At 71.4% G+C, this 111,886-nt stretch carries 108 protein-coding genes and 4 pseudogenes; 58 read left to right on the top strand and 54 right to left on the bottom strand.

Going from position 1 to position 111,886, the window contains the following annotated elements; genetic code table 11:
• Positions 1-8: 8 nt before the first annotated feature.
• Complete coding sequence (locus AB0F15_RS02800; RefSeq protein ID WP_004559246.1) at positions 9-230, top strand: DUF3618 domain-containing protein; 222 nt, start codon at positions 9-11, stop codon at positions 228-230.
• 3 nt (positions 231-233) lie between these two features.
• Here the strand turns inward: AB0F15_RS02800 and AB0F15_RS02795 are convergent, their stop codons facing one another.
• Together AB0F15_RS02795 and AB0F15_RS02790 are read right to left on the bottom strand one after the other, a co-directional pair.
• Positions 234-653, bottom strand: a complete 420-nt coding sequence (locus AB0F15_RS02795; protein ID WP_360264752.1) for a hypothetical protein — start codon at positions 651-653, stop codon at positions 234-236.
• 218 nt (positions 654-871) lie between these two features.
• Positions 872-1,471: a helix-turn-helix domain-containing protein gene (locus AB0F15_RS02790; protein ID WP_360264124.1), complete on the bottom strand. Its 600-nt coding sequence runs from the start codon at positions 1,469-1,471 to the stop codon at positions 872-874.
• Between the two features lie 71 nt (positions 1,472-1,542).
• On the opposite strand from AB0F15_RS02790, the gene AB0F15_RS02785 reads away from it, so the two are divergent.
• Complete coding sequence (locus tag AB0F15_RS02785) at positions 1,543-3,000, top strand: NAD(P)/FAD-dependent oxidoreductase (protein WP_360264121.1); 1,458 nt, start codon at positions 1,543-1,545, stop codon at positions 2,998-3,000.
• Positions 3,001-3,044: 44 nt separating this feature from the next.
• Here the strand turns inward: AB0F15_RS02785 and AB0F15_RS02780 are convergent, their stop codons facing one another.
• The 5 genes from AB0F15_RS02780 to AB0F15_RS02760 all read right to left on the bottom strand — a co-directional run bounded on the left by AB0F15_RS02780 (position 3,045) and on the right by AB0F15_RS02760 (position 10,696).
• Complete coding sequence (locus tag AB0F15_RS02780; protein WP_360264118.1) at positions 3,045-3,515, bottom strand: helix-turn-helix domain-containing protein; 471 nt, start codon at positions 3,513-3,515, stop codon at positions 3,045-3,047.
• 181 nt (positions 3,516-3,696) lie between these two features.
• Complete coding sequence (locus tag AB0F15_RS02775) at positions 3,697-5,370, bottom strand: LCP family protein (protein WP_360264115.1); 1,674 nt, start codon at positions 5,368-5,370, stop codon at positions 3,697-3,699.
• A 144-nt stretch (positions 5,371-5,514) separates the two neighbouring features.
• Positions 5,515-7,668, bottom strand: a complete 2,154-nt coding sequence (locus AB0F15_RS02770; protein WP_360264113.1) for a phospholipase — start codon at positions 7,666-7,668, stop codon at positions 5,515-5,517.
• Positions 7,669-7,771: 103 nt separating this feature from the next.
• The gene (locus tag AB0F15_RS02765) at positions 7,772-9,199 is read right to left on the bottom strand and encodes a GGDEF domain-containing protein (protein ID WP_360264110.1); all 1,428 of its coding nucleotides are present in this window, start codon (positions 9,197-9,199) and stop codon (positions 7,772-7,774) included.
• 282 nt (positions 9,200-9,481) lie between these two features.
• On the bottom strand, positions 9,482-10,696 hold the full coding sequence (locus AB0F15_RS02760; protein WP_360264107.1) for an MFS transporter: 1,215 nt from the start codon (positions 10,694-10,696) through the stop codon (positions 9,482-9,484).
• Positions 10,697-11,032: 336 nt separating this feature from the next.
• On the opposite strand from AB0F15_RS02760, the gene AB0F15_RS02755 reads away from it, so the two are divergent.
• Positions 11,033-11,932 (top strand): SDR family oxidoreductase, encoded by a 900-nt coding sequence (locus AB0F15_RS02755; RefSeq protein WP_360264104.1) that lies wholly within the window; start codon positions 11,033-11,035, stop codon positions 11,930-11,932.
• 84 nt (positions 11,933-12,016) lie between these two features.
• On the opposite strand, the gene AB0F15_RS02750 is transcribed toward AB0F15_RS02755, so the two are convergent.
• A complete protein-coding gene (locus tag AB0F15_RS02750) occupies positions 12,017-13,876 on the bottom strand; it encodes an AMP-dependent synthetase/ligase (protein WP_360264101.1) in 1,860 nt (619 codons plus the stop codon).
• Positions 13,877-14,077: 201 nt separating this feature from the next.
• On the opposite strand from AB0F15_RS02750, the gene AB0F15_RS02745 reads away from it, so the two are divergent.
• From AB0F15_RS02745 to AB0F15_RS02720, 6 genes are all read left to right on the top strand, one after another.
• On the top strand, positions 14,078-14,734 hold the full coding sequence (locus AB0F15_RS02745; RefSeq protein ID WP_360264099.1) for a transcriptional regulator: 657 nt from the start codon (positions 14,078-14,080) through the stop codon (positions 14,732-14,734).
• Positions 14,735-15,329: 595 nt separating this feature from the next.
• A complete protein-coding gene (locus AB0F15_RS02740; protein ID WP_360264096.1) occupies positions 15,330-17,867 on the top strand; it encodes a nitrate- and nitrite sensing domain-containing protein in 2,538 nt (845 codons plus the stop codon).
• The gene (locus tag AB0F15_RS02735; RefSeq protein WP_013229428.1) at positions 17,867-18,286 is read left to right on the top strand and encodes a roadblock/LC7 domain-containing protein; all 420 of its coding nucleotides are present in this window, start codon (positions 17,867-17,869) and stop codon (positions 18,284-18,286) included. The genes AB0F15_RS02740 and AB0F15_RS02735 overlap by 1 nt, the downstream gene beginning before the upstream one ends.
• Positions 18,283-18,654 carry a DUF742 domain-containing protein gene (locus tag AB0F15_RS02730; protein WP_020640886.1) on the top strand — a complete coding sequence of 124 codons (372 nt, stop codon included), beginning with the start codon at positions 18,283-18,285 and terminating at the stop codon, positions 18,652-18,654. The genes AB0F15_RS02735 and AB0F15_RS02730 overlap by 4 nt, the downstream gene beginning before the upstream one ends.
• Complete coding sequence (locus AB0F15_RS02725) at positions 18,635-19,237, top strand: ATP/GTP-binding protein (protein ID WP_004561734.1); 603 nt, start codon at positions 18,635-18,637, stop codon at positions 19,235-19,237. Before AB0F15_RS02730 ends, AB0F15_RS02725 begins: the two co-directional genes overlap by 20 nt.
• 30 nt (positions 19,238-19,267) lie before the next feature.
• Complete coding sequence (locus AB0F15_RS02720; protein ID WP_360264093.1) at positions 19,268-19,735, top strand: NUDIX domain-containing protein; 468 nt, start codon at positions 19,268-19,270, stop codon at positions 19,733-19,735.
• Here AB0F15_RS02720 and AB0F15_RS02715 read toward each other — a convergent pair.
• Entirely contained in the window at positions 19,725-20,372 is a 648-nt protein-coding gene (locus tag AB0F15_RS02715) for an HAD family hydrolase (protein WP_360264091.1), read from the bottom strand. The genes AB0F15_RS02720 and AB0F15_RS02715 overlap by 11 nt on opposite strands.
• 28 nt (positions 20,373-20,400) lie before the next feature.
• Positions 20,401-20,919: an O-acetyl-ADP-ribose deacetylase gene (locus AB0F15_RS02710; RefSeq protein WP_360264089.1), complete on the bottom strand. Its 519-nt coding sequence runs from the start codon at positions 20,917-20,919 to the stop codon at positions 20,401-20,403.
• Positions 20,920-20,949: 30 nt separating this feature from the next.
• Here AB0F15_RS02710 and AB0F15_RS02705 point away from each other — a divergent pair, with 30 nt between their 5' ends.
• Entirely contained in the window at positions 20,950-21,426 is a 477-nt protein-coding gene (locus tag AB0F15_RS02705) for a hypothetical protein (protein WP_360264087.1), read from the top strand.
• Positions 21,375-21,999, top strand: a pseudogene (locus AB0F15_RS02700) (IS5 family transposase); the annotation flags it as partial. The gene AB0F15_RS02705 and the pseudogene AB0F15_RS02700, both read left to right, overlap by 52 nt.
• Positions 22,000-22,171: 172 nt before the next feature.
• Here AB0F15_RS02700 and AB0F15_RS02695 read toward each other — a convergent pair.
• The 4 genes and pseudogenes from AB0F15_RS02695 to AB0F15_RS02680 all read right to left on the bottom strand — a co-directional run bounded on the left by AB0F15_RS02695 (position 22,172) and on the right by AB0F15_RS02680 (position 25,267).
• A complete protein-coding gene (locus AB0F15_RS02695; RefSeq protein ID WP_360264749.1) occupies positions 22,172-22,891 on the bottom strand; it encodes a cold shock domain-containing protein in 720 nt (239 codons plus the stop codon).
• A gap of 30 nt (positions 22,892-22,921) precedes the next feature.
• A pseudogene (locus AB0F15_RS02690) lies at positions 22,922-23,119 on the bottom strand (cold shock domain-containing protein); the annotation flags it as partial.
• 149 nt (positions 23,120-23,268) lie between these two features.
• On the bottom strand, positions 23,269-24,060 hold the full coding sequence (locus AB0F15_RS02685) for an alpha/beta hydrolase (protein ID WP_360264084.1): 792 nt from the start codon (positions 24,058-24,060) through the stop codon (positions 23,269-23,271).
• Between the two features lie 85 nt (positions 24,061-24,145).
• Positions 24,146-25,267 (bottom strand): metallophosphoesterase, encoded by a 1,122-nt coding sequence (locus AB0F15_RS02680; RefSeq protein WP_360264081.1) that lies wholly within the window; start codon positions 25,265-25,267, stop codon positions 24,146-24,148.
• An 88-nt stretch (positions 25,268-25,355) separates the two neighbouring features.
• On the opposite strand from AB0F15_RS02680, the gene AB0F15_RS02675 reads away from it, so the two are divergent.
• Positions 25,356-25,631 carry a DUF6412 domain-containing protein gene (locus AB0F15_RS02675; RefSeq protein WP_360264078.1) on the top strand — a complete coding sequence of 92 codons (276 nt, stop codon included), beginning with the start codon at positions 25,356-25,358 and terminating at the stop codon, positions 25,629-25,631.
• Positions 25,632-25,693: 62 nt separating this feature from the next.
• Entirely contained in the window at positions 25,694-26,368 is a 675-nt protein-coding gene (gene yidC / locus AB0F15_RS02670; protein ID WP_360264075.1) for a membrane protein insertase YidC, read from the top strand.
• Here the strand turns inward: yidC and AB0F15_RS02665 are convergent.
• A complete protein-coding gene (locus AB0F15_RS02665) occupies positions 26,351-26,764 on the bottom strand; it encodes a DUF1992 domain-containing protein (RefSeq protein WP_360264072.1) in 414 nt (137 codons plus the stop codon). The two genes, yidC and AB0F15_RS02665, sit on opposite strands and share 18 nt — an antisense overlap.
• A 61-nt stretch (positions 26,765-26,825) precedes the next feature.
• On the opposite strand from AB0F15_RS02665, the gene AB0F15_RS02660 reads away from it, so the two are divergent.
• Positions 26,826-27,635 carry a TetR/AcrR family transcriptional regulator gene (locus tag AB0F15_RS02660; protein ID WP_360264070.1) on the top strand — a complete coding sequence of 270 codons (810 nt, stop codon included), beginning with the start codon at positions 26,826-26,828 and terminating at the stop codon, positions 27,633-27,635.
• Here the strand turns inward: AB0F15_RS02660 and AB0F15_RS02655 are convergent.
• Entirely contained in the window at positions 27,632-27,883 is a 252-nt protein-coding gene (locus tag AB0F15_RS02655; protein WP_360264067.1) for a hypothetical protein, read from the bottom strand. The two genes, AB0F15_RS02660 and AB0F15_RS02655, sit on opposite strands and share 4 nt — an antisense overlap.
• 5 nt (positions 27,884-27,888) lie before the next feature.
• The gene (locus AB0F15_RS02650; RefSeq protein WP_360264065.1) at positions 27,889-29,085 is read right to left on the bottom strand and encodes a lytic murein transglycosylase; all 1,197 of its coding nucleotides are present in this window, start codon (positions 29,083-29,085) and stop codon (positions 27,889-27,891) included.
• A gap of 505 nt (positions 29,086-29,590) precedes the next feature.
• Between AB0F15_RS02650 and AB0F15_RS02645 the strand changes: the two genes are divergently transcribed.
• Positions 29,591-30,265, top strand: a complete 675-nt coding sequence (locus AB0F15_RS02645) for a hypothetical protein (protein ID WP_360264062.1) — start codon at positions 29,591-29,593, stop codon at positions 30,263-30,265.
• A 2-nt stretch (positions 30,266-30,267) separates the two neighbouring features.
• Here the strand turns inward: AB0F15_RS02645 and AB0F15_RS02640 are convergent, their stop codons facing one another.
• Positions 30,268-30,708 carry a GNAT family N-acetyltransferase gene (locus AB0F15_RS02640; protein ID WP_360264059.1) on the bottom strand — a complete coding sequence of 147 codons (441 nt, stop codon included), beginning with the start codon at positions 30,706-30,708 and terminating at the stop codon, positions 30,268-30,270.
• 157 nt (positions 30,709-30,865) lie between these two features.
• Here AB0F15_RS02640 and AB0F15_RS02635 point away from each other — a divergent pair, with 157 nt between their 5' ends.
• Positions 30,866-31,048, top strand: a complete 183-nt coding sequence (locus AB0F15_RS02635) for a hypothetical protein (protein WP_360264056.1) — start codon at positions 30,866-30,868, stop codon at positions 31,046-31,048.
• 36 nt (positions 31,049-31,084) lie between these two features.
• Here the strand turns inward: AB0F15_RS02635 and AB0F15_RS02630 are convergent, their stop codons facing one another.
• The 6 genes from AB0F15_RS02630 to AB0F15_RS02605 form a co-directional block, all read right to left on the bottom strand.
• Positions 31,085-31,942: an SGNH/GDSL hydrolase family protein gene (locus AB0F15_RS02630; protein WP_360264054.1), complete on the bottom strand. Its 858-nt coding sequence runs from the start codon at positions 31,940-31,942 to the stop codon at positions 31,085-31,087.
• 73 nt (positions 31,943-32,015) lie between these two features.
• The gene (locus AB0F15_RS02625; protein WP_360264051.1) at positions 32,016-33,506 is read right to left on the bottom strand and encodes an alpha/beta hydrolase; all 1,491 of its coding nucleotides are present in this window, start codon (positions 33,504-33,506) and stop codon (positions 32,016-32,018) included.
• Between the two features lie 82 nt (positions 33,507-33,588).
• Entirely contained in the window at positions 33,589-34,983 is a 1,395-nt protein-coding gene (locus AB0F15_RS02620) for an MDR family MFS transporter (RefSeq protein ID WP_360264048.1), read from the bottom strand.
• 90 nt (positions 34,984-35,073) lie between these two features.
• Positions 35,074-35,388, bottom strand: a complete 315-nt coding sequence (locus AB0F15_RS02615) for a hypothetical protein (protein ID WP_360264045.1) — start codon at positions 35,386-35,388, stop codon at positions 35,074-35,076.
• 230 nt (positions 35,389-35,618) lie between these two features.
• The gene (locus AB0F15_RS02610) at positions 35,619-36,515 is read right to left on the bottom strand and encodes a hypothetical protein (protein WP_360264042.1); all 897 of its coding nucleotides are present in this window, start codon (positions 36,513-36,515) and stop codon (positions 35,619-35,621) included.
• 121 nt (positions 36,516-36,636) lie between these two features.
• Complete coding sequence (locus AB0F15_RS02605; RefSeq protein ID WP_360264039.1) at positions 36,637-37,101, bottom strand: GNAT family N-acetyltransferase; 465 nt, start codon at positions 37,099-37,101, stop codon at positions 36,637-36,639.
• Positions 37,102-37,171: 70 nt separating this feature from the next.
• Here AB0F15_RS02605 and AB0F15_RS02600 point away from each other — a divergent pair, with 70 nt between their 5' ends.
• Complete coding sequence (locus tag AB0F15_RS02600) at positions 37,172-37,789, top strand: TetR/AcrR family transcriptional regulator (protein ID WP_360264036.1); 618 nt, start codon at positions 37,172-37,174, stop codon at positions 37,787-37,789.
• Here AB0F15_RS02600 and AB0F15_RS02595 read toward each other — a convergent pair.
• Positions 37,746-38,648, bottom strand: a complete 903-nt coding sequence (locus tag AB0F15_RS02595) for a helix-turn-helix domain-containing protein (RefSeq protein WP_360264034.1) — start codon at positions 38,646-38,648, stop codon at positions 37,746-37,748. The genes AB0F15_RS02600 and AB0F15_RS02595 overlap by 44 nt on opposite strands.
• Positions 38,649-38,823: 175 nt before the next feature.
• On the opposite strand from AB0F15_RS02595, the gene AB0F15_RS02590 reads away from it, so the two are divergent.
• The 6 genes from AB0F15_RS02590 to AB0F15_RS02565 all read left to right on the top strand — a co-directional run bounded on the left by AB0F15_RS02590 (position 38,824) and on the right by AB0F15_RS02565 (position 44,240).
• Positions 38,824-39,213, top strand: a complete 390-nt coding sequence (locus tag AB0F15_RS02590) for a cupin domain-containing protein (RefSeq protein ID WP_360264031.1) — start codon at positions 38,824-38,826, stop codon at positions 39,211-39,213.
• A gap of 9 nt (positions 39,214-39,222) precedes the next feature.
• Positions 39,223-39,798, top strand: coding sequence for a GNAT family N-acetyltransferase (locus tag AB0F15_RS02585; RefSeq protein WP_360264028.1), 576 nt, complete (start codon positions 39,223-39,225; stop codon positions 39,796-39,798).
• Between the two features lie 32 nt (positions 39,799-39,830).
• Positions 39,831-40,334: a helix-turn-helix domain-containing protein gene (locus tag AB0F15_RS02580; protein ID WP_360264026.1), complete on the top strand. Its 504-nt coding sequence runs from the start codon at positions 39,831-39,833 to the stop codon at positions 40,332-40,334.
• A gap of 69 nt (positions 40,335-40,403) precedes the next feature.
• Entirely contained in the window at positions 40,404-40,895 is a 492-nt protein-coding gene (locus AB0F15_RS02575) for an SRPBCC family protein (protein ID WP_360264023.1), read from the top strand.
• On the top strand, positions 40,892-41,917 hold the full coding sequence (locus AB0F15_RS02570) for an LLM class flavin-dependent oxidoreductase (RefSeq protein WP_360264020.1): 1,026 nt from the start codon (positions 40,892-40,894) through the stop codon (positions 41,915-41,917). The genes AB0F15_RS02575 and AB0F15_RS02570 overlap by 4 nt, the downstream gene beginning before the upstream one ends.
• A 10-nt stretch (positions 41,918-41,927) precedes the next feature.
• Positions 41,928-44,240 carry a molybdopterin-dependent oxidoreductase gene (locus AB0F15_RS02565; protein WP_360264018.1) on the top strand — a complete coding sequence of 771 codons (2,313 nt, stop codon included), beginning with the start codon at positions 41,928-41,930 and terminating at the stop codon, positions 44,238-44,240.
• A gap of 3 nt (positions 44,241-44,243) precedes the next feature.
• Here the strand turns inward: AB0F15_RS02565 and AB0F15_RS02560 are convergent, their stop codons facing one another.
• A complete protein-coding gene (locus AB0F15_RS02560) occupies positions 44,244-45,767 on the bottom strand; it encodes an AMP-binding protein (protein WP_360264015.1) in 1,524 nt (507 codons plus the stop codon).
• 60 nt (positions 45,768-45,827) lie between these two features.
• Here AB0F15_RS02560 and AB0F15_RS02555 point away from each other — a divergent pair, with 60 nt between their 5' ends.
• Positions 45,828-46,676 carry a hypothetical protein gene (locus AB0F15_RS02555; protein WP_360264012.1) on the top strand — a complete coding sequence of 283 codons (849 nt, stop codon included), beginning with the start codon at positions 45,828-45,830 and terminating at the stop codon, positions 46,674-46,676.
• A gap of 167 nt (positions 46,677-46,843) precedes the next feature.
• Positions 46,844-47,572, top strand: a complete 729-nt coding sequence (locus AB0F15_RS02550) for a nitroreductase/quinone reductase family protein (RefSeq protein WP_360264009.1) — start codon at positions 46,844-46,846, stop codon at positions 47,570-47,572.
• Here the strand turns inward: AB0F15_RS02550 and AB0F15_RS02545 are convergent, their stop codons facing one another.
• Genes AB0F15_RS02545 through AB0F15_RS02525 form a run of 5 tightly spaced genes read right to left on the bottom strand, consistent with a single transcriptional unit; the run spans position 47,573 to position 52,240 of the window.
• The gene (locus AB0F15_RS02545) at positions 47,573-48,421 is read right to left on the bottom strand and encodes an LLM class F420-dependent oxidoreductase (protein WP_360264006.1); all 849 of its coding nucleotides are present in this window, start codon (positions 48,419-48,421) and stop codon (positions 47,573-47,575) included. It abuts the gene before it with no gap.
• Between the two features lie 26 nt (positions 48,422-48,447).
• Positions 48,448-49,137 (bottom strand): TetR/AcrR family transcriptional regulator, encoded by a 690-nt coding sequence (locus AB0F15_RS02540; protein WP_360264004.1) that lies wholly within the window; start codon positions 49,135-49,137, stop codon positions 48,448-48,450.
• Between the two features lie 29 nt (positions 49,138-49,166).
• Positions 49,167-50,093 (bottom strand): phosphotransferase, encoded by a 927-nt coding sequence (locus AB0F15_RS02535; RefSeq protein ID WP_360264001.1) that lies wholly within the window; start codon positions 50,091-50,093, stop codon positions 49,167-49,169.
• A gap of 11 nt (positions 50,094-50,104) precedes the next feature.
• Positions 50,105-51,310: a histidinol-phosphate transaminase gene (locus tag AB0F15_RS02530; RefSeq protein ID WP_360263998.1), complete on the bottom strand. Its 1,206-nt coding sequence runs from the start codon at positions 51,308-51,310 to the stop codon at positions 50,105-50,107.
• Positions 51,311-51,331: 21 nt separating this feature from the next.
• The gene (locus AB0F15_RS02525; RefSeq protein ID WP_360263995.1) at positions 51,332-52,240 is read right to left on the bottom strand and encodes a hypothetical protein; all 909 of its coding nucleotides are present in this window, start codon (positions 52,238-52,240) and stop codon (positions 51,332-51,334) included.
• A gap of 211 nt (positions 52,241-52,451) precedes the next feature.
• On the opposite strand from AB0F15_RS02525, the gene AB0F15_RS02520 reads away from it, so the two are divergent.
• The 3 genes from AB0F15_RS02520 (at position 52,452) to AB0F15_RS02510 (ending at position 54,280) form a co-directional block, all read left to right on the top strand.
• Positions 52,452-52,751 carry a hypothetical protein gene (locus tag AB0F15_RS02520; protein WP_360263993.1) on the top strand — a complete coding sequence of 100 codons (300 nt, stop codon included), beginning with the start codon at positions 52,452-52,454 and terminating at the stop codon, positions 52,749-52,751.
• Between the two features lie 189 nt (positions 52,752-52,940).
• The gene (locus tag AB0F15_RS02515; RefSeq protein ID WP_360263990.1) at positions 52,941-53,546 is read left to right on the top strand and encodes a dihydropteroate synthase; all 606 of its coding nucleotides are present in this window, start codon (positions 52,941-52,943) and stop codon (positions 53,544-53,546) included.
• Positions 53,543-54,280, top strand: a complete 738-nt coding sequence (locus tag AB0F15_RS02510; RefSeq protein ID WP_360264746.1) for a dihydrofolate reductase family protein — start codon at positions 53,543-53,545, stop codon at positions 54,278-54,280. Before AB0F15_RS02515 ends, AB0F15_RS02510 begins: the two co-directional genes overlap by 4 nt.
• Positions 54,281-54,546: 266 nt before the next feature.
• Here AB0F15_RS02510 and AB0F15_RS02505 read toward each other — a convergent pair whose 3' ends face one another.
• The 4 genes from AB0F15_RS02505 to AB0F15_RS02490 all read right to left on the bottom strand — a co-directional run bounded on the left by AB0F15_RS02505 (position 54,547) and on the right by AB0F15_RS02490 (position 57,523).
• Positions 54,547-54,948, bottom strand: a complete 402-nt coding sequence (locus tag AB0F15_RS02505) for an NUDIX hydrolase (RefSeq protein WP_360263987.1) — start codon at positions 54,946-54,948, stop codon at positions 54,547-54,549.
• A 15-nt stretch (positions 54,949-54,963) separates the two neighbouring features.
• A complete protein-coding gene (locus AB0F15_RS02500) occupies positions 54,964-56,634 on the bottom strand; it encodes a hypothetical protein (RefSeq protein ID WP_360264743.1) in 1,671 nt (556 codons plus the stop codon).
• Between the two features lie 76 nt (positions 56,635-56,710).
• Positions 56,711-57,076 carry a VOC family protein gene (locus tag AB0F15_RS02495; protein ID WP_360263984.1) on the bottom strand — a complete coding sequence of 122 codons (366 nt, stop codon included), beginning with the start codon at positions 57,074-57,076 and terminating at the stop codon, positions 56,711-56,713.
• A 30-nt stretch (positions 57,077-57,106) separates the two neighbouring features.
• Positions 57,107-57,523 (bottom strand): hypothetical protein, encoded by a 417-nt coding sequence (locus AB0F15_RS02490; RefSeq protein WP_360263982.1) that lies wholly within the window; start codon positions 57,521-57,523, stop codon positions 57,107-57,109.
• Between the two features lie 110 nt (positions 57,524-57,633).
• On the opposite strand from AB0F15_RS02490, the gene AB0F15_RS02485 reads away from it, so the two are divergent.
• The 3 genes from AB0F15_RS02485 (at position 57,634) to AB0F15_RS02475 (ending at position 61,971) form a co-directional block, all read left to right on the top strand.
• On the top strand, positions 57,634-58,773 hold the full coding sequence (locus tag AB0F15_RS02485) for a serine hydrolase domain-containing protein (protein WP_360263980.1): 1,140 nt from the start codon (positions 57,634-57,636) through the stop codon (positions 58,771-58,773).
• 337 nt (positions 58,774-59,110) lie between these two features.
• Positions 59,111-59,272 (top strand): hypothetical protein, encoded by a 162-nt coding sequence (locus AB0F15_RS02480; RefSeq protein WP_360263978.1) that lies wholly within the window; start codon positions 59,111-59,113, stop codon positions 59,270-59,272.
• 89 nt (positions 59,273-59,361) lie between these two features.
• The gene (locus AB0F15_RS02475) at positions 59,362-61,971 is read left to right on the top strand and encodes a CHAT domain-containing tetratricopeptide repeat protein (protein ID WP_360263975.1); all 2,610 of its coding nucleotides are present in this window, start codon (positions 59,362-59,364) and stop codon (positions 61,969-61,971) included.
• Between the two features lie 39 nt (positions 61,972-62,010).
• On the opposite strand, the pseudogene AB0F15_RS02470 reads toward AB0F15_RS02475, so the two are convergent.
• Positions 62,011-63,366: pseudogene (locus tag AB0F15_RS02470) on the bottom strand (helix-turn-helix domain-containing protein).
• A 663-nt stretch (positions 63,367-64,029) separates the two neighbouring features.
• Between AB0F15_RS02470 and AB0F15_RS02465 the strand changes: the two are divergent.
• Positions 64,030-64,740 (top strand): GNAT family N-acetyltransferase, encoded by a 711-nt coding sequence (locus AB0F15_RS02465; protein ID WP_360263973.1) that lies wholly within the window; start codon positions 64,030-64,032, stop codon positions 64,738-64,740.
• Positions 64,741-64,910: 170 nt separating this feature from the next.
• Positions 64,911-65,516, top strand: a complete 606-nt coding sequence (locus AB0F15_RS02460; protein ID WP_360263970.1) for a hypothetical protein — start codon at positions 64,911-64,913, stop codon at positions 65,514-65,516.
• A gap of 79 nt (positions 65,517-65,595) precedes the next feature.
• Here the strand turns inward: AB0F15_RS02460 and AB0F15_RS02455 are convergent, their stop codons facing one another.
• The gene (locus tag AB0F15_RS02455) at positions 65,596-65,952 is read right to left on the bottom strand and encodes a hypothetical protein (RefSeq protein WP_360263968.1); all 357 of its coding nucleotides are present in this window, start codon (positions 65,950-65,952) and stop codon (positions 65,596-65,598) included.
• A 196-nt stretch (positions 65,953-66,148) separates the two neighbouring features.
• On the opposite strand from AB0F15_RS02455, the gene AB0F15_RS02450 reads away from it, so the two are divergent.
• The 5 genes from AB0F15_RS02450 to AB0F15_RS02430 are packed head-to-tail and all read left to right on the top strand — an operon-like array spanning position 66,149 to position 70,190.
• Positions 66,149-67,345: a SpoIIE family protein phosphatase gene (locus AB0F15_RS02450; protein ID WP_360263966.1), complete on the top strand. Its 1,197-nt coding sequence runs from the start codon at positions 66,149-66,151 to the stop codon at positions 67,343-67,345.
• Positions 67,342-68,946 carry an ATP-binding protein gene (locus AB0F15_RS02445; RefSeq protein WP_360263964.1) on the top strand — a complete coding sequence of 535 codons (1,605 nt, stop codon included), beginning with the start codon at positions 67,342-67,344 and terminating at the stop codon, positions 68,944-68,946. The genes AB0F15_RS02450 and AB0F15_RS02445 overlap by 4 nt, the downstream gene beginning before the upstream one ends.
• Positions 68,943-69,383: a response regulator gene (locus tag AB0F15_RS02440; protein WP_360263962.1), complete on the top strand. Its 441-nt coding sequence runs from the start codon at positions 68,943-68,945 to the stop codon at positions 69,381-69,383. The genes AB0F15_RS02445 and AB0F15_RS02440 overlap by 4 nt, the downstream gene beginning before the upstream one ends.
• 34 nt (positions 69,384-69,417) lie before the next feature.
• Positions 69,418-69,771, top strand: coding sequence for an STAS domain-containing protein (locus AB0F15_RS02435; RefSeq protein WP_360263959.1), 354 nt, complete (start codon positions 69,418-69,420; stop codon positions 69,769-69,771).
• Between the two features lie 11 nt (positions 69,772-69,782).
• A complete protein-coding gene (locus AB0F15_RS02430) occupies positions 69,783-70,190 on the top strand; it encodes an ATP-binding protein (protein ID WP_360263956.1) in 408 nt (135 codons plus the stop codon).
• A 51-nt stretch (positions 70,191-70,241) separates the two neighbouring features.
• Here AB0F15_RS02430 and AB0F15_RS02425 read toward each other — a convergent pair whose 3' ends face one another.
• The 5 genes from AB0F15_RS02425 to AB0F15_RS02405 all read right to left on the bottom strand — a co-directional run bounded on the left by AB0F15_RS02425 (position 70,242) and on the right by AB0F15_RS02405 (position 75,976).
• Positions 70,242-71,864 carry an alkaline phosphatase family protein gene (locus tag AB0F15_RS02425; RefSeq protein ID WP_360263953.1) on the bottom strand — a complete coding sequence of 541 codons (1,623 nt, stop codon included), beginning with the start codon at positions 71,862-71,864 and terminating at the stop codon, positions 70,242-70,244.
• A 32-nt stretch (positions 71,865-71,896) separates the two neighbouring features.
• Positions 71,897-73,090, bottom strand: a complete 1,194-nt coding sequence (locus tag AB0F15_RS02420) for a Dyp-type peroxidase (RefSeq protein ID WP_360263949.1) — start codon at positions 73,088-73,090, stop codon at positions 71,897-71,899.
• Positions 73,087-74,244, bottom strand: coding sequence for an EfeM/EfeO family lipoprotein (locus tag AB0F15_RS02415; RefSeq protein WP_360264740.1), 1,158 nt, complete (start codon positions 74,242-74,244; stop codon positions 73,087-73,089). The genes AB0F15_RS02420 and AB0F15_RS02415 overlap by 4 nt, the downstream gene beginning before the upstream one ends.
• A 209-nt stretch (positions 74,245-74,453) precedes the next feature.
• On the bottom strand, positions 74,454-75,230 hold the full coding sequence (locus AB0F15_RS02410; RefSeq protein ID WP_360264737.1) for a metalloregulator ArsR/SmtB family transcription factor: 777 nt from the start codon (positions 75,228-75,230) through the stop codon (positions 74,454-74,456).
• 80 nt (positions 75,231-75,310) lie between these two features.
• A complete protein-coding gene (locus tag AB0F15_RS02405; RefSeq protein WP_360263946.1) occupies positions 75,311-75,976 on the bottom strand; it encodes a hypothetical protein in 666 nt (221 codons plus the stop codon).
• Positions 75,977-76,261: 285 nt separating this feature from the next.
• On the opposite strand from AB0F15_RS02405, the gene AB0F15_RS02400 reads away from it, so the two are divergent.
• Positions 76,262-77,050, top strand: coding sequence for a hypothetical protein (locus AB0F15_RS02400; RefSeq protein ID WP_360263943.1), 789 nt, complete (start codon positions 76,262-76,264; stop codon positions 77,048-77,050).
• A complete protein-coding gene (locus tag AB0F15_RS02395) occupies positions 77,047-78,912 on the top strand; it encodes a serine/threonine-protein kinase (protein ID WP_360263941.1) in 1,866 nt (621 codons plus the stop codon). The genes AB0F15_RS02400 and AB0F15_RS02395 overlap by 4 nt, the downstream gene beginning before the upstream one ends.
• Here AB0F15_RS02395 and AB0F15_RS02390 read toward each other — a convergent pair.
• Positions 78,890-79,312, bottom strand: a complete 423-nt coding sequence (locus AB0F15_RS02390) for a hypothetical protein (protein ID WP_360263938.1) — start codon at positions 79,310-79,312, stop codon at positions 78,890-78,892. The genes AB0F15_RS02395 and AB0F15_RS02390 overlap by 23 nt on opposite strands.
• A 271-nt stretch (positions 79,313-79,583) precedes the next feature.
• Between AB0F15_RS02390 and AB0F15_RS02385 the strand changes: the two genes are divergently transcribed.
• The 4 genes from AB0F15_RS02385 (at position 79,584) to AB0F15_RS02370 (ending at position 84,083) form a co-directional block, all read left to right on the top strand.
• Positions 79,584-80,141, top strand: coding sequence for an AAA family ATPase (locus AB0F15_RS02385; RefSeq protein ID WP_360263936.1), 558 nt, complete (start codon positions 79,584-79,586; stop codon positions 80,139-80,141).
• 133 nt (positions 80,142-80,274) lie between these two features.
• Entirely contained in the window at positions 80,275-82,044 is a 1,770-nt protein-coding gene (locus AB0F15_RS02380; protein ID WP_360263933.1) for a glycoside hydrolase family 18 protein, read from the top strand.
• Positions 82,045-82,108: 64 nt separating this feature from the next.
• Complete coding sequence (locus tag AB0F15_RS02375) at positions 82,109-82,861, top strand: IclR family transcriptional regulator (protein ID WP_360263931.1); 753 nt, start codon at positions 82,109-82,111, stop codon at positions 82,859-82,861.
• Between the two features lie 70 nt (positions 82,862-82,931).
• Positions 82,932-84,083, top strand: a complete 1,152-nt coding sequence (locus AB0F15_RS02370; protein ID WP_360263928.1) for a 4-hydroxybenzoate 3-monooxygenase — start codon at positions 82,932-82,934, stop codon at positions 84,081-84,083.
• Here AB0F15_RS02370 and AB0F15_RS02365 read toward each other — a convergent pair.
• From AB0F15_RS02365 to AB0F15_RS02350, 4 genes are all read right to left on the bottom strand, one after another.
• Positions 84,062-85,825: a HAMP domain-containing sensor histidine kinase gene (locus AB0F15_RS02365; RefSeq protein WP_360263925.1), complete on the bottom strand. Its 1,764-nt coding sequence runs from the start codon at positions 85,823-85,825 to the stop codon at positions 84,062-84,064. The two genes, AB0F15_RS02370 and AB0F15_RS02365, sit on opposite strands and share 22 nt — an antisense overlap.
• Positions 85,815-86,510 carry a response regulator transcription factor gene (locus AB0F15_RS02360; RefSeq protein WP_360263922.1) on the bottom strand — a complete coding sequence of 232 codons (696 nt, stop codon included), beginning with the start codon at positions 86,508-86,510 and terminating at the stop codon, positions 85,815-85,817. The genes AB0F15_RS02365 and AB0F15_RS02360 overlap by 11 nt, the downstream gene beginning before the upstream one ends.
• A 117-nt stretch (positions 86,511-86,627) precedes the next feature.
• Positions 86,628-89,216 (bottom strand): exo 1,3/1,4-beta-D-glucan glucohydrolase, encoded by a 2,589-nt coding sequence (locus tag AB0F15_RS02355; RefSeq protein ID WP_360264734.1) that lies wholly within the window; start codon positions 89,214-89,216, stop codon positions 86,628-86,630.
• Positions 89,217-89,679: 463 nt separating this feature from the next.
• A complete protein-coding gene (locus AB0F15_RS02350; RefSeq protein WP_360264731.1) occupies positions 89,680-90,156 on the bottom strand; it encodes an Lrp/AsnC family transcriptional regulator in 477 nt (158 codons plus the stop codon).
• Positions 90,157-90,290: 134 nt separating this feature from the next.
• Here AB0F15_RS02350 and pdhA point away from each other — a divergent pair, with 134 nt between their 5' ends.
• From pdhA to AB0F15_RS02315, 7 genes are all read left to right on the top strand, one after another.
• Positions 90,291-91,376, top strand: a complete 1,086-nt coding sequence (pdhA, locus tag AB0F15_RS02345) for a pyruvate dehydrogenase (acetyl-transferring) E1 component subunit alpha (RefSeq protein WP_360263920.1) — start codon at positions 90,291-90,293, stop codon at positions 91,374-91,376.
• Positions 91,376-92,371, top strand: coding sequence for an alpha-ketoacid dehydrogenase subunit beta (locus tag AB0F15_RS02340; protein WP_360263917.1), 996 nt, complete (start codon positions 91,376-91,378; stop codon positions 92,369-92,371). The genes pdhA and AB0F15_RS02340 overlap by 1 nt, the downstream gene beginning before the upstream one ends.
• Positions 92,364-93,548 carry a dihydrolipoamide acetyltransferase family protein gene (locus AB0F15_RS02335; RefSeq protein ID WP_360263915.1) on the top strand — a complete coding sequence of 395 codons (1,185 nt, stop codon included), beginning with the start codon at positions 92,364-92,366 and terminating at the stop codon, positions 93,546-93,548. Before AB0F15_RS02340 ends, AB0F15_RS02335 begins: the two co-directional genes overlap by 8 nt.
• Before the next feature lie 55 nt (positions 93,549-93,603).
• The gene (locus AB0F15_RS02330; RefSeq protein ID WP_360263912.1) at positions 93,604-94,152 is read left to right on the top strand and encodes a hypothetical protein; all 549 of its coding nucleotides are present in this window, start codon (positions 93,604-93,606) and stop codon (positions 94,150-94,152) included.
• The gene (locus AB0F15_RS02325; RefSeq protein WP_360263909.1) at positions 94,149-95,123 is read left to right on the top strand and encodes a hypothetical protein; all 975 of its coding nucleotides are present in this window, start codon (positions 94,149-94,151) and stop codon (positions 95,121-95,123) included. The genes AB0F15_RS02330 and AB0F15_RS02325 overlap by 4 nt, the downstream gene beginning before the upstream one ends.
• A gap of 85 nt (positions 95,124-95,208) precedes the next feature.
• Positions 95,209-95,769: a hypothetical protein gene (locus AB0F15_RS02320; RefSeq protein WP_360263907.1), complete on the top strand. Its 561-nt coding sequence runs from the start codon at positions 95,209-95,211 to the stop codon at positions 95,767-95,769.
• Positions 95,766-96,683 (top strand): hypothetical protein, encoded by a 918-nt coding sequence (locus AB0F15_RS02315; RefSeq protein WP_360263905.1) that lies wholly within the window; start codon positions 95,766-95,768, stop codon positions 96,681-96,683. The genes AB0F15_RS02320 and AB0F15_RS02315 overlap by 4 nt, the downstream gene beginning before the upstream one ends.
• Here AB0F15_RS02315 and AB0F15_RS02310 read toward each other — a convergent pair.
• The 6 genes from AB0F15_RS02310 to AB0F15_RS02285 all read right to left on the bottom strand — a co-directional run bounded on the left by AB0F15_RS02310 (position 96,670) and on the right by AB0F15_RS02285 (position 103,618).
• Complete coding sequence (locus AB0F15_RS02310; RefSeq protein WP_360263903.1) at positions 96,670-97,179, bottom strand: putative immunity protein; 510 nt, start codon at positions 97,177-97,179, stop codon at positions 96,670-96,672. The two genes, AB0F15_RS02315 and AB0F15_RS02310, sit on opposite strands and share 14 nt — an antisense overlap.
• A gap of 38 nt (positions 97,180-97,217) precedes the next feature.
• Complete coding sequence (locus AB0F15_RS02305; RefSeq protein ID WP_360263900.1) at positions 97,218-98,351, bottom strand: FAD-dependent oxidoreductase; 1,134 nt, start codon at positions 98,349-98,351, stop codon at positions 97,218-97,220.
• Positions 98,348-98,665: a bifunctional 3-phenylpropionate/cinnamic acid dioxygenase ferredoxin subunit gene (locus tag AB0F15_RS02300; protein ID WP_360263897.1), complete on the bottom strand. Its 318-nt coding sequence runs from the start codon at positions 98,663-98,665 to the stop codon at positions 98,348-98,350. The genes AB0F15_RS02305 and AB0F15_RS02300 overlap by 4 nt, the downstream gene beginning before the upstream one ends.
• A 207-nt stretch (positions 98,666-98,872) precedes the next feature.
• The gene (gene betA, locus AB0F15_RS02295; protein WP_360263895.1) at positions 98,873-100,543 is read right to left on the bottom strand and encodes a choline dehydrogenase; all 1,671 of its coding nucleotides are present in this window, start codon (positions 100,541-100,543) and stop codon (positions 98,873-98,875) included.
• Between the two features lie 9 nt (positions 100,544-100,552).
• On the bottom strand, positions 100,553-102,121 hold the full coding sequence (locus tag AB0F15_RS02290; RefSeq protein WP_360263892.1) for an amino acid permease: 1,569 nt from the start codon (positions 102,119-102,121) through the stop codon (positions 100,553-100,555).
• A 30-nt stretch (positions 102,122-102,151) separates the two neighbouring features.
• A complete protein-coding gene (locus AB0F15_RS02285; RefSeq protein ID WP_360263890.1) occupies positions 102,152-103,618 on the bottom strand; it encodes an aldehyde dehydrogenase family protein in 1,467 nt (488 codons plus the stop codon).
• Positions 103,619-103,710: 92 nt separating this feature from the next.
• Between AB0F15_RS02285 and AB0F15_RS02280 the strand changes: the two genes are divergently transcribed.
• Positions 103,711-104,292: a TetR family transcriptional regulator gene (locus AB0F15_RS02280; protein ID WP_360263888.1), complete on the top strand. Its 582-nt coding sequence runs from the start codon at positions 103,711-103,713 to the stop codon at positions 104,290-104,292.
• Positions 104,293-104,543: 251 nt separating this feature from the next.
• Positions 104,544-105,665, top strand: coding sequence for an aromatic ring-hydroxylating dioxygenase subunit alpha (locus AB0F15_RS02275; protein ID WP_360263885.1), 1,122 nt, complete (start codon positions 104,544-104,546; stop codon positions 105,663-105,665).
• On the opposite strand, the gene AB0F15_RS02270 is transcribed toward AB0F15_RS02275, so the two are convergent.
• Positions 105,662-106,309: a GntR family transcriptional regulator gene (locus tag AB0F15_RS02270; protein ID WP_360263882.1), complete on the bottom strand. Its 648-nt coding sequence runs from the start codon at positions 106,307-106,309 to the stop codon at positions 105,662-105,664. The two genes, AB0F15_RS02275 and AB0F15_RS02270, sit on opposite strands and share 4 nt — an antisense overlap.
• A gap of 60 nt (positions 106,310-106,369) precedes the next feature.
• Between AB0F15_RS02270 and glyA the strand changes: the two genes are divergently transcribed.
• From glyA to AB0F15_RS02245, 5 genes and pseudogenes are all read left to right on the top strand, one after another.
• A complete protein-coding gene (gene glyA / locus AB0F15_RS02265) occupies positions 106,370-107,647 on the top strand; it encodes a serine hydroxymethyltransferase (protein WP_360263879.1) in 1,278 nt (425 codons plus the stop codon).
• Positions 107,644-108,855 carry a sarcosine oxidase subunit beta family protein gene (locus AB0F15_RS02260; RefSeq protein WP_360263877.1) on the top strand — a complete coding sequence of 404 codons (1,212 nt, stop codon included), beginning with the start codon at positions 107,644-107,646 and terminating at the stop codon, positions 108,853-108,855. The genes glyA and AB0F15_RS02260 overlap by 4 nt, the downstream gene beginning before the upstream one ends.
• A gap of 8 nt (positions 108,856-108,863) precedes the next feature.
• Complete coding sequence (locus tag AB0F15_RS02255; RefSeq protein WP_360263874.1) at positions 108,864-109,142, top strand: sarcosine oxidase subunit delta; 279 nt, start codon at positions 108,864-108,866, stop codon at positions 109,140-109,142.
• Positions 109,139-111,682, top strand: a complete 2,544-nt coding sequence (locus tag AB0F15_RS02250; RefSeq protein ID WP_360263871.1) for a 2Fe-2S iron-sulfur cluster-binding protein — start codon at positions 109,139-109,141, stop codon at positions 111,680-111,682. Before AB0F15_RS02255 ends, AB0F15_RS02250 begins: the two co-directional genes overlap by 4 nt.
• Positions 111,672-111,886, top strand: a pseudogene (locus AB0F15_RS02245) (sarcosine oxidase subunit gamma); the annotation flags it as partial. The gene AB0F15_RS02250 and the pseudogene AB0F15_RS02245, both read left to right, overlap by 11 nt.

Raw genomic sequence — 111,886 nt, 5'->3', positions numbered from 1 at the left:
GAGGACACGTGGCCCGCGATCCCGAGACGATCGAGCGTGAGATCGAGCAGGCTAGGACCGCCTTGGCGGCGACGCTCGACCAGCTGACCGTCAAGGCCGACCCGAAGAAGCTCGCGGACGCGGCCAAGGACGGTGTGCGCGCCAAGCTGGACAACCCCAAGGTGAAGTTCCCGCTGATCGGTGCGGGGGTCCTGGTGCTGGTCCTGCTGGTGCGCAAGCTTCTCAAGTAGCGCTCAGGCCTGTTTCGCCGGCGCCTTGCTCTCGGCAGCGGGCGCCGGTGCCGCGGGGCTCTTGCGGTCCTCGACGGCCTTCGGGAGCTGCTTGCTCGGCGGCAGCTGCGGCTTCTTCTCCGCTGAAGCGGGAGTCTGCTGCTTCGGCACGCTGCCGGGCGGGGGGACCTCGAGCGGCGGCAGCTTCGGGAGCGTCAGCCGGGCTGTCATGTAGGCGCTGGTGAAGTCCAGCGCACTGCCGTTGAGCAGGTGCACCACCGTCGTCCTGCCGTCGACGGCGAGCTCCTCGACCAGCTGGTCGGCCCGGTCGCGGGCCGCGATGATGCCGGGCGCCCGCGCGGTCAGCTCCTTGCCCCGGCCGCTGACCGTGATGGTCCAGTCGGCGTCCTCTTGGACGTACGTCGCCGTGATCGCTTCCACCATCTGCCTCACGCCCCTCTCCTCCACCAGTGTGCTTTACACAACCGTGACGCGCCCACCGCATTCCCATGACGCGGGTGGCGCGCCCCTCCTCCGGTCGTGAGAGTCCAGCACACTTTCTACCGTGTCATGGATACCGTAGAGCAACTCTGTGTCACAGGACACGACAGCGCTGAGTAACGACGCTGAGTAATGACTGAATGGCCCAGTGCACGCGCGGTTTACCGTGCACGCTGCCGCAGGCCGGTCCACAGCACGTCCATGGCGTACTCGGTGGCCGTTTCGGGGTTCACTTCCGCATGCCGCTCGCACCAGATCGCGAGCCGTTCGCACGCGCCGACCACGAATTCCGCGGCCGCTTCGGCCCTGAGTTCGTCCCCGCTGTCGAAGTGGCCGCTCATCAGCGCGGCGATCAGGTCGGTCTGCTGGCGGCGGATCTCCTCGACCTCGTCGGCGGCCGGGGTGCCGATCAGCACCATCTCGTGCCGCAGCAGCGACCACGCCTGGCGCCGCTCCCGGATGAAGACGAAGAAGGCCAGCAGGCCGCGCCGCAGCGCGTCTTCGGCGTCCACCGCGCCGGCCGTCGCCTGCTCGGTGACTTCGCGCAGCACCGCCCGCGACTCCCGGATGCAGGCCAGCAGCAGGCCTTCCTTCGAGTTGAAGTACTCGTAGAGCATCGGCTTCGAGACGCCCACCAGTTCGGCGATCTCGTCCATGGACGCTGCCGCGTAGCCGCGTGCCGAAAAGACCTGTTCGGCGACCTCGATCATCTGCCGCATCCGGTCGGCCCGTGGCATGCGCTTGCGCTTCGCGGTGGTCACGGGCGAGACTCTACCGCTGGTAACCTACTCCCAGTAAGATGGACGACGAGTAACAGGAACCCGGAGGCGTCATGGGCAACCGCACGGAGACCGGGGTCGTCATCGTCGGGACCGGGTTCTCCGGTCTCGGCATGGCGATCCAGCTGCGGAAGGAGGGCCGCGAGGACTTCGTCATCCTCGAAAAGGCCCACGACGTCGGCGGCACCTGGCGGGACAACAGCTACCCGGGCTGCGCCTGCGACATCCCTTCGCACATGTACTCGTTCTCCTTCGCGCAGAACCCGGGCTGGTCGCGGGCCTATTCGCCGCAGCCGGAGATCTGGCGCTACCTGCGCGAGGTCGCCGACCAGCACGACCTGCGCCGGTTCGTCCGGTTCGGCCAGGAGATGACCGGCGCCCGCTGGGACGCCGAGGAGAGCCGGTGGCACGTCGCCACGAGGGGCGGCGACGAGTTCGTCGGCACCGCGCTGGTCGCCGGGGTCGGCGCGCTCCACCTGCCGATGATCCCGGAGCTGCCCGGGATCGAGAAGTTCGAAGGCCCGGCCTACCACTCCGCGCGGTGGCGGCACGACGTCGACCTCAAGGGCAAGAAGGTCGCCGTCATCGGCACCGGCGCCAGCGCGGTCCAGTTCGTGCCGCGGATCGCGCCGGACGTCGAGGAGCTGACGCTGTTCCAGCGGACGCCGCCGTGGGTCATGCCGAAGGCCGACCACGAGATGGCCGGGCGGACCCGCGCGCTGTTCCGGGCGTTCCCGCCGGCCCAGCGCGCCTACCGGACCCTGCTGTACTGGCTGCTCGAAGCGCGGGCGGTCGGCTTCAACGGCCAGTCGTGGGTGATGAAGCTCGGGCAGCGGATCGCCAAGCGCAACGTCGATCGCGCGATCACGGACCCGCAGCTGCGGCGCAAGGTGACCCCGGACTACACGATGGGCTGCAAGCGCGTGCTCGTCTCCAACGACTACTACCCGGCGCTGGCGCGCGGCAACGTCGACGTCGTGACCGAAGGCGTGCGACAGGTCCGCGAGCACAGCGTCGTCGACGCCGCGGGCGTCGAGCACGAGGCCGACGTGATCGTCTACGGCACCGGCTTCCACGTCACCGACGCCTTCGACGACCTGGAGATCGTCGGCCGCGACGGGCGCAACCTCGGCAAGGAGTGGGCGACCGAGGGGATGCGGACGCACCTCGGGATCACCGTCGCCGGGTTCCCGAACCTGTTCTTCCTGCTCGGCCCCAACACCGGGCTCGGGCACAACTCCGTCGTGTTCATGATCGAGGCCCAGATCTCCTACGTCGCCGAAGCGCTGCGGCTGGCCCGTGGCCGGGCGCTCGAGCCGAAGCCCGAAGTGCAGGAGCGGTTCAACGCGCAGATCCAGCGCAAGCTCGCGAAGGGCATCTGGACGCGCGGGGGGTGCCAGAGCTGGTACCTGGACGCGAAGGGCGTCAACCGGACGATCTGGCCCGGCTTCACCTGGCGGTACTGGCTGGCCACGCGGAAGGTGCGGCGCGAGGACTTCGTGGTCGGCTGATGGGGGTCCCTCGCCGGCCGCCGAGCCGGTGAGGGACCTCCGGCTCAGCGGGAGGTGTAGCGGCGGAGCCGGGCGATCAGGTCCACGGTCGGCAGCCGGCACAGCTCGGCCATGCGCTCGAGCGCCGGCAGGTCGAGGGCGACCTCGCCACCGCCCTGCTCGCCGGTCTGCCGCAGGCGGTCCTCGGCCCAGCGGCGCAGCGGCAGCAGATCGGCGGAGGCGTCGGCGACGACCTTGCGCAGGTCGACGCGGACCCGTCCCGGCTCGTCGACGAACACCCGGCGGTGCACCTTCGCCAGCAGTTCCTGGGGCAGTTCGTCCATCGCGACGCACAGTTCGACCAGGCGCACGACGGAGCACTGTCTGGTGCCCAGTTCGTAGGTGGCCAGCGTCTGCAGCGAGATCTCGCTCTGCAAGTGCTGGTTCAGCTCCTTGCGCGTCCAGCCTCGGCTGCGCCGGAGCTTGCGGAGCTCGTCTCCGAGGATCCGCTGGTACTCCTCAGCGTCGATCAGCACATCAATGTCCCCTGCCGTGCGCTCCCGCGGCACCCGCACCGGGCGTGACGATTCCCGTGCAGCTGCACCCTCACACGTATGTAAGTGCGCTGACGCCCGGCCCTTACGCGATTTCGGGCATGTCTTTGATACCGATTGCGCGAGTTAGGCCGAACGGGTTAACGGCACCGCGCCGACCGGCTCAGTTGACACAGGGAACGCCCTCGGCGGTGATCGGCTTCTCCGCGTCGTCGGCGGCCGGGGGCGGCGCCGCGGCCTGCGACGTCGCCCCCGCGGCGGCGGCGCCCGAACTCGCGGGGGAGCCCTGGTAATCGGCGCCGAGGAACACCATCACGTGCCCGGTCTTGACGCTCTTGTCCTCCTGGACGGTCGGCGAGCCGCCGAGTGCGTCGGCGACGGCCTGGCCCTTGTCCTTGCCGCCCTTCGGCACCCAGATGACCGTGGTCTTGCGGGAGGTCGCGTTGGCCGTGTCGCCGGAGGTGAAGCCCTTGTTCTCGAGGGTCTTGGCGACGTTCGCCGCGAGGCCGGTGCGGCCCGAGGCGTTGCGGACGTCGACCGTGGTCGCCTTGTTGGCGGGGTCGGCCTGCTCGGCGGGCGGCGAGGAGGACTGGCCCGGCTGCGGCCCGGCGAGCCCCTGCACGAACTGCTTCACCTCGCCGGGGTCGACCTGGATGGCGACGCCGTCCTCGGGGGTCTTGTACTCGATGTTCTTCACCGGGATGGTGCGGAACTCGAGCTGGCCACCGGTCAGGCCCTTCATTTGCTGGGCGAACCCGAAGATGTCCCAGTTCTGGTTGAGCACGACCGACTTCTTGATCGCCTCGATCAGGTCGTTGAGCTTGCCGGGGTTGGTCAGCGTGCCGGCCGAGAGCACCTTGCGCGCCATGCCCGCCATGAACACCTGCTGGCGCACGACGCGGTCGAGGTCGCCGTTGGGCAGGCCGTGGCGCTGCCGGACGAACTCGAGGGCCTCGACGCCGGAGATCGTGTGCTGGCCCTTCGTGAAGTTCGCGCCGGAGTAGGTGTCCTTGACGGTGTTGTTCAGGCAGACGTCGACACCGCCGATGGCCTTGGTGATCTCGCTGAAGCCGAGGAGGTTCACCGCGGCGTAGTTGTCGATCGTCGACCCGGTGAGCTTCTCGACGGTCTCGATCAGCTCCTTCGCCCCGGCCTGGTTGGCCTGGACGTCGAGGTCCTTCGGGTCGGTGACGCCGTGCTTCTGCAGGTCCTTGCGGGCCGCCAGCATCGCCCGCGCGTACGCCGAGTTGATCTTGTGCTTGCCGTAGCCACCCGGGATGTCGACGTAGATGTCGCGGGGCAGCGAGATCGCGACGGCCTTGCTGCCGTCGTTGGGGATGTGCACGAAGATCAGCGAGTCGGTGTTGAGCTCGCCGTCGGCGTCGCCGGCCCGCAGTTCGTCGAGCACCTCGCGCGGCAGGGGGTTGCCCTGGGCGTCGGTGCGGCTGTCGAGGCCGACCAGGAGGATGTCGCGGGCGCCGTCGGCGGGCTTCTCGCCACCGCCGCCGTCGCTGAGCACGTTCGTGTAGTTGAGCCCGTGGAGCAGGCCCTGCATGGCCGCCCACGCGTACCCGGTCAGGCCCATCACCAGCAGCGAGACGACGGCCAGCGAGATCTTCGCCCCGCGGAAGGAGTTGCGGCGGGCGCGCTCGGCCGGGCGCGGCTGCGGACGGCGGGACGGCGGCGGGGCCGCGCGGCGGGCGTCCACCGGCTCGCGACGGGGTGCGGGGCGGCGCGGCGGCGGGGTGCCGCGCCGGGCGTCGTCCCGGCCTGGCTCGTCCTGCCAGGGCCGGGCGGGGCGGCGGCCGCCTTGCCCGTTCCGAGGCGGGTGGTCCACGCGGGCGACTCCTCACTCCATCGATCGGGTGGTGCACAGGGATGGACGCATGGTGCCGTCCCCGGGTTGCCGTAGCGTTACACATCCCCCTGTGAATGTGTCATCCACCACCCAGTTTCCCGCATGTTCGACGGTTTCGCCTGGTCAGGACGTCACATTCGCCGGTGGCCGAGCCGGGAGGAGGGTTCCCGCGGCGGCCAGCAGGGCGAACCCGGCCGTCACGGCGTGGAGCGTGACGCCGAGGAAGCCGGGGGTGCTGCCGTCGGCGGCGAACAACAGCGAAGGCGCACAGGCGAGCGCCGTGGCCAGCCACGTACCGGTCGCCGCGCCGGCCCCGATCCGGATCGTGTGCAGCAGGAAGACCCCGAGCAGCAGGTGCACCAGGCTCTGGATCGGATCGAGCCGCAGGCCCAGCAGGTCGGCGTCGGCGGCCGCCCCGCCGAAGCGGGTCAGCGCGAAGCCGAACACGCCGAGCGTGGCGTAGCCGATCCCGAGCCCGGCCGCGGCCCGGGTGAGGACCGCCGTCCGGCGGCCGGGGTGGTCGGCCGCGCGCGGCTCCCGGGCGCCGTGGGTGTGCCGTTCGAACCACCAGAAGACCAGCGTCGCGGGGACCGCGAGCAGTCCCACCGCGACCAGCGTGCGGGGCCGGATGAGCCAGCTGAGCCCGTCGGCGATCCGGCCGGGCAGGTACACGACGGCGACCAGCAGCAACATCGCGGCGAGGAACGCCAGGTAGAGGCTCATCGGCGCCCGCAGGACGAACCGGGAGGCGGTGACGACGCCGGGCCGCCCGCCGAGCCGGGCCAGCGGCACGGCCAGCAGCCCGAGCAGGCCCAGCTGGACCAAGCCGAGCAGGAGCACGCCCCACGGCGGCGCGGACAACGCCGCCGGGGCACCCGGACTGCCGAGCAGGACGGGTGGCGCGCCCTTCAGGACGCTCACGACGGCGAGACCGGCGGCACCGGTCGCGGCGGCCGCGGCGAGCAGGCGTCGCGCCGGGCGGACGCCGTCGGCGTGGGCGAAGGCGAGTTGCTGCGCCAGGAGCGCGAGGGCGAACGTCGCGGCGTAGCGGGGCAGGGGGGAGCCGGCGGCGTCGGCGGCCAGTTCGCCGCCGACGACCACCGCGAACAGCCCCGCGACAGCGCTCACGGGCGCCCGGCGGTGCAGGGCCAGCAGCGGGGGCGCGCAGACGATCGTCAGCAGGTAGACGCCGAGCAGCCAGAGCGGGTGCAGGGCGATCCGCATGACCGTCGCCGTCGTCGCGGCCGGGATGCCGAGCAGTTCGAGCGCCAGCGGCGTCAGCAGGGCGACGACCGCGAAGATCAACGCCGGCCGCAGCAGCGGGCTCGCGCGTTCGGCCAGGTAGTGGCGGTAGCCGCCGCTGCCGGCCTGTTCGGCGCGCCAGCCTGCCGCGTTGGCGTGGCCACCGGCGAAGTAGATCAGCGGCACGAGCTGGGTGAGCCAGGTCAGCGGCCACAGGGCCGTCTCGGCCGCCCCGGCCCAGTGCGCGAGAGCCGTCACGGACTCGCCGAGCAGCAGGAGAACGACGCCGGCGGCGCCGAGCAGCGCCCACCGGCTGACCTCGGCGCGGGTGGCGACGGGCGCCGGGCGCCGTGGCACGCGGCGGGCGTGCAGCCAGCCGCGCAGCCGGAAGACCAGCAGACAGCCGATCACCAGCACCCCGGCGACCATCGGGCCGATCGGGTCGCCGACCGGCGGGCCCCAGCGCTGGTGCCACGAGTTGACCACCAGCCCGGCCGAGTAGAGCGAGGCGACGACCCGGCAGGTGAGCGCCGAGTTCATCGGGTTGAGGTCGCAGGCGTGGTGCATGTCGGAGGACAGCCGGCCGTCCAGCGCTTCCCGGACCTCCGGGCCGAGCGGGTGGCCCTTGCGGTCGGCGTACCGGAGCAGGTCGTAGCCGAGGTCGTGGGCCTTGCACGGCACGGCGTAGTCCCACTTCGTGTTGTCGTCGCCCCACGGCGTCGAGCAGCCGCCGTCCACGTGCACGGCGCGGACGGTGCCGTCGCGGGCCGGCAGCGCGCCCGGGGTGACGCCGCTGAGCGCGGTGAAGTCCTTCGGCAGCCGCGCGAGCGCGTCGGGGTGCGGACCGGGGTGGACGAGCGCCTCGATGGCGTTCTGCGCGGCCAGCACGTCACCGGTGGGCGGCCCCTGGTCCGGCGGCGACGGCGGCCGCGAGGCGATCAGCCCGAACGCGAAGACCACCAGCAGGACCAGCAGCAGCCACCCGGACGTCGACCAGGGTCGGCGGACGCGCGGCGGATCGGTCAGTGCTGGCACGGGTCCAGGGTGCCAGCCCCGGCGTGCGGCCGACATGGGGCTGACCGCAGGAGCGGGGTGTGGTTTCCCCTAGGCTGCCCGTCCGCCGAGGTGCCCGTCGAACTCACCGTTCGGCCGGGGGCGTGAGGCTGTCCCTGGCGAAGCAGACCTGGTCGCGGCCGTTCTCCTTCGCCAGGTAGACGGCGGCGTCGGCGGACTGGAGCAGGCGCTCGAGGGTGTCGCCGTGGCGCGGGTGGCGGGCCACGCCGATCGACGTCGTGCGGTCGGCGATGGTCGCCGGGTCGCCGCGCTTGTCCGTCGTCACGATGTGGAGCTTCGCGATGGCGATCCGGATGCGTTCGGCGGCGTCCCACGTCGCCTCTTCGTCGATGTCCGGCAGCAGAACGAGGAATTCCTCACCGCCGAAACGGCCGACCAAGTCGCTCGGTCTGGTCACTTCGTCGAGGGTTTGCGCAACGGTGCGGAGGACGTCGTCGCCCGCCGGATGTCCATAGGTGTCGTTAATCCACTTGAAGTGGTCGAGATCGACCATCAGCAGGGCCAGTTGATCACCCGATCGAGCAGTGCGTTCGAGTGCCCGCTCCGCCGACTCGGACCAGCCGCGCATGTTGAGAATGCCGGTTTTCGGGTCCGTCCGGACGTCGTTCTGGAGTTGATCGAGTTCCGCGAGGCGATTGAAGACCACGGTGACCACGGCCATCACCGCCACCATCGGCGGGACGGCGGCGAGCAGGATCGCGGTCACCGCGCCGAGGCCGATGGTGATCGCTTCGAGCATGTTGTCGGCCGGACTGCCCAGTACGTTACGAACCGTGCGCCCCGCGGGGGTTCCGAGCAGCAGGACCCCGCCCACGTACGCGATCTGGATCGCTTCGTAGATGGCCCCGGTCACGACGATGGTGCCGAACTCGCGGAGGAAGTCACCCCACCCCGGCCGGCCGAGCAGGTGCGGTCCGATGGCCGTGTACGTGAGGTGGGCGAGCGCGCCGGCGAGGCCGTGGGTGATGGACGAGAATATGAAGTTGTGGGCGGGCCGTCGCGCGATGAACCAGTGCTGCAACCGGATGACGGCGATGACGAAAAGGATGAGCGGTACCGGCAGTATCATCGCGGCGGAAAACGTCCAGACGGCGGTGAGGTCGATCAGCACCGTTTTGGTCCGGTTGCGCCGCCGTTCTTCCTGCCGCTGGGTCAGTTGAATGTGGACGGTGGCGCCTGCCGCCAGTATCGCGAAATTGACCCAGTCGTTTCCGGACGGAATCGGCGAACGGGCGAACGAGACGGCGAGAATCGCGACCGCGACCGCTTCGGCCGCCAGCATGAAGGCCACCTGCACCGGGCGGCGGCGCCAGAGCGCCCAGTTGCCGGGCCAGTACGGATGGCGGACCCCGGCGGTCGCGAGTGGACCACTGGTCGTGGTCGCGGGCGCACCGGTGGTCACGCCCGGTTCCGCGGCGCTTTCCGCCCGCTCCGGTGGCGGGCCGCCCGGTTCGCCCGGCGCGGCCGGGTCCCCGTCCGGTCCTGGATGCAATTGGTCACCTCCTTTCCGGCCTAGTGCCGGTCTTGAGTAATCTCATCGGTACCTGGCAGAGTGTTCACGCATTCCGTAACCGGGTACCATCCCACAGCAACGGATCGGCCAGGTCCCGGAGTAACTGCCGGGAACGCGGCGCAAAAGGTTCTGCGAGACTGTCCCCACATGGAGGTGGCCCCATGAGCAACCGCGACTGGTGAACCATCCGCGAATTGTCGTCCTCGACGCCCGCGAATGCCATTCATGATCTTGGCCGCACCCGGAGGTGGCACCTGCCGCTCATGACGGCCACGGTTGCGCTGCCGCTCCGCTCACCCGGCGCCAGGCGAACGCCACCGGGACGGCCAGCAGCAGGCCCACCGCGCCGGCGAGCGCGATGGTCGCGTCCGCGGACCCGAGTGCCTGCGCGGCCAGCCCGCCCACCCCGACACCCACGCCCTGGGCGACCCGCAGCCCGGTCCGGTACAGGCCGCCGGCGCTGCCGCGGATGTCGTTCGGCACCCACGTGATGAACGTGGCCGACACCGTGATGACGTACGCGCCCGTAGCGCCGGCCAGCGCGAGCAGGATCAGCGCGAACGCCAGGTTCGGCCGCAGCGCGAAGGCCGCCAGCGCGGCCAGCGGGAGTGCGGCCAGCACGCCGAGCAGCTTGCGGCGGCGCTCGGTCGTGACGAACCGCGACAGCAGGAACGTCCCCACGACGAAGCCCAGCGGGTCGGCGGCCAGCAGCCAGCCGACCGCCTGGTCGCCCGCGTGCAGCTGGGCGGCGAGCGGCGCGGCGAGGCCCTCCGGGATCACCGCCAGGCCGACGAGCCAGGACAGGTAGAGCAGCACCCGCAGCCGTTCGTCGCCGAAAACCTGCCGGACGGCGCCGAACCACGGGGCGCCGCCGGTGCCCGCGGCCGGCCGCCGCAGCACCAGCAGCCGCACGGCGACGGCGGCCACCAGGAACGTCAGCGCGTCGATCGCCAGCGCCCACGACGTCCCGATCGTGGTCACCAGCAGGCCGCCGACGGCGAGGCCGGCCAGCATCGCGGTGTTGTTCGTGATCCCGCGCAGGTCCTGGCTCTGCAGGTAGACGTCGTCGTCGGCGAAGACCTCGCGGCCGAGCGCGTTCTGCGCCGCGTTGCCGGGCGCGTTCGCCAGCCGCGCGAGGACGAACAGCGCGAACAGCCAGCCCATGGGCATTCCGGGGAGGGCCATCAGCCCGACCAGCACGGCCTGCGCGAACGAGCCGGTCACGAGCACCGCGCGCCGGGGGAACCGGTCGGCCAGCTGGGACAGCCCGAGCCCGCCGGCGAGCGCGGGCAGGAACGTCAGGGCGTAGACGACGGCCGAGAGCAGCGGCGATCCGGTGCGGTCGAAGGTGAGGATGGCCAGCGCGACGATGGTCAGCTGGTCACCCAGCATCGACTGCGTCTCGGCGAACCACAGCGCGCGGAACTCGCGGTGGGCCAGGACGGCCCGCAGCCGGGGGCTCGCGCGCGTCGTCACCTCGTAACCACCATCCCCCGATCGAGTGAACTGGACCGTCGCATTGTGCCTCTCCGGTGACGACCCCAGCCGGGGGTGTCACGGTCGACCACTGGGAAGCACTCACAGTATGACGCCGGTTACGCGCCGATGTCCCCTGAATGCGAGCCAGTCACCCCCTCGTGACCCGCTCGCGAGTACCTCCGGGCTGATCGAACCGGACTCGCTCGGCGCAGGACGGCGGCCGCTCGTCGTCGTGGCGATGCCGTGTTCGGCCGAATGGGCCAAGACTGGACGGAGAGCCGGCCGGGGTGGGCGGCCCGCGCGCCGTCGGCGCCGCAAAGCGGGGAGAAGACGATGGACGGGTTGATGCAGGGCAAGGCGGTCGTGGTGACCGGCGCCGGGCGGGGCCTTGGCGAGGCGTTCGCGGTGCACGTCGCGCGCGCGGGCGGGTCGGTGGTCGTCAACGACGTCGACGTCGAGCTGGCGGAGCGGACGGCGGAGAACATCCGGGCGCACGGCGGCCACGCCGTGGCCAGCGGGCACAGCGTGGCCGAGGCGGGGGAGGCCCAGGAGATCGTCGACCTGTGCGTCAAGGAGTTCGGCGGCATCGACGGGCTGGTCAACAACGCCGGGCTCAACTACGAGGCACTCCCCTGGGAGGACGACGCCGAGCAGGCGCGGGAGCTCGTCGCGGTCAACGTCCTCGGCGTGGTGAACACCGGGCTGGCCGCGATCAAGGCGATGGTCGGCGCCGGGACCGGCGGCTCGATCGTCAACATCTCGTCGGGCGCTTCGCTCGGGCAGCGCAAGCTCGGCGTGTACGCGGCGAGCAAGGGCGCGGTCGCGTCCCTGACCTACTCCTGGGCCCTCGACCTCGAGGACGCCGGGATCCGCGTCAACGCCGTCTGCCCGCTCGCGCACACGCGGATGGTGTGGAAGTCCGAACGCTCCCTGCGCGCGTGCCCGCCGGACCGCACGCCGTCGCGGATCGCGCCGGTCGTGCTCTTCCTGCTCGGCGACGGCTCCGACGGCATCACCGGCCAGATGATCCGGTGCAACGGCCCGCAGCTGCACATCATGGGCCAGCCGTACCTCAAGCAGCCGATCCTCGAGCGCCCGGTGTGGGACACCGAGACCGTGCAGAAGGCGTTCGACGAGGTCTTTTCCGCCCACCTGGAGAACTACGGCCTGGAGAAGCGCGTCCCGCCGCGGCTGCGCAAGTGGACGGAGACGACCTCGCCCCGGACCGCCTGAGCGGCACTTTCACGTGAAAGCGATCCGGAGGCGGCCCCTCCACGTCACTTTCACGTGAAAGTGCCGGTCCGGAGTGAAGGGAGGTCAGGCGCCTGCGGGTTCGGGGTCGGGGTCGCGGGTCGCCTGGTACAGGCCTTCGATGTCGGCCGAATACCGGTCGTTGATGACCCGGCGCTTGAGCTTGAGCGTCGGGGTCAGCTCGCCGGTTTCGGGCGTCCACGCCTTCGGCAGCACGTGGTAGCGCTTGATCTGCTCGATCCGCGCGAGCCTGCTGTTGGCCGACTCGACCGCGCGTTCCAGCTCGGCCCGCACGGCCGGGTGGTCGGCGAGGTCCTCCGGGGCGGCCTCGACGCCGTTCGCCGCGGCCCAGCCGGGCGCGATCTCGTCGTCGAGCACGATCAGCGCCGTCACGTACGGGCGGTCGTCGCCGATTGCGACGGCCTGGCCGATCAGCGGGTGCTCCTTGAGCAGGCCCTCGACGCGGGTCGGCGCGATGTTCTTGCCGCTCGAGGTGATGATCAGTTCCTTCTTGCGGTCGGTGATCGTCACGAAGCCGTCTTCGTCGATCGTGCCGATGTCGCCGGTGGCGTACCAGCCGTCGGCGTCGGTGGCGTCCTGGATCGTCCCGTCCTCCTGGAGGTACCCGAGGAACACGATCGGCCCGCGCACCAGCAGCTCGCCGTCCTCGGCGACCTTCACCTCGACGCCGTCCAGGGGTTTGCCCACGGTCCCCGCGCGGAAGTCCGAACCGGAGTTGGACGTCGCCGCGCCGGTCGTCTCGGACAGGCCCCAGACCTCGCAGATCTCGATGCCGAGCCCGGCCAGGAAGTAGATGATCTCCACCGGGATGGCGGCCGCGCCGCTGGAGGCGACGAGCACCTTGTCGAGCCCCAGCAACGCGCGGATCGGCGCCAACGCGGCTTCGTCGGTCTGCCGGATCTTCTCGGCGAGCTCTTCGGGCACCGGCTTCCCGGCGCTGCGCAGCTTGTAGCCCTGCTGCAGCAGCTCGTTCGCCTGCAGGAGCGCGGTGCGCCGGTCTTCGGGCACGCCGCCGAGCATGTTCTTGAGCCCGGCGACCATCTTCTCCCACACGCGAGGGACGCCGAAGAAGCTCTGCGGGTGCACCTTGCCGAGCGCCCCGACGACGCCCGCCGGGTCGGCGAGGGTGTGCACGTGCCCCGCCCAGACGATCGGCAGGTAGATCGACAGTTCGCGTTCGGCGATGTGCGCCAGCGGCAGGTACGCGATGTTCGTCGCGTGCATCGGCGGGTGGTGCAGCTCGGTGACCGCGTACGCCTGGTGGATCGCGTTGCGGTGCGAGAGCACGACGCCCTTCGGGTCGCCGGTGGTGCCGGAGGTGTAGATCATGGACAGCGGGTCGTCCGGCTTGATCCCCTGCCACGACCGTTCGAACGCCTCGGGGTCGGCGGCAAGCGCTTCCCGGCCCCGGGCGCGCAGGTCGGCGAAGGAGAGGAAGCGGTCGTCACCGGCCGGGACCGCGGTCTCGTCCAGCAGGACGACGTGCCGCAGCGCCGGGAGATCGTCGAGCACCGGGCGCCAGCGCGCCAGTTCGGTCTCCCCGCCGAGCACCACGACCGGTGCCGCGCTGTGCCGCGCGACGAACCCGATCTGGTCCGGGCTGAGGGTGGCGTAGGCGGTGCACGGGATCGCGGACAGGTGGGTCGCGGCGAGGTCGGCGACGATGTGGTCCGGGCAGCCGGGCGCCATGATCAGCATGCGGTCGCGCGGAGCGAGCCCGAGCCCGGCCAGCCCGCGGGAGATCTCGGCGATCGCCGAGCGGAACTCCCGCCACGTCAGCGTCGGCTGTCCTTCGATGTCGAGCGAGGTGATCGCCGGCAGGTCCGGATATTCGACCGCGTTGCGGTGCAGCAGCCGCGGGATCGTCTGGCCTTCGGTCTGCTCGGCGACGGACGGGGTGGTCAACGCTGGCCTCCTCGGTACTGCGGTTGGCCACACTGTAGGGGCTCCCGGCGCGGGTGGATAGAGAATCGCGGCCAGGTCAAGCGTCCCCGGCAAAACGGACATCCCGGTCAGGTCTCCACGACTGTCCATTGTGTACACGGGCGTCCGCGCGGTAACCGCGCTTCAATGGAGTCGAAGGGGCGACGGATATCAGGGGGCCCGATGACCCGGTCGGCGCGCAAGCTGCTCGAAGAGATCCAGGCCGAACTCGCGCCGCGCGACGGCGACAACCGGCTCGTGCCGCTGATCACCGCCGGCCGGGCACCGCGCGCGGTGTTCGCCGCGCTCGCCGCGGAGGAGAAGCTGATCACGCTCAGCGACTGGCGGAGCTTCCACGCGCTGGCCGCCCGGGCCGACGAGCCGAACGCGCGCACCTTCTTCGGCGGCCTCGCGCCGGGCGAGCAGCAGGCGAACCGGATGCTGGACGCGCTGCTCGCGGCGACTGGTCCAGACCATGGGAAGGAACGGCCACGCGCCGGCTGCCAGGTCTACCCGGCGTACGTCGCCTGGCTCGCGCTGAACGGTGAGCAGGCGGCGACCGCGGCGGGGATCTTCGCGAACTTCGCCGCCTTCGGCCGGTACTGCCGGGACGTCGCCGCCGGCATGCGCGAGCACTACGGGTTCACCGGCGAGCAGTGCGCGTTCTTCGACTTCTTTGCTGCGGACGTTCCGGAAATAGAAGAACAAGCGCTCGCCGCGATCCAGACCGGCCTCGACGCCCGCCGGCTCGACGAGCGCGAGGCGCACCGCTGCGCCCGGCTGTTCCAGAGCTACGAACTGCTGTTCTGGAACACCCTGGCCGACGAGTTCCCGGGCTGACGGACCCCCTCGTCCCGGAACCGGTACCGGGGCCACGCCCCGTGTTCGGACGAGCGCGTTTGCGGAATACCGGGAATTCGGGCTCCCGCTCCGGGGAATCCGTGGCGACGCTCGTGAATCACACGTATTCCGCTTTCCGGCCGCGACGTGGCCCGGATGGAGCGGGGGTGCGGCCGCGTGGGCGCGAGTTCGTGATGTTTGTCACCGAACGAATCGGTGCTGTCGTACGTAGCGGGGCCGCCCCGGGGGTGCGGCCGGGCCCGGGCGCGGTTCAGCCTGCACCCGCTGCGGTGGAACGGAAGTCGCGCTGGGACCGACGTCACGACTTTCGGTGGTGGACTTTCCAAGCGCAGGCAGCAAGTGTGGACGGATCACCGTTCCAAGATCACGTTCTCGCCACGGACTTGACGCGCCCTGGAGGGCTGCCTAACGTCGTCGCGGGCGAAGCAGACCACGGTGATGTTGATCCGGCTGGTCGGAATCCGGGTGTTGACCGCCTCGGGCGACCCGAAACCATGTACTGCCGGAAGGAAAACGGACCCAGGTGAAGCAGATTTCTCTTCGACGCAACCGGGGATCCTCGATTCGGAAGCGCGTGCTCACAATCGCGCTGGTCCCCAGTGTCGCGCTGTTGCTCGTCGGGGTGGCTCTCGCGGGCTACCTCATCTACGACGCCGTCACCGGCCGCGACTACACCAACCGCATCCGTGGCTCCGAGGCACCGTCGATCCCGTTCCTCGCCTCGCTGCAGCAGGAGCGCCAGGCCACTCTGAGCCTCCTCGCGGGCCAGAGCAGCCAGCGCGCCGCGCTGGCGGCCGTCCGGCCGAAGACGGACGAGAACGCCGCGAAGACGATCCAGTACCTCAGGGACAACTTCGCGGACTACGACGACACCCCGCCGAGCGTGCTGAAGAACATCACCACGTTCTTCGGCCTCTACCAGCAGCTGGCACCGAACCGTCAGGCGATCGACGGCGGCCAGATGCAGATCAACCAGGCCTTCGCCTACTACAACAAGATGATCGACCAGTTCACCGACGGCGTGGCCGGGCTCGCGCAGAACGCCCGCGGCGCCCAGAACGCGTTCGACCGGCTGACCGCCATCCCGCTGTTCACCGCGGCCGACGCGATGCAGCGCAGTGACGCGCTCGCCGCCGCCGGGCTGGCCGCGGGCGGGCTGACCAACGACGACTTCCGCGCCTACGTGAGCCAGGTCGGCGCCTACCACGCCCAGCTCGACGCTTCGGCGCCGAAGCTGATCCCCGAGGTCAAGGCCAAGTACGACGAGTTGCTGGCCAGCCAGCCGTGGCAGGTCGTGAACCAGGTCGAGACGGCGTTCCTGCGCGGCGACCTGTCGAAGCTGCCGGTACCCCAGGACCAGTGGCGCACCGCCGCCCGCCAGGTCGGGACCGCGCTGATGGGCATCTTCATCCTGCAGAGCTCGAACGCGAGCCAGTCCGCGATCAACGACGCCGACTCGACGTTCACCGAGTCGCTGATCGCCGGTGTGATCGCCGTGCTGTTCGCGGTCTTCGTGGTGTTCGTCGCCGTCCGGCTGTCGAACCGGCTCATCGGCCGCCTGCACCGGCTGCGCGAGGACACCCTCGACGCGGCCGAGGTCCGGCTGCCCGAACTGGTCGCCCGCGTCCAGGCGGGTGAGCCCGTCGACCTCGAAGAGGGCGGCCACTTCCTCGACCACGGCACCGACGAGATCGGCCAGGTCGCCGACGCGTTCAACAAGGCGCAGCAGACGGCCATCGCGGCCGCCATCGAAGAAGCGAAGATCAAGGAGGGCACCAAGGCGGTGTTCCTCAACATCGCCCACCGCAGCCAGGTCATCGTGCACCGCCAGCTGAAGGTGCTCGACCAGGCCGAGCGCAAGCAGGAGGACCCGGACCAGCTGGACACGCTGTTCCAGCTCGACCACCTCTCCACCCGTGCCCGCCGGAACGCCGAGAACCTCATCATCCTCGGCGGCGGGCAGCCGGGCCGTCAGTGGCGCAACCCGGTCGGGCTGGCCGAGCTGGTCCGCGGCGCGTCCGCCGAGACCGAGGACTTCGCCAGGGTCAAGGCGGCGGTGCTGCCGCAGATCGCCGTCCGCGGCCCGGTCGTCGGCGACCTCGTGCACCTGCTCGCCGAGCTGATCGACAACGCGACGGCGTTCTCGCCGCCGCAGTCGCGGGTCGAGATCCGCGGCAACGTGGTCGGCAAGGGTGTCGTGATCGAGGTCGAGGACCAGGGCCTCGGGCTCGAGCCGGACCAGACCGAAGAGATCAACACGATGCTGGCCGCCCCGCCGGACTTCGGGATCATGGCGCTGTCGGACGAGCCCCGCCTCGGCCTGTTCGTGGTCGCGCGGCTGGCCGCGCGGCACGGCATCCAGGTGCACCTGCGGGAATCGGCCTACGGCGGCACCCGGGCCATCGTCCTGGTGCGCACCGACCTGCTGGCCCCGCTCGCCGAGAGCGAGCCGGAGCAGCCGATCACCCCGCCGAAGCCGGAACTCGTGCCGAACCTGGCCGAGCCGGAGACCACGGTCAACGACGCGGTCGCGCCGCTCAAGCGGCCGGTGCGCCGCCCGGCCCGGCACCGCACCGAGCCGGCCGCCCCGCCGGCGCCGCCGACCGCTCCCGCGGCCGTGACCCCGCCGCCCGCGGACGTGCCTCCGGTGGCCGTCCCGCCCGTGGCCGTCCCGCCGGCGCAGCCGCCGTCCGTGCCGACGCCGGTTCCGGTCGGTGTCGTGTCGGAGCCGGTGAGCCAGCCGACCCAGGCCCAGCCGGTGGTTCCGGTCCGGCCGGCCGCACCGCCCGCCCGCACCTCGCGGCCGGCGCGCCCGGCCGCGCAGCAGCCGGTGTGGCCGCCGCAGGAGCCGCGCGCCGCGACGCCCGAAGGCCGTCCGACGCAGCCGCGCCGCCCGGAGGCACCCGGCCGCCCGCCGCTGCCCCAGCGGCGACGTCAGCAGAGCCTCGTGCCCCAGTTGCGGGAAGACAAGCCCGCACAGGAACGTGAAGAGGTCCGGCTGGACTCGCCGGAGGCCGCCCGGAGCAGGCTGTCCGCCTTCCAGCAGGGCACCCGCCGGGCCCGTGACGAAGAGTTTCCCGAGAACGACGACAGGTACGGAGAGCGCGAGTAATGGTCAACTCAGGCGCCCACGAGCTCGACTGGCTGCTGGACGACCTCGTCAAGCGGGTCGCCGGGGCGGACCGGGCGGTGGTGCTGTCCTCGGACGGCCTGCTCATCGGCAGGTCGGGCAACCTTTCCGAGGAGGACGCCGAACACCTTTCCGCGGTGGCTTCGGCGTTCCAGAGCTTGGCCCGCGGCACCGGGCGGCACTTCGGCGGCGGCAACGTCCGCCAGACGATGGTCGAGATGGATCACGCGTTCCTGTTCGTGACGGCGGCCGGGCGGGGCGCCTGCCTCGCCCTGCTGGCCCGCGAGGACGCGGACATGGGGCTGGTCGCGTACGAGATGAACCTGATGGTGAAGCGGGTCGGTCAGGTACTCACCTCGGCCCCGCGGACCGGCGCCGGCGTCCTGCCCACTTCGCCATGAGCGCACGGCACGAAGCCTGGTTCGACGACGAGGCCGGCCCGCTGGTCCGGTCCTATGCGGTCACGGGCGGCCGCACCCGGTCGGACACGCTCGGGCTCGACCTCATCACGCTCGTGGTCGCCCTGCGCACCGCGCACGAAGCGGGCATGCTCGAACCGGAGTACGCGCGGATCATCGCCCTGTGCCAGCGGCCGGTCTCGGTGGCCGAGGTGGCCGCCCGGGTCGACCTCCCGCTGCCCGTGGTGAAGGTGATGCTGAGCGACCTCATCGAGCAGAACCTGGTGCTGTTCCGTACCGCGGCACCGGCCCAGGAATCCCCCAACCGACACGTATTGCAGGCGGTCCTTGATGGCATCCGGAAACTCTGACCCCCGGCGGAACCTGACCGCGACCGCGGTCAAGGTACTCATCGCCGGCGGGTTCGGGGTCGGCAAGACCACGATGGTCGGTTCGGTGAGCGAAGTGCCGCCACTGCGGACCGAGGAGGTCATCACCACCGCGTCCGAGGGTGTCGACGACCTGTCCGGCGTCGAGCAGAAGACCACCACGACGGTCGCGCTCGACTTCGGCCGCATCACGATCAACCCGGACCTGATCCTCTACCTGTTCGGCACGCCCGGGCAGGACCGGTTCTGGTTCATGTGGGACGAGCTGGCCGAAGGCGCGCTCGGCGCCGTCGTGCTGGCCGACACGCGGCGGCTCGACAGCTGCTTCGCCGCGGTGGACTTCTTCGAACGCCGCAACTTGCCGTTCGTCGTCGGCGTGAACTGCTTCGACGGTGCGTACCGCTACGGCACCGAGGAGGTCCGGCAGGCGCTCGACGTCGGCATGGACGTCCCGCTGCTGCTGTGCGACGCCCGCGAGCGCGAGTCGACGAAGCAGGTGCTGACCAGCCTGATGGAACACGTCATGGCGCGGTCCGACCTCGCCGCCGCGCAGGGCGGCTACTGAGCGGACCGCCGGGTTCGGCAGACTGGCCGGATGGCGGGCAAACGCAGTGCCGGGCTCCTGGTCCACCGCGGGCGGGGCGACGCCGTCGAAGTGCTGCTCGGGCACATGGGCGGGCCGTTCTGGGCGAAGAAGGACGCGGCGGCGTGGTCGCTGCCCAAGGGCGAGCTGGAGCCGGACGAACCGCCCGAGCAGGCGGCGCGGCGCGAGTTCCGCGAGGAGCTGGGCTTGCCCGCGCCCGACGGCGAGTACGTGCCGCTGGGCGAGGTGAAGCAGTCGGGCGGCAAGGTCGTCACGGCGTGGGCGGTCGAGGCCGACCTCGATCCGGCCGAGGTGGTGCCCGGGACCTTCACGATGGAATGGCCGCCGCGCTCGGGCCGGCAGCAGGAGTTTCCCGAGGTGGACCGGGTTTCGTGGTTCCCGGTGGCGGTCGCGCGGGAGAAACTGGTGAAGGGCCAGCTGCCGTTCCTGGACCGGCTGCTGGCGCTGGTCAGCGGCTGAGCAGGGCTTCCAGCGGCTTCGCGGTGAACGACGGCAGCACGACGTCCGCCTGCCCGAAGTCGAGGCTCTCGGTGATCGCGTTCGGCACGGCGACGCACGTCAGGCCGGCGGCCTTGGCGGAGGTGACGCCGTGCGGGGTGTCTTCGAAGGCGATGGTCTCGCCGGCGTCGGCCCGGAGTGCGTCCAGGGCGGCGAGGTAGAGGTCCGGAGCGGGCTTGGCGCGGTGCCGGTCGCCGGTGAGCACGGCGTCGAAGTACCCGGCGATGCCGAGCCGGTCGAGGTGCGGGAGCACCCAGCCCCCGGACGAACTGGAGGCGACGGCCATCTTGAGGCCGTGCGCCCTCGCGGTCTCCAGGTAGCTTCGGACGCCTTCGCGCGGGCCGAGCGTCTCGAGCAGTGCGTGGACGCGCGCCTTGGTGACCGGCCGCAGCGCTTCGGGGTCGATGTCCGGGGCGTGTTCGGCGAGCAGGGCGAACATCGCGGGTGTGGTGTGCTGGGTGCCGATGACGGCGTACCAGGCCGCCAGCGGCAGCTCGGTCCCGTGGTCGCGGAACATCTCCTGCCACGCCTGCAGGACGGCGGACTCGGTGTCGGCGAGCGTGCCGTCGAAGTCGAAGACCAGGGCGCGGGTGGGCACGCGTGCACCCTGCCCGGTCGGTGATCGTTCAGGCAAGGGAGTTGTGACGAGACCGGAAGGCCGCCACAGCCGCTTCGCCACGCAGGGCGAAGACGACTTCTTCGACGGAACCGGGCTCGGCTTCGGCGACAGTGGTGAGCGCGATCTCCGCGGCCGACTCGAGGGGCCAGCGGTAGATGCCGGTGGAGATCGCGGGGAACGCGACGGTCCGGGCGCCCAGCTCCCGCGCCACCCGCAGGGCGTTGCGGTGGCAGTCCGCGAGGAGCCCGGAGCGGTCTTCGGAAGCCGACCACACCGGGCCGACGGTGTGCACGACCCACTTCGCGGGCAGCTTCCCGGCGGTGGTGGCGACGGCCTGCCCGGTCTTCAGGCCCTTGCCGTAGTGCCCGGCTCGCAGCTTCCGGCACTCGGCGAGGATCTCGGGGCCACCCTTGCGGTGGATGGCGCCGTCGACCCCGCCGCCGCCGAGCAGCGAGGAGTTGGCGGCGTTGACGACGACGTCGGCTTCGAGCGTGGTGATGTCGGCGTCGAGGATCCGGATGCGCATGGGTTCGATCCTGCCGGACACAATGGGTCCGTGCTGCTGGATTTCATCGCCGAGCCGGACCGGGCTGACGACCGAGGGCGTCGTCGCCGCCTTCGAAGCCGTCGCGCGGTCTCTCGATGCTCGCCTGCGCGGCCGGCGACGTTCTACGTCTGGCACGACCAGCAGGCCGGGGCCTTGAAGTCTTCCCTTACTTCCCTGGGCGCCGACGAATTGCTCTTCGGTGCGGAGTACGAGCCGTGCAGCGAGCTGGGGCCGATCGTCGAGGAGTTCCTCGCCGATCCGAGCCCCGGCTTTGTGGCGTGGAGCGCGCTTGAACCGGGTTCAGCCGATGAGGCCGGCCCGCCGTTCCCGCCGTTCTCCGTGTGGGTCCGGACGATCTCTCAAGACCTGGTCTCAAAACTTAAGGGTGTGTCACTGCGTAACCTGCCGGTCCTGGTCGTCGATCGTGGGCAGTCGTGGCGAAGACGACGCAGCAGCGGCGGGTCGAAGACCGGCTCTGGGAGCTGATCGAACCCCTGATCCCGTCCCGACCAGCGCCGCGCGGTCCGGGTGGGCGGCCCCGGATCGATGACCGTGCCGCGCCAGAGGGGATCTTGTTCGTGCTCGACACCGGCTGCCGCTGGCGAGACCTACCCGAGCAGCTCGGATGCGGTTCCGGGCACACCGCGTGGCGGCGGTTGCGTGAGTGGCAGGACGCCGGCGTGCGGGACCGGCTGCACCAGCTCGTGCTCGACGAGCTGTCCAACATCGACGAGCTCGACTGGACCAGAGGCTGCATCGACGCGGTGTCGGTGCGGTCGAAAAGGGGGCGAGCTGACCGGCCGCATCCCCACTGACCGGGGTAAAGCCGGCTCCAAGTACCACGTTCTGTGCGACGCGAACGGGCTACCGCTGCACATCATGGTGTCGGCGGCAAACACCCACGACAGCATGCTGTTCGAGCCGCTGCTGGACACGAACCCGACCGTGCGCGGCCACCACGGCCGGGCGGGCCGGCCACGATGCCGACCGGACAAGCTGCACGCCGACAAGGGCTACGACTACCGCCGCTGCCGCCGCTACCTGACCCGCCGCGGTATCAAGGTCTCACGCTGGCCTGCACCGTGATCAACGTCCGCCGGCTCATGAAGATCGAGCTCTGCGACCAGGTCCAACGCATCCATTCACTCGTTGGGGACATCGGTAGCTCCGTCGACGGGGATGAACGAGCACTCTCGTCGGGAAGTGATCAGCCATCGGTGGGGCCGCCTCTTCAGAGGCGTTCGATGCGGTCGGCCTGCGGGCCCCGGTCGCTCTGACGCACCGCGTACCGGACCCGGTCACCCTTCTGCAGCGGCTCCGACCCCATGATCACGGACGCGTGGGCGAAGAGATCGTCGCCGCCTGCGTCCGGGGTGATGAAGCCGAAGCCGCGGTCGCCGTCGTAGCGCGCGACGACGCCCTCGCCGCCTCGTACGGGCACGTCCCGCGCCGCCGGCCCTGCGGCCGCGGCAGGTGCCGGCCGCTGCGGCGCCGTCTGGGGCTCGGCGCCCCGGACCAGGTGCACGTCGCGGGCCTGCGGGCCCTTGTCTCCACTAGCCACCTCGTAGGCGACGCGGTCGCCCTCCGCGAGCCACGTCAGCCCCTCGGCCAGGGCCCGGGCGTGAACGAAGACGTCCCCGGCGCCGGAGTCGGGGTTGATGAAGCCGAAGCCCTTGTCCTCGTCGTACCAGGCCACCGTGCCGTCGGCACCGTCCGCGCTACCAGCCGCAGCGGGTGAGCCGGCCCCTGCTCCCAGCGGGATCACGTGCTCGGCCTGCGGGCCGCGCTCGCCTTCGACGATCAGGAAGGCCACCCGCTGCCCCTCGGTGACCACGCCGCCGGTCACGATGGCGGAGCTGTGCACGAAGATGTCGGCGCCGCCGCCGTCCGGCGACGCGAAGCCGTACCCCTTGCCCGGCTCGTACCAGTTGACGGTGCCGAGCAGGCCCACGGCGCTGCCGGTGGCCGCATCGGCGGTGACGCGAACGCGCAGCGCCTGGGGCCCGCGGTCGTTCTCGCCGACCTCGAACACGACGGCCTGACCCTCGCGGAGCACTCTCGCGCCGCCGTCCTCGACGATCTCGGAGGCGTGCACGAACACGTCCGGCGAGCCGTCCTCGGGCGCGAGGAAGCCGAAACCCCGTTCGGCGTCGAACCAACGGACGGTCCCTTGTGGCATCAAAGGCTCCAGGTCGAGAGGGCGGGCAATGGCCCCCAGTCTCTCTGACAGTCCTCCGGTCCGTCGGACCGGGCCCCACAGGCGGGCGGTGCGGAGCCACGGGCGGGCCGTTGGTTCACCTAGCGACACGCCGAGTTTTGGGACCAGGTCTAAACCAGGAAGTACTCCGCCAGCACCGGGGCCAGGGCCGGCGCCTTCACGAGGTGCGTCTGGTCCGGCAGCGTCCGGTACTCCGCCGAGGGCAGCACCTTCGCCAGCGACGCCACGCCGTTGCGCATCCAGTCCGGGCTGCGGCCGCCGTCGATGACCATGGCCGGCACCTGCACCTCCGGCCAGGCCGCCGGCAGAGGGTCGCCCGACTGGTGGCCGATCACCACGGCCGTGTCGTACGGGATCGTGTGGGCCACCCGCTTGAGCTTCGCCCAGAACGGCATGATCCGCATGATCGCCACCGTCGCGCCGCTCAGGCCGACGCCTTCGGTCATGAACATCTTGACCGCCTTGCCGCGCTTGCCCTCCTTCAGCGCTTCGTCGAGCCGGGCCGCGTAGTCGGCCGGGACAGCGGGACGGGTGCCGTCGACGACGAACGGCGGTTCGTACACCGCCAGCTTCGGCACCGGGAGGCTGCGAGCCGCTTCGAGGGCCAGTGCGGCGCCGGAGGAGATGCCGAACAGGAACGCTTCGCCGCCCGCTTCCTTGACGAGCGCGGCGATGTCCTCGACCTCGCGCTCGACCGCGTACGGCCCGGTGTCGGTGCTTTCGCCCCGGCCGCGGCGGTCGTAGGTGTACACGGTGAAGCGCGCGGCCAGCTCCTTCGCCAGCGCGTCGTTGGGGGACGAGCCGCGGTAGCACATCGCGCCGTCGACGAGGACGAGCGCGGGGCCGGACCCGGCCCGGGTGTAGGCGATCTTCGTGCCGTCGGCGGAAAGTGTGGTGGTCATGCGGACAGCCTGACCCCGACGGTTGAAACTGTCAAGACAAAAAAAGTTGTCGGTCGGCGTCGCTCAAGGAGTCCCGAGGCGGACGTCAGGCCGACCGCAAGGTGAGGAGCGTGATCTCGCTGGGCGCGAAGATCCGGAACGGCGGCCCCCAGAAGCCGGTGCCCCGGCTGTTGTACAGCTGGGTCTCCCCGTGCCGGGTCAGGCCGGACAGCGTCGGCTGGTCGAACCGCACCAGCAGGTGGAACGGCCAGATCTGCCCACCGTGCGTGTGCCCGGAGATCTGCAGGTCGACGCCCGCCTCGCGGGCCTCGCGGACCTGCTTCGGCTGGTGCGCGAGGAGCACCACCGGGACGTCGGCGGGCCGGTCGGCCAGCGCCGCGGCCAGGTCGGGTCCGTGGCCGGGCAGACCGGACGCGGCGCCGGTCGGGTCGTCGATGCCGGCGAAGAGGATCCGGGCGCCGTCGCGCTCGAGCAGCGTCGAGCGGTTGTGCAGGGTGTCCCAGCCGAGCCCGTCCATGTGGTCCAGCCAGGCCTGGGCCTCGCCGAAGTACTCGTGGTTGCCGGTGATGTAGAACCGCCCGAGCCCGGCCTGGACGCCGCCGAGCGGGTCGACCTGCTTGCGGCGCTTGGCCACCGCGCCGTCGGCGAGGTCGCCGGCGTGGCAGACGACGTCCGCCTCGAGCGCGTTGACCGCCGCGACGACCCGCTCCGACCACTTCGTCCGGTCGATCGGCCCGAAGTGGGTGTCGGTCAGCACGGCGACGCGCAGGCCGTCGAGCCCCGGCCCGAGCCGCGGGATGACGACGTCGACCGCCTTCACCGGCGGCACGCGCAGGGCGACGCGGTTGCCGTGCACGAGCAGGACGCCGGCGATCAGCGCGGTCGTGCCCGCCACGATCCGTGACCGGTCCGGCTCGTCGATGCCGAGCAGCGTGAGCCGCAGCACCAGGCTCAGTACCGACCAGCTGAACAGCACCCAGATGACGCCGAGCAGCGAGTCGCCGAGGCGGGCGGCGCCGTCGCGCTGGCGCCGGCCGTGGCCGCGGACCATGGCGACCGGCATGCTCACCAGGCCCAGCACGAACAACGCCGTCCCGGCGAGCGTCCCCGCGGTGCCCCAGTCCGGCGCGAGCACCAGCGTCCACCACGGGACGGCGAACAGCAGGAGGAGCGCCAGGATCGGCACCACGGCGAGTCGGCCTCTCATCGAACCAGGTTACGCCCGCCGGGCTGCCGGCCGGAGCACCGCGGGTCCCGCTTCCGCTACGCTGGGTTTCGGAGGAAGGGGGACGGCCGTGGTGAACGCGCTGCTCGAGCTGGCGTTGCCCGTGCCGGCCGGCCCGACCGCGCTGGTCGCCTTCGCCTCCCTCGCCGCCGCGGGCCTCCTGATCGTGCTGCTCGTCGGCAGCACGCACCGCAGCGAACTGGCGCTGTGGTCGGCGCCGGTGCGCAGCCGCGTCACCGCCCTGCGCCGCCGGGCCCGGCGGGCCGAGTCGATCCGGCTCCGCGACCCCGGCGCACCCGGCCGCAGCAGGCCACGAGCACCCGATTTCCGCAGCACGGCTGCGTAGGTTCGGTCCCGCGCAGCCATTCCGCTCACCCCCATCCCTTTCACTCGTGCGGAGTGCTGCCCATGTTCGGCTTTCTCGACGTGCCCGTTGCCGGCGCGTACCACCTGATCCACTGGCTGCTCGCGGCCACGGCGTTCACCGGCCCGCTCTCGGCGGCGTCGGCCATCGTCCTGTTCACCCTGTCCGTGCGGCTGCTGCTGCACCCGCTCGCCCGGTCGGCGGCCCACGGCGAGCGCGCCCGGACCGCCCTGCTGCCGGAGATCCGCGCGCTGCGGGAGAAGCACGGCCGCGACCGGGAGCGGCTGGCCGCGGAAATGACGAAGCTGCAGGAGGAATCCGGGACGTCGCTGTTCGTCGGCTGCCTGCCGATGCTGCTGCAGCTGCCGTTCTTCATGGTCATGTACCGGCTGTTCACCACGGCCACGATCGGCGGTGAGCCCAACTCGCTGCTCGGCGCGACGCTGCTCGGGACGCCGCTGGGCGCGCACGGCCTCGCCGGCAGCCCGCTCGTGTTCGTGATCGCGGCCGGTCTCGCCGTCGTGGCTTGGTTCTCGGTGCGGTGGCAGGACCGCCACCGCGACACCACGACCGAAGTCCCGGGCGGGCAGCTGCTGCGGCTGCTGCCCTACGGCGCCGTGCTCGCGACGCTGGTCGTGCCGCAGGCCGCCGGGATCTACCTGCTCACCACGAACGCGTGGAGCGCGGCGGAGCGGGCGTTGCTACGACGCGGCTCGTGACCGCCGCCAGTCCTCGACCGCCTCTTCGACGTCCACGAGGGCCACGGTGAGCGGCGGGCCGGAGACGTGGTTGAGGTAGGCCTGGCGGATCCGCTCGTTGAGGTCCTCGACGAGCTCCCGCACCTGCCGTTCGGTCTGCTCGGCGGCGAGCTTTCCCGGCAGGTCCTGGACTTCGCGTCTGAGCGCGAGCGACGGCGGCAGCAACGCCGTCGTGTCGTGCCCGCCCTTCTTGACTTCGCGGAGCACCCAGTCGGTCGCCGCGTCGTTGCCGGTGGGCTTCGGCAGCGGTTTGCCGGTGCCGGGCAGGTCGTCGAAGTCGCCGCGCTCCCGGGCTTCGGCGATCTGCCGGTCGACCCACCAGCGGAAGGACACCTTGGGCGGCTTCTGCCGGGTCATCTCCTCGCACCCCCTTCGTCCCCCTCCAGGGTAATCTCCGAGCGACGAGCGAGGGGACCGCATGACCGCCGACCGCACTGGTGCCGAGGACATCGACCGGACGCTCGCGCTGCTCTGGCGCGTCCGCGGCGCCGCCACCGAACCGGCCAGGGGCCGCCGCCCGACGCTGACGGTCGAGCGGATCGTCGCCGCGGCGATCGCGGTCGCGGACGCCGACGGGCTGGCCGCCGCGTCGATGCACCGCGTCGCCAAGGAACTCGGGGCGGGCACCATGACGCTCTACACCTACGTGCCCGGGAAAACCGAGCTGGTGGACCTGATGGTCGACGACGTGCTCGTCGAGCGGCGGCTGCCCGGGCCGGACGAGCCGCGCCGGGGCGACTGGCGCGAGCAGGTGGCGCTCTACGCCGAGCGGACCCGGCAGGCGTACCGCGACCACCCGTGGCTGTGCGAGGTCTCGCGCGTCCGGCCGCCGCTGGGGCCCGGCCGGCTGGCGGGGCAGGAGTACCTGCTGTCGATCATGGACGCGCTGGGGTTGCCGCCGCGGCAGGCGGTCGCGGCGGCCAACGGGATCGGCACTTACGTCGACGCGAACGCCGCGCTCGACGCCGAGAACACCCGGCTCGAGCGCAGCACCGGCCAATCGACCGAGGCGTGGTGGCACCAGCGGTCTTCGTTCTGGGAGAACTACTTCGTCGTCGACACGCACCCGGCGATGAACCGCATCTGGCTCGGCGGCGGGTTCGACGGGAGCGCCAAGGCGCAGGGCGATACCGCGTACGAGTTCGGCCTGCACCGGATGCTCGACGGCATCCAGGCCCTGGTGGACCGGCCACCGCGCTCGCAACTCGCCGTGCGGGACGGCGACTAGCGCCGGTTGCGCCACCGCAACCGGCGCCGCTCCTGCCGGGGCACCGACGGCGCCGGGTCCCGGCGCAGGACTTCCCGGCACCCCGGGTCGAACCGGCCGGGCTCCTCGATCATCGGCGCCGCCAGCACCACGTGCCCGCACACCGCGCGGAACCGCCCGTCGTGCCGCCCCGCCGCGAACTCGTCCTCGGTGACGGCATGGGTGTAGCCGTCGATGTCGCAGCGGATGTGCACCAGGAACGGCTCCACCGGGCTCAGCCGGCCGGGCTGGTCGAGGTGGTTTCGGTGGGGGTGTCCGCCGAATCGGCCGGGGTGGCCGCGGCCGGTGTCGTGGCCGGCGGCGGCGTGCTGGTCGAGGTCTCCGGTGGCGTGGCCGGAGTCGTCGGGTCGGTGGCGGGCTCGGTCGGCTTCGTGGGACTCGTCGGCGTGGCCGGGGTGGTCGGCGTGGTGGGCGTGGTCGGGGTGGTGGGCGTCGCCGGGGTCGTCGGCGTGGTGGTGCCCGGCGTCGTCGTGCCCGGCAGCGAGCCCGGCGGCTGAGCGGTCACCGGCGGCGCGGGCGGTGCCGGGACGCCGACCGGAGCACCGGCCGCGGCGGCGTCCGGGGCGTCGGGCGCGCCGATCGGCACCTGACTGTCGGGCAGCCGGGCCACGCCACCGCGGTAGGCCGCGGCCCACGCCAGCACGGTGTCCACATAGGACTGAGAGTTGTTGTAGCGGCGCACGGCGAGGCGCTGCCCCGCGTCCGTCGAGAGGTCGAGGCCGCCCGAGCACAGGTAGCGCGCGGTGGCCAGCGCCTCGTCGTAGATGTTGTTCGGGTTCGACACGCCGTCGCCGTTGCCGTCGGAGGCGTAGCCGCGCCACGTCGACGGGATGAACTGCGTCGGGCCGACCGCACGGTCCCACTGGGTGTTGCCGTCGTACTTGCCGCCGTCGGTGTCCGGGATCGCGGCGAACGCGCCGGCGCCGTTGAGCACCGGGCCGAGGATCGGCTCCAGCGTGTCGCCCGCCGCGTTGACGTACCCGCCGCGCGCGTGGTTCGACTCGATCCGGCCGATGCTGGCGATCAGCGCCCAGTCGAGGTGGCAGTTCGGCTGTTCCTTGGCGAGGATGTCGGCGGCGTTCTGGTACGCCCTGAGCATGCTCGCCGGAATGCCGAGCGAACCGGAGATGCCAGCGGAGCCGGCGCGCCCGCCCGGCACGACCAGGGGCTCGGGTAGCGGCGGCTGGGGCAGGCTGCCGTCGACGGCGATCGGCGGCATGACGATGTTCGGCTGCTGCAGCGGGATGGCGGCGGCCTGGTCGGGCCGCGCGGTGCCGGCGTTGGCGACCACGACCGGCGCGGGCAGGCCCGTGGTCAGCGTGGGCAGCACGACGAGCGCCCCACCCGCGAGCGCGGCCGCGGTCCGGCGAACCGAACGCGCGCTCCTGCGACGTGGCCGGTGCTTGGGCATGGTCGTCCCCGCTTCCCTCGATCTGTTGCTGATCGCCTCACCCGATCGGCCCCACCCACCGGTACTGACCGGTAGGAGCAAAGCTATCCGATGTAACCGAACTTTGGCGAATGGCACAGCGAAATCACGCCGTGGCGGAGAAGTTCGTCCGAATGGAACAAAACCTTCGGAGGAAATCTGTCAGATTCACCAGGACTTAACGGCGTGCCGCGGACAGTTTGTCCAGCAGGAAACCGGGACGGTGAGCCCGCGGTGTGTCACATCCGAAGCGCCACCACCGGTACGCCCCGCCCCGCCGCCGGTCTGGACCACGCCGGCGGACCTCGCGGAGAATCTTCGCCGAAAAGCCGGCCGGGGAAGTGGCCGGAGCCGGCTTCCGCGGCCCGCGCGCCGCGGCTCGCCGGAAACCGTGGGTGAACGAGTCTTTACACGGCCCTGAAGCGTTCCTATGATCAGCCGTCCGGACGCGTTGCCGCACGTCCGGACAGCCCAGGTGGAGGGTTTGATGGCACGTAGGGCTCCGCGCCGAGCGCAGGTCACCGTCGCCGAGCTGCTGGTCCGGTCCGACGCGCCGCGCGATCGCTACCGCGACGACGACACCGTCGTGCTCCCGCGGGCGCGCCACCGGGAGAAACCGGAGGTCCTGCGTTCGCTGACGCGGTTGCGGGTGTTGTCCGTGGTCGCCGGCGCACTGGCGCTGACGGGCGGGGTCAGCGCGGCGGTGTCGATGCCGGTCGAGCGCAGCGCGGGTGCGGCCTGGCCGCCGGTCGGCCTGGAACCCCCGGCGGTGGCGCTGGTGCCGCTGCCGGCGGACGTCGTCGTGCCTCCGGCCAAGCCACACGCTCCGAAATCCGTGGCGCCTCCCGCGCAACCGGAGGGCGTTTCCCCGGCGGTCGTCGTGCCGGAACCGGATTCCGGAAGCCCGGCCGGTCGCCGTGGAACGCTCGCCCGGGCGGTGAAGGTCGTCGACAAGGTCACGGCGCCGGTGAAGGCGAAGGTGAAGCCGAAACTGCCCGAGCAGGCGGCTCCGGTGCGCCACGAGATCCCGGACGTCCCGCTCTGGTCGCGAGGCCGCCCCGGAACCCCGGACTGGCAGGCGATGATGGGGGCGGGCCGCCGTCCTGCCGGCTTCTCCGCCGGCGGGCACCACGGGTGCGGCGGCGGCCGGCACCGCCGCTGAGGTCAGGGCCCGAGCGGGATCTGGTACTGCATGAACCCCTTGTCGAGCGCGACCTGGTCGTAGAGCCGTCGGGCGGTCGCGTTCGACGTCTGCGTGTGCCAGTAGACGCGAACGCAGCCTTGCGCCCGCGCCCAGTCCGCGACGGCTTCGATGAGGGCGCGGCCGGCCCCGCGTCCGCGGGCGCGGACGTCGGTGAAGAGGTCCTGCAGGTAGCAGACGTCGGCCGAAGTGGTGCTGACGTGCGTGAAGAAGTGCACGATGCCGACGAGTTCGCCGTCGATCCGCGCGCCGAGGGCGTGCATCCGCTCGCCGCTCGCGAACTCACGCCAAGCGCGGTCCAGCCATTCCGGCGCCAGTGTCCTGCCGTAGAACGTGTTGTAGCCGGCGAACAGGTTTTCCCAGGCCGGACGGTCTTCTTCGGTGAGGCCCCCGATGGTGATCATGAGCGAGGCTAGCGCGCAGGGGACACCGACCGGACACAACTCGTCAGTAAGGTGACGAACCCGAATCCAATTCATAGAATCGGGGCCCGATCGGCGAGAGCAGTGGAGGTTCCCGATGGCGCGCGCGGCGCACCGTGCCAGTGGCAGACCCATCACGGTGGGGGAGCTGATGCTGCGGCCGGATGTCCGTGGCCGCCGCCGCCCCGAAGACCTCGAAGTGCTCGAACTCGCCTACCGGATGCGCCGCCGGATCGGTCCGGAGGCCGCGGCGCAGGTCCGGTCGCCGGGCGCCCGCGCGCTGGCCGTCGTCGCCGGTCTGTGGCGGCGCAAGGCGCGGTAGCCCGGTCCGCTGAGCGAGCCGCTCCCGGGGGCCCGGTTACCTGGCGGCCACCGCGAGCGCCGCGGCCAGTACCCGGTGCCCGGCCGCGGTCGGGTGGACGTCACAGCCGCCGCCCGGCAGCGCGATCAGCAGCCCGGCGGCGCAGGGATCACCGCCGGAACGCAGTGACGCCAACCGGAACGCGGTGAAGCCGTCGGCCACCGCGCCGTGGTACCGCCGGGCCACCTGACCCAGCAGGGAATCGAGCGCCTTCACCTGAGCCACCTGCGCCGGCTGCCGGTAATCCAGCGAGTAGTAGGTCACCAGCACCAGTTCGCCGCGGTACTGCGCCCGCACGGCACCCAGGATCGCCGCGAGGTTCCGCCCCGTCCGCTCGAGCGCGGCCGGGAAGGAACTCGTGCAGTGGTCCGGCGTGGTGTCCTGGCAGAGGAAGAGGTCGTTGGCGCCGATGGTCAGCGTCACGAGCCGGGTGTCGCGGTGGGCGCGCAGGTACGTCACGGCGTAGTCGAGCTGCGTACCGGAATAGCCGACGTGCAACGGGAACGCGGTCCGGTAGCCGGCCGGGGAGCCGAGGGAGTTCTCGCAGCCGTTGCTCTGCGCGCCCGCCGTCAGCATGCTCGCCGTCGTCTCGCCGGGGCAGGACGCGTTGGCCAGCCGCAGCCCGCGAAGGGACGCGTACTTTTCCGCGTAGCCGCGGAAGTTGGCCGGGTTCAGGTAGTCGGCGGGCGGGGTGACGGCGCCGGGCCGGTAACCGAACGCGACGGAGTCGCCGAGGGCGAGGTACCGGCCGTGGTAGCCGGTCGCCTCCGCGGGGGCCGTCGTCAGCGACGTCAGTACGAGGACCGCTCCCGCCGCCGCGAGAACCCGGCGGAAAACCCTGCTCCTGAACCCCATGACCGGCTCCCTTCCGCGCACCGTTGCGTGGCCGAACCCGATTGTGCCCCGGTCCGGCCACGCGGCGGAAGCGTCAGAAGCCGATCGTCGACGGTGGTTTCGGGCCGGCGACCGCGGCCTGCGCCGTGCCCGGCTCGACCGCGGCGCAGTGCGTGCCCTTGACCGGGAGCTTTCCGGTGATCAGGTAGTCGTCGGCCGCCTTGGTCACGCACGAGCTCTTCTTGAAGTACGCGCCGTGGCCCCAGCCGTCGTAGGTCAGCAGCGTGCTGCCGCTCTGCCGGGCGGCGGTCTGCGACCACGCGTACGGCGTCGCCGGGTCGTGCCGGCTGCTCAGCATCAGCAGCGGCGGCGCGCCGTGCACCTGCAGCGGGTGCTGCGGGTTGGCGGTCCGCTCCGGCCAGCCGATGCAGCCGGTGACCGCGGTCCAGCCCAGCGAGTTGACCTTGACGTCCGGTGCGAGTGCCGCGGCCAGCCGGCGGTAGGTCTCGAGCTCGGCGAAGCTGTGCACGGGCAGGCGCCAGTCGTTGCAGAACACGCTGGGGATGACGTAGTTGACCGGGATGTCCGCCCGCAGCCGCGCCGAAGCTCCGCCGCCGTCCGCGAAGGACTTGAACACCGACGCGAGCCGATCCCAGCTCGGGCCGTAGAAGTTGCTCTGGATGATCGAGGCGAGCGTCAGCGGCGTGATCGGGTCACCGCTGCGCGGGTCCGTCAGCTCGCCGCGCGCGGCCTTGTCCTGGAGATCGCGCGTCACCTCGGAGACGTCCCGGCCGTGCAGCGCGCAGCTCGGCGTCCGGTTGCACCAGGCGGCGAACTCGCCGAACTCCGCCTGTAGCGACTGGGTTTCGCTCTTGATGAACTCCCACGCGGTGACCTGCGAATGGTCCATGTTGCTGTCGAGCACGAGCGCGCGGACCTTGTCCGGGAACAGCTCCGCGTACTGCTGACCCATCAGCGTGCCGTAGGAGACGCCGTAGTAGGTCAGCTTCGCCTCGCCGAGCGCGGCGCGGATGACGTCCATGTCCCGCGCGACGCTCTTGGTGTCGCCGAACTCCGCCGGCGGTCCGGTGAGCCGGCGGCAGCTCTCGCCGAGATTCCGGTTGTACGCCGCGAGCTGCTCGAACTCGGCCTGGTTGCGCGGCACCTGCGGGTAGTCGGCGATCAGCTCGTCGAGCCCGCACTTGATCTGGGTGCTGTCGCCGACGCCCCGCGGGTCGAAACCCACGGTGTCGAAGCGTTCGGTGATTTCCGCCGAGAGCGTCCAGCCCGCTTTGACCTCGCCGGCGCCCGCGCCGCCGGGGCCGCCCGGGTCCATCAGGATCGAGCCGATCCGGGCCTGGGGATCGGTGGCCTTGCGCCGGGCGAGCGCGATGCTCGCGGTGCCCCGGTCCGGGTGGGCCCAGTCGATCGGCACGGTCACCGTGCCGCAGTCGACGCCGGGCGCGTCGGCGCACGGCTGCCAATCGATCGGTTCCGCGGCCGAAGCCGGCGTCGCCGCCGTCAAGCTGCCCAGTACCGCTGTGACCGCCGCGGCCGTCAACAGCCGCTTGCCCACCCCCGACATGGCAGCCCTCCCCCTCACCGACTGTGCACGACCGGCTCCAATAAATCACCGATCCGGTGATCGCGCCACCTGTGCAGGCGGGTCACGCCATGCTGTCCATTGTGGACGAACGCTCGGCCCGCCGCAGCCGGGCCGTCGCCAGCGAGCTCAGCACGCACAGCGTCGCCAGCACGCCGAAGGCCCAGCCGAACCCGGTCGCCGGGCCGACGGCGAGGCCGTGGGACAGCACGATCACGCACAACGCGCCGCCGAGCGCGCCGCCCACGCGCAGCACGATGTTCACCAGCGCGGTCGCGTGCCCGAGCTCGCCGGCGTCGACCGAGGCGTACGCCGCCGTCGACGCGGGCATGATCGAAAGCCCCAGTCCGGCCCCGCGGACCAGGAGCAGGGCCTGGATCAGCCACATCGGCGAGTCCGGGCCCAGCCACGGGAGCGGCACCGTGCTCGCCAGCACCACCAGTGACCCGGCGAGTGAGACGGTGCCGCCGCCGTAGCGGTCGGTCAGCCGCCCGGCCAGGAACACGAACACCGTCGTGGCCAGTCCCATCGGCGCGAGCAGGACGCCGGCCTCGGCCGGCCCGGCGCCGAGCCGGACCTGGAACCACAGCGGCAGCAGCAGGACGGCGCCGAACATCCCGGCGCCGCCGAACAGCACGGACCCGAGCGCGGAGCCCAGCACCGGGCGTGCGGCGAGCCGCAGCTGCAGCACCGGGTGCGGCGCGCGCAGCGACCACCAGGTGAACAGCCCCAGCGCGGCAGCGCCGATGCTCGCGAGCACGATGTCGAGCGAGCCGGGGGTGCCGAGTTCGGTGAGCGCGTACACCAGCAGCGGCAGGCCGAGCGACACCAGCGCCAGGCCGCGCCAGTCCATCGGCGGTGGCTGCTGCCGGTCACCCCGCGGCACGTACCGCAGCGCCAGGCCGAACGCGAGCAGCCCGATCGGGAGGTTCAGCCAGAACAGCACCGGCCACGAGAAGTGCGCGAGCAGGAACCCGCCGATGCTCGGCCCGACGACCGGCGCGAGCCCGACCACGAGGGCCAGCGTGCCCATGGTGCGACCCAGCCGTTCCGGGCCGACGGCCAGCCCGATCACCGTCTGCCCGGCGGCGACCATGACACCGGCGGCCATGCCCTGCACGGCCCGGACGCCGATCAGCGTCCCGGCGTCCGGAGCGAGGGCGCACGCCGCCGACGTGAGCAGGAACGCGGCCAGCGCGCCGAGCCACAGCCGTCCGGCGCCGAACTTCCGCCCGAGCCACGGCGTGAGCGGGAGCGCGGCCGACAGACCCAGCAGGTACGCCGTCGCGACCCACTGGATTTCGACCAGCGCGACACCGAGGCTGCCGCGCATCGTCTCGAGCCCGACGGCGACGATCGAAGCGTCCATGTTGCCGAGGAAGCCGCCGAGCGCCATCACCCCGGAGGCGATCCAGACGGTGCGCGGGATCGGGGGCGGCACGGTGCGGAGAACGGTCATGTCGCCGACGGTAAAAGTTCGACAAAGGTTGAAGTCAACCTCCTGGCGGCCGCCGGGCTGCCCGTCGCGGGTGCGGCGATCGCGCTCGTCTCACGGGGCCGATCGGCGGGCGCCGGTGCTGCGGCCCCGGTAGTCCTCGAGCGCCGTGACGGACTCGGTGACCTGCTCGAAGCTGGGCATCGCGCGCACGTTGGCCACCAGCGTCATGTCCTTGCGGGGGATCTCGACGAAGCACACCTGGACACCCACTTCCTCGGCGTGGGCAGCCACCTCGGCCTGCCAGCCGGGGAGATCGAGGTCGTCGCCGAGCCATTCGTGCAGGTAGACGCACCACTTGCCGCTCAGCAGCTCACCCGCGATGGCGGCCAGTCCGACCAGGTACGGTTCGGTCACCCCGTCGGACATGACCGTTCCCCGGAACACCAAGGCACTGCTTCCCTCCTGCACCCGGCGGTTACCCCTACCGCCGGAAAGCGCTCTCTCGGAGGTGGCCTCCCCGCTCCCGCCGAGCAGCGCGAACCCCGGTGACCGATGGTTGAGCACCGGGGTCCGCCAACTTACCGGTGGATTTGGTTCACAGCAACCATTTCCGAGATCATGAACAGCACGTGCACACTCGGCGTGCGGATGCACGGTCATCGGAGCCGGGTGCGCACCAGGTTGGGCGATCCGCCGAAGTACGCGCTGTCGGCGACGTACAGCGTGTCACCTCGGACGGCCACCGATGTCGGGTTGGCCAGCCCGTCCGAAAGGGACAGAATGGTCCGGACGCCGCCGCGACCCACCGTGACGACCCGGTTCTCCTGGTTGACGGCCGCGACGACGGTCTCGCCGTGGAAGGCGAAGTCGTCGACCGGGCCGAGACCGGTGACGACGACCCGGCCGGGTGCGCCGCTGAGCGGGAACCGGACCAGCGTGCCCCGGTCCAGGTTGGACACCCACACCGCGCCGTCGTGGACCTTGACGCCGTTCGCGCCGAAGCCGCTCACCGGGGCGAGCAGGTCGCCGGTGGCCCAGTCGGTGACCTGCCCGGTGCGCGGGGAGACGCGCCGGATCACCGAGCCGAACGAGTCGGCGACGAAGAGGTCGCCGCTGCCGGGATCGCGCGCGACGCCGTTCTGGAAGCCGGCCGGCGACAGGGCGGCCACCTGCACCGGCGCGGTTCCGGGTCGCACGCGGTAGAGGCCGGTTGCCGCCGTGCCGGTCGAAACGGCCACGTAGAGGTCGCCGCCGGGCGCCCGCACGATCCCGCCGAGGAACAGCTTCCGGTGCACCACCGGGACGTCGCCGTCGGCGGGGACCTGGATCCGGGCGATGACGGTGACCTGCCCGCCGGGCGTCACCCGGCCGATTTCGCCGGTGTAGGCGAAGGTGAGGTCGGCGGAGCCGTCGGGCTCCAGGGCGATGTTCTCCGGCTGCTGCCCGGCGGCGAGGTCGAGCGGAACGATCCTCGACGCCGCCCGGGCGGGTGCGGCCGGCATGGCGAAGACGGCGGCCGCGGCCAGCGCGACGCCGATCTGCTTGATGCGCAAGGGAAACTCCGGTTCGTGAAGGGAGCGGCGAAAGAACCCCGGATCGCCGTGTCCTCGACGGTAGGCCCCTGGTGCGCCCGGCCGCCAATAGCCCGGCTTGGGGTGTCCATCGGAAAACCGATCACAGGTCGCGGGCGAAGCAGCGCGAGAGCGGTTCGCCGCGGTAGGGCCCGTACGCCTCGATCGGTTCGTAGCCTTCGCGCCGGTAGAAGCGGATCGCGTCGGGCTGGCCGGTGCCGGTCTCCAGCAGCAGCCGGCCGATGCCGAGGTGGCGCGCGTGGTCTTCGAGCGCACGCAGCAGGGCGGCCGCGACGCCGGTACCGCGGGCCGGCGGCTCGACGTACATGCGCTTGATCTCGCCCGACCCGGGGCCGAGCAGCCGGAGCCCGCCGCAGCCCACGGCGGTGCCGTCGACGTCGCGCGCGAGCAGGAACACGGCGACGGTTTCGGCGGTGGGGACCGCGCCGGGCTCGTGGTCGTCGGTGCCGTAGCGGGCGTCGAGTTCGGTCCGCTGGGCTTCGCGCAGGCGGACGGCATCCGGATCGTCCCAGGCCACCGGGGTGATCGTCAGCGTGCAATCGATCATCAGGGCACACTCCCTTTTCCGTAACAGTTGTTACCGTAGCACCTGTTACGCTTCCCGGGAAGGAGGCCGGATGCCGAAGCGGCGTGACGTCGAGGCCCAGCGGGACCTGCTGTCGAACGCGACCTGGCAGGTGCTCGCCGAGACCGGCCTGCCCGGGTTGACGCTGCGCGCGGTCGCCGAGCGCGCCGGCTGCACGACCGGCCTGGTGATGCACGCGTTCCCGACGAAGAAGGCGTTGCTGCTGCACGCGCGTGACCTGCTGTACGAACGCACGGCGATCCGCGCCGACGCGGCCGAAGCGGCGTGCACCGACGCTTTCGGCGCACTGGTCGCGGTGCTCGGCCAAGCCGTCGACCTCCCGCACGGCCACCACGAGGAATCCCGCGTCTGGGTCGGCTTCCTGGCCGCCGCACTGGCCGACGACGACCTGGCCGAACGCCACCGCGCGGCGAACCGTTCGTTCCTGGCCCGGATCCACCGGCTGGTGGCGGCGTGCCGTCCGAAGTGGACGGACGAGCGGCTGGAGCTGACGACGAAGAGCCTGGTGGCGCTGGTGGAGGGCTTGAACGTCCTGGCCGCGGCGGACCCGCGGACCTACCCCGCCCGGCTGCAGCAGGAGGCGCTGGCGAAAGCGCTCGCGGAGCTCAAGCCGCCGGACCGAACCGGCGACGGTAAGCACTCGGGCTGAGGCCCGTGTGCCGCCGCAGCCTGAGCCGCAGGTTCGCCGCGGTCCCGAACCCGCTCGCCGCGGCAACCCGGTCCAAGCGCAGCTCGCCCCGCTCGATCAGGCGGCACGCCAGCGTCACGCGTTCCGTGGTCAGCCACGCCAGCGGCGTCGTCCCGAGTTCCGCGCGGAACTTCCGGTGCAGCGTCGCCGGGCTCGTCGCCGCCCGGCTCGCCAGATCCGCGACCGTCAGGGGCGTGTCCAGCCGCTCGAGCGCCCAGGCGAGGACCGGCGCCAGTGACGTCTCCGGCACCGCGGGCACCGGGCGGGCGATGAACTGCCGCTGGCCGCCGTCGCGGTGACCGGTGAACACCAGGCGGCGGCTGACCGCGTTGACGACCTCCGCGCCGTGGTCGCGGTGGATGAGGTGCAGCCCGAGGTCGAGCGACGCCGCGCTGCCCGCCGCCGTCAAGACGGTGCCCTCGTCGATGAACAGCACGTCCGGTTCCCAGTGCACCAGCGGGAACCGCGCGGCCAGCGAAGCGGCCCACTGCCAGTGGGTGGTCGCCCGCTTGCCGTCGAGCACGCCCGCCTCGGCGAGGGCGAACGCTCCCGTGCAGAAACTCACCAGGCGGGCGCCGCGGTCGGCGGCCCGGCGGATCGCCGCGATGATCGCCGGTGCCGTCGGCACGTGGGTGTCCGGACGGGCCGGCACGATCAGCGTGTCCGCCGTGTCGGCGGCCTCGAGCCCGGCGACGCCGGACAGCGTGAACATGCCGAGGTTCATCCGCACTTCGGGCGTGGCGGCGCAGAGCGTGAAGTCGTACCAGGGCCGGTCGAGCTCGGGACGGCGGATGCCGAACAGCTCGGTCGCCACGCCCATCTCGAACGGGTTCGACTGCTCGGTGACGATCGCGACGACCCGGTGGCCTTTGGGGGGTCCAGGGGGGCTTGCCCCTCGGCTGGGGTCCGGGGTTCGACCCCGGACAACACAGTGCGAGAATTCTTGCGGCATGTGCGATTCCTAGCACTCGCGCCGGCGAACCGCCAGGTCGAGCATGGGACGCATGAACCCGATCGACCTCAACGAAGTCCTCGCGAGCTTCGACGCCGCCTGGAGCCCGCGCATCGTCACGCGCGTCAACGACTACGACATCCGCCTCGCCCGGTTCGACGGCGAGCACGTCTGGCACGTCCACGAGCACACCGACGAGTTCTTCCTCGTCCTGGACGGCGAGATCGAAATCGGCCTGCGCGATCCGGACGAACGCGTCGTCACAATCGGCCGCGGGCAGGTGTTCGTGGTGCCGAAGGGCACGTTCCACAAGCCGGCGTCGAAGGCGGGCGCGAGCGTGCTCCTGGTCGAACCGGCGGGAACGCTCAGTGTCGGCGACGCGCACGACGACGTGCCGGACCACGTGGACGTGACGACCGGCCACCTCGTCTAACGTCAAAAGATGCTGACTGTCGTACCCGTCGATCAGGCGTCCTGGGCCGACCTGCAGGCCATCTTCGGCGACCGCGGCGATCCGGCCCGCTGCCGGTGCCAGTACTTCAAGGACACACCGGCGCAGTGGCGGTCGGGCACCGCGGAGGAACGGGCCGAGCGGCTGCGCGCCCAGACCGCCGAGCACGCGACCGGGCTCGTCGCCCACCTCGACGGCGAGCCCGCCGGCTGGTGCGCGGTCGAACCCCGCACGGCGTACCGGCGCCTCCTCGGCAGCCGGCTCGTCTGGGCCGGTCGCGAGGAGAACCCGGAGGACGACGGCGTCTGGGCCGTCACGTGTTTCGTCACGCGCAAGGGCTTCCGGCGCCGCGGGGTGAGCGCGGCCCTGGCGAAAGCGGCCGTCGGGTTCGCGCGCGACCGGGGCGCCCGCGCGGTCGAGGGCTATCCCATGCTCGTCGAGCCGGGGCAGAAGCTCGCGTGGCCCGCCGAACTGTTCGTCGGGAGCCGCCGGATCTTCGCCGACGCGGGGTTCACCGAAGTCAGCCGGCCGACCGCGCGGCGCGTCGTCATGCGACTGACCTGCTGAGTCTTTCTCGGGAACGGCGTACGCTCGGCGGCATGAAACGGACTTCGTTCGCGCAGTGGCCGTGCTCGATCGCGCGCACCATGGATCTGCTGGGGGACTGGTGGACCCCGCTGGTGCTGCGGGACGCCTTCTACGGCGTGCGCCGCTTCGACGAGTTCCAGCAGGCGCTCGGCATCGCCCGCAACACCCTCGCCGACCGGCTCAAGCGGCTGGTCGACGAGGGGCTGCTGGAGAAGGTGCCCTACCAGACCGAGCCGGTGCGTCACGACTACGTGCTCACCGAGAAGGGCCGCGACTTCTACCCGGTGCTGCTCGCGATGACCCGCTGGGGCGACAAGTGGCTCGCGAGCGAGGCCGGGCCGCCGATCACCGTGCACCACCTCGCCTGCGGGCACGACACGCACGCCGAAATCGTCTGCGCTCAGTGCCGGGAACCGATGACGCCGGACGACACCCGGATGCGCCGCGGCCCCGGCTTTCCACCCCGGCTGGCGCAGCGGCCGGACGTCGAGGAGCGGTTCGCCCGGCAGGAGTGACGTTGACAGCATAGGTCTATCTACGCAACTATCGTGGTCAGACCGCCTTTCGAGAGGAGCGCGACCACGATGGAGTGGACGGGTGCGCGGTACGCCGACCTGCCGACCGCCGAGGTTTCGACGTGGATCGACGCCGCGCCCGAGGACGTCTGGCCGGTCGTTTCGGACATCTTCCTGATGCCCGAGCTGAGCGCGGAACTCCAGTCCGTCGAGTGGTGCGAAGAAGGCCGCAAGTTCCTCGGCCGCAGCAAGCACGATGCGTTCGGGGAGTGGGAGACCACCTCGTACGTCGTCGAATGCGACGCGCCGCGGGTGTTCGCGTGGGCCGTGCAGGACCCCGACCGGCCCAGCGCCGTCTGGAAGTTCACGCTCGAGCCCGCCAACGGCGGCACCCGCCTGAGCCAGTGGATGCGGATGGGCCCCGGCCGGTCCGGGTTGTCGTTCGCCATCGACCGGATGCCGGAGAAGGAACAGAAGATCGTCTTCGTCCGCATGCGGGAGTTCGAGGCGGCGATGGCCGGCACGGTCGCCGCGATCAAGGCCCGGATCGAAAACCGATGAAGACCGCGACGACCGTCGAGTTCTCGAAGGACAGCCGCACGACGCTGGACTTCGTGCTGGAGGCGGAAAAGCTCGGCCTCGACGTCTGCTGGGTGGCCGAAGCCTGGGGCTCGGACGCGCCGTCCGCGCTCGGCTACCTCGCCGCCCGCACCGACCGGATCCGGCTCGGCTCGGGCATCATCCAGCTGGGCACGCGCACGCCGGTGGCGATCGCGCAGGCCGCGCTCACCCTCGCCGACCTGTCCGGCGGCCGGTTCGCGCTCGGTCTCGGCGCGTCCGGACCCCAGGTGATCGAGGGACTGCACGGCGTCCCGTTCACGAAACCGCTGACCCGGATGCGCGAGACCGTCGCGATCATCCGCCAGGCCTTCGCGGGGGAGAAGATCTCGTTCTCCGGCACGGCGTTCGAGATCCCGCTGCCCGGCGAGGCCCGCCCGATGCGGCTGTCCACCGCGCCGAACCCGGACATCCCGATCTACCTCGCGACGCTGTCGCCGAAGCTCCTGGAGCTCACCGGCGAGGTCGCGGACGGCTGGCTCGGCACCAGCTTCGTGCCCGAAGGCGCCGACGCGTACTTCGCCCACCTCGACGCCGGCCTCGCGAAGGCCGGCAGGCAGCGCAAGGACATCGACGTTTGCCAAGGCGCCGAAGTCGCCTTCGCGGACAACGAAGACGAGCTGCGGGTCATGATCGGCAGCCGCAAGAAGGAGCTCGCGTTCAGCCTCGGCGGGATGGGCTCGGCCAGCACGAACTTCTACAACAACGCCTACAGCCGCCAAGGCTGGGCCGACGTCGCGGCCGAGGTCCGCGAGCGCTGGCAGGCCGGTGACCGCGACGGCGCCGCCGCACTCGTCACCGACGAAATGGTGCTGGGCACCACGCTGATCGGCACCGAAGAGATGGTGCGTGAACGCTTGCGCGTCTGGCAGGACGCCGGGATCGACACCGTCCGGCTGTACCCGGCCGGCGAAACGCTCGAAGCGCGTCTGACGACTCTGGGCCGCGCGCTGGACCTGCTGTGAAGGGAACGCCATGGGCGAGTGGCAGCGCACCGCGTGCAGCCTCTGCTACCTCAACTGCGGGCTGGAGGTGCAGCTCGACGGCCGGAAGATCACCCGCGTCCGCGGCGACAAGGCGCACCCGCGTTCGGCCGGCTACCTGTGCCAGAAAGCTCAGCGCCTGACCTGGTACGGCGACCACGAAGACCGCTTGACGACGCCGTTGCGCCGGCGTCCCGACGGCACGCACGAGCCCGTCGGCTGGGACACCGCGCTCACCGAGATCGCCGCGAAGCTGCACGCGATCCGGGACGCCGACACCGAGGCCGGGCGGCCGGGCTCGTTTGCGTACGTCGGCGGCGGTGGCCAGGGCAACCACTCCGGCGGCGCGTACGGCGCTTCGCTGCTGAAGTGGATGAACTCGACGCGCCACTTCAACGCGTTGTCGCAGGAGAAGACCGGCGACTTCTGGGTCAACGGGCAGATGTTCGGCTCGACGACCGTGCACACCGCCGAGGACGTCGAGCACTGCGACCTGCTGGTCGTGCTCGGCTGCAACCCGTGGCAGGCCCACGGTTTCACCAACGCCCGGCACGCGCTCAACACGCTCAAGAACGATCCGGCGCGCCGGATGATCGTGATCGATCCGCGGCGCACCGAGACCGCGGAGCTGGCCGATCTGCACCTCCCGCTGCGACCGGGCACCGACGCCTATCTGCTCGGCGCGATCCTGGCGCTGCTGCTCGACCGGGGTGGCGCCGACGGGGAATTCCTCGCCACCCGGACCGAAGGCTTCGACGAGGTCGCCGCCGTGCTGGCGAAGGTGCCGGTGGACGAGTGGATCGCGCACACCGAGGTGTCCCGGGTGGACGTCGAGAAGGCCGTCGACCTGATGTGCGCGGCCGAGGCGATGACCGTGCGCGTCGAGCTGGGCATCCAGCAGGGACGGCACTCGACGCTCAACAGCTACCTCGAGAAGCTGCTGTACCTGCTCACCGGGCACTTCGGCCGGCGCGGCACGAACAACGTGCACTCGTGGCTGCTGCCGCTGTGGGGCGCGACGACCGGACAGCGCTCCGAGATCACCGGGTTCGAGTACATCGGCGGCCTGCTGCCGGCGAACACCCTCGCCGAGGAGGTCCTCGCCGACCACCCGAACCACGTCCGCGCGGTGTGGGTCGAGTCGTCGAACCCGGCCAACACCTTCGCGGGGACGCGTGAGGTCGAACGCGCTCTGCGGGCGGCGGAGCTGTCCGTGGTCGTCGACGTCGCCTACACCGAGACGGCGGCGCTGGCGGACTACGTGCTGCCCGCGGCGTCCCAGCACGAGAAGTGGGAGTTCACGCTCTTCACCTTCGAGTGGCCGACGAACTACTTCCAGCTGCGGCGGCCGTTGCTGGACCCGCTGCCGGGCACGCTCGTCGAAGCCGAGATCTACGCGCGGCTGTTCGACGCGCTCGGCGTGCTGCCGCCGTCCGACGTGCTCGCGTCGCTGGCCGCCGGGCCGCGGGCCGAACTGCAGGCGGGCCTCGGGGCCCTGGTCCAGGCAATGCCGGAGCGCGCGGCGATCCTGCCGGTGCTGCTCTACCGCACCCTGGGCGCGTTGCTGCCCGACGGCGCGGGGTCGATCGCGCCCCTGTGGGCGGGCTGCCACCGCGCGGCGGAGTCGATGACCGTGCCGGTGCAGCGCGCGCTCGGCAGTTCCGCCACCGGCGTGGAGCTGGGCGAGGAGCTGTTCTCGCGGGTGCTGGCCGGACCCACCCCGTTCTCGGCCCACAAGCAGGACGAGGTGTGGAGCCTGCTGCGCCGCGAGCGCGTCCGGCTCGCCGTGCCGGAACTGCTGGACTGGCTGGCCGCGCTGGACCCGGCCGCCGAGCAGCCCGACCCCGCGTACCCGTTTTCGCTGGTCAACGGGCAGCGGCGGGCGCACAACGCGAACCAGATCCTGCGTGACCCGCGCTGGCGCCGCACCGATCCGGACGGCGCCCTGCGCGCGCGTCCCGACGAGCTGGCGTCGATCAGCGCGGCTCCGGGCGACTGGGTGGCGGTGGTGACGCCGTCGGGGCGGGTGGTCGTCCGCGCCGAGGCCGACCCCGGGCTGCGGCCGGGTCAGCTCGCGCTGCCGCACGGCTACGGCATGGCCCACCCGGACGCCGACGGCCGCCGCGTGGTCAGCGGCCCGCGCATCAACCTCCTGACGGACGCGCTGGACCGCGATCCGATCGCGGGCACGCCGCACCACAAGGACGTCCCGGCGCGCCTGGAACCCGCGACGGAAACGGAACGCGCACTGGCGGAGGCGAACAGCGAGCGTGTGCGCGCGAGTGTCTCAAGTGGACGGTCTTGACGGTTAGTTGACCTGCCTCGACTGCCCCTTCCAGAACGGCTCCCGCAGCTTGAACTTCTGGATCTTGCCCGTCGCCGTCCGCGGCAGCTCGGCCAGGAACTCCACCCGCTTCGGGCACTTGTACCCCGCCAGGTGACCGCGGCAGTGCCGGATCAGCTCGTCGGCCGTGACGTCGCCCTCCACCACGACCAGCGCCGTCACCAGCTCGCCCCACTTCTCGTCCGGGATGCCGATCACGGCGGCCTCGCGGATCGCCGGGTGCGAGTTCAGCGCGTCCTCCACCTCGATCGACGACACGTTCTCGCCACCCGAAATGATCACGTCCTTCTTGCGGTCCGCGATCGCCAGGTACCCGTCGTCGAACGTACCGCCGTCGCCGGTGTGGAACCAGCCGCCCTCCTGGACCCGCGCCGTCTCCGCCGGGTTCTCCCAGTAGCCGTCGAGGTTGTGGTTCGACTGCGCGAGCACCTCGCCGCTCTCGTCGACGGCGATCCGGACGCCCAGCGCCGGCGTTCCCGCGCGGCCCAGCAGCCGGGCCTGCTCGTGCGGGTCGAGGTCCGCCCACTCGCTGCGCATCCGGTTGACCGTCAGGAGCGGCGCGGTCTCGGTGAGCCCGTAGATCTGGATGAACTCCCAGCCCAGCTCGGCCCGGACCCGCTCGATCGTGCGGGTCGGCGGGGGCGCGCCGGCCACGACGATCCGGACCCGGCCGCGGCCGGGGATCTCGCCGTCCCAGTTCGCGGCGCCGTCCAGCGCCGCCGTGACCACCGCGGGCGCCGCGCACAGGATCGTCACGCCGTGCTCCTCGATGCGGCGCAGGATCTCCGTGCCGTCGACCTTCCGCAGCACGATGTGCCGCCCGCCGAGGCCGGTCACCGCGTACGGCATCCCCCAGCCGTTGCAGTGGAACATCGGCAGCGTGTGCAGCAGGACGTCGTTGTCGCTCAACGTCGTGTGCAGGCCGAAGACCACGGCGTTCAGCCAGATGTTGCGGTGGGTGAGCTGCACGCCCTTCGGCCGGGCGGTCGTTCCCGAGGTGTAGTTGACGGTCGCGGTGGCCGACTCGTCGCCGTCCCACGGCCGGGGCGTTCCGTCGCCGCCCCAGATGGCCTCGTCGTCGCGGCCGAGGACGAACACGTGCTTCGCCGTCACGGTGTCCAGCAGGTGCGCCAGCTCCGGGTCGACGATCAGCACCTCCGCCCCGGAGTGCTCCACTATGTACTTGATCTCGGCCGCGGCCAGCCGGAAGTTCACCGGCACCAGGATCCGGCCCCAGCCGGACACGCCGAAGAACGACACGAGCAGGCGGGCGGCGTTGTGCGACACCACCGCGACGCGCCCGCCGGCCGGCACGCCCAGCGCGTCGAGGTTGGCGGCCTGCGCGCGGGCCCGGCGCGCCACCTCGCGGTAGGTGAGCGAACCCCAGCTCGGCGCGGGCTGGTCCGGCTCGTCGACCACCGCGACCCGGTCGGGGTACACCGTTTCCGCGCGGTCGAGGAAGTCCCGGACACCCAGATCGAAGAACATCCCCCGATGATGACTCTTCCCAGGTGCTCGCACCAGTCCGATGTGGTTCGCTGGAGGACGATGGACTTCGACACGGTGGCCGGCGAGCTCTACGGGGGCGACCTCGCGGAGTTCGTCAGCGCGCGCAACGCGGCGGCGAAGGCCGCGAAGGCCGAAGGAGACGCCGAGCTCGCGAAGCGGATCCAAGCGCTGCGGAAACCGACCGCGGCCGCGGCGATCGTCAACGGCCTGGCCAGGGACGAGTCCGATCAGCTGCGTGAACTGGCCGAGCTCGGCGACGAACTGCGGGACGCGCACACCCGCCTGGCCGGCGATGACCTGCGGGCGCTGACCCGGCGCCGCGGCGACCTGGTGCGGCGGATCCGGCACGAGCTGCCGTCGATGAGCGACCCGGTGTCCCGCGAGGTCGAGGCGACCCTGGAAGCCGTCGCGGCCGACCCGGACACCGCCGCGCTGGCTCTCGCCGGGCGGCTGACGTCGGTGGCGCACCAGGACACCGACCAGTGGTTCAGCCTCGCCGCGAGCGTCCCGCCCGCCACCGGGAAGCGCTCGAAGAAGCTCGTGGACAAGGCCGAACCGGCCACGCCGAAGCGGGACCACCGGCGCGAGGAACGGGACCACCGGCGCGAGGAAGAGGAGCGGGCGCGAGCCCGTGCGGAACGCGACCGGCTGCGCAAAGAGGCCGCCGAGCGGGCCAAGGAACGCGCGACGGCCGAACGCGACCTCGTCCGCACCGAGCGCGCGGCCGAGCAGGCCACGGCTCGCGTCGACGACCTGCGTGAGCGCCTGGCGGAAGCCGAGGAACGCGCCGGGCGCGCGACGGCGGAGTTCGAGACGGCGAAGGCGGCCTTCGACGAAGCCGCCACGGCTGCTGCTGCCGCACGGAAAGCCGCTGACGCCGCCCGCTGAGCCGTGCTAGCGTGCAGTTGTGCCCCAGATGGGCCGACACACGGAGGTAGTGGCTACTCATAGCCCCCTTGAGATCGACACGTTCCGCCTTTCCCTGGCAGAGCTGTGCCCTTCGTGTCGGCCTCTCGGCCTCCGGTGAATTTCGTCATCGGAAAGGACCACCCAGCTTGATCATGCTCACCACGACCGGCGCCCGGACGGGCCGGAAACACCGGGTTCCCCTGGGCGCCTTGGACATCGACGGTCGGCTGGTCGTCATCGCTTCGGCGATGGGCGCGCCGAAGCACCCGGCCTGGTACCACAACATCCGGCACAACCCCCTCGTGTTGGTGGAAACGGACACCGAGACGTACGAGGCGATGGCGGCTCTCCCGCCGGATCGCGACAAGCTGTTCGCCGAGGTGATCGATCGGGAGCCGGGGTTCGCGGACTACCAGGCGCGAACGACCCGGCTCCTGCCCGTCGTCGAACTGCACCGGGTCGACACCGCGCGCCGCATGGGCGACTGGCTCGTCGAGATGCACGACTGGCTGCGCAGCGAGCTGAAGGAAATGCGGGCCGAGCTGGATTGCGGTACCCCGCGACAGCTGAGCCTGCGCTGCGCCGGGTTCTGCACGGCCCTCACCCGGCACCATACCGGGGAAGCCAGGAACATCTTCCCGTTGCTGGCCGAGCGGTTCCCCGCCCTCGCCCCCACGTTGGCGAAGCTCGACGAAGAGCACGTCGTCGTCGCGCGGCTGCAGGATGAGGTCCAGCAGCTCGTCGAAGAAGAAGCCGACCCGGTCCGGCTCCGTGCGGAGTTCGATCGGCTCAAGTCCGAATTGGACAATCACTTCGACTACGAGGAACGCACGCTCGTCGCGGCGCTGAACGCCCTGCTGCCCGCGCCCGGCTGATCAGAGCAGCACTTCGGCCAGCCGACGTTGGTTCGCCAGCTCCACCTCGGGTGAGGGGCCGAGTACCTGCACCGCCACGTGGTCGGCGCCGGCGTCCACATGGGACAGAAGGCCCTTGGCGACGGTCTCCGGCGTGCCGTGCAGGACGAGGTCGTCGATCAGGCGGTCGCTGCCGCCGCCGGTGACGTCGGCCTCGGTGTACCCGTGGCGCAGCAGGTTGCTGACGTAGTTGCGGAGACTGAGGTACGGGGTCCGGACGTACGGCCGTCCGATGGCGCGCGCGGCCACACTGTCGTCGTCCAGGACCACCTTGTGCTCCGGTGCCAGCAGCTTGCCCGCGCCCAGGATCGCGCGCGCGTGCCGGGTGTGCGCGACCGGCACCAGGTACGGGTGCGCGCCGGCGGTGCGCTCGGCGGCCAGCTTCAGCACGCGGTCGCCGAGCGCGGCGAGCACCCGGGCTCCGGCCGGGACGCCGGCCGCGTCGAGCCGGTCGAGGTAGCCGACGATCTTGGCGTACGGGCTCCGGTATTCGGTGACCGACTCCGGGTGGCCGACGCCGATGCCGAGCAGCAAGCGCTGCCCGTACCGGCCCGCGAGCCGGTGGTAGGACTCGGCGAGGGGTTCCGGCTCGTCGACCCACATGTTGACGATCGCCGTCGCCACGGTGATCCGCTCGGTGGCGTCGAGGACGTCCTCGACGAACGCGAGGTCGCCGACCGAGTTGCGGCCGGTGCCCAACCAGACCGCGCCGTATCCCAGTTCGTCCGCCGCGATCGCCTGTTCCTTGCGGGTCACGTCGTCGCGGTGCGGGGCCAGGAACACGCCGAACTTGCTCGCTATATTTGTCATACCGAACAATGTAGCAAATGTAGCGCTCAGTCCGCCAGGCGGTGCAGCCACTCCCGCAGCATCAGGCGTTCGGTCGGGGTCAGGGCGCGGTCGTCGTCCTCGAGTGCGGCCGACAACGCGACGGCCAGCGCGCCCACGGATGAGCCTTCGGCCGGGCGGTCGACCAGCAGCCCGGCCAGAACCGACTCCCTGACCTGCGTGGACAGGGTCAAGTCCCGGCTGTCTTCCGGCTGGGCGATCAGGCTGAGCGTCACGCCGCTGTTGGCCGCCGCGACCTGGCGCGCGGCTTCCGCGGCCTCGACGCGCAGGCGGCCGTCGCGCGCCAGCGGCGTGAACAGCTCCAGCAGCATGGCTTCGGCGCTCGATGTCAGGTTGCACGGCACCCCCGGCTCGATCTGGCCGTAGAGCAGCACGTAGAACGCGGGGTGCTCCAGGCCGTACTCGACGTGCCGGTCCCAGCCTGCGCGGATCCGCTCCACCGGGTCGCCGCCGGCGGTGGGGGCCTGGACGTACTGGGTGAAGCCGTAGTTGACGACGGCGTCGAGCAGGCCCTGCTTGCTGCCGAAGTGGTGGTACAGCGTGGGGGCCTGGACGCCGGCGCGTTCGCAGATCGCCCGCGTCGACACCGGTCCGTCACCGGCTTCGTGCAGGAGCTGGCCGGCGGCCAGCAGGAGGCGGTCGCGGGTACTGGTGGCGTTGCTCGATCGTCCGGCCATGTAGCAATTGTAACGACAGGGTGTAACGCTCAGCGCAGCCGCAGCTGGACCCGCCGGAGCCCGGCGAAGGCGGCCAGCACCGCCGGGTCGGTCGTGGCCGCGGCCGGCCGCACCGACCGGTAGCCGTCCAGGAGCGCCTCCCGCAGCTCTTCGCGGTGGGGCAGGGGCGCGAGCGCGGCGCAGGCGACGGCGAGGTCGTAGGCGTAGTGCCCGTACCCGCAGTCGTCGAAGTCGATCACGTGCACCCGGCCGCGGTGCAGCAGGTAGTTCTCCTGGTGCAGATCGCCGTGCACCAGGCCGAAGACGTCGGCGCCGTACCCCAGCTCGGCCCGCACCGCGCGCACACGTGCCACCGCTTCGCGGATCCGTTCGTCGCCCCCGGCCGCCGCGACGGCCCGGTCGACGACCGTCGCCGAGAAGCCGTCCACCTGCGTGCGGCCGAACTCGGCGAGGTCGTCGACGCGGCCGCGGTCGAGGCCGTTCATCCGCGCGCCGTGCAGGTGCAGCCGCGCGGCGAACTCGCCGAGCGCGTACAGCTGCGGGGCGGTGAGCCGTTCGCCGACGAACCGGCCGTCGACCCAGTGGCAGAGCACGCAGGTGCGCGGTTCGGGCACCGCCGGGTCGGCGACCACGGTGACCAGGTCCCGCGCGCGCGTCGGCACCGGCTGCGGGACGACGAGGCCCGTTTCCCGGCGCAGCGTGGCGAGCCAGGCCATCTCGGCCCGCACCTGGGCGACGCCCGGGCCGTCCGGCCGCTGCACCCGCAGCACGTACCGGTGGCCGTCCGCGCCGTCGACGCGGAACGTCGTGTTGAGCCCGTGGGCGAGCGGGGTCAGGCGGGCCACCGGCACGGCGTAGGCGGTCAAGGCCGCTTCGGCGAGCCGGCGCAGGCGCCGCGTGCGGCCGGCGCGGTCGAGTTCGGCGAACGGCCGGATGTTCGCCTGGAAGTCGGCCATCGCCCAGGTGCTCAGCTGATCGACCGTTCCGGCTCGCGGGAGTGCTCGCGGGAGTGCGAGACCAGCTCCATGTTCGGCGCCGGGTGCCGCGCGCCGCCCAGCCGCTCCACCCCACGCAGTCCCTCGGCCAGCCGCTCGACCTCGGTGTCCGGCCGCACCCCGAAGCGCATGAACTGGCTGGTCATGCCGATCTTGTTGCCGCACTGGCGCACCAGCAGGTGGTGCTCGGCGAGCAGGTAGTCGCACAGCTCGGCGCCGTCGACCGAAGCGGGCAGCTTGACGAGCAGGAAGTTCGCCTGCGACGGGAACACCGTCAGCTCCGTGAACTGCCCGAGCTGCGCGTGCATCAGGAACCGGTCGAGTGCGAGCTTCTTCAGGCTGTCCTCGTACTCCGCCTGGTGCTCGGCGAGCATGAAGATCACGGTCTCGGCGAGCGAATTCAGGTTCCACTTCGGCAGCGCGGCCGACAGCTTGCGCGTCAGCGCGGGGTTCGAAACCTGGTAGCCGAACCGGATCCCGTGCAGCCCGAAGTTCTTGCCGAGGCTCTTCAGCACGATCACGTTCGGCCGGACGACGGCTTCGGCGGCCACCGACGGGTTCCGCTCGACCTCGACGAAGTCGATGAACGACTCGTCGATCACCACCAGGTCGAGGTCTTCGAGGGCGTCCATGAACCGGATCACCTCGCGGCGCGGCAGGTACCCGCCGTCGGGGTTGTTCGGGTTGCACAGCACCGCGACCCGGGAGCCGCGGCGCCTGATGAACTCGATGTACTCGTCCACGCGGAGCTCGAAGTTGTCCGCTTCCTTCAGCAGGAACATGTCGACGCGCTTGCCGGTCTCCATCGGCTGGTCGGTCCAGCGGCCGAACGTCGGGATCGGCACGGCGACGCTGGAATCGACCAGCAGCTGGTCGATCCAGGTGATCAGCTCGGTCGAGCCGTTGGCCGGCGAGATCGTCGACGGGTTGAGCCGGAGCACGCCGGCGAGCTGCGCGGTGATCGCGGCGGCTTCGCTCGGGTAGAACTTGAGGATCGTGCGGAGGTTCCGTTCGAGCTCGCCGAACATCTCGTCCGTCGGGAAGTACGGGTTGCAGGGGATGCAGAAGTCCGCGAGGTCGTCCGCGTGCTGTCCCATCGCCCTGGCCACGGAGAAGAACGACGGACTGTGGGCCTTGCCCTGCTGGAAAAGGCCGTGGGTGGTCATACCGTGCCGCACGCGTGGTCTCCGTCCGCCGCTTTACCGGCCCCTTGCCTTCCCGTGGGGGACACGTACGAATCGGGCGGCCGGTTCAACGCCGGACAGCGCGTGGATCGCGGTGCCCGCCAGCGCGGCGGCGGCCAGTGCGGACAGCGCGAGGAGCGGCAGGGGGGCGGCCGGCGGGTCGATGCCGGTGAAGGACTCGACGCCGATCACGGCGGTGAGCACCGCGTCGGCGGCGACCGCGATCCGGACCACCAGCAGCCGGCGTGGTTCCGGGTAGCGGGTGGAGCGCAGGATCCAGGCGAGCGCGGGCAGCACGAGGATCGCGTGCATGGCGACCGCGTGCAGCGGCTTGAGCGAGCCGGCGGTCGTGTAGGCGAGCTGCGGGTCGCCGCCGCGCGCCGCAACGACCCCGCGTCCGATCATCACCGCGCCCGTGGCCAGCGCGACCAGCAGCACGACCAGGCCGGCGCGGACGGCCAGGCGCAGGCTCGGCGCGTCCGGGCCGGGTTCGACGAGCGCGGTGGCCGTGAACCCGATGACGGTCAGGATGATCACCGCGCCGCCCGCGGCGAGCGTCATGGAGACGGCGGTGTCGAACGGCGTCTCGAAGTCGAAGTGCGACGGCACGCCCCGCCACGCCTGCATGCTGACCAGCACGACCTCGGTGACGCTGGCCGCGGTGAACGCACCGAGCAGCGCGGTCCGCAGCCGGGGGCGGATGGTCAGGAAGGACGTCGCCCAGGCGACCGACGCCAGCGTCAGCCCGAAGGACAGGCCGAACGTGACGGCCTTGCGCATCGACAGCGGGCCCAGCCACGAGCCGCCGGTGGCGAGGAGCACGAGCGCGTGCGCGACGCCGCTGACGAACAGCGCCGCGCCGACGGCGTAGGCGATCCGCTCGGCTCGTCGGCCGCCGGACCGGATCCGGATCAGTGCGTTCATGTCCCGAAGTGTCCCCTCGCGACGGGGCCACCGCGTCGGCCCGGCGGCGGCACCACGACGTACGACGACGGGCGTACGGCAATCGGCGAGTATGTCGAAAAAGCGCTGGTAAAGGAATTCAGTTCTTCTTGACGGAATATTGACGCAAAGGGTGCCGGGTGCCACTCGCCAGGCGGATGCGGTGTGGGCGCGAGCGCTCTACTCTGCAAAGATGTACATCGCACTGTTGACCTATACGGCGCCCGAAACAGAAGTCGGCTACGCGCTTCCCGACCATTCGGAGTGGTTGCGCAAACAATTCACGAATGGACTCTTCCTTGTTTCCGGAAAGGGCAACGGCGCGGCCGACCAGGTGATCCTGACTCGTCCGGTGCTGCGCGGCAAGCTCGACGCCGTGCTCGCCAGCGATCCGTTCGTCGTCCGGCGGCTCGCCCGCTACGACGTCATCGAGTTCACCGCCACGCGCACCGCTCAGGAGCTGCTGGCGATCAACGAGGCCATCGCCTCCTGAGGAGCGGTTCTCCGGGGGGCCGGGTGGTGGAGCCCCCGGCCCGGGGCGGAGCCCCGGATGTCGGAGCCGTCAAGGTCGGGTGGCCCGGCGACGGTGCCCCGCCAACTGACGGCGAGGAACGCTCGTCCGCTGGTCCGCGCCGCGTTCCCTTATGATCGCGACGCACGGACGTCCAGCAGGGAGAGCGCGATGAAGACCCCCGACCTCGTCTTCCGGGGCCGCCGGTTGAGCAGTGACCGCGCCCTGGTGCTGGCCGCGGTCGAGGTGCTCCCGGAGCCCTCGGCGGCCAGGGACGCCGTCCGTTCCGCCGTCGCCGACGGCACCGATCTCGTGAGTTTCGCCGGAACCGGCGCCGAGGCACTGGTCGAGTGGGCGCGTGAGACTTTTCCCGGCCTCGTCGTCGGGGCCGACACCGCGGACCCGTCGGTCGCCGCTGCCTGCTGCGAAGCGGGCGCCGACCTGATCGTCGCGCGCGCCGACCTGGCCGAGGTCGCGGCGCGGTTCGGTGCCGGTTACGCCGCTTCTTCGGTGCCCGGCGCGGCCGAACTGCCCGCCGCCGGCGTCGTCCTCGACGTCGGGGTGCTGCGGACGGCGCCGCCGGTCGGAGACGTCCCCGTGCTGGCCGAGGTGGCCGGCGACGGGACGCCCGGCGGCCTGGCGCTGGCGGCGCTGGCGGCGTCGGCCGGGGTGGCGATCCTGCGCACGAAGCACGTGCGCCAGGTGCGGCACGTGGCGGAGATGGCGGCGAGCATCGCGGGCACCCGCCCGCCGGCGAAGGCGGTCCGATGGGAATGATCCGGCAGGTCTGGCCGGCCGAGCGCGAGCTCGGCGACGAAGACCTCGAGCAGCTGTACCGGTACCCGGCCGACCCCCGGTGGCTGGCGGTGAACTTCGTGTCGAGCACCGACGGCGCGATCACGGTCGCGGGCCGTTCGGCGGCCCTGTCGACGCCGGCCGACCGGATCGTCTACCGGCTCGGCAACGACCTGGCCGACGTCGTCCTGGTGGGCGCGGGAACGGCGATGGCGGAGGGTTTCGAGGGGATGCGGCCCGACGAGCGCACGGCCGGGCGCCGTCGCCGGTTCGGCCTGGCCCCGATCGCCCCGGTCGCGGTGGTGACGACGGGCCGTTCCCTGCCCCCGGACGCCCCGGTGATCACCAAGGCGGCGGTCCCGACGTTGGTCTTCACATGCGCGGCGGCGCCCTCGTCGCTGCGCGACGCGTGGGCGTCGAACGGCGCGCGGGTGTTCGTCGTCGGGGAGGTCGACGTGTCGGCCGAGCTGCTGACGGCGACACTGGTGGCGGAAGGACTGGGCCGCATCGACTGCGAAGGCGGTCCCCGGCTGTTCGGTTCGCTGATCGAGGCCGGCGTGGTCGACGAGTTCCGGTTGACGGTGGCACCGTTCCTGGTGGCGGGCACCTCCGGCCGTGCGGCCGTGGGACCGGCGGTCGATCCGGCCGAGCTGGAACTGGCTTCGGTGCTCACCGACGGCGCCAGTGTCCTGCTGCGGTACCTGGCGCACCGCTAGTTTTCGTGAGTCACCGGAGTCCGCCTCGAGCCTTCTCCAGTTCCGGCCGGCACCGGTTTTGTCGGTCCCTTCCGGTAGCGTGGAATTCGGGGGCTCCCTAGCGCGGTTTCCGTTGCGGCGCAAGCAAAATCGCTGCTCGACGCCACCTCGGAGTTCACCCGGTCCAGCGATGATGTTCGCACACTTGTTCGGGTACCGTCGAAGGCATGACCACGGCCCGAAGACCTCCGCAGCGCCAGGAACCGTTGCTGCGCCGAAGAATAACCCTACCGATCGAGCAGTCGCCGGAAATGGTCCGGCAGCGGCAGTTCCCGGGCCTGCGCCCGCGTCAGCCAGGCGAAGCCGTCGTGCTCCTCGGGGTTGAGCACGACGTCGCCGGCTCCGTCTTCTTCCACCGTGTAAACGAAAGCGTGGATGCGCATGGCGCGTCCCGCGACGTCCGGCCACGCGTCCCGAGCCAGCTCGCCCGTGATGCGAACCGTCAACCCGGTCTCCTCCGCCACTTCGCGGGCCGCCGTGTCCTCGAAGCGTTCGCCCGGCTCGACCGTCCCGCCCGGCAGTTCCCACCCGCCGGCGAGGAACACCCCGGGCCCGCGGCGGAGGAACAGCACCCGGTCGCCGCGCGCGATCCAGCAGTAGGCCAGGTGCTTCTGCGCGATCTCCGTCATGCGTGCGATTCTCGCTCAGTTGGTCTTCGACGTCGGCAGGTGGGCGCCCAGGTACCCGACGTACACCGCGCCCGTGCGGTCGGTGTCGTCGAGGAAGTGCAGGCGCGGTGCCGGCGACTTGAAGCGTTCCAAGGCGATGTGGGCGCCGAAGTAGTCGCGGCCCGCCGGGTTCGTCCGGGGATCGACGCGGAACGTGCGGGCTTGGCGGAGCCGCTCGTTCGTGGTCACGGTGTCGGATTCGGCCAGGGCGATGATGTTGGCGCTGATCAGCGAACCCGGCTGGCCGGTGCGGGCGAACGCCAGCACGTCCGAGAGTTCGGGGCCCGGGTCCTGGCCCGCCTCGAGCAAGGACGTCCGGGCGTCCGCGTAGGCGTCGAGGGTGCGGAGCGCGTCCCACGCCTTGCGGCGCCAGGCGGCGGCTTTGGGGTGGTGGTCGAGGATCGCCGCCGGGGCCGGTTCGGCGGTGATCGCGAGGTGCTTGAGCGAGGCCGTCGCGGCGCCGATCAGCTCGGCGAAACTGGGGAACTCCTCCGGCGGGCGCTCGGCGGCGGCGACCTCCTCGTCGGCGTCGTGGTGGCGGGAGAGCCGGCCCGCCAGCAGCCCGTTGACGCGCCGGAGCTCGTCGCGTTCGGCTTCCGTCTCCTCGAACGCCCGCGCGTAGTCGTCCACTTCCGCCTGCAACTGCGCGAGCTGCTCCCGCAGGTAAGCGACGTCGGTCGTGCTCGCGTCCTCGAGGCGGCGGCTGAGCGTCTTCACCTCGTAGGCGTGCCGGTCCCGTGCCTCGGCGTGGGCCTTGGCCTTCTTCCGCAGGATCGTGATCACGCCCCGCGCCTCGGCCAGCTCCCGCTCGGCGCGGTCGAGCTTTTCGATCAGCTCGGCGTCGGGTTCGCGCTCCGGCGAAGCGAACGGATCGGCCTCGTACCAGGCCCGCACGCTCGGCACGTCGGCCCACTCCTCGGGCAGGGGCGTCCGGCCGCGTGCCTGGATGAGCCGCGTGATCGCGCTCTCGAGCGCCTCGCCGGACACCGGGCTGGCGGTTTCGACGAAATCCGGCAACTGGTCGCACGGCGGCACGTACAGCCGCGCGCCCTGGGGCACCGCGCAGCCGAGCGGCAGGTGCCGGTTGAGGGTGTGGCGGAAGCGGTCGTCGACGTCGAAGACGTTCACCAGCCCGGGCCAGCCATCGACCGGCACCGTCGGGGGCTCGGTGAGCACCAGCACGGCGGAAGATCGCCACGGCGCCATCAGCGCCTCGCTCAGCAGGTCGGAGAGGTGGTCGCATTCCTTGCGCGACCAGCCGCGCATCGTCAGCACCGGCGTTTCGATCGGGATTTCGTCGCTGCCGCTGGCGCCGAGCTCCTCCAGCCCGATCCGCTGGGCCGGCGCTTCGTGGCAGCTGCGCCACGGCCGCGTGCAGGCCGCGGCCAGCAACCACGTCACCCGGTCGTCGCCGGCGCGGTAGCAGAGCGAAAGCAATACCTGAACGGAGTAGCGGCCTTCGTTGCCCGCGTACGCGAACTTCAGGTCGCACCGGCGCGAACCGCCGTCGTCGGACGAGCCGAGATCGGTCACCGAATAGTCGTCGTGTTGCCGCTGGCGGCTGATCAGCCTGCTGCGCAAGGCGTCCAGGGGGCGTTTGCCCTCGGTGGGGACCAGTCCGTGGTGCCAGATCCGGTGCGCCCCCACAGGACTCAACTCCGTTCGCCGGGAACAGGACTTCCGCCGAACATAGCGGATCCTGTGACCGTTCGAACGCGGGGCGTCACCCCGTGCGCGTCCAGAGGCAGAACGGGTGCCCGGCCGGGTCGAGGCAGACCCGGAAGTCGTCTTCCGGCTGGAAGTCGGCGAGCACCGCGCCCGCCGCGATCGACGCCGCCGTCGCCTCCTCGAGGTCGTCGACCTCGATGTCGAGGTGCAGCTGCATCTGCTGGGTACCGTCCACCGGCGGCCACACCGGCGGGACGTGCCCGGCTTCCAGCTGGAACGACAGCCCCGCGCCACCGTCGTCCGGGCGCAGCGTCACCCACTCCGGTTCGTCGGTGTGGATCGGCCAGCCGAGCAGGTTCGAGTAGAACTCGGCCAGCGCACGGGGTTCCGGCGTGCCGAGCACAGTGGAGGTCAGCTTCATGATCCGGGAGGTACCCACGCAGCGGGATCTCTACCGAGGTGCTCCGGTGCCCGTGTCGAAGTAGGCGACCGGCGGGCCGACGTGCCGCCACGACGTCGTCGCGAACACCGCGGTGCCCGACAAGGCGAGCAGTGCGGTGATCACGGCCAGCGTGGCGCCGATCCGGCCGAAGCCCGGCTGGGTGCGCGCGCCCGCGCAGACGCCGAAAACCAGCGCCAGCACGCTGATCGGCAGCAGCGCGAACCACAGCGCGCCGAGGACGAGCACGAACGCCTGCGTGAGCCAGGAAAGCACCCACGCGGACACGATCCCCGGCCGGACGATCAGCCAGGCCGCCCAGGTCGCGATCGCCAGCGTGAGGCCGGACGCGCCGATCGCGAGCGACGCGATCGCCAGGCCGCGGCCGGGCCGGGTGGTTTCCGCTGCTTCGGATTCCGGTTCCCCCATGCCGGAACCATCTCATCCGGGTTGTTGCGCGTTACCGGAATACCTCGGCATCACGGGGGTTGCACCCCTGGCGCACGCGCCGAGATCACCGGGATCACCGAGGAGCTGCCATGTCGTCCGAGCACATCCAGGGAACCGTCGCCGACGGGTTCGAGTCCGTCCGCGCGGAGTTCGCGGCCGTCGCGGCCGACGAAGGCGGTGACTACGCCGCCCAGCTCGTCGCGCACGTCGACGGCGAGCGCGTCGTCGACCTGTGGACCGGCCCCGCCATCACCGGCGACTCGCTGACCGGCGTGTTCTCCTCGACCAAGGGGGCCGCGCACCTGGTGGTCGCGCTGCTCGTCCAGGACGGCGTGCTCGACCTCGACCAGCGGGTCGCCCACTACTGGCCGGAGTTCGGCGCGGCCGGCAAAGGCGGGCTCACGGTGCGGGACCTGCTCGCGCACCGCGCGGGCGTCGTCGGCGCGGACGACGGGTTCACGGGCGAAGAGCTGGCGGACGACCGCATCATCGCCGAGCGGCTCGCCCCGCAGCGGCCGTACTGGCGGCCCGGCACCGCGTTCGGCTACCACGCGCTGGTGATCGGCGCGCTGACCGGCGAGGTCGTCCGGCGCGTCACCGGCCGCAGCATCCAGGAGCACTACGAGGAGCGCGTCCGGAAGCCGTTCGGCCTGGACTTCCACCTGGGGCTGCCCGAGGAGCTGGAGCCGCGGTTCCTGACCACGCAGCCGATGCTGCCGACGCCGGAGCAGCTGGCGGAGCTGGAAGCGAACGCGACCGGGCCGGACAGCATCACGGGGATCGCCTTCAATCGCAACAACCCGAAGGCGCCCGAGCTCTGGGAGCTGCCGAACATCAAACTGGTCCGGCAGCTGAGCCCGGCGTCGGTGGGCGGCGTCGCGTCGGCGCGAGGGCTGGCCGGCCTGTACGCGGCGGCGATCAGCGGCCCGGAGCCCCTCCTGCGCGCGGAAACCGCGGCGGAATTCGCGCAGATCCACTCGATCGGCCGCGACGTCGTGACGCGCGACCACAACGCGTTCGGTCTCGGCTTCGCGCTCGTGTCGGACAACTACCCGGTGCTGGGCCAGGGCGCGTTCGGCCACAGCGGCGCAGCCGGCTCGCTGGCGTTCGCCGACCCGCGCAGCGGCCTCGCGTACGGCTACAACCGCCGCCGGTTCGCCTTCCCGGGCGGAGCAGCGCCGGAAAACGCCCGCCTGATCCGTGCGGTCCACGCGGCCGTGACAGGCTAGCCGTCCACACAGGACACTCTGGCCCGGATCGCCGCCCCGGGGTCACGTTCCGTACCCGGAGCAACACGTGACTGCGGGCGGTCCTGCGGACGTGCCTCCAGGTGCACGGATGCACGTCTGCAGTGGACGTTGTTACAGACTTCACTCTTTAGGACGTGCCGATCGAGACATCAAGCCTGCTCACCCGGTTTGGACTGACTTTCCGTAGCTAAAACTCTCCCGATCATTGCCTCGATGTGAAACTATTGGGCCGTTCGCGGGGAGAGGGCCTCGCGATGGGGGACTCACCGTCACGGCCGCGTCCCCATGAAGATCCCCAGGGGAGAGGAGATCGACCATGTCGACGCCTACGGACACCAAGCCCGAGGAAGCTCCGGAGCCGGTCCAGGAGCCGAGCCAGCCGACGGTCCAGTGGACCGACTCGGACGGCAAGATCCACACCGACCACCCGGTCCACACTGAATGCGCGAACGGCTGCTATCAGGTCATCAAGCCCTGAGTCCGGCGTCGTGGAGCAAGCCCGCCTGCCGATCTACCGGCAGGCGGGCTTCTTTTTACCGGAGCCTGTGCTGTCATAGGTGAGTGCCCGTGATTGACCTGAACCCCTCCGCGGTGATCGAGCGGGTTCGTTCCCTGCAGAAGGACGCCGCCGATGCCTCGTGCGTCGCGCGGTACCACCAGAGCCTCCGGCTGCTGCGCCGCGGGATGAGCCTGCTGGATTCGGTGCACCCCGTGCCGTCCGAGTACCGCACCGACTGGCTGGTGACGCGCATCCGGCTGGCCAGCACCATGACGGCGGTCTCCTCGGAGATCTCCAGCGACCTGGCGGCGGGACTGGCGGGCCTGGACGATGTCCGGCTGCTGATCAACGCGGTGGAGGACCCGGTTCTGCGGGCCGAGCTCAACGGGTCGCTCAACCACAACTACGCCATGCGGCTGATGGGCGTCGGACGCAACGACGAGAGTCTCGTTTCGTTCGACCGGGCCATCGAGCACCAGGAGTACCGCCTGGCGAACGGCTCCGATCCCGAATCGCGGATGAGTGCCTTCACGATGACGCTGGCGTCCCGTGGCTGGGTGCATATCCGGCTGGGCAACGTGCGCGACGCCCAAGCGGACCTGACCAGATCCCTCGAACTCGCGGAGAAGTACGAACTGCGTGGCAACGCGGCGAGCACCCGGCGGACGCTGGGCACGCTCGCCCTGCGGATGGGGGATGTTCCGGAGGCGCTGCGGCTTTACGGCGAATGCGAGCGCAGCTACCGGGCGCTCGAGATGGAGATCCCGCCGACCTTGCGGCTCGCGCAGGCCGAGGCCTTGCTCGCGGCCGGTCTCGCGGACGAAGCCGGGGCTCACCTGGACGAGATCCTGCCGGTCATGGTCGAAGAGCAGAGCATCAGCCGGGAACTCGCCCTGGCCGAGTTGTACCGCGCCTCGGCCGCCCTGATGGGCGATGACGTGGAGCTGGCCAGGGAGATGGCTTATTCGGCGCGTCGCCGAATGCTGAAGGTCGGGTGCCTGACCTGCACGGCCAACGCGACCCTGATGGGGCTGAAGGCCGACACCCGGGATGCCCTGGTGAGCGGGGACGTCCCCGCAAGCCTGCCGACGCGGGCCCTGCGAGCGGCGGCGAAGATGCCGACCCCCCAGCTGGCCGACCAGGCCGCCACCGCGCGGATGCTCGCCGTCCGGCTGGACATCCGGCGCGGCAACCTCAAACGCGCCGTCGAGACCCTCGGCATGGTGCCCCGCCCGGGCCAGCTCACCGCCATCGACTACCGGATGCTTCGCCGGCTCTGCCGCGCCGAACTCGCCGTGGCGCAGGGGGATCGGGCCAGGGCGCTCACCGAAATCCGGTCCGGGCTCACCGAACTGGACGCCGTCCGGGACCGGATGGGTGGGCTCGATCTCGTCTCCGGGACCGCGCTGCACGGGCAGGAGCTCGCCGATCTCGCCGTCAAGCTCGTGCTCGACCGCAGCGATGCCCGGCGCCTCTTCGTCTGGCTCGAACGGACCCGGGCCCAGACCTACCGCTACGAACCCCTCTCCGCCGGGACGGATCCGGAGCTCGCCGCGCGCGTTGCCGAGGTGCGGGGGCTCGGCCAGGCCATCCAGGAAGCCCAGCACGACGGCCACCCCATCGCCGGCCTGCGGACGAAGTACAACGAACGGCTCCGGGAGGCCCAGCGGCTCGGCTGGCACACCGGGCGGTGGGGCCGGCCGCGGCCGGTCGCGGGGCTGGACGAGGTCGTCGCGCGGCTCGGTGAGCGCGCTCTGGTCAGCTTCGCCGCCTCCGGGGACGAGCTCGTCGCCGTCGTCGTCGCCGGGGGCGAGTGCCGGCTGGTGCGGCTCGGCTCCGCCGGAGCCGCCGCCGAGTCGGCGCGTGTGCTGAACGTCGACCTCGACGCGCTCGCACCGGACAACCTGCCCGAGCGGCTCGCCGAGGTCGTCATGGCTTCGGCGCGCAAGCAGGCCGACAAGCTCGACGCCCAGCTGATCCGCCCGCTGGCCGAGGTGTTCGGCGACCGTCAGCTGGTCATCGTCCCGACCGGGCCGCTCTACGCCGTGCCGTGGGGCGTGCTGCCGGGCCTGCGGGGGCGGCCGACCGTCGTCGCGCCGTCGGCGACCGCGTGGCTCGCCGCCGAGCTGACGAAGTCGTCGCGCGCCCGCAAGATCGTGCTGGTTCGCGGGCCGGGGCTGGCCGGCGCCCGGGGTGAGCTCGAGAAGCTGACCACGCACTACCGCACCGCGACGACGATGACCGGCGCCAAGGCCACCGTGAAGTCCGTGCTGCGCGCGATGGACGGCGCGAAGCTCGCGCACTTCGCCGCGCACGGCGCGCACGAGCCGGAGAACGCGCTGTTCTCGCGGCTCGAACTCGCCGACGGCGCCTTGTACGGCCACGAGATGGCGGGGCTGCGGCAGCCGCCGCGGCAGGTGGTGTTCGCCGCCTGCGAGCTCGCGATGAACCGGATCCGGCCCGGCGACGAGGCCCTCGGCTTCGCCAGCGCGCTGCTGGCCAGCGGTTCCCGGACGGTGATCGCACCGCTGTCGCGCGTCGGCGACCTCGCTGCGGCGGCCGCGATGGACGACTACTACCGCGCGCTGGCCGTCCGGGAGAGCCCGGCACTGGCGCTGGCCGACGCGATCGCCGTCGACCCGTTCCGCCGCCCGTTCGTCTGCCTCGGCGCCGGTTAGGGACGCCGGCTGGGCTGGGCCGTCGGGGACCGGGCGGGCTCAGGAGCCGAGCAGCGCCTCCGCCCGCAGCGCGATCTCCAGGTCGAGCCGGTCGTCGGCGCTGTCGAGCCGGTCGCCGAACAGGTCGACGAGCTGGCGCATGCGGTACCGGACGGTCTGCGGGTGCACCTCGAGCTTCTTGGCGATTTCGGGAACGTTGCCGCGGGACTGCAGCCAGCTCAGCAGCGTCTCGCCGAGCCGCGCCCGCTGCTTGGGGTGAGGTCCTCGAACGGCTCCAGGCTGCGCCGGCACAGTTCGCGGACGAGGAACTCGTCGGCCAGCAGCCACAGCGTGGACAGGTGGTCGGCGCAGCGGGTCACCGGCGCGTCCGGCAGCACGCCGCGCTGGACGAGGTTCAGCGTGCGGCGCGCCCACAGCAGCGACCGCGGGGCGTCGGCGAGCCGCACGGCCGGGCCGATCACGGCGCGCCGGCCCGGCAGCCGCTCGGCGAGATTCTTCAGGTGCCGTTCCGGGTCGCCGGTGACCAGGCACGGCTCGCCGCTCTCGAGGTCGACGAGGACGTCCGGGTGCAGCTCGGGCGCGGCAAGGCCGAGCTGGTCGGCGCGCGGTTCGAGGGCGACGGCCGTGACTTCGGCCGGTAGCGGCCACTGCGCCGTGGCGGCCTGCGCGGTGATGGCCTGCGGCGCGGACGGCGGGTCGGCGAGCAGCAGTTCCAGCAGCCGTCTCCGGCGGCGCGCGCGGGGTGCCCGTCGCGCGCGTCTGCGCCGCCGTGTAGCCGTCGATGGAGAGCGCGGAGATGTCCTCGACGTAGGCGAAGATGGCCTCGGCGCTGGTGCAGAGCGTGTCCGCGGAGAGGCCTGCGGCCTGCCCGAACTCACTGATGTGCCGCCACGCGACCCGCCCGCCGACCCGGTAGGCGGTCTGCAGGCAGTCGAGGCTGCGGCCCTCGTTGAATTCGATCTTGCCGAGGTTGCGGAACACGGTCGTCCACGTCTCGAGCGGCACGGCGCCGGGCGTGCCGACACTGTCGAGGCACTGGATGATCGACTGCCGGACACCCTGCGTGATGATGTACCCGAACGCGCCTTCGAGCGGCCGGCGGTACTCGGGCACCGCCCGCTGGACCTCCTGCACGATGGCGCGGGCGGGCGGGTCGACCCGCGGCTTGAAGCGGATCGCCAGCTCACGCGGCAGCGACGCCCACAGCCCGAGCGCGCCGGAAGCGCGTCGGGGCCGGGGATTCGCCGGGGTGCGCTGGGCGGGCGGAATGCCGGGCCGGGACCGGTCGACCGACACGGACCGCTGCAGGGAGGCCGGTCCGGAAGGACGCTCGCCGGTGTTCGGCCGGCCCACGCCCGGAGCGGGGGCGGCGAATCCGGTGTCCACTTCGGTCATGTGTTTTACCCTTGCCGGCAACAAAAGTGGCCTCGTCGGCGGGGACGCCGATCCGGTTTTTGTGGCTCAGGCCCGGTATGGAAAGTGGTTTACGTTCTGGCGCCGGTCAGGCGACTGGCATGCGTGGCGCGTCGCAGGTGTGGCGTGCGCCACCACGCGCGAATCGCTGCACGCGCATGACAAAGTCGAGCGCGGAAATGTGGCGGCGCGCGCAGGTTCTTCCGGTGTCACCGGGAATTCGTATCGACATTCGGGTGGCGGCCGGTAATCCTCGAAGCCATGGTCGCAATGACGCACCGGACGCCATGATGTCCTGCCGCGCGAGTTTCCATTTCGTTCACCAGGGTCTGCCCCGGCGGCGGCCAGGACGCCGGCCATGCCGGCGCGTGCTGCCGATGCCGGTGCGCGCGCTCGATCGGGTGGTCAGTGCTTCGGAGCGCCCCTGTGCCTGGGTGGGCGAGGCCGGTACTGCCGCGCGGGTGAGCCGCTGAGCCCGGTCGAGTCGGGCAGTCTCGCGGGGCGCGTGCTGGGGCTCAAGCGCCCCGCTGCCGGCGGCTCGGACGCTCCCGGACTGCGGCTGAGCGGCCGCCGCCGCGCCGCCACGCTGCGAATGCTTCGTTCGCGACGTCCCGGAGCGGGCGATGCCGCTCTAGGCTGCCCGACATGACCGGATTGCTCACCGCGCGCCTGCGGCAGGCCTCCGACAACGCCGTCGCCCTGTGGACGACCCTCGCCCGCGCCCGTGGGGACGACGTGCTCGACCACCCGGCCTTCGCCGCGATAGATGGCCGCCGGTACCGGATCATGCTGCGGACCGCGGCTCCGGACGATGCCGTCGTCGCCGAGCTGACCGAGCTCGCCCGGGCGCGCCGGGAAGCAGGCCGGACCGTCGTGGTCGAGGACCCCTTCCGCGTGCTCGATCTCAGCGAGCTCGGGATGGCCGCCGGGCAGTTGCCGGTGATGGCCCGCGAGCCCGCCCCGGTCCCGGCGGCGCGGGGTGTCGAGCGCGTCGGAACGCCCGCTGAGCTGGCCGGCGCCGAGGACGTCGTCGTCCACGGTTTTCCGCTGGAGGAGTACCAGCCCCTCCGGCCCGGCACCGTCTTCCCGCCCGCACTCCTGGACCAGGCCACGGCGTTCTTCCGCAAGGGCGCCGAGGGGGCGTGCCTCGCCATGGCCCACGGCGGCGTCGGCGGCGTCTACTGGGTGACGACCGTGCCCGAGCACCGCTCGCGGGGCGTCGGGCGCGAGCTGATGCACGCGGTGCTGCGGCACTTCGGCGACCTGCCCGTCACGCTGACCGCTTCGCGGTCCGGCCGGCCGCTCTACGAGAAGCTCGGCTTCGCCTTGCTCGGCGATGCGAACTGGTGGCGCTGAGGGAACAGCGTGGCCGTCGGCGGCTTCTTACCGAACACGGTGAGCTTCAGGCTGTAGTCGCCCAGTAGGGTGGCCCCCGTACGTGGCCGAGCCGACGACGGCGACGCGGAGCAGCTCTCGCGGCTCGGGCTGGTTCCTCCAGGTGACGCCGAAACGGGTGGAGGTTTTCGATGGCACGCACGGGCGGTGAGGGCGAACTTCCCTCGGTCGCCGAACTGGTGAGTCTTTCGCAGACGAAGCCGCTGGTGATCCGCGGCGAACTCGACGCGAAGCTCGCCGAAGAGCCGGCCACCGAACCCGAGCCCGTCCTCGACCCCTTGGCCGTGGTCGACGCCGAACCGGCGGCCGGAGAACCCGCCGCCGAGGGCCGCCCGCAGGAGGCGCCGCCCGCTGCCCGGTCCCGCCGAGCGAAGCCGTACGTCCTCGCCGCGGGCGCGGCCGTCGCGCTGGGCCTGGCCGCCGTCGTGCTGCTCCAGCCGCACCAGGTGGGCGGGACGGCCGTCCCGCCGCCCGGGGCACCCGCTCCGGTCGTGCCGCCGCCGACCTCGAGCGAAGCGGTGGAGACCATGAGCGCCTCCGCCGCGGCGCCGCCGCTCACCGCCGAAGTGCGGGACTCCCCGGTCGAGACCACGAGCGCGCCGGCCGCCGCGGGCCGCAAACCCGCGCACGCCGACCCGGCGGCGACGACGCCGACGCCGCCGGAGGACCAGTGGCGGGAGTACGTCAGCTCGGTGATCAGCTCGTGGCAGCACCCTCGTGGCGGCCGGAACCGCTGATCGGCAGTTCGCCGGTCGCGGTAGCCGGAGCACCGGCACCTTCGGCGGGCGCCACCCAAGCGGGCTGGGCACAGCCGCGTCAGCGTGACCGGAACATCAACGTGAACCCGGCACCGGAAAGCACCAGCGCGGCCAGGAAGAAGCCGCCGTGCACGAGGTTGCGCGTCACGACGTCGCCGACGAGCTGAACCACCAGGTCCACGAGGCCGAGCCCGCCGGCCACGGCCAGCACGGCACGGGCGCCACCGACCCCGCGGTGGGCCGCGAAGACGAGCACCGCCCAGAGCCCGGCGCAGACGGCGAACACGAGCAGCGCGACCGGGAGCGGGACGGCTGCGGTGATCTCCTGGTGGCGGCCCGTCAGGCGGCCGGCCACCGTCCCGAGGAACCAGCACACCGTCGCACCCCACCAGGCGAAGGCGGCGGACCGGGCCATCCGGGCAGCGTAGGCGCGGATCGCCCGGCTCCGGCACGGTCGTGAGCCGAACCGTTACCGACCCGGTGTCACACCGAGGTGCTATAAAGCGCTACTCCCGGTGGGACCGGTTTCGCCGCTGTAGGCGGCCGTCACCGGTGCCGCTAGGGTGATCGTCTGGATTACTGGCTCGAGGGCAGCCGAACGGGAGACGCCGGTGACCGCCGCGCACGACTCATCGTGGGATCCCCGCACCCGTCTGCGGGTGCTGCTGATCGAGGACGACGACGGCGACGCGCTGCTGGTCGAGGAGATGCTGGCGGACACGGCCGTGCCGTACACGCTCGAACGCGTCGAAACGCTCTCCGCCGCGCTCGGCGGCCCGCTCACCGCCGACTGCGTCGTGCTCGACCTGCAGCTGCCCGACGCCATGGGACTCAGCGGGCTGACCAAGCTGGGGCAGCACGCTCCCGGCGTCGCCGTGGTCGTCCTGACCGGGCAGCACGACCAGGCCACCGGGGTCGCCGCGGTGGCCGCGGGCGCGCAGGACTACCTCGTCAAGGACCAGGTCGACGGCCCGCTGCTGGTGAAAGCGCTGCGCTTCGCCCGCGAACGCAAGCGCGCCGAGCAGGTCGAGCAGCAGTTCCTCCAGCAGCAGCTGCTCGCGCGGGAGAACGCGCGGCTCGAACGCGGCCTGCTGCCCAGCCCGCTGCTGCGCGACCCGCACCTGGAGCTGGCCGCCCGCTACCGGCCCGGCCGCAACGGTTCCCTGCTGGGCGGCGACTTCTACGACGCGATCGAGCTCGCCGACGGCACGGTGCACATGATGATCGGCGACGTCTGCGGCCACGGTCCGGACGAGGCCGCGCTCGGCGTCGCACTGCGGATCGCGTGGCGCTCGCTCGTGATGGCCGGGCTGCCGATGGCCGACGTGCTGAGCATGGTCGAGCGGGTCCTGGTGCACGAGCGGATCGAGCCGCTGTTCGCCACGGTTTGCATGGTTGTCGTCGCGCCGGACCGGCGGTCCCTGCGCCTGTCGCTGGCCGGGCACCTGCCGCCGCTGTTGCTCACCCGCGGCGACGGGCACCTGCTCTCCGGCGAGCGCCTCGGCGTCCCGCTCGGTGTCGTCGAGGGCGCCAAGTGGGACGCGCTGGAAGTGCCGCTGGAGCCGGGGTGGTCGCTGCTGCTCTACACCGACGGCGTGTTCGAGGGCCGCGTCGGCGCCGGATCCGAGCGGCTGGGCCACGAGCGGATGGCCGCCCTCGTGCTCGACATCAAGCGGGAGAACGGGATCCACGGCCGGGCCCTGCTCGACGAGCTGATCGCCCGCGCCGAACGGCTCAACTCCGGCCCCCTCGACGACGACGTCGCTCTCGCCCTGCTCAGCCACGACCCAGGAGACACCGCCCGATGAGCGCTGACGCACGCGGCCGGCCGATCCGCCGCTGGCTGGCCCTGCTCGCCGTCACCCAGGCCGTGCTGCTGCTCGCGGCGCTGGTCGGCGGCGGGATCGCGCTGAACAACCTCACCGCAGCCCGCACCCGCCTCCTCGACGTGATCGCGCCGCAGCGCCTGGCCGCGAGCCAGCTGTCCGCCGCGTTGCTCAACCAGGAAAGCGGGGTCCGCGGCTACCAGCTCGGCCGTCAGCCGGAGTTCCTGGTGCCCTACACCGACGGCGTCCGCATGCAGGCCGCCGCCGTCACGCAGCTGCGGCAGCTGGGGGCGGTGCCGGGCACCCGGATCGGCGACGACCTGGAGGCCGTGCTGCGCACGGCTGCCGCCTGGCAGGCCGCGGCCGCGCCCACCATCGCTCCCGGCGCGCCGCCGGTCACCCCGGCCCAGATCGAAACCGGCCGGACGCTGTTCGTCGCGGTGCGCGCCGCGCTCGACGCCCAGCTCGACCACCTGGCTTCCATCCGCGACGCCGGCCGCGTCGGGCTGGACGCCGCCGCGGGCTTCCTGGACGCGATGCTCGTGGCCGTCGCCGTACTGGTCCTGCTGCTGTTCGGGCTGCTGTTCGCCGGCGTGCGCCAGGTCATCACCAAGCCGATCCTGCGGCTGGCCGGCGAGGTCCGGCAGGCTGCGGGCTCCGGCGTCCAGCGCCCGGTGCACGGGAGCGGGCCGCGCGAGATCGTCCAGCTCGGCGCCGACGTCGAAGCGATGCGGCAGCGCATCCTCGACGAGGTCGCCGAGCTCGAGGAGGCGCACGAGCTGCTGGACCGGCGCACGCGCGAGGCGGAGCGGTCCAACGCCATGCTGGACGGGCGGACACGCGAGCTGGAGCAGTCGAACGCCGCGCTGGACCGGCGGACGCGCGAGCTGGAGCGGTCCAACGCCGATCTGGAGCAGTTCGCGTACGTCGCTTCGCACGACCTGCAGGAACCGTTGCGGAAGGTGGCCAGCTTCTGCCAGCTGCTCCAGCGCCGCTACCAGGGCCTGCTCGACGAGCGCGGCGAGCAGTACATCGAGTACGCCGTCGACGGCGCGAAGCGGATGCAGGTCCTGATCAACGACCTGCTGGCGTTCTCCCGGGTCGGCCGCAATCCGGGCGAGCACGTCGTGACCGACGCGGGCGCGCTGGTCGACGACGCGATCGCGAACCTGGAGGTGGCGCTGTCGCTGAGCGGGGGCAAGGTGAGCCGCGGCGACCTGCCCGAGGTGCGTGTCGAACCGGCGCTGATGACGGCGGTGTTCCAGAACCTCATCGGCAACGCGCTGAAGTTCAAGGGCGAGGCGCCGCCGGAAGTGCGGGTCACCGCCGAACGCGACGGCGACGACTGGGTCTTCACCGTTTCGGACAACGGGATCGGCATCGGCGCGGAGTACGCCGAGCGGGTGTTCGCGCTGTTCCAGCGGCTGCACACGCGCACCGCGTACCCGGGCACCGGCATCGGCCTGGCCCTGTGCCGCCGGATCATCGAGCACCACGGCGGCCGGATCTGGCTCGACGCCGAGGCCGCGGACACGACGTTCCGCTTCACCCTGCCGGCCCGCGAGGACAGTGGGGACACATGACCCGGACGCCCGTTCCGTTCGACATCCTGCTCGTCGAGGACGACCCGGGGGACGTGCTGATGACCCGGGAGGCGTTCGCGCACCACAAGATCCGCAACCCGCTGCACGTGGTGGAGGACGGCGTCGAAGCGCTCCGGTTCCTCAACCGCGAAGGGCACTTCCGGGAGGCGCCGCGGCCGGGGCTGATCCTGCTCGACCTCAACCTGCCCCGCAAGGACGGCCGGGAGCTGCTCGGCGAGATCAAGCAGCACCCCGGGCTGCGCACGATCCCGGTGGTCGTGCTGACCACGTCCGAAGCCGACGAAGACATCCTGCGCAGCTACGAACTGCACGCCAACGCCTACGTCACCAAGCCGGTCGACTTCGAGAAGTTCGTCGAGGTGGTCGGGAAGATCGACGATTTCTGGGTCACGGTGGTGAAGCTTCCGCATCGGTAGCCCTTTGACGGGGAGTGCGGCACGATGGGTGGCCGTGCCCCCTTCACCGCCGGACCTCCCCGCCGAACTGGCGGTCACCCTCGACTGGCGGGGCCGGGCGGCCGTGTTGAGCGTGGCGGGGGAGATCGACCTGGCCACCGCGCCGGAGTTCGGGGAGGTCGTCGAACAGGTGCTGGCGGGCGGACCGGAGAAGCTGGTGGTCGACCTGCGCGAGGTGACGTTCTTCTGCTCGGCGGGGTTGCAGGTGCTCGCGGCGGCCCACCGCAGGCTGGCCGAACGCGCGCTGCGAGTGGTGAGCGATTCCCCGGTGACGTCGCGGCCGCTGAAGACGACCGGGCTCGACACGTGGATCGGCATCCACCCGACGATCGACGAAGCACTCCAGTGAGGCGGGCGCGGATGCCGGAACCGTTCCGCCACCACGGCGTGCCCGCGAACCCGGGCGCCCTCCGCCGCCTGCGGCACGAGCTGATGGCGTGGGTACTGGCGGCCGGCGTCGACGAGGACCGGGCCGGCGACATCGTCCTGGCCAGTTACGAAGCGCTGGCGAACGTGGCCGACCACGCTTACGGCGGTTCGGGGGACGGCCTCGTGGACATCGACGCCTCCGTGGCCCCCGGCCGGATGGAAGTGGTGATCACCGACCACGGGAAGTGGCGGACGCCGGTGCCGGACCCCCGGCCGGTTTCGTTGCGGGGCCGGGGGTTGCTGCTGCTGCGGGCGAGTGCCGACCGGGCGGACATCGCCTCCGGTGCGGCGGGGACGGTCGTGACGCTGGCCTGGGACCTGGCTCCGGTCCGGCCGTGAAGGCCACCTTCGGGAACTACGAGTTCCGCGAGGTGGCCTTCACGAACCGCGTCAGCCCCGAATCACGGCGCCGGTCTTCGGGTCGAGGGTGACCTTCCGCGCCTGCGGCCACCAGAAGTCGAACATGCCGTTGAGCGAACCGGCCCGCGAGTCGAACGACGAGTCGCCGATCCGGCCGGTGAACCAGTTGTCCTCGATGAACTTCAGCACCGACGTCTGGTCCGTCAGCGTGTGGTCGACGTGGTTCACCTTGCTGTACGGCGAAACCACCAGCAGCGGCAGCCGCGGGCCGTAACCGCAGCGGTCCGCGTAGGTGCCCACCGACGTCGGCTTGGCCGTACAGGTCGCCTGGTCCTGCGAAGCGTCGTGAGAACCGTTGACGATCGGCGACTTCTGGTGGTCGTACCAGCCGTCCGAGTCGTCGTACGCCAGCACGATCGCCGTCGACCGCCAGTCCGGCGACTGCTGGATCTTGGTGATCTCGCCGACCACGAACTGCTGCTCGTCCAGTGGGTCCGAGTAGCCCGCGTGGCCGTCCTGGTACTCCGGTGCCTTCAGGAAGCTCACCGCGGGCATCGAGCCGGCCTGCAGCGCGTCGTCGAAGTCCGAGATGTCGTACTGGTGGTTCGCTCGGTCGGTCTGGCCGATCGCCTGCACCGACGACGGCGCGAGGTGCTTCGGGTTCGCCGTCGACGGGTAGTACTGGAACGGCTCGTGGTGCGGGCTGTAGTCGACGACCGCGTTGCCGCCGACGTTGGTGTGCTTCTGGCCGCACACCGCGTACCCGTTGGCCGTGCCCGTCGGGCGGAAGCCGCCCTGGAACCAGCCCCAGGTGACGCGCCGCTGGTTGAGCAGGTCACCGATGTTGCGGCCGTGCATCGTGGCCAGGTTGTCCTTGCTCGTGTGGTTCTTGCCCGAGCAGTCGTCCCACGCCGGGTCCGGGTCGTTGATGACCGTGCCGACGCCGCCGGCGTCCGGCGACTGCACCGCGTAGGCGTCGCTGACCGGCTCGTGCGTCACCGGGTCGACCGCCTGGGCGCCGTGCGTCTGCCCCGAAATGAGGTTGAGCGCGCCCGGTGTGGACGGGCCGAAGACCGTGTTGAACGAGTTGTCGCTCATCGCGTAGTGCTGGGCGTAGTTCCACATGCCGGTGACGGTGTTGCCGTCGTAGTAGTCCATCACCAGGCCCGGCTCGCCGAACAGGATCGGCTGCCCGGTGCACTTGTCCGTCTCGGTCTTCTCGACGAACTTGTCCATCTTGCCGCCGTCGAAGGCGGCCTGCTCGGCGCCGTAGTTGTGGTTCTGATCGCAGGTCATCGCCTGCTGGGGCGTGAGCCGCTTCGGGTTGTACGCGTTGGGGTTGGCGGTCAGCAGCTTGTGGTCCAGGCCGTTGACCTTCGGGGTGGTGCGCGCGGCGGTGAACGGGGTGCCGTCGGTGTTGGCCGCGTTCGGGTAGGTGCCGAAGTAGTGGTCGAACGAGATGTTCTCGCCGAAGATGACCACGACGTGCTTGATCGGGGTCGTCGTGGGGAGCCACTGCGCCGGGAGCGGGTGCAGCGGCTGGGCGTCGGCGGTGCTCGCCGCGGAGCCGGTGGCGACGGCCAGGACGGCCACCGAGGCGAGCGCCCCGGCGCCGAGCAGGCCGCGCCGTCGCCGGCGAGGTCTGGTGTCCACTGTGGATTCCTTTCGTGGTGGGGAGAGTGCGCTCAGGTGAGCAGGGAGCGCCCGAAGTGGTCGTCCGGGCCGGTGACGCCCGGCAGCGCGAAGAAGTAGCCGCCGCCGAACGGGGAGATGTAGTCGGTCAGTGGTTCGCCGGCCAAGCGCGTCTGGACGGCTTCGAACTGGCGCTCCAGGTCCTGCTGGTAGCAGACGAACAGCAGGCCCATGTCCAGGTTGCCGTTGCTGTCGATGCCACGGTCGTAGTTCACCGCGCGGCGCAGGATCCGGCCGGCGTCGGTTTCCGGCGTGCGCGGGTTCGCCTTCCGGATGTGGCTGGTCAGCGGGATGACCGTGCCGATCGGGTCGTCGGCGTAGCGGGGGACGTCGGTCTCCTCGGTGCCGTCGAGCGGGGCGCCGGTGTCGCGGCGGCGGCCGAACATGTTCTCCTGCTCGGCCAGCGAAACCCGGTCCCAGAACTCCACCAGCATCCGGATCAGCCGGATCACCTGGTAGCTCCCGCCACGCGCCCAGGCGGGCTCGCCCGTCGTCCACACCAGACTGTCCACATCGGAACCGGTCGGGTTGGCGGTGCCGTCCTTGAACCCCATCAGGTTCCGCGGGGTGCCGTCCGGTCGCGGCGGGGAGCTGAAGCCGGTGAGCTTCCAGCGCAGCTGCATGCCACCGCGGGTGGCGCGGGCGATGTCCCGCAGCGCGTGCAGCACGGTATCGGTGGAGTTCGCGGACAGGATCAGGCTGAGGTCGCCGTGGCACTGCGCGGGGTCGAGGGCGTCGTCCGGAAACGTCGTCATCGGCTTCAGCTTGGCGGGCTTGAGCTTCGCGAGCCCGTACCGGTCGTCGAAGAGCGACGCGCCGACACCGAGGATGACGCCGAGATCCCCACCGGGCACCACGGGCCCCAGCACCCCGGAATCGGCGGGTGGCGCGGTGATGCCCAGCGCGGCCGGTGCGCCGCCGGTGGTGAGGAAGCGGGCCCGGTCGGTGATGGCGCGGAAGAGGTCGGTGAGCTCGGCCTTGGACCCGGCGACGGCGTCGAACGAGGCGACGATGGTCTGCGTCGGCGGCTTGCGCAGGACGGCGGCCTGGTGGGGGCCGTGGAAGGGGACGGGCGAGGTGCTCTCGGTGACGGCGTCGGAAGCGCCGAGCCCGGCCCCGGCGGCCACGGTGAGCCCGGCGCCCATCGCGGCCCGGCGCAGGAACGAACGGCGAGGCAGGCCGGTCACGAGACCCTCCTCGGCTCGGCGATCGGCGCGATCGGGGCCAGCAGCTCCGTCAGCTCGCTCACCGCCGCGTTGAGCTTCTGCCGCTGCGGCTGGGGCAGCCGCGCCGGCGGGGTCCAGCTGCCGTCCGGGTGGTGGGCCGCGTCCAGTGCCGCCTGTGTCCGGGTCAGCCAGGTGTCCACCTTGGACAGATCGGGATAGCGCGGTGCCAGCAACGGCCGCAGGACGTCCAGCACCGCGCGGGTTCCGTCGAGGTTGGCGCGGGCCGTGGCCAGGTTGGTGCCGCTGCCGTAGTCGGTGCGGCCGGTGAGTTCGAACTGCAGCGTGTTCTCCATGATCTCGTGCGCGCGCAACCCGAGGTCGTTCCCGTCGACCTGGCCGCCGCCGAAGGACGTCCGCAGCGCGCGGGCATCGGTGTCGAGCCGGTCGGCGACGACGGCGAGCGCGCCCAGGTCCTCGCCGTGCCACAGTCCCTCTTCCAGCCGGTGGAAGCCGGTGAACCCCGGATCGGCCGCGCCGCCGGGCAGGCCGTCGGCCGTGCCGTTGAGCGCGCCGTCGGAGTCGCCGAACGCGTCGTAAGCGGCGCCCAGCCGCTCGTACGTCAGGTGGGCGGTCAGCCAGGCGGTCTCGCTCGCCGCGCGGTCACCGCCGTGGACGCTGTTCTTCAGCGCGCCGGTGTCCGCGACCAGCTGGTCCAGCCCCGCCATGACGTGCTGCTGGTAGGTCTTGAGCGGGCCGAGCAGGTCGTCGTGCGTCACCGGTGTGACGCCCGGCCCGGTCCGCTCGGCCCCGCCGGTGATCCGCACGGCCGGCCCGACGATCGCACCCGCGTCCTCGGGCAGGCACCGGAACGCGTAGCTGCCGTTGCCCAGGTCGGCCCGCAACGGCCGGGTCGTCGCCGCGCCCAGGCCCTCGACCTCGCCGTAGACGACGCCGGTCGCCGGGTCGATCAGGTCGACCTCGGCGGTCACGGATCCGGTGTTGTGCAGGCGGAACGTCTGCGGCCCGGGCTTCGGGTCCGCCCAGCCGGTGCCGCACGCCGAGCGCGAAACCGCGATCTCCGGATCGACGGCGGCCGCGCTGTCCGGCCAGAACGCCACGACGGCGCCCGCCGTGGCGGCCACGACCACGGCCGCCACGATCCAGCGGGTACGCACTGGCACCGGCACACCCACTCCCGTCACTCGATCGGACCATCATCGATCACGGATTATGCGAGCCTATCGCCCGGAAAACCGCATCGGACGGCGTCGAGTGAACGAAATTCATCCGGACTTCAGCCGGGCGCCCACGAAACGGGGAGGATTCCGACGTATCTCTGTGTCAGATCTGTCGTATTCGGGGGATTTGACCGGTTGGCCGGGCCTCACGGAAGGGGGACACCGGTCTCCAGCAGCGTCTTCAGGCTGGACAGCAGCGCGGGCCAGCCCTGACCGCACATCTCCAGTGCCGTGCTGCCGGGGTCGAAACCGTCGTGGAGGACGGTCAGTTTCACCATTTCCCCGTGGGGCTCGAGGGTGAACGTGACGCGGGAGCGGCTTTCGCGCGTCAATTTCTGGAATGTCTCTTCGTCGACGCCGTTGGCTTTCGCCCACTCCGCGGTGAAAGTGTGCCACGTGTAGGAGAGCCGTCGGCAAGGTTCCGATTCGAGGACGACCTGTTCGGGGTCGCGGGTTGTCGTCCCGCCTTCGGACCACGCCATCGGCGAACCCTTTTTCCAATCGGTCTCGAAGGTCACGCCCCAGTACTGGCGCGTGAAGGCCGGGTCGGTAAGCGCTTGCCAGAGTTTTTCCGGTGTCGTGTTGATGTAGGTGGTGTACGCGAAATCGTTCATCGGTGCGGACTCCAATGCTTGTTTCAGGCCGGCCAGCGCGCCGGCCCGCTGCCGGTCGTAGCGGGTCATCCAGCGCTCGGCGATCGCGGTGATCGGCGCGGCGTCGAGGTAGTGCAGCTTTTCCCGGCCGCGCCGGGTGGTCGTGACCAGTCCGGCCGTCTCGAGCACGGCCAGGTGCTTGCTCACCGACTGGCGTGCCACGTCCAGTCCCGCGCACAGTTCGCGCAGGGTCCGGCCGTTGCGCTCGTTGAGCAAGTCCAGCAGGAGGCGGCGGCTGGGGTCGGCCAGTGCCTTGAAGACCTCGTCCATCGCGCCTTCCCGGGATGACATGCAGCCGACTGGCTGCCTTTTGACGATAGGCAGCCGCGCGGGTGCATGTCAACCGGGGATCACCGGAAGCGGAGCACCGTGACACTCGCGAGGACGAAGAACACGAGGATGACCAGCGTGCCGGACTGCCCGCCGGACGACCGGGTCACGACCTGGTCGACGTCCCCGGTCAGGCGCACCCCGCACTCGGCGACCACGGTGTGCGGGCCGGCCTCGATGCGGGTGAACTCGACCGGCGCGGTGAAGGCGCCGGAGCTGTCGGTGTAGGCGGAACCGACCTCGGCGCCGTCCGACGTCAGCGTCACCATCCGGCCCGGCCGGCACCCCGTCCCGGACGCGGAGAGCGACTCACCGGGCTTGATGCTCGGCCGGTCGAGCACCAGTTCGCCGGGCTTCGGCGGGGTGCTCGACGTCGTGGGGGTGGCGGGCGGGGTCGTCGCGGGTGGCGTGGTCGTGGTCGGCGGCGACGGGGTGGTGGTGGGCGTCGTCGTGGGCGCCGGGGTCTTGGTGGGGCTCGGCTTGGCCCGCGGGGTGGTCGCCGGCGGGGGCGGGGTGGTCGTCACCGGTGGCGGGGGCGTGGTGGTGGTGGTGGTGACCCCGGTGACGACGAAGGTGCCACTCGCGGTCTGCCGCTGGCTCGTGCAGGTCGCGGTCACGGCGTAGGAGCCCGGCGTCGCGGAGGCGGGCACCGCGGTGGCGAACTGCCCGCTGGTGGCCGGGGCCACCTTCGAACCGAGCGCCGTGCCGGCCCACAAGAAATTGATGACCCGGCAGGCCGGGAAACCGTTCCAGGAAATGGTGAACGAACTGCCCGCCGGTCCGCTCGAAGGTTTCAAACCAACCGACGGCGCAACTTGTGCGTCGCCCGTACCCGCGCCGGCGAGCAGAAGCAACGTTCCGGCCACGGCGCCGAAAACCAGCCGAACCACGAATCGCATTGGGACGTCCCTCCCCGGTGTGCTCGCTGTAGCATTCCGGACCAGTCGGATAACGCAAGTAGGGGATGCCCAATGGGACGTGTCATCGCGGCGGGGGTTGCGTTGGGTTTGTGCGCGGTGCTGCTGGGCGCGCCACCCGCCTTCGCCGAATCCGGCTCGCTGCAGCTGCAGGTGTCGATCGACCAGCGGCCGATCGAGGACGCAACGGTCCCGATCGATCCGGCGAACCAGGTCGAGCTGCAGGTCGTGGCGACCAACCCCGGCACCGCGCCGGTGAAGGTCCGCAGCGTGCGGCTCTCGGGCGTCGCCCTCGCGCTCACCTTCTTCGCCTACGACACGACCGCGCCCTTCGAGGTGCCGGCCCGCGGGTCGGCGTCCCGGACGTTCGTGCTCGACCTCGGCGACCTGACCGGCCAGGCGACCGGGCTGCTGCCGTCGTCGGTCGAGCTGCTCGACGCCGGGCGCGCCACGCTCGGCGAGGCGACGACGGTCGCCGACGTCCGCGGCTCCTTCTGGTCGGTCTACGGCGTCTTCGGCCTGGCGATGCTCGTGCTGACGATCCTCGCCTGGGCGACCGCGCTGCTCGCGCTGGCCCGGCACCGGCTGGCGCCCAACCGCTGGCGCCGTGGCGTGCGGTTCCTGCCCGCCGGGTTCGGCACCGGCCTGGTCGCGGTGATCAGCCTGTCGGTGCTGCGGCTGGTTCCGCCCGAGCCGGCGATCGAGATCCCGGTGGTGCTCGGCGCCGCGGCGATCGCGTTCCTGCTCGGCTACCTGACCCCGCACCCGGCGCCGCCCGCGGTGACCGAGAGTGACGCCACGGTGCAGCTCCCGGTCCCGTCGACCCAGGAATTCACCCGATGAGCGCACCGGCCGAACTGGTCGCCGCCCTGCCGCAGTACGACATCGGGGAGTCGATCGGCGAAGGCGGCATGGGCGTCGTGTTCGCCGGCGTGCACCGGACGCTGGGCCGCAGCGTCGCGATCAAGCAGCTGCCGTGGGACGTGCTCAACCACGCGGCGAGCAGCGAGCTCTTCGACCGCGAGGCGCGGGTGCTCGCCAGCCTCGACCACCCGCACATCGTGCCGGTGTACGACTACGTCCGCACCGGCCGCGAGCACCTGCTGGTGATGGAACGGCTCGACGGCGGAACCGTGCACAGCCGGTTCCACGGCGGCGGCGTCAGCGGCGAGCAGGCGTGCGCCATCGGGCTGGCGATGCTCGCCGGGCTGCACGCGGCGCACCGGGCCGGCGTGCTGCACCTCGACGTCAAGCCGCGGAACCTGCTGTTCAGCACGCAGGGCGTGGTGAAGGTGGCCGACTTCGGCATCGCACGGGTGATCAGCGAGGGCGCCACGCTCGTCACGCACGGTGGCGAGATCCTGGGCACCCCGGCGTACATCGCCCCGGAGCAGGCGATGGGCAACGCACTGAGCCCGGCGGCCGACGTGTACGCGGCGGGGACGGTGCTGTACGAGCTGCTGTCCGGCCGCCTGCCGTTCGACAACACCCGCGGCGCGATCAGCATGATGCGCCAGCACATGTTCACCGACCCGCAGCCGATCGCGGGCGTCCCGACGCCGATCGCCGGCGTGGTGATGCGCAGCCTCGCCCGCGAACTCGACGCGCGGTACCGCGAGGCGGAGTCGTTCGCGGCGGATCTCGCCGCGGCGGCCACGGTGGTGCACGGGCCGGGGTGGCTGGAGCGTTCCGGGGTCCCGGTGCTGCACCTGACACCCCGGATGATCGCGGGCCTCAACTCGGCGACGGTGCCCTCACCGGCGGAGGCCCGCACGCGCCCGGTGGCGCGGCCGGGAGCGACGCTGGTGGGGTCACCCGCCGAGGTGGGTGACCCGGGGTGGGCCGGTGGGCCGGGCGCCGGTGTGGCCGGCCCGGGTTCGCTCGGTGGTGCGGCCGGGCTGGATGGGGCTGGTTCCGGATGGGCCCGTGGGCGGTCGGGGCCGGGCGGCGAGGGTGCCGGGTGGCCCGGCGGCGCGACCGGTTCCCCGGCGGACGGTTCCGGTGCCTCCCAAGCCGTCGTGGTGTGGCTGCGGCTGGCCGCCGCGGCGGCCGCGATCCTGCTCGTCGTGCTCGCTCTGCTCAACCCCGCGCGGTTGCCGCACGAAGCCTCGGCCACGCTGGACCTCGGAGGCGCTCCCGTGTCGGCGCCGGTCGAGGTGGACCTCAGCAAGCCGCTGACCCTCACCGGGCCCGGAAACCCCGGCCGGGTCGCCCTCGAACTCTCCGCCGCCGGGATTCCGCTCGGATCGGCGTCGACCGAAGCGAAGCCCGACGGCAACGGCTTCACCGCGCAGCTCACCCTGCCCGGGATCGCGCGGTGGATCGTCGGGGGTGCCGTCACCGCCGAGGTGCGAACCGGCACGTCCGCGCAGGCGTTCACGCTGCTCACCAGCCAGCACCCGCTCGCCAGCGCCATGGGTGCGGGCAGCCTCATCCTGGCGTTGTTCGCCCTCGCCTACCTCGAATCGGGGCTGCGGACGGTCCGCAACGGCCACCGCTGGCGAGGTGCGGCGGCCGGCGGCCCGGTGCTGGGCATCCTGTTCGGCGCCGCGGTGTGGCTGTGCGTGTCGGTGCTGCGCGTGCACGAGCCGTCGCCGGGGTTCGGTGCCGGGTGCGCGGTCGCGGGCGCTCTCGCGGCCGGGCTGATCGTCGCGGCGGCGCGGCGCCGGGCGTCCACAGTGGTCAGTCGGCCATCCGGACGGTGACGTGCGGGCTGTAGCTCTTGCGCCGGCTCCACCCGAGTTCGGCGCACAGGCTCAGCTGGATGGCGCGGTCGGCGGGCGCCCAGTAGCCGGTGCGGACGAAGTAGCCCTCCATCGTGTTCAGTGCGCCGAGGGTCTTGCGGGCCGAACACATCTCCCAGCCCCACTGGCGCCCGGTCTTCTCGACGCCGTTGCGGCGCACGGAGATCCGGGGGTTGCCGACCGCGCGGATGTCCGCGTCACCCTCGGTGACATAGACGACGCCGTCGATTTTGTAGAACCGGTTGTTGTCGAGCAGGGCCACCTGTCCGGAGAGGGTGATCCCGACCCGGGCGCCTTCCTCGCCCGTGAGTGTCCAATCGAGACAGAATTCCTGAACTGGGAGTTCCAGCGACTGGGTCATGACGAGTTTCCCCTGTTCTAGCCGAGCGTCCCTTTCAGAAGATAAGGATTTCCGGGACGTCGGGAAGGGCTTCGCGTGATCTTCACCCGAAGGGTTCCGGACGTCGGATGCCTTGCGGCGCATGGTTTTCAGGCGTCGGGGTACGGCGGGTGACAACCGCGTCTCCGGCCGGGTGGTCTTCACCGCACGGGTCGGCTGGACGTGGCCGTCCATCACGTTCCGTGAGCTGAAGGTAAAGGAACCATTACCTTCGCCGGGACGTTGGCCGGGCATGAGCGAGTCCACTGTCATCGAGCTCGGCCCGCGCGACCTGCTCGTCGTGGCGGGACTGCCCGGAGCGGGCAAGACGACCATGCTCCGCCACGCCGCCGCCGGGCTGCCGGTGCTGGACTCCGACCAGGTGCGCGCGCGGCTCGGGGCGGTGGTCCCGCGGTCGGTGCCGTACCGGTGTTACCGGCCGGTGGTGCACGCGTGGCACCGGCTGCGGATCATCGGGCGCGCGATCGGCGTGCAGGGGCCGATCGTGGTCCACGAGCCGTCGACCCGCGCATCGACTCGCGCCCTCCTCGCGCTGATCGGGATGCTGAGCGGACGATCGGTGCGGCTGTTGTTCCTCGACGTGCCGGCGGAGCACGCTCTGGCGGGCCAGCGCAGCCGCGGACGGCTGGTGCGGCCGCGGTCGTTCAAGCGGCACGTCCGGCGGGTGGGGAAGTGGCGGGAGGAGTTGCTCGCGGACCGCGTTCCGGCGGGGTGGCGGAGTGTGCAGGTGATCGACCGCCCCCGCGCGGCCCGCACGCGGCTGGTGACCAAGCTGCTGGTCGAGTGTTGAGCCGCGGGGTGCTGCGCTGAGGTGGCGGTGGGATCGGCCGGGTGAGACGCCGAGCAAGCCAGGCCCCACCCTTTGGTCTGGACAATTCCCACATTGGTCCAGACAATAAGATCCTCCCCGACTGGAGGACCCGATGAGGCGTTCCCGACTGTCCGCAACCCTCGCCGCCTTCGTCCTGGCGCTCTCCGGTCTGGTGACCGGCTCCGCCGAGGCGGCCAACCTCCTCGCCAACCCCGGCTTCGAGGCAGGCTCGCTCTCCGGCTGGTCCTGCGGGAGCGGCGCCGCCGTGACCAGCGCCCCCGTGCACTCCGGCGGCCACGCGCTCGCCGCCACCCCCGCCGGGGCCGACTACGCCCAGTGCGCACAGACCGTCGCCGTTCGACCGAACACCACCTACACCGTCTCCGCCTGGGTGCGCGGGAACCCCGTCTACCTCGGCATCACCGGCGGCGCCTCGACGTGGTCCGGCAACGGAAGCGCCTACAACCAGCTGCAACTCACCTTCACCACCGGCAACCAGACCTCCGCCCAGCTCTACCTCCACGGCTGGTACGGCACCGGTGCCTACTACGCCGACGACGTCGTCCTCGACGGCCCCGGCGGCAGCACCCCCGGCACGCCCGGCGCTCCCGCCACCCCGCAAGCCGGCACCGTCACCACGAACTCCATCGCCCTGAGCTGGGGCGCGAGCGCCGGCACCGTCACCGGGTACCGCGTCTACGAGGGCAACACCGTCGTCGCCACCGTCACCGGCACGAGTGCCACCGTCGGCGGGCTGGCCGCCTGCTCGGCCCACAGCTACTCGGTGGCCGCCTACAACTCGGCGGGCGAGTCGGCGAAGAGCCCGGCCGCGACCGCGAGCACCACCGGCTGCGTCGACACCGGCCTGCCGAAGCACGCCCTCGTCGGCTATCTGCACGCGAGCTTCGCGAACGGCTCCGGTTACGTCCGGATGGCCGACGTCCCCGCCGCCTGGGACATCATCGACCTCGCCTTCGGGGAACCGGCCTCCGTGACGTCCGGGGACATCCGCTTCACCCGGTGCCCCGCGACCGAGTGCCCGAACGTCGAGAGCGACGCGGACTTCGTCGCCGCGATCAAAGCGAAGCAGGCGCAGGGCAAGAAGGTGCTGATCTCCATCGGCGGGCAGAACGGCCAGGTCCAGCTGACCACCGCCGCCGCCCGCGACAAGTTCGTCGGCTCCGTCTCGGCGATCATCGACAAGTACGGCCTGAACGGCCTCGACGTCGACTTCGAGGGCCATTCGCTGTCGCTCGACGCCGGTGACACCGACTTCCGCAACCCGACCACGCCGGTGATCGTCAACCTGATCTCCGCGCTGAAGACGCTCAAGGCCAAGTACGGCACGGGGTTCGTGCTCACCATGGCGCCGGAGACGTTCTTCGTGCAGGTCGGCTACCAGTTCTACGGCGGCTCGGGGGCCGGTGACGCGCGGACCGGCGCCTACCTGCCGGTGATCCACGCCCTGCGGGACTCGCTGACCGTGCTGCACGTCCAGGACTACAACTCCGGTCCGGTCATGGGGCTCGACAACCAGTACCACACCATGGGCGGTGCCGAGTTCCCCATCGCCATGACCGACATGCTCAAGGCCGGCTTCAGCGTGGCGAACACCGGGCAGTTCTTCCCCGGCCTGCGCCCGGACCAGATCGCGATCGGGCTGCCGGCCGCCGTCAGCGCGGGCAACGGCTACACCTCGCCCGCCGACGTCCAGACGGCGGTGAACTGCCTTGTCAAGGGCAGTGGCTGCGGCTCGTACTCGCTGCGCGGGGGCACTTCGCCGAGTCTGCGCGGGCTGATGACTTGGTCGATCAACTGGGACAAGTACTACGGCTGGGAGTTCCAGAACAGCCACGAGCCGTTCCTGAACGCGCTGCCGTGACCGTCGGCGGTGGGCCCGGCCGCCGGGGGTGGGGCACACTGCCTGACATGGTGCGGGTGACATCGTGAAGCGGGCTCCGGGCGAGTCGGTGCTCTCGCGCGTCGTCCGCATCTTCGAGACCTTCGGGCCGGACACGCCGGCGTTGCGCGTCACCGACATCGCGAGGCGGGCGGATCTGCACGTCGCCACGGCGTCGAGGCTCGTCGAGGAGCTGGTCGGGCACGGCTGGCTGCGCCGGGATCCCGACCGGCGGATCCGCGTGGGTGTCCGGCTGTGGGAACTGGCGTCCCGCGCTTCGCCCACGCTCGGGCTGCGCGAAGCGGCGATGCCGTTCATGGAGGACCTGCACGCCGTCGTCGGGCACCACACCCAGCTCGCGGTGCTGGAGGACCGCGAAGTGCTGTTCGTCGAGCGGCTTTCGGCGCCCGGCGCGACGCTGAACGTGACGCGCGTGGCCGGGCGGCTGCCCCTGCACGCGTCGTCGTCCGGGCTGGTGCTGCTCGCCCACGCACCCGCTGACCTGCAGGAACAGGTGCTGGCCGGTCCACTCGGGGCCTTCCGCCGCACGACGCTGACCGAACCGGCGCGGCTGCGCCGGTTCCTCGCCGACGTCCGGCGCACCGGGTACGCGTTCTGCGCGGGCTTCATCGACGAAGAGACCACGGGCATCGCCGTCCCGCTGCGGGGGCCGGACGGCGACGTCGTCGCGGCGCTGTCGGTGATCGTGCCCAACGACCGGAACGCGCGGTCGCAGATCCCGGCGTTGCGGGCGGCGGCGCGGGGGATTTCGCGGGCGATGGGGAATTCCTCTCACTGAATGAGAATGCCCTAGTGGCGGCGGTGGGGGACGTTCCATGCTCGGGCTCTCCGCGTGAAAGGACGTTCCCGTGCGCACCCAGGTCGTCATCGTCGGCGCCGGCCCGGCCGGGCTGCTGCTGTCCCACCTGCTCGGGCTCGAAGGCATCGATTCGGTGCTGGTCGAACGGCAGACCGCGGAGTACGTCCAGGCCCGCATCCGCGCCGGCATCCTCGAGGCGGGCACGGTGGAGCTCCTGCGGCAGGCCGGCCTCGGCGCCCGGCTCGACGTCGAGGGCATGGAGCACCGCGGGATCCACTTGCAATGGCCCGGGAACCGGCACCACGTCGACTTCACCGAGCTCATCGGCCGGTCGGTGACGGTCTACGGGCAGACCGAGGTGACGAAGGACCTGATGGCCGCGCGGGAAAAGGCGGGCCGTCCGGCGTACTACTCGGCCGACGGCGTCACCCTGCACGACGTCAGCGGAAAGCCGTCCGTGACCTTTGTGGACGTTGACGGTACCGCGCGGCGGATCGAGGCGGACGTCGTCGTGGGCTGCGACGGGTTCCACGGGCCGAGCCGGTCGGCGGTGCCCGCCCCGCAGGTCTGGGAGCGGGCTTACCCGTTCGCGTGGCTGGGGGTGCTGGCCGACGTCCCGCCGTCGACGGACGAGCTGATCTACGCGTGGCACCCGGACGGGTTCGCGATGCACAGCATGCGTTCGCCGCGGGTGAGCCGGTTCTACCTGCAGGTGGCGCCGGACGAGGACATCGCGCGGTGGAGCGACGACCGGATCTGGACGGCGCTGTCGTCCCGGCTCGGCGTGCCGGGGTGGACGCTGGAGACCGGGCCGATCACGGAGAAGAGCGTGCTCCCGATGCGGAGCTTCGTGACGACGCCCATGCGACACGGGAACCTTTACCTGGCCGGGGATGCCGCGCACATCGTGCCCCCGACCGGCGCGAAGGGGCTCAACTTGGCGGTGGCGGACGTCGCCCTGCTGGCGACCGCGTTGACGGCGTCGTTCCGCGGTGACGACCGGCTCGTGGACGCGTACTCGGAGACGGCGTTGCGGCGGGTCTGGCGCTGCACGCACTTCTCGTGGTGGATGACGTCGATGCTGCACCGCCACGGCGACGACTTCGACTCCCAGCTCCAGCTATCCCAGCTCCGCCGCACGGTGAGTTCGCTCCCGGCGATGACCGAGCTGGCCGAAAACTACGCCGGCCTGCCCCTGTAGGCCACGGGCAGCCGGACGGTGAACGTCGAGCCGGCGTCCACTTCGGACTCCGCCACCACCGTCCCGCCGTGGGCCTGTACGAGGTGGCGCACGATGGCGAGGCCGAGCCCGCTGCCGCCGGTCTGGCGGTTGCGGGACTTCTCGGCCCGCCAGAACCGATCGAACACGTGCGGCAGGTCTTCGGCGGCGATGCCGGTGCCGGTGTCCGCCACGGCGAGCGTCACCTCGTCCACAGTGGACGAGACGCGGATGGTCACCCGGCCCCCGGGCGGCGTGTGCCGGATCGCGTTCGTCACCAGGTTGCCGACGACCTGGCGCAGCCGCACCGGGTCGGCCGCCAGCGTGCAGTCGCCGGTGGCGGCCACGGCGAGCGTGACCCCGGCCGTGGCCGCCCGGTCGGCGTGCGCGGCAGCGACGTGGCCGGCCAGGTCCGCCGCGTCGAGGGGTTCGGGGTGCAGGCGCAGCTGGCCGGCATCGGCCGCGGCGAGGTCCTGCAGGTCGTCGACGATGTGCTGCAGCAGAGCGGCTTCTTCGAGCAGCGACGCGCTCAGAGCCCGGTCGAACGGCAGGTGCCCGTCTTCGGCGGCTTCCAGCCGGCCGCGGATGACGTTGAGCGGGTTGCGCAGTTCGTGGGCGATGTCGCTGACCATCGCCTTGCGCTGCTCCTCGATGCGTTCCCGCCGCGCCGTGAGGTCGTTGAACGCGGCGGCGAGGTAGCCGACCTCGTCGCGGGACTTCACCGGCGCCGGCCGGTCCTGCTGCGCCGCCTCGGTCAGCGCCCGCAGCGGGCGGGAAAGCCGCGTCGCGACCAGCACGGTCAGCGCGGCGGCCAGCACCAGCACCCCACCGGTCACCGCGAGGATCCGGGTCAGGTTCTCCCGGGACAGCGTGAACGTCGGCAGCGGCGACCCGCCCGGGCCCAGCGTGAACAGCAACGCGGGCGGCGCGACGTACGGGTTGAGCTGCTCCCGGCGGGCGGAGTCGATGCAGCCGCGGATGGGGGCCTGGTCGGGGACGTCGACCGCTTCGAGGTCGAGGTCCAGCTTCACCTGGTCCGCGCCCAGGCTCTCCAGGCAGTGGTTCACGGCGGCGTTGAGGCTGCTCAGCGCGGCCTGCTCGGTCGGGGTCGGCGCCGCCAGGGCGTAGAGCCCGCACTTGCCCGCGAAGTAGCGCAGGCTGAGCGGGTCGGCCCCGATCAGCTGCGGCCGCCCACTGGCCGACTCCCGCACCTGGCCGGCGATGCCCATCGACTCCAGGCAGACGGCGGCCTTCTTGGCCAGGCCGTCGACGTCCTCGCGTTCCTTCGGCGTCAGCCGGAACGGGCCCGCCGCCCGCGGGTCGATGCCGCTGGTGCCGGCCTGGGGCAGCAGCACCGGGTCGACGTGCAGGGGGTCGACCGACGCCGTCGCCTTCACCGGCAGGGTGACCGGTGCGCCGCCGGAGTCGCCGAGGACCCGCCGGTCGAGGGTGGTCAGCACGATCCGGCGGCCGGTCTGCTCCGACAGCGACCGCAGCTTCGGCCCGACCTGGTCCCAGGTGTGGTTGGCCGCCGCGAACCCGAGCACCTCGGTGTAGATGGTCGCGTCGCCGGAGAGCGCCTGGCCCTGCTCCTGCTGGATCGCCCGGGTGGTGGTCTGCACGGCGAGCCACGCGGTGGCGGCGATCGAGCCCAGCGCGATCAGCAGCGAGACGGCGGTGAGCCGGACGGCGAGACTGCGCCGCCGGGGGAAGCTACGTGTCATTTTCCGCCGTCAGCTTGTACCCGACGCCGAACACGGTCCGCAGGTAGACGGGCTTCTGCGGGTCCGGTTCGAGCTTCTTGCGCAGGTTGAGCACATGGACGTCGATGATCCGGGTGCTGACGAACCGGTCGTCGCCTCGGGTCAGCTCCAGCAGCTGCCGGCGCGTGAACACCCGGCCGGGTTGCCGGATCAGCGTCTCCAGCAGCTGGAACTCGCCGGGGGTCGTCTCCACCGGGCGCTCGCCGACCGACACCTCGTGCCGCACCGGGTCCAGCCGCAGCCGGCCCGCGCGCAACGCCGTGTCGGGTGGCTCACGGCGGGAGGCGGTCCGCCGCAGCAGCGTCCGGACCCGGGCCATCAGCTCGCGCGGGCTGTACGGCTTGGTGAGGTAGTCGTCGGCGCCGAGGTCGAGGCCGAGGAGCAGGTCGTCCTCGGTGGCGCGGGCGGTGAGCATCAGCACCGCGACGTCGGACTCCAGCCGCAGGATCCGGCAGACGTCGAGGCCGTCGAGCTTCGGCATCATCACGTCGAGGACCAGCAGGTCGGGCGGCTCGCGCCGGGCTTCGTCGAGCGCCGCCCGCCCGTCCGGGGCCAGCACCACGGTGTGGCCTTCGCTTTCGAGGTAGAGCCGGAGGACCTCGGCCTGCTTGTCGTCGTCCTCGGCGACCAGTACACGTGCGCACACGAGGTCGAGGTTAGGCGCCTTGACACCGTCGCGACGTCATCCTGACCGGATCTTCACACCTCGGGGCGCGGAAACGAACCGGGCCGGGAGCGAGGTGCGCTCCCGGCCCGGTCGCCGTCAGGTCAAGCTCGAACAGGGTCTCGCGTCCGGATCCTTCGCCCCCTTCGGCACCCACCGCACGTTCGCGAACGAAGCCTGGAACGTGCCGTCGGTGTAGACGAGGAACGGGGTGTTGATGTGCTCGAAGTCCAGCCCGTTGTCGAAGCAGGACACCGGGATCTTCACCGTCGTCTTCCCGCCGCCCGCCAGGTCGGTGAACAGCTTGGTCGCGTTCACCTCGGAGAAGCACGGGTAGACGCAGTGCATGCTGATCACCGTCCGGTTGGCCGGTGCCTGCTGCACGACCGTGTCGAACTCCAGCGCCGCGTCGGCGTTCAGGTAGCCGCGCAGGTCGTTCGTGCCCGCCGTGTTCTGCATGTAGAGCTGGGCCGCGCCCGCGCCGGTCCACGTCGTCTTCAGCCCGTCGCCCTGCACGTTGACGTCCGCCGGGACGACGTTGATCTCGCTGTGCGCCGCCGTGCCGTCGGGGCCGATCACGGTGCCGCCCCAGTTCTCCGCCGAGCCGATCTGGCTGGTGTACGGGGCCACGTCGGTGCGGTCGAACAGCGTGAGGTCGTCGGTCGCGGTGCCGCCGCCGCCGGTGGCGGTGCAGGACGCCGGCCCGGTGGTCTCGTCCAGCGGGCCGACCGTGGCGCGCTGCCCGGACTTGAGGCCGTAGCCGAGCTTGAACAGCGGGTCGTAGTTCGGCGACCACGGGTTGAGCGGCGTCTGGCACGCGCTCTTCGGCCACGAGTACGACAGCGTGCCCTGGTAGCCGGTGCCGTCCTTGCCCTTGACCAGCATGTCGGCGACGCCGCCGCCCTCGGTGCCGGGCAGCCAGGCCGCCACGAACGCGTCGGAGCGGTTGATCTCCTTGTTCATGTACAGCGGGCGGCCGCCGACGTACACGGTGACGACCGGGGTGCCCTTGCCGCTGACCTTGTCCAGCACGGCCAGGTCCTCGGGGTAGAGCTTCGACGCCTCGAGCGACTTGCGGGTCAGGTCGCCGACGCCCTCGGCGTACGGCGTCTCACCGATGACGGCGATGACCGCGTCGAAGCCCTTGGGGTCGACGGTCCCGGTGGCGTCGAAGGTGACGTTCGCGTCGCCGAGGTCCTGCTTGATGCCGGTCAGGATCGAGGTGGCGTTCGGGAAGTCGGCGTTGGTGTTGCCGGTGCCCTGCCAGCTCAGCGTCCAGCCGCCGGTCTGGTTCGCGATGTTGTCGGCGCTCTTGCCGACGACCAGGACCTTCGACGCCGGCTTGAGCGGCAGCACGTTGCCGTTGTTCTTCAGCAGCGTCTGCGACTCGCGGACGGCGTCGCGGGCCAGCCAGTTGTCCTTCAGCGCCTCGTCGGAGTTGGCGTAGGAGCGGTCGGACGGCTTCTGCGACTCGAACAGGCCGTCACGCAGCTTGACGCGCAGGATGCGGGTGACGGCGTCGTCGATGCGCGCCATCGGGATCTCGCCGCTGTTGACCTGGGCGACGGTGTTGGTGATGAACGCCTTCCAGTCGTTCGGCACCATCACCATGTCGATGCCGGCGTTGATCGCCTGCGGGCAGGACGAGTTGGTGCAGCCGGGAACCTGGCCGATGGCGTTCCAGTCGGACACGAGCAGGCCGTCGAAGCCGATCTTGCCCTTGAGGATCTGGTTCATCGCCTTGTCGCTGCCGGTCAGCTTGCCCTCGTTGATGCCGAGGTCGGCGTTGGTCCAGCTGTTGAACGACACCATCACGGTCTGGGCGCCGGCGGCGAGCGCGCCGTAGTAGCCCTGGCCGTGGATGTTGATCATGTCCGCTTCGGACGAGGGGTTGACGCCCTGGTCCTGGCCGTTGATCGTGCCGCCGTCGCCGATGAAGTGCTTGGCGGTGGCGATCACGCCGTTGTAGCCGATGCGCTTGGTGGCGCCGTCCTGGAGGCCGTTGATGGACTCGAAGCCGTAGGCGCGCGTGATGTGCGGGTCCTCGGAGAAGCCTTCGTAGGTGCGGCCCCAGCGGTCGTCCTGGACGACGGCCAGCGTCGGGGAGAAGGCCCAGTCCTGGCCGGTCGAACGGATCTGCCGGGCGGTGGCGCCGGCGACGTCGCGGACCAGGCACGGGTCGTGCGCTGCACCGAGGCCGATGTTGTGCGGGAAGACGGTGGCGCCGTAGACGTTGTTGTTGCCGTGCACGGCGTCGATGCCCCAGATCACGGGGATCTTCGTGCGGCTCGTCTTGGACGCGTTCCAGTAGGAGTCGGCGAGGGCCAGCCAGTCCTGCTGGGTGGCGTGCTTGTTCGCGCCGGGCCACGAGCCGCCGCCGTTGAGGACGGAGCCGATGGCGTACTGGCGGACCTCGTCGGGGGTGATGGAGGCGATCTCGGGCTGCGTCATCTGCCCGACTTTTTCTTCCAGGGTCATGCCCTGGAGGATTTCGGCGATCCGCTGCTCGTCGCCGGCCTTCCCCTTGAGCCTGCTGTCGACCTTCGGCCAGTCCGCGAGGGTCGGCAGGGTCTTCTCGATCTTGGCGCAGCCGTCCTTGTCCTTGGCGGGCTGCCCGATCACGGGCTGGGGCGGCTCGGCTTGGGCCGGCGTCGCCTGGGCGATCCCGCCCAGCAGGCTCAGGCTCATCAGCGTGACGAGCGAACTTCGGCGCGCACGGGACCACGCGCGGGATCTACTGGCCATGGACAGGTCCATTCTGCGATGAACGGCGGACCGGCCGATCCTCACCGGGCGACCGGGAGGCCGTCAAGGGTTTCGATTGTTTGGAGGGCCTGTTAATTCTCGACATAAAATAAGAGTCGTCCGGTGGTGGGGCCACGCATAGTGCCTAACTCGCTTGCAGTCAAGAGCACTGCTGGGCACGGGTTCTGCCCGTGACGTCCGCCGTGCCGTCTCGCTCGACCCGCCTGGACGAACTGGCCGCCGCCGGGAGCAGCCAACTCACCGCCCGGACCGGCCAACTCACCGGAACGCGGGCGAGTTGGCCGGTTCGGCCGGTGCGTTGGCCGGTGCGGCCGGTGAGTTGGCCGGACGCGACGGTCTGAAGTCGGCGTGCGCGAGCAGGCGTGGCAGAAACCGAGCGCGCGGCTCAGCTCAGCACCGAGCCCGGCAGCTCCTCGAAGATCAGCCAGGTCCGCGTCGACCGCACGCCCTCCAGCGCCTGCAGCCGCTCCAGGACGACGTCCCGCAACGTCGAGTTGTCCGGCGTCCGGACCAGCAGCAGGATGTCGAAGTCGCCGCCGACCAGGGCCACGTGGTCGACGTACGGGATCTCGTGCAGGTCCGTCGCCATCGTGCGCCAGGACGTCTGCTCCACCGTCACCATGATGTACGCGCTCGTGCCCAGGCCGGCGCGGCGCGGGTCGATCCGGGCGCCGAAGCCGGTGATCACTCCCTCCGCCATCAGGCGCTCCAGGCGCGCGTACGCGTTGGTGCGCGAAATGTGGAGTTTTTCCGCCAGCGCGCGCACCGCCAAGCGGCCGTCCGCGGACAGCTCGGCCAGCATCGCCCGGTCGACGTCGTCGAGGGCGGGGACCGTTCGTCCCGCGAGACGGCCGTGAGCCAGGCCACTGCTGGACGTTTGGTCGTCTGAAGGCCCTGAAGGCGACTGTTTGTCGCTCATTTCCGCCAACCCTTGAACACAACACCGCCGAGAACGACCATTTCAGCATCATATGTCTGGGAGAGGTGGTGTGCGCCATGGCTGTGGTGTCTTCGGAGACCCTGCTGCCGTCCGCTGCCCCGGTCCGGTTCGTCGCCGAAGACGGGAGCCGGGCCGGCGAGCACGGCGCGTACGGCGAACCCGCGGCGGAGCGGCTCAAGGAGGCCTACCGGCTGATGGTGCTGGGCCGCCGGTTCGACGTCCAGGCGACGGCGCTCACCAAGCAGGGCCGTCTCGCCGTCTACCCCTCCAGCGCGGGCCAGGAGGCCTGCCAGGTCGCCGCCGCGCTGGCGCTCGAACAGCGCGACTGGCTCTTCCCGACCTACCGCGACTCGGTCGCCCTCGTCGCCCGCGGCCTGAAGCCCGGCGAAGTCCTGACGCTCCTTCGCGGCGACGCGCACTGCGGCTACAACCCGGTCGAGACGCGCGTAGCGCCTCAGTGCACTCCGCTCGCGACGCAGACCCTGCACGCCGTCGGGCTGGCGCACGCGATGCAGCGCCGCGGCGAAGACGCCGTCGCCCTCGCGCTCATCGGGGACGGCGCCACCAGCGAAGGCGACTTCCACGAAGCGCTCAACTTCGCGGCCGTCTTCAAGGCGCCGGTGGTGTTCTTCGTGCAGAACAACCGCTTCGCCATCTCGGTGCCCTTCGAGAAGCAGAGCGCCGCGGCCGCGCTGGCGTACAAGGGCATCGGCTACGGCATGCGCTCGGAGCAGGTCGACGGCAACGACGCCGTCGCCGTCCTGGCCGTCCTCGACGACGCGGTGAAGCACGCGCGCGAAGGCAAGGGACCGGTCCTCGTCGAGGCCCACACCTACCGCATCGACGCCCACACCAACGCCGACGACGCCACCCGGTACCGCGACGCCGAAGAAGTCGCGAAGTGGCGCGAAGCGGACCCGCTCAAGCGGCTCGAGACCTACCTCCAGGCCGAAAATGTCCTGCAGGGCAAGGAAATCGAGCAGTTCGCGGCCGACGCCGAGGTGTTCGCGCAGTCCGTCCGCGACACCCTGAACGCCGAGCCCGAGCTCGACCCGCTGTCGCTGTTCGACCACGTCTACGCCGCACCGACCCGCCAGCTGCGGCAGCAGCGGGCCGCCCTCGCAGCCGAACTGGAGGCCTGATGACGACCACCATGGCCCAAGCGCTCAACGCGGCCCTGCGGGACGCCCTCAAGGACGACGACCGGGTGCTCGTGTTCGGCGAGGACGTCGGCACGCTCGGCGGCGTCTTCCGCGTCACCGACGGCATCACCGCCGACTTCGGCGAGGACCGCTGCTTCGACACCCCGCTGGCGGAGGCCGGTATCGTCGGGTTCGCCGTCGGGATGGCGATGGGCGGGTTCCGCCCGGTCGTCGAGATGCAGTTCGACGCCTTCGCGTACCCGGCGTTCGAACAGATCACCTCGCACGTGGCGAAGCTGCGCAACCGCACCCGCGGCGCGCTCTCGCTGCCGATGGTCATCCGCGTGCCCTACGCCGGCGGCATCGGCGGTGTCGAGCACCACTGTGACTCCAGCGAGGCCTACTACACGCACACGCCGGGCCTGCGCGTCGTCACGCCGGGCACCGCGCAAGACGCCTACGACCTGCTTCGCGACGCCATCGAGTCCCCGGACCCGGTGATCTTCCTCGAACCCAAGTGCCGCTATTGGTCGAGCGAGGAGGTCACCTTCACCCGCTCGGGCCCCGCCATGGACCAGGCCGTGGTCCGGCGCCACGGGCGGGACGTCACCCTCATCGCCTACGGCCCGATGGTCGCCACCGCACTGGAAACCGCCGAAGCCGCGACGGCCGAGGGCTGGGACGTCGAGGTCGTCGACCTCCGCTCGCTGTCGCCGTTCGACGACGAGACCGTGACGGCTTCCGTGCGCCGCACCGGGCGGGCGGTCGTCGTGCACGAGGCCGCCGGGTTCGGCGGCTACGGCGCCGAGGTCGTCGCCCGCGTCACCGAGCAGTGCTTCCACCAGCTCCACGCGCCGGTCCTGCGGGTCACCGGGCTCGACATCCCGTACCCGGCGCCGAAGCTCGAGCGCCACCAGCTGCCCGACGTCGACCGGATCCTCGACACGATCGCGCGCCTGCAGTGGGCCGACACCCCGGTGGTGACCGGTGCCTGACTTCCTGCTGCCGGACCTCGGCGAAGGCCTGACCGAGGCGGCGATCGTGGACTGGCGGGTCAAGGTCGGCGACACCGTCGACGTCGACCAGGTCGTCGTGGAGGTCGAGACGGCGAAGGCGGCGGTCGAGGTGCCGGTGCCGTTCGCCGGCGTGGTGTCGGCGCTGCACGGCGAACCGGGGCAGCTGCTGCCGGTCGGCGCGCCGCTGCTGAGCGTCGGCGGGTTCGCCGAGCCCGGGGTCACCGTGTCGTCGACGTCGGCCGGCAGCGGGAACGTCCTGATCGGGTACGGCACCGCGCCCACCACCCGGCGCAAGCGTGCCCGCCGTGCCGAAGTGCCCGCCCCGAAGGCCAAGGCGCCCGGCGTGATCTCGCCGTTCGTCCGGAAACTGGCCGCGGACAACGGGGTGGACCTCGCGAAGGTGACCGCGACCGGCGCGGACGGGATCATCCGCCGCGCCGACGTCGAGGCGGCGCTGAAGAAGCCGGTCGCGAAGGGCAAGCGCATCCCGTTGACCGGGGTCCGCAAGGCCGTGGCCGACAAGCTCACGACGTCCCGGCGCGAGATTCCCGAAGCGACGGTCTGGGTGGACGTCGACGCGACCGAGCTGGTCGCCGCCCGCGCGGCGTTGAACGCCAAATCCGACCGGCCGGTCAGCCTGCTCGGGCTGATCGCGCGGTTCGCCGTCGCGGGGCTTCGCAAGTTCCCGGAGCTGAACTCGCGCGTCGAGGGCGACGAGATCGTGCTGCTCGACGAGATCAACCTCGGCTTCGCCGCGCAGACCGGCCGCGGCCTGGTCGTGCCGGTGGTGCGCGCCGCCGGGGCGCTGTCCACCCGGGACCTGTCGGCGGCGATCGGCGAGCGGGCCCGCACCGCGCGGGACGGCAAGCTCGCGCCCGCGGACCTCACCGGCGGCACCTTCACGGTGAACAACTACGGCGTCTTCGGCGTCGACGGCTCGGCCGCGATCATCAACCACCCCGAAGCGGCGATCCTCGGCATCGGCCGGATCATCGACCGGCCCTGGGTCGTCGACGGCGCGCTGGCGGTGCGGAAGATCTGCGAGCTGACGCTGGCCTTCGACCACCGCGTCTGCGACGGCGGCACGGCGGGCGGGTTCCTGCGGTTCGTCGCCGACTGCGTGGAGTCGCCGGTCACCGCCCTCGGCGACCTCTGACGACTCACCGGCCGCGTTGGCCGGTGGTGACGGTGTTCGCACTTAAAGTGGTTGCGTGACGACACCGGCCCAGCACGACCGCGACCTCGCGGAGGGGCGCGTCGCCCGGCTCAAGCAGGACCTGCGGGCCGGGATCGCGGCTCCGCCCGGCGACGTCGAGGCGATGGACGAGCTCGTGACGACGGCGCACCGGCTGCTCGACGCCGAGGTGGCGTTCGACGAGGCCGGGCGCCGGCTGGCCACCGCCGAGCTCGAGTCACGGCACGCGGCGACCCAGCGCGCGGTCGTCTGGTTCGCGGCCGCGCCCGTGCTGGTGGCACTGGTCGCCGGGGCGCTGGTGCTGTTCGAAGTGCTTTCGCCGGGGTGGCTGCCGGTTCTGGTGCCGCTGTTCGGCGCGGGGCTGTGGATCGGCTTCGGCCCGGTGCGCCGGGCCGGGGCCGTGCTTCGCGAGCGGATGCGGGCGGCGTGGGCGGGCAGCCTCGCGGCGGTGCTGCTGGTGGGCGCGCTCCTGCCGTGGTCCGCGGCCGTCGTCTTCACGATCCTGACGGCGCTGGGCGTCGCGGGCACGATCGCGCTGCTGTGGCGGGAAAGCCGGATCCCGTGAGCCACGGCTACGCGACCTACGGCGACGATCCCGAGTTCGAGCCGGAGTACCTCGAGCCCGGTGATCCGACGCGCCGCGACCTCGACGAGCTGTTCGCGGCGGTCGACGGGCTGCGCGCGGCCGACGACCGCTTGGGTCAGGACGTCGCCGAACTGACCGAGCGGCTCGAGAGCGGCGGCCCGGACCGGCAGGACGACCGCATCGACCGGCTCGGCAGGCAGCTGGAACGGCTGCAGCAGCAGGTCCGGGTCCTGGAGCGCGCGGTGCGCGTGGCCGACGGGGTGCCGCAGGCGGACCTCGACGACGTCGGCGCGGAGACGCGGGCGCTCGCGGCGGAGGCGGCGCGGTGGGACGACCTGCACCAGGAACTCGTCACGAAGGAGCAGCGGGCCCGGTACGCGGAGGAGATCGCGCACCTGGACTCGGTGCGGTCGGCCCTTTCCCGGTGCGAGGCCGAGCTGCTGGACGTCATCGGGGTCTTGGCGTCGACGGACCGGTCGACCCGGGCCCGCGGGGACGCGGAATCGCGGCTGCGTGCGCTGACGACCCGGCGGCGCACCCTGCTGGACGAGGAGATCCCGGCGGCTTCGGAGGCGGCGGAGACGGCGCGGCTGGCGTTGCGCGAGGCCGACGCGGTCGAGGCGCGGGTGGTGCCGCAGTTGGAGCGCGCCGAACGGGCGTGGCACGACCTGCAGGTGCGGCTGCGGACCCGGATCACCGACGCGCTCGGCTCGAACGCCCTGCTGCCGACGTGGTTCGGGCACGCGCTCGGCGTCGCCCCGCCGTCCGGCACGTCGGGTGACGCGTGGATCCGGACGGCGGCGTCGGTGCTGGCGTACCGGGTGACGTTCGGTGTCACGGACCCGGCGTTGCCGCTGGGCCCGCCGGCGCCCGGGGGAACGGACACGAACGAGCGCCGGTGGACCTGGCGAGCGAGGCTGGAGTCCGACCTGGACGCCCTCGCCCTCTGACCCCCGCGTTGGCCCGTTCGGCTGAATCCCGGGCCGGGCGGCCGGAGCGCGGAACACCGCGGTGCGCGCGGGCGACTGTAGGGCCATGGACGAGCCCGGCGACGACACTCGCAACACCGTGCGCGGCGATGTGCACGGCACGGTTTTCCAAGCCGGCCGCACGGGAAACGTGAACACCGGTCCCGTGCACGGGGAAACCGTGTACCTGGGCGACGTGCACCTCCACGGGACCGCCGAGCGGGCCGACTTCCGGGACGGCGGCGTCCTGGCACTGAGCCGCAAGGACTACGCGACGGCCGTCGCGGACCTTTCCCGGGCCTGCCGGGCGGCCCCGGCGGACGCCGGCCTCGGCTTCCTCCTCGCCCTCGCGCTGCTGCGCGGCCACCGGCCACACCGGATCCGGTCGACCCGGGAGCTGACCGCCGTGCTCGACTGCCTTCGCCGCGCCGAGCACCTCCCGCACGCCCGGCTGCTGGTCCTGCTGGTCCAGGAAGACCGGGGACGGTTCTGGGAGCGGGGCGGGCGGGTCTCCGGCGAGGTGCAGGCGCTCGTCGACGACGCGGACCCGGCCGCCGTCCGGCAGATCCTCGACCACGTCACCGCGCCGGAGAACCGGGTGTGGCGCCTGCTCGAGGCGAGCCGGTGACCGAGGACGAGGAGATGACCTCCTCCGATTCCGCCGACGACCGCCGGGAGATCGTCGACCGCTACTTCGCGGCCGAGCCGAGCGCCCGGGAACGATCGCGCATGCAGCTGTATGTCTTCGGTGGCGTCGCGGCGATCCTGGTCGGTGTCATCGCGTCGATCGCCGGTTCCTGGGTGTTCGGCGTCTTCGCGGTCGTCGGCGGCGGGTTCGCTGTCGGGCGCGGTCTCCCTCTGTTCGAGGCCTACCGGGCGGCGCAGGAGGCGGCTTCGCCCAAGCCGCGGGACGCGATCATCGACAAGATCCGGGACCACGAGCTCGGCAAGGTCCGGCGGCGCGCGCTGGACCGGCTGGACCTCACCACCGAGGACCTCGAGCTGGACCCCGTGGACTGGGATCCGCTGGCGGAACCGGGGCTCGGCGCGCGCCCGCGCGAGCCGCTGGTCGTCACCGGGCCGGTCCCGGCCTCCGACGTCGTGGTGGGCCGGGACGGCGTGTGGCGGTTCTCCCAGTACGCCGTGCTGGTGATCTGCCCGACCGACTACCACCTGGGCCTGTACCGGTGCGTCATCGACCTGCGGGTGGCGGGCCTGTTCCAAGAGGAGACCCACGAGTACCACTACACCGACGTGGTCGCCGTCTCGACGGCGATCCGCAAGGGCGGCCGGATCGCCGCCCGGGTCGTGGACGCCGACGAAAGCGCCTTCCGGTTCGAAAGCGTCCTGCTGCACGAATTCCGGCTGGTCGTCTCCAGCGGCGATTCGAGCACGATCGTCTTCGGCATCTCCGACGAACGCCGCCCCGACCACCGAGCCGAACTGCCGGCGACGGGGATCGACAACGTCGTCCGCGCGGTGCGGAGCATGCTCCGCGACAAGAAGGGCACGGCGGCCGGCCCGGAGATCAGTCCCCGCTGAAGCGGAGGGCGGACTCCAGCCGCCGGTGGAGGTCGCCGAGGCGGGACCGGCCCGGTTTGCCCGGTGGGAAGCGGCGGAGGAGCTCACCGGCCTCGGGTGGGGCGTGGTCGAGGGCCCAGCGGATCTCGGCTTCCGCGTCGCCGCCGGCGAGCTCGCGGGCCAGTGCCGCCTGCTGCGCCGGGCCGACGATGTGCTTCACCTGGTGGGGCGTCGGCAGGGGGTGCAGGTAGGCCGCGCCCGCCGCGCCGACCGCCGCGCGGGCTGCTGCCCCGGCCGCCGGGTCCTCGGCCGCGCCCGCCGCCGCGAGAGCCGCCCACGCCGCCGTGCGCAGGGCCTTGGTGCGCGGGCCGCCGACGGCGAATTCTCGCGCCGCGTCGATCGCCGCAGCCGGGCGAAGATCGCCGGGGACGCGGGATTCGTACAGCGGCAGGACGCGGGAAGCGCAGGCCGCGGCCCAGGCCGTCAACGCCCGGAGTTCGGCGAGAGTCAGCTCCATGTGGGTGAAGCATATCCTTGAACGTCCGGTTGAGACTTCTACACGATCGCGGGTCGCCGTAGTGCCTGCCGCCGCAGGCGGTTGAACACCTTCGCGTTGTTCAACGCGAACACCCCCACTATCTCGCCGTCGCGCTGCCAGGTCGCCACGAACGAGGCCGACGAGGGATCGCCGTCGACGAACGAAAGCGAGTCGTCCTGTCGGGGGTGCCCGGCCAGCTGCAAGGTTCCCGAATACTGGTCGGACCAGACGTACCCACTCGGGGTGTAAGTCCGCGAAGTGTGCCCGGTCAGCAGGTTGGCCACCGCGACCGGCGCCTGCTCGGACGCGTTCGTCCAGTGCTCGTGCCGCTGTCCCCCGTACCGGGCCACGTCGCCCACCGCCACCACCTGCGGCAGCTCGGTGACCAGCCCCGCGTCGGTGTGGACGCCGTTGCCGACCTTCAAACCCGAACCGGCCAGCCAGTCCGTCGCCGGTGTCATCCCGGCCCCCACCACGACCACGTCGGCGGGGACGAGCGAACCGTCGGCCAGGTGGACGCCCGCCGCGTCCATGCCCGTCGCCGAAACGCCGCAGCGCAGGTCCGTGCCGTGCTCGAGGTGCAGCCGGGCGCACACCGCGGCCAGCGCAGGGCCCAGCACCGACGTCAACGGAGCGGCCAAAGCTTCCAGGACGACCACGTCGAGGCCCAGGGAACGGCACGTCGAGGCCACCTCGGCACCGATGAATCCGGCCCCGACGATCACCACGCGGACCCCGGGCACCAGGGACGACCGCAGCGCCAGAGCGTCGTCGACCGTCCGCAGCGTGTGGGCGCCCGCGAAGCCCGGCAGCGTGCGCGCGCGGCCGCCGGTGGCGATCACGACGCCGTCCGCGTGCACCGACCCGCCGTCCGACAGGAGGATCCGGCGGTTCCCCGGCTCGAGCCCCGTCGCCCGCACACCGAGCCGGAAGTCCAGGGCCAGCGACGCCAGGTCGCCGGTGTCGAGCAGGTCCAGCGACTCACGCGAAGCCGTCCCGGCCAGGAAGGCCTTGGACAGCGGTGGCCGGTCGTAGGGCAGGTGGGGCTCGTCGCCGATCAGGACGACGCCGCCGTCGTAACCCTGCGCGCGCAGCTCCTGCGCCGCGCGGACCCCGGCGAGCGAAGCGCCGACGACCGCGATGCGCTTCACGCGGCGTCCTCGTCCGCGACGCCTTGGACGTAGACGACGCCGTCGTCGACCACGACCGGGTACGTGCGCACCGGGTCCTTGGCCGGCAGGCACGTCGGCATGCCCGTGCGCAGGTCGAACAGCGCCGCGTGCAGCGGACACTCGACGAAGCAGCCCTCGAGCCAGCCGTCGGCCAGGGAGGCGTCCTGGTGGGTGCACGTGTCGCCGATGGCGTACAGCTCCCCGTCGGCGTTGAACACCGCGATGGCGGGCGGCCCCGGGATGCGGAAGGACTCACCGGGCGGCAGCTCGTCCACCGTGCACGCGCGAATCATGACGCCTCCGGTCCTGTTGCGCAGAGAGGAACATCAACTGTGATACGCAACAAGTCTGAGTTCGCCATCGGGCGTCGTCAAGGGGGTACGCCCCGGTAGTTTTCGTTGCAGGCACCACACTTCCCGGGCACGCCAAACCCCGGGCCGTAGCTTTCACGTGAAAGCTACGGCCCGGGTGCGGCACTTTCACGTGAAAGTGCCGCTTGGTCACTGTGCGGCGGCGGGTTCCCCGTGCCGGTAGAACGGCAGCTTGATCGGGGCGAGCGGGGTGTTGCCGAGGATCAGGTCGGCGGCCTTCTCGGCGGTCATCATCACCGGCGCGTAGATGTTGCCGTTGGTGATGTAGGGCATCACCGACGCGTCGACCACGCGCAGGCCTTCGGTGCCGTGCACCCGCATGCTCTGCGGGTCGACGACGGACCTGTCGTCCACGCCCATCTTCGTCGTGCACGACGGGTGCAGCGCCGTCTCGGCGTCCCTGGCGACCCAGTCCAGGATTTCCTCGTCCGTCTCGACGGACGGCCCCGGCGAGATCTCCCCGCCGTTGTACGGCTCCAGTGCGGACTGGTTGAGGATCTTCCGCGCGACCCGCATGGCCTCGACCCATTCGCGGCGGTCGTTTTCGGTCGACAGGTAGTTGAACTTGATCGCCGGGTGCTGCCGCGGGTCGGTGGAGGTGATCTTCACCGAGCCGCGCGTGTCGGCGTACATCGGGCCGACGTGCACCTGGTAGCCGTGGCCTTCCGTGGGTGCCGAACCGTCGTAGCGGATCGCCACCGGCAGGAAGTGGAACATCAGGTTCGGGTACTTCACCTCGTCGTTGGACCGGACGAACCCGCCGCCCTCGAAGTGGTTCGTCGCGGCCGGCCCGGACCGCAGGAACAGCCACTGCGCGCCGATGTAGGGCCGCTTCCACTTCGCCAGCGACGGCTGCATCGACACCGGTTGCTTGCAGGAGTACTGGATGTACACCTCCAGGTGGTCCTGGAGGTTCTCGCCGACGCCCGGCAGGTCCTTCACGACGTCGATGCCGAGCTTCTCCAGGTCGGCGGCGTTGCCGACGCCGGAGAGCTGCAGCAGCTGCGGGGTGTTGATCGCCCCGCCGCAGAGGATGATCTCCTTGCCGTACACCTCGGCCGGCACACCGCGGCCCTGCGCGTACTCGACGCCGACCGCGCGCGTGCCGTCGAAGAGGACCTGCGACACGAACGCGCGGGTCTTCACCGTGAGGTTGGGCCGGTCCAGCACCGGGTGCAGGTAAGCCCCGGCCGCCGACAGCCGCCGTCCTTTCCGGACGTTCCGGTCGAAGGCCGCGAAGCCCTCCTGCCGGTAGCCGTTGACGTCGTCGGTGCGGGGGTAGCCGGCTTGCTCGGCGGCGTCGAAGAAGGCGCCGAACAACGGGTTCGACGCCGGGCCGCGCTCCAGCTCCAACGGACCGTCGTGGCCGCGCCACTGGCCGTCCGGCGGATCGGCGAGGCAGTTTTCCATGCGGTTGAAGTACGGCAGGCAGTGCGCGTAGTCCCAAGTGGACATACCGGGGTCGCTCGCCCAGCGTTCGTAGTCCATCGGGTTGCCGCGCTGGAAGATCATCCCGTTGATGCTGGACGACCCGCCGAGCACCTTGCCGCGTGCGTGGTAGATGCGCCGCCGGTTCATGTGCGGCTCGGGTTCGCTGCGGTAGCCCCAGTCGTAGAACTTCGACCCGATCGGGAACGTCAGCGCGGCCGGCATGTGGATGAAGACGTCCCACTTGAAGTCCGACCGGCCCGCCTCCAGGACGAGGACCTTGTTCGCCGGGTCGGCGGACAGCCGGTTCGCCAGCGCGCAGCCCGCCGAACCACCGCCGACGATGACGAAGTCGTAGGTTTCGGTACTCATGCGTCCTCCTCAGCCGGGCAGGGTGTCCGGGGCGCTGTCGGGCATGTGCTCGGGGCTCGTGTGCGACGAACCCCAGGTGCCGCGCCGGACGTACAGCATGATCGCACCGATGAGCACGATCAGCCCGGTGACGATCACCGCGCCCCACTGGAAGTACCAGTGGTCGGAGCCGTAGACCTCGGCGCGCGGCCAGATCAGGTTGACCGTCATCCCGGCGCCGTAGACCACCGCGACCAGGTTCACCAGCGTGCCCCAGCGGCCGAGCTTGAAGTACGGGCCGTGCTCCGGGCGCGGCCAGCCGCCGCGCAGCCGGCGGATGAGCATCGGCCCGGTGACCATCAGGTAGGGGATGTAGAACAGGATGATCGCCGTCGAAGTCAGGATGAAGAACGCCCGCTGGTTGCCGAGGTTGATCAGCAGCACCACGACCGTGAGGCCGCCGGTGAGCAGGGCGGGCAGCACCGGCGTCTTGGACCGCGGCGACACCTTCGCCATCGCCTTGCTGAACGGCAGGCGGCCGTCGCGGGCCATCGCCCAGCTCATCCGGATGGCCGCGGTCTGCACGGCCAGGCAGCACACGGTGATCGCGATCGCCGAGCAGATCAGGAAGGCGTCGCCGAGGCCCTCGCCGAGCGTGCTCTTCAGCAGGTACGGCATGCCGGACGTGCTCAGCTCCTTGGCACTGAGGTCACCGACCGCCATCATGCCGAACAGCATGATCAGGCCGCCCACGATGAACGCCGCGGTGATCGCCCGCAGGATCGCCCGGGGAGCGTGGCGCCGCGGCTGGGTGGTCTCCTCGGCCAGCGAACCCGCGGTGTCGAAGCCGTAGAAGACGTACGCACTCATCAGGGACGCCACCAGGAAGGCGCCGAGGTACCCGGACGAGTGAGCGTCACCGGTGCCGGCGGTGTCGAAGACCAGGCCGGGGCCGCGCTTGATGTGGATCGCCAGCGCGATCACGAGCAGGACGCTCGCACCGAGCTCGACCGCGACACCGAAGTTGTTGATCTTCGCCATCAGCTTGACGCCGATGATGTTCACGATCGTGGCGAACACCACCAGGATCACGGCCAGGATGATGGCGTTCTGGGCACCGCCCGGGGTCGACGTCAGGCCGGCGTCGTCGGGACTGCCGACGATCTGGAACGCGGTCGAGACCTGCGGCAGGATGATCTGGTAGGCCACCGCGACGGCCGCGGCCGTGACGATCGCGCCGATGATCATGATCCAGCCGGCCAGCCACGACGTCGCCGGTTTCGCGATCTGCTTTGCCCACTGGTACACCGACCCGGCGAGCGGGAACTGCCCGGCGAGCTCGGCGAAGCACAGCGCCACGGCGGCCTGGCCGACGAAGACCAGCGGCCACGTCCAGATGAAGGCCGGTCCGCCGGAGCCGAAGCCGAAGAAGAACAGCTGGAACACGCCTGTCAGGATGGAGATGTAGCTGAACCCGGCGGCGAAGCTGGAGAACGACCCGAGCGAGCGCTCGAGTTCCTGGCGGTAGCCGAACTTCTCGAGTTCGGAGCTGTCGTCCGGAGCAGGCCCCCCGCCCGCCGGTATTTCCTGAGTGGTCATCGCGTGCGTCCTCACGTGGTGGGGGAAGGATCAGCCCTTGAACCAGTGCTGCGGAGCGGGATCGATGTTCTGGTAGATGTGCTTGCTCTCCTGGTACTCCGCCAGCCCGGACGGTCCGAGCTCGCGGCCGATGCCGGACCGGCCGAACCCGCCCCACTCCGCCTGCGGCAGGTAGGGGTGGTAATCGTTGATCCACACGGTGCCGTGGCGCAGGGCCCCGGCGACCCGCTGGGCGCGGGACGCGTCCGACGTCCACACGGCTCCGGCGAGCCCGTACTCGGTGTCGTTGGCCAGCGCGATCGCGTCAGCCTCGTCGGTGAAGCGTTCCACGGTGACGACCGGGCCGAAGACCTCTTCCCGGACGATCGCCATCTCCCTGGTGCACTCGGAGAAAACGGTCGGACGCAGGAAGAAACCGTTTTCGTACGCCGGTCCTTCGGGGCGCTTGCCACCGGCCCGGAGCGTGGCGCCCTCCGCGAGAGCGCTTTCGATGTAGCCCTCGACCTTGGCGCGGTGCTGCGCCGAGACGAGCGGACCCGTTTCGGTCTCCGCATCCAGGCCGTCACCGACACGGATGCGGTCGGCACGCGCGGCGAGGTCGGCGACGAACCGATCATGGATTCCATCTTGGACGATCAACCGCGCGCCCGCTGAACAGACCTGTCCGGAATGGACGAACGCCGCCATCAGGGCGTAGTCGAGCGCCGTGTCGTAGTCGGCGTCGGCGAACACCACGTTCGGGTTCTTGCCGCCGAGTTCGAGGGCGACCCGGCGCACGCCCTTGGCGGCGGCGGTCATGATCTTCTCGCCGGTCGCGTAGCCACCGGTGAACGAGACCAGGTCCACGGCCGGGTGCTCGACCATCGCCGCGCCGACGTGACCCGGGCCGAGCAGGAGGTTGACGACGCCGGGTGGCGCGCCGGCCTCTTCGAGGAGCGCGACCAGCTTGATCGTGGTCAGCGGGGTGACTTCGCTGGGCTTGAGCACGACGGTGTTGCCCGCGGCGAGGGCGGGCGCGACCTTCCACGACATCTGGAGCAGCGGGTAGTTCCACGGCGCGATCAGCGCGCAGACGCCGACGGGTTCGTGCACGATCCGGCTGACCACGGTGGCGCTGCCCGCGTCGACCAGGCGTCCGGCGTCCTTGCCGGCGAGGTCGGCGTAGTAGCGGAAGACGTTCGTCACGTCGTCGATGTCGATGCGGCCTTCGCCCAGCGTCTTGCCGGTGTCGAGGCTCTCGGTGCGGGCCAGTTCCTCGCGGTCGCGGACCAGGAGGCCGGCGGTCCGGCGCAGCAGCGCACTGCGTTCACCTGCGGTGGTGCGGCGCCACGGGCCCTCGTCGAAGGCCCGGCGAGCGGCTCTGACGGCGGCGTCGACCTCCTCGCGACCCGCTTCGGCGACGGTCTCGATGACTTCGCCGGTGGCGGGGTTCAGCACGGCAGAGCCGGCTCCTCCGGACGCGTCGGCCCAGATCCCGTCGATGTGGAGGTCCTTCACGGGCGCCCCTTCCCGGATCGGTAGTGGCTGCTCGGTGCCTGAGTGCGTACATTTGTACGCGAAGTGTGTACAGATGTCCACAAGGGGGCTCGATGGTGAAGAGCGAACCCGGCGCAACGCGGCGCCGGGGTCCGAACGATCCCGAACGGCGGGCGCGGATCGCCAAGGCGGCGGTCGAGGTGGTCGCCCAGCGGGGGATCGACGGGGTCACGCACCGATCCGTCGCGGCGGCGGCCGGCGTCCCGCTCGGCTCGACGACCTACCACTTCGCGACGCTGGACGACCTCCTGGAGGTGGCCCTGCACGAGGCGGCGGAGAAGAACGTCCACGCGCTGAAGGAGTGGGAGTCCGCGCTCCCGCCGGACGCCGACTTCGCCGCGGCGCTCGCCGATCTGGTGATGGGCTACATCAACGAGCAGTACCGCGACACGGTGGTCGAGTACGACCTGTACGTCGCGGCCCTGCACCGTCCGGCGCTCCGCAAGGCGAGCGCGGCCTGGGACGACGCCCTGATCGCGTTCTTCGGCTCCCGCACGGACCCGCTCACCGGCCGTCTCCTGGCCGGCCTGTTCTGCGGCCTCCTCATGCAGGCGGCCCTGGCCGACCCCCGCCCGAGCCGCGACGAGATCGAAACCCTCTTCCGCCGCGCCATCGACGGCCCAGCAACCCCGTAACCCACGTGATTGAGCCCGTAACTCGCGTGATTGGGGCCGGAACTCGCGAGTTCCGGCCCCAATCACGCGAGTGCGGGTTCTGATCACGTGAGTTACGGGTTTCGTCCCGCCGTGTGGGTGAAACCCGTGGCGGGCAGTGGAAAAGCTTGGGTTGACAGGGGGTGGGGCGGGAGTCACTCTGGTGCGGAGTGGGCAACTAGACGCGCCTTGCGCAACTAGTCCCGTCCTGATCCGCGGAGAGGACCACGCCGGTGACCACAACCGATCTGCCGCCGAGCCTGCTCGCGACGTTGCCCGGCCGTTCCTACACCGATCCGGCGGTCTTCGCGCTCGAGCAGGCGAAGATCTTCGAGACGGACTGGTTCTGCGCCGTGCGGAGCGCCGACCTGCCGGGTCCCGGCTCGTTCGAGACCGTGCAGATCGGCAAGGAGAGCGTGCTCGTCTCGCGGGGCCGGGACGGGAAGCTGAACGCGTTCCTCAACGTCTGCCGCCACCGCGGGGCGCGGCTGTGCACGTCCGGGAGCGGCACCGTGAAGCGGGCCTTCCAGTGCCCGTACCACGCCTGGACGTACGGCCTCGACGGCAAGCTCATCGCCGCGCCGAACCTCACCGGCATGCCGGACGTCGACCGCACCGAGTTCGGCCTGACGAAGCTCCACCTGCGCGAGTGGCTCGGCTACGCCTGGGTCTGCCTGGCCGACGAGCCGCCGTCGTTCGAAGACACCGTGATCGGCGCGGTCACCGAACGGCTCGGCGGCCCGGCCGAGATCGACGTCTACGGCATCGAGGGCCTCGCGCTCGGCAAGCGCATCGAGTACGACGTGCGGGCGAACTGGAAACAGATCATCGAAAACTTCATGGAGTGCTACCACTGCGCGACGATCCACCCCGAGCTCACCGAGGTGCTGCCGGAGTTCGCCGACGGCTACGCCGCGCAGTACTACGTCGGCCACGGCGCCGAGTTCGGCGGCGGGATCAAGGGCTTCACCGTCGACGGCAGTGAAGGCGTCGACCGCCTCCCCGGCGTCACCGAGGCCCAGGACCGCAAGTACTACGCGATCACCATCAAGCCGGGTGTCTTCGTCAACCTCGTGCCCGACCACGTCATCGTCCACCGGATGTTCCCCCTGGCCCCGGACCGGACGCTGGTGCGCTGCGACTGGCTCTACCTGCCGGAGGTCGTCGAGTCGGGGCGCGACCTCTCCCGCTCGGTCGAGCTGTTCCACCGCGTCAACCTGCAGGACTTCGAGGCGTGCGAACGCTGCCAGCTGTCGATGGACTCGCGTTCGTACGCCGACGGCGGGGTGCTCGTGCCCAGCGAGCACCACATCGGCGCCTTCCACGACTGGGTCCGCGCGAAGCTGGCGGTCTAGATCAACGCCCGGATGGCGGCCTCGAACCCGGTGACGTGCTCCAGCGTCAACGCGGCGGCCTTCTCGGCGTCGCCCTCGATGATCGCGGTGAGGAGCGGGACGTGTTCGTCGACGTGGCCGGCCATCCCGGACAGCCGGGGGACGAACACGCACCAGATCCGGGTGGCGAGGTTGTCGTACCGGATCAGCGTGTCCTCGAGGAACGGGTTGTGCACGCACCGGTAGATCGCCCGGTGCAGGGCGAGGTCGGTGCGCAGGAGTTCGGCGTTGTCCCCGCCGGGGACGTCCGCGTCGAGCCGGGCGCGCAGGTCGGTCAACGTCGCCCGGTCGGCCGCGGTCGCGCGCCCGGCCGCGGCGGCCGTCGCCATCGGCTCCAGCGTGCGCCGGACCTCGGAGATGTGGGCGAGGTCGGAGATGTTGACGTCGGTGGCGAACGTCCCGCGCCGCGGGTAGGCGACGACCAGGCGTTCGGCCTCCAGCCGTTTCAGCGCCTCGCGGATCGGCGTCCGGCCCATGCCGAGCGTGGTGCCGAGCTCCTCCTCGTTGAGGGGGGAGCCCGGGCGGATGTCCAGCATGACCAGGCGATCGCGGATGAAAACGTACGCCTGTTCCGCCAGCGAGGGGGGATTGACCTGGGGGTGCACGCCGCTTAGCCTACATCGACAATTGATATATCAGAAGTCGACCACACGGAGGCAGTGCGGATGACCGCGACGATCGACCAGCACGTGCTCAACCGCTCCCTGGCCGACTACGACCCGGTGGTCGCCGAGGCGATCGGCGCCGAACTGCACCGGCAGCAGTCGACGCTGGAGATGATCGCCTCCGAGAACTTCGCCCCGCTCTCGGTGCTCCAGGCCCAGGGATCGGTGCTGACCAACAAGTACGCCGAGGGCTACCCCGGCCGCCGCTACTACGGCGGTTGCGAGCACGTCGACGTCCTCGAGCAGCTCGCCATCGACCGCGTCAAAGCGCTGTTCGACGCGGAGTTCGCCAACGTCCAGCCGCATTCGGGCGCCCAGGCCAACGCCGCCGCGATGGCCGCGCTCATCAAGCCCGGCGACAAGATCCTCGGCCTCTCGCTGGCCCACGGCGGCCACCTCACCCACGGCATGCGGATCAACTTCTCCGGCCTGCTCTACGACGTCGCCGCGTACGAAGTGTCCGAAAAGGACTACCGCGTCGACATGGACGAGGTCGAACGGCTGGCGAAGGAACACCGGCCGAAGCTGATCATCGCGGGCTGGTCGGCCTACCCGCGGCAGCTCGACTTCCCCCGCTTCCGCGAGATCGCCGACGACGTCGGCGCGTACCTGATGGTCGACATGGCGCACTTCGCCGGACTGGTCGCCGCGGGGCTGCACCCGTCGCCGGTGCCGCACGCGCACGTCACGACGACCACCACGCACAAGACCCTCGGCGGTCCGCGCGGCGGCGTCGTCCTCACCAACGACCCCGCCTTGGCCAAGAAGGTCAACTCGGCGGTGTTCCCCGGCCAGCAGGGCGGTCCGCTGGAACACGTCATCGCGGCCAAGGCGGTGGCGTTCAAGATGGCGGCCGAGCCGGAGTTCGCCGAACGCCAGCAGCGGACGCTGCGCGGCGCGAAGCTCCTCGCCGAGCGGCTCGTGCTCGAAGCGGACATCTCGGTGCTGACCGGCGGCACCGACGTCCACCTCGTGCTCGCCGACCTGCGGAACTCCGAACTCGACGGCAAGCAGGCCGAGGACCGGCTGCACGAAGTCAGTATCACGGTGAACCGCAACGCCGTCCCGTTCGACCCGCGGCCACCGATGGTGACGTCGGGTCTCCGCATCGGCACCCCGGCGCTGGCCACCCGCGGCTTCGGGGACGCCGGGTTCCGCGAGGCCGCCGATGTCATCGCCGAGGCCCTCCGGCCCGGCTACGACGTCGAGAAGCTGCGGGCCCGCGTCACCGCGCTGGCCGAAGCGTTCCCGCTGTACCCCTCGGAGGAGGCTCGATGACCGACCTGCCGGAGCACCCGGACTTCCTCTGGGACAACCCCGAGCCTCGCAAGAGTTACGACGTGGTCGTCGTCGGCGGCGGCGGGCACGGCCTCGCCACCGCGTACTACCTGGCCAAACAGGGCATCACCAACGTCGCCGTGCTGGAGAAGGGCTGGCTCGCCGGCGGGAACATGGCCCGCAACACCACGATCATCCGCTCGAACTACCTCTGGGACGAGAGCTCCGGCATCTACGAGCACTCCCTCAAGCTGTGGGAAGGCCTCGAAGAGGACCTCGGCTACCCGATCCTGTTCAGCCAGCGCGGGGTGCTCAACCTGGCGCACAGCCTGCAGGACGTCCGGGACAGCGTCCGCCGCGTGGAGGCCAACAAGCTCAACGGCATCGACGCCGAGTGGGTGGACGCCGACGGCGTCAAGGAGCTCTGCCCGATCGTCAACACCTCACCGGACGTCCGCTACCCGGTGCTGGGCGCGACCTTCCAGCCGCGCGCGGGCATCGCGAAACACGACTACGTGGCTTGGGGTTTCGCGCGGGCCGCCCACGAAATGGGGGTCGACCTCATCCAGAACTGCGAGGTCACCGGAATCTCCACAGTGGACGGCCGGGTCACCGGCGTCGAGACGTCACGGGGCCGGATCGCCGCGGGCAAGGTGGGGCTCTGCGCGGCCGGGCACACCTCGGTGCTGGCCCGCATGGTCGGGCTCGACCTGCCGCTGACGTCGCACCCGCTGCAGGCGCTGGTGTCCGAGCTCCTCGAACCGATCCACCCGACGGTCGTCATGTCGAACGCCGTGCACGTCTACGTCTCCCAGGCGCACAAGGGTGAACTCGTGATGGGCGCCGGCATCGACAGCTACAACGGCTACGGCCAGCGCGGCTCGTTCCACATCATCGAGCAGCAGATGGCCGCCGCCCTGGAGCTGTTCCCGGTGTTCGCCCGGGCGCACCTGCTGCGGACGTGGGCGGGCATCGTCGACGTCAGCCCGGACGCGTCGCCGATCATCGGCCTCACGCCGGTCGAAAACCTGTTCCTCAACTGCGGCTGGGGCACCGGCGGCTTCAAGGCCACCCCCGGGGTCGGTGACGTCTTCGCGCACACCATCGCCCGCGGCAAGCCGCACGAGTACGCCGAGCCGTTCACCCTCGACCGGTTCACCACCGGTGCCCTCGTCGACGAGCACGGCGCCGCCGCCGTGGCGCATTAGGAGACTCGATGCAGCTGATCCCTTGCCCGTGGTGCGGTCCGCGCGAAGAGGCCGAGTTCCACTACGGCGGCCAGGCGCACGTCGCCTACCCCGCGGATCCGTCGGCGCTGTCCGATGAGGAGTGGGCGAAGTTCGTCTTCTTCCGCGAGAACCCGAGCGGGCCGTTCGCGGAGCGCTGGAGCCACTCGGCGGGCTGCCGCCGGTGGTTCAACGCCGTCCGCGACACCCGCACCCACGACCTGAAGGCGGTCTACCGCCTCGACGAACCCCGGCCGGTGAGCTCATGACCCGGCTGTCCGGCGTCCCGCTCAAGTTCACCTTCGACGGCCGCGAACTGACCGGTTTCCTCGGCGACACCCTGGCTTCCGCGTTGCTGGCCAACGGCATCCACCAGGTCGCGACCAGCATCAAGTACGGCAGGCCGCGTGGCATCGTGGCCGCCGGTGTCGAGGACTCGAACGCCTTGGTGCAGATCGAAGCGCCGTTCCCGGAGCCGATGCTGTCCGCGACGACGGTCGAGCTGTACGACGGTCTGGTTGCGCGTGGCCTGCGCGGTCAGGGACGGCTCGCCACCGAACCGGACCCGGCGCGGTACGACGCCAAGCACGCCCACTGCGACGTCCTGGTCATCGGCGCCGGGCCCGCGGGCCGCGCGGCCGCTGCCGCCGCCTCCGGTCAGGTCCTGCTGGTCGATGACCAGCCCGATGGCGAAGCTCCCGAAGGTGTCCGGTTCCTTTCGCGCACCACGGCATTCGGCGTCTACGACGACGGGTTCGTGCTCGCCCTGGAGCGCCGGGGCGAACCCGCGGCCCCCGAACGCCTCTCGCGGCAGCGGATCTGGCGGATCCGGGCGAAGCGGATCGTCATCGCGACCGGCGCCCACGAGCGGCCGATCGTGTTCCCGGACAACGACCGCCCGGGCATCATGCTCGCCGGTGCCGCGCGGACGTACCTGAACCGCTACGGCGTCTTGGCCGGACAGCGCGTGGTCGTGTTCACCACCAACGATTCCGCGTTCGACGCCGCCTCCGACCTGGCCGACGCCGGGGCCCGGATCGTGCGGATCGTCGACGCCCGCGAGGGCTACGGCGTGATCGGCACCGATGGCGGCCCCGACGGGCACATCGCCGCCGCGCACGTCGCGAAACTCGGCGAGGTGCAGGGCGAGCGGGTCGAGTGCGACCTGTTGCTCGTGTCCGGCGGCTGGAACCCGGCCGTCCACCTGTTCAGCCAGGCGCGCGGAAAGCTCCGGTACGCGCCCGAGCTGGGCGCCTACGTCCCGGACGGCGACCTGCCGACGGTGCGCGTAGTCGGCGCCGCGGCGGGGGAAGGGCTGCCGGAGACCAAGGTGCTCTGGCAGGTCCCCGCGCCGGAGTCCGAAGCAGACACCCGGTTCGTCGACCAGCAGCGGGACGCGACGGTGTCCGACGTCCTGCGCGCGACCGGCGCCGGCCTGCGCTCGCTGGAGCACATCAAGCGCTACACGACGATCGGCACCGCACACGACCAGGGCAGGACGTCCGGCATGCTCGCCGCGGGCATCACCGCCGAAGCCCTCGGTGTCGACTTGTCGACCCAGCGGCCGACGACGTTCCGCCCGCCGTACACCCCGGTGCCGTTCGCCGCGCTCGCCGGACGGCACCGCGGTGACCTGCACGATCCCGTGCGCGTCACGACGATCCACCCGTGGCACGTCGAGCACGGCGCCGAGTTCGAGAACGTCGGCCAGTGGAAGCGGCCGTGGTACTACCCGCGGCCCGGCGAGTCGATGCGCGACGCCGTCCGGCGCGAGTGCCGCGCGGCGCGCACCGACGTCGCCGTCATGGACGGGTCCACGCTCGGCAAGATCGACGTCCAGGGTCCGGACGCCGGCTGGTTCCTCGACATGCTCTACACGAACATGATGAGCACCCTCAAGGTCGGCCGGATCCGCTACGGCGTGATGTGCGGCGTCGACGGCATGGTGATCGACGACGGGACGGTGATCCGCGTCGGCGAGGAGCGGTTCCTCGTCACCACGACCACCGGTAACGCAGCGAAGATCCTCGAGTGGATGGAGGAGTGGCTCCAGACCGAGTGGCCGCACCTCGCCGTCTTCGCGACGTCGGTCACCGAGCACTGGACCACGATCCCGCTGGTCGGGCCGCGTTCGCGGGAAGTCCTCGGCCGCCTGGCGCCGGATCTGGACGTCTCCAACGAGGCCTTCGGGTTCATGACCTGGCAGGACGCGGAGGTCGCTGGGATACGGGCGCAGGTCTGCCGGATCAGCTTCTCCGGCGAACTGGCCTACGAGATCAACGTCCCGTCGTGGCACGGACCCGCGCTCTGGCAGTCCATAGTGGACGAGGGCGCCACGCCGTACGGCACCGAGACCATGCACGTCCTGCGCGCCGAGAAGGGCTACCCGATCATCGGCCAGGACACCGACGGCACGGTCACCCCGCAGGACCTCGGCCTGTCCTGGGCCGTGTCGAAGAAGAAGGCCGACTTCCTCGGCAAGCGCAGCTTCGCCCGCGCCGAGAACAACCGGCCGGACCGCAAGCAGTTCGTCGGCCTGCTGCCGGTCGATCCGTCGGTGCTGCTGCCGGAGGGCTCGCAGATCATCGAGTCCGAAGTCGTGCCGGAACCGCCGGTGCGGATGCTCGGCCACGTCACCTCCAGCTACGACAGCGCCGCCCTCGGCCGCACTTTCGCGCTGGCGTTGGTCCGGTCCGGGCGCGAACGGATCGGCGAGACGCTGTACGTCCCCGTCGGCGACCAGGTGGTGCCGGTGACCGTGACCGAATCCGTGCTCTTCGACAAGGAAGGAGCCCGTCGTGACGGTTGACGCGGTCGAAGAACCGTTCCGCACCCAGCTCACCGTCCGCCTTCGCGACGGCGACACCCTGCTCGGCGTCGCGCTGCCCACGCCGTGCACGTTCACCAGCGGCCCCGACATCGACATCCTCTGGATGGGCCCGGACGAGTACCTCGTCCTCAGACCGCCACTTTCACGTGAAAGCGACGACCTGGAGGCGGAGCTTTCACGAGA

The organism is Amycolatopsis sp. NPDC026612 (assembly GCF_040638285.1).
In the GTDB taxonomy this organism is placed as follows: domain Bacteria; phylum Actinomycetota; class Actinomycetes; order Mycobacteriales; family Pseudonocardiaceae; genus Amycolatopsis.
The sequence above is the reverse complement of the archived record's forward strand: the minus strand, read 5'-3'. Positions and strand labels throughout refer to the sequence as shown.

Coding starts and splice junctions, on each gene's coding strand:
- AB0F15_RS02795 (WP_360264752.1), bottom strand. CDS start 653: ATGGTGGAAGCGATCACGGCGACGTACGTCCAAGAGGACGCCGACTGG.
- AB0F15_RS02785 (WP_360264121.1), top strand. CDS start 1,543: ATGGGCAACCGCACGGAGACCGGGGTCGTCATCGTCGGGACCGGGTTC.
- AB0F15_RS02755 (WP_360264104.1), top strand. CDS start 11,033: ATGGACGGGTTGATGCAGGGCAAGGCGGTCGTGGTGACCGGCGCCGGG.
- AB0F15_RS02745 (WP_360264099.1), top strand. CDS start 14,078: ATGACCCGGTCGGCGCGCAAGCTGCTCGAAGAGATCCAGGCCGAACTC.
- AB0F15_RS02735 (WP_013229428.1), top strand. CDS start 17,867: ATGGTCAACTCAGGCGCCCACGAGCTCGACTGGCTGCTGGACGACCTC.
- AB0F15_RS02730 (WP_020640886.1), top strand. CDS start 18,283: ATGAGCGCACGGCACGAAGCCTGGTTCGACGACGAGGCCGGCCCGCTG.
- AB0F15_RS02725 (WP_004561734.1), top strand. CDS start 18,635: ATGGCATCCGGAAACTCTGACCCCCGGCGGAACCTGACCGCGACCGCG.
- AB0F15_RS02720 (WP_360264093.1), top strand. CDS start 19,268: ATGGCGGGCAAACGCAGTGCCGGGCTCCTGGTCCACCGCGGGCGGGGC.
- AB0F15_RS02710 (WP_360264089.1), bottom strand. CDS start 20,919: ATGCGCATCCGGATCCTCGACGCCGACATCACCACGCTCGAAGCCGAC.
- AB0F15_RS02685 (WP_360264084.1), bottom strand. CDS start 24,060: ATGACCACCACACTTTCCGCCGACGGCACGAAGATCGCCTACACCCGG.
- AB0F15_RS02680 (WP_360264081.1), bottom strand. CDS start 25,267: ATGAGAGGCCGACTCGCCGTGGTGCCGATCCTGGCGCTCCTCCTGCTG.
- yidC (WP_360264075.1), top strand. CDS start 25,694: ATGTTCGGCTTTCTCGACGTGCCCGTTGCCGGCGCGTACCACCTGATC.
- AB0F15_RS02665 (WP_360264072.1), bottom strand. CDS start 26,764: ATGACCCGGCAGAAGCCGCCCAAGGTGTCCTTCCGCTGGTGGGTCGAC.
- AB0F15_RS02660 (WP_360264070.1), top strand. CDS start 26,826: ATGACCGCCGACCGCACTGGTGCCGAGGACATCGACCGGACGCTCGCG.
- AB0F15_RS02650 (WP_360264065.1), bottom strand. CDS start 29,085: ATGCCCAAGCACCGGCCACGTCGCAGGAGCGCGCGTTCGGTTCGCCGG.
- AB0F15_RS02645 (WP_360264062.1), top strand. CDS start 29,591: ATGGCACGTAGGGCTCCGCGCCGAGCGCAGGTCACCGTCGCCGAGCTG.
- AB0F15_RS02640 (WP_360264059.1), bottom strand. CDS start 30,708: ATGATCACCATCGGGGGCCTCACCGAAGAAGACCGTCCGGCCTGGGAA.
- AB0F15_RS02630 (WP_360264054.1), bottom strand. CDS start 31,942: ATGGGGTTCAGGAGCAGGGTTTTCCGCCGGGTTCTCGCGGCGGCGGGA.
- AB0F15_RS02625 (WP_360264051.1), bottom strand. CDS start 33,506: ATGTCGGGGGTGGGCAAGCGGCTGTTGACGGCCGCGGCGGTCACAGCG.
- AB0F15_RS02620 (WP_360264048.1), bottom strand. CDS start 34,983: ATGACCGTTCTCCGCACCGTGCCGCCCCCGATCCCGCGCACCGTCTGG.
- AB0F15_RS02615 (WP_360264045.1), bottom strand. CDS start 35,388: ATGTCCGACGGGGTGACCGAACCGTACCTGGTCGGACTGGCCGCCATC.
- AB0F15_RS02605 (WP_360264039.1), bottom strand. CDS start 37,101: ATGATCGATTGCACGCTGACGATCACCCCGGTGGCCTGGGACGATCCG.
- AB0F15_RS02600 (WP_360264036.1), top strand. CDS start 37,172: ATGCCGAAGCGGCGTGACGTCGAGGCCCAGCGGGACCTGCTGTCGAAC.
- AB0F15_RS02595 (WP_360264034.1), bottom strand. CDS start 38,648: ATGGGCGTGGCGACCGAGCTGTTCGGCATCCGCCGTCCCGAGCTCGAC.
- AB0F15_RS02590 (WP_360264031.1), top strand. CDS start 38,824: ATGGGACGCATGAACCCGATCGACCTCAACGAAGTCCTCGCGAGCTTC.
- AB0F15_RS02585 (WP_360264028.1), top strand. CDS start 39,223: ATGCTGACTGTCGTACCCGTCGATCAGGCGTCCTGGGCCGACCTGCAG.
- AB0F15_RS02580 (WP_360264026.1), top strand. CDS start 39,831: ATGAAACGGACTTCGTTCGCGCAGTGGCCGTGCTCGATCGCGCGCACC.
- AB0F15_RS02575 (WP_360264023.1), top strand. CDS start 40,404: ATGGAGTGGACGGGTGCGCGGTACGCCGACCTGCCGACCGCCGAGGTT.
- AB0F15_RS02570 (WP_360264020.1), top strand. CDS start 40,892: ATGAAGACCGCGACGACCGTCGAGTTCTCGAAGGACAGCCGCACGACG.
- AB0F15_RS02565 (WP_360264018.1), top strand. CDS start 41,928: ATGGGCGAGTGGCAGCGCACCGCGTGCAGCCTCTGCTACCTCAACTGC.
- AB0F15_RS02560 (WP_360264015.1), bottom strand. CDS start 45,767: ATGTTCTTCGATCTGGGTGTCCGGGACTTCCTCGACCGCGCGGAAACG.
- AB0F15_RS02555 (WP_360264012.1), top strand. CDS start 45,828: ATGGACTTCGACACGGTGGCCGGCGAGCTCTACGGGGGCGACCTCGCG.
- AB0F15_RS02545 (WP_360264006.1), bottom strand. CDS start 48,421: ATGACAAATATAGCGAGCAAGTTCGGCGTGTTCCTGGCCCCGCACCGC.
- AB0F15_RS02540 (WP_360264004.1), bottom strand. CDS start 49,137: ATGGCCGGACGATCGAGCAACGCCACCAGTACCCGCGACCGCCTCCTG.
- AB0F15_RS02535 (WP_360264001.1), bottom strand. CDS start 50,093: ATGGCCGACTTCCAGGCGAACATCCGGCCGTTCGCCGAACTCGACCGC.
- AB0F15_RS02525 (WP_360263995.1), bottom strand. CDS start 52,240: ATGAACGCACTGATCCGGATCCGGTCCGGCGGCCGACGAGCCGAGCGG.
- AB0F15_RS02520 (WP_360263993.1), top strand. CDS start 52,452: ATGTACATCGCACTGTTGACCTATACGGCGCCCGAAACAGAAGTCGGC.
- AB0F15_RS02515 (WP_360263990.1), top strand. CDS start 52,941: ATGAAGACCCCCGACCTCGTCTTCCGGGGCCGCCGGTTGAGCAGTGAC.
- AB0F15_RS02510 (WP_360264746.1), top strand. CDS start 53,543: ATGATCCGGCAGGTCTGGCCGGCCGAGCGCGAGCTCGGCGACGAAGAC.
- AB0F15_RS02505 (WP_360263987.1), bottom strand. CDS start 54,948: ATGACGGAGATCGCGCAGAAGCACCTGGCCTACTGCTGGATCGCGCGC.
- AB0F15_RS02495 (WP_360263984.1), bottom strand. CDS start 57,076: ATGAAGCTGACCTCCACTGTGCTCGGCACGCCGGAACCCCGTGCGCTG.
- AB0F15_RS02490 (WP_360263982.1), bottom strand. CDS start 57,523: ATGGGGGAACCGGAATCCGAAGCAGCGGAAACCACCCGGCCCGGCCGC.
- AB0F15_RS02485 (WP_360263980.1), top strand. CDS start 57,634: ATGTCGTCCGAGCACATCCAGGGAACCGTCGCCGACGGGTTCGAGTCC.
- AB0F15_RS02480 (WP_360263978.1), top strand. CDS start 59,111: ATGTCGACGCCTACGGACACCAAGCCCGAGGAAGCTCCGGAGCCGGTC.
- AB0F15_RS02465 (WP_360263973.1), top strand. CDS start 64,030: ATGACCGGATTGCTCACCGCGCGCCTGCGGCAGGCCTCCGACAACGCC.
- AB0F15_RS02460 (WP_360263970.1), top strand. CDS start 64,911: ATGGCACGCACGGGCGGTGAGGGCGAACTTCCCTCGGTCGCCGAACTG.
- AB0F15_RS02455 (WP_360263968.1), bottom strand. CDS start 65,952: ATGGCCCGGTCCGCCGCCTTCGCCTGGTGGGGTGCGACGGTGTGCTGG.
- AB0F15_RS02445 (WP_360263964.1), top strand. CDS start 67,342: ATGAGCGCTGACGCACGCGGCCGGCCGATCCGCCGCTGGCTGGCCCTG.
- AB0F15_RS02440 (WP_360263962.1), top strand. CDS start 68,943: ATGACCCGGACGCCCGTTCCGTTCGACATCCTGCTCGTCGAGGACGAC.
- AB0F15_RS02430 (WP_360263956.1), top strand. CDS start 69,783: ATGCCGGAACCGTTCCGCCACCACGGCGTGCCCGCGAACCCGGGCGCC.
- AB0F15_RS02410 (WP_360264737.1), bottom strand. CDS start 75,230: ATGGACGAGGTCTTCAAGGCACTGGCCGACCCCAGCCGCCGCCTCCTG.
- AB0F15_RS02400 (WP_360263943.1), top strand. CDS start 76,262: ATGGGACGTGTCATCGCGGCGGGGGTTGCGTTGGGTTTGTGCGCGGTG.
- AB0F15_RS02395 (WP_360263941.1), top strand. CDS start 77,047: ATGAGCGCACCGGCCGAACTGGTCGCCGCCCTGCCGCAGTACGACATC.
- AB0F15_RS02390 (WP_360263938.1), bottom strand. CDS start 79,312: ATGACCCAGTCGCTGGAACTCCCAGTTCAGGAATTCTGTCTCGATTGG.
- AB0F15_RS02385 (WP_360263936.1), top strand. CDS start 79,584: ATGAGCGAGTCCACTGTCATCGAGCTCGGCCCGCGCGACCTGCTCGTC.
- AB0F15_RS02380 (WP_360263933.1), top strand. CDS start 80,275: ATGAGGCGTTCCCGACTGTCCGCAACCCTCGCCGCCTTCGTCCTGGCG.
- AB0F15_RS02365 (WP_360263925.1), bottom strand. CDS start 85,825: ATGACACGTAGCTTCCCCCGGCGGCGCAGTCTCGCCGTCCGGCTCACC.
- AB0F15_RS02355 (WP_360264734.1), bottom strand. CDS start 89,216: ATGAGCCTGAGCCTGCTGGGCGGGATCGCCCAGGCGACGCCGGCCCAA.
- pdhA (WP_360263920.1), top strand. CDS start 90,291: ATGGCTGTGGTGTCTTCGGAGACCCTGCTGCCGTCCGCTGCCCCGGTC.
- AB0F15_RS02340 (WP_360263917.1), top strand. CDS start 91,376: ATGACGACCACCATGGCCCAAGCGCTCAACGCGGCCCTGCGGGACGCC.
- AB0F15_RS02320 (WP_360263907.1), top strand. CDS start 95,209: ATGGACGAGCCCGGCGACGACACTCGCAACACCGTGCGCGGCGATGTG.
- AB0F15_RS02310 (WP_360263903.1), bottom strand. CDS start 97,179: ATGGAGCTGACTCTCGCCGAACTCCGGGCGTTGACGGCCTGGGCCGCG.
- AB0F15_RS02300 (WP_360263897.1), bottom strand. CDS start 98,665: ATGATTCGCGCGTGCACGGTGGACGAGCTGCCGCCCGGTGAGTCCTTC.
- betA (WP_360263895.1), bottom strand. CDS start 100,543: ATGAGTACCGAAACCTACGACTTCGTCATCGTCGGCGGTGGTTCGGCG.
- AB0F15_RS02290 (WP_360263892.1), bottom strand. CDS start 102,121: ATGACCACTCAGGAAATACCGGCGGGCGGGGGGCCTGCTCCGGACGAC.
- AB0F15_RS02280 (WP_360263888.1), top strand. CDS start 103,711: ATGGTGAAGAGCGAACCCGGCGCAACGCGGCGCCGGGGTCCGAACGAT.
- glyA (WP_360263879.1), top strand. CDS start 106,370: ATGACCGCGACGATCGACCAGCACGTGCTCAACCGCTCCCTGGCCGAC.
- AB0F15_RS02260 (WP_360263877.1), top strand. CDS start 107,644: ATGACCGACCTGCCGGAGCACCCGGACTTCCTCTGGGACAACCCCGAG.
- AB0F15_RS02255 (WP_360263874.1), top strand. CDS start 108,864: ATGCAGCTGATCCCTTGCCCGTGGTGCGGTCCGCGCGAAGAGGCCGAG.
- AB0F15_RS02250 (WP_360263871.1), top strand. CDS start 109,139: ATGACCCGGCTGTCCGGCGTCCCGCTCAAGTTCACCTTCGACGGCCGC.